This is a genomic window from Streptomyces sp. NPDC001222 (assembly GCF_042896945.1).
Classification (GTDB): domain Bacteria; phylum Actinomycetota; class Actinomycetes; order Streptomycetales; family Streptomycetaceae; genus Streptomyces; species Streptomyces gibsoniae.
The window spans coordinates 1-113,083 of sequence record NZ_JBIAXT010000007.1 but is presented as its reverse complement, the minus strand read 5'-3'; the positions used below and the strand labels follow the sequence as shown (position 1 = coordinate 113,083).

The window sequence follows — 113,083 nt, the reverse complement described above, 5'->3', positions numbered from 1 at the left end:
GACCCAGATGGATACGCCCTCGCCGCGCCGGGTGTACAGGTCACGTGCGTTGCGCAGCGCCAGCTCGGCGTCCGGGGCGTGCAGGCTGCCGGCGTGGGTGTGCGAGAGCCCTCGGCGGGAGCGCACGAAGACCTCCCACAGCGGCCACTCTTCGGTCGTCATGGTCACGCCTCTCCGTTCTCGTCGGCCCTGGTCGCCGATCCTGCGCCCGTGGTGCGCGCGTGCTCGTCGGCCGCGCCCGTCCCGTTGTGCTTCGCCGCGTACGCCGCGGCCGCCTCCCGTACCCAGGCGCCCTCGTCGTGCGCCTGCCTGCGCTGGGTCAGCCGCTGCTCGTTGCAGGGGCCGTTGCCCTTGAGGACGTCCCAGAACTCGGTCCAGTCGATGGGTCCGAAGTCGTGGTGTCCGCGCTCCTCGTTCCATACGAGGTCCGGGTCGGGGAGGGTGAGCCCCAGCGATTCGGCCTGGGGGACGCAGATGTCGACGAAGCGCTGGCGCAGCTCGTCGTTCGAGTGGCGCTTGATCTTCCAGGTCATCGACTGCGCGGAGTGCGACGACTCGTCGTCGGGCGGGCCGAACATCATCAGGGAGGGCCACCACCAGCGGTTCACCGCGTCCTGGGCCATCTCGTGCTGCTCCGGTGTGCCGTGGCTGAGGGCCATCAGCAACTCGTATCCCTGGCGCTGGTGGAAGGACTCCTCCTTGCAGACACGGACCATCGCGCGTGCGTAGGGGCCGTAGGAGCAGCGGCACAGGGGGACCTGGTTGGTGATGGCGGCGCCGTCCACCAGCCAGCCGATGGCGCCGACGTCTGCCCAGGTCAGCGTGGGGTAGTTGAAGATCGAGGAGTACTTCTGGCGGCCCGAGTGGAGCTTGTCGAGCAGTTCGTCGCGGCTGGTGCCGAGTGTTTCCGCCGCGCTGTACAGATACAGCCCGTGGCCTGCTTCGTCCTGGACCTTGGCCATCAGGATCGCCTTGCGGCGCAGGGACGGCGCGCGGGTGATCCAGTTGGCTTCCGGCTGCATGCCGATGATCTCGGAGTGCGCGTGCTGGGCGATCTGCCGGACCAGGGTGGCGCGGTAGGCGTCGGGCATCCAGTCGCGCGGCTCGATGCGCTCGTCGGCGGCGACGGCGGCGTCGAAGCCGGCCTCGTAGGCCGCTGTGTCCGCCTGTGCCGTGCCGTCCGCGTGGGCCGTCCGGTGCGCTGCTGCTGTCGCCATGCGATCCCCCTCGACCACTCTCTCCCGACCGATCGTTCGGTCGTGTCGGTTCAATGGTGGGACGTGGCGCCGTAGGGTGTCAACCGCTGTGGACAATCTCCGGGCAGCCCTCCGCCGCTGTGACCGATGCGCTGTGCGGGGCGGGGGTCTGAGTACCGTTCCCGTGCGCACACCGTGGGGTGCTGCGAACGGGTGACCCGGCCGGCCCGGCCCGGGTCGGAGACGGTCGTCGGACAGCGCCTGCGGCACGGGACGGCACCGAGGGCACGGAAGCTCGGGAGACGGGGCGGGATGGACACGTACGACGAGGAGCCGGTCGCCCGGCGGGAGCAGCCGGGCGACCCGGCCGACCAGGTGTCCCCTCTGCCCGCCGGCACCGACCGCGACGTGTCTCCCGACCCGCGCCCCGGGGAGGCCACGGACGCGCGGGAGGCGGAGGGGCCCGCGCCGGACCCGGCGGCCGCGCGCACCGGTGTCGCCGCCCTCTCCCTGCGCTACCAGATAGCCGCCGCGCTGGTCCTCGCGGTCGTCGCCGTCACCGCATGTGTGCACCTGAGCATGGTGTTCCTGCACGTCGCGCCGGCGAACGTCGTCAGCAAGCAACACAGCAAGGCGATCAACGACTGGATCTATCCCGAGTTCGAGCAGAACTGGAAACTGTTCGCGCCCGACCCGCTGCAGCAGAACATCGACGTCCAGGCACGGGCCGAACTGCTCACCGGGGACGGCGACCGGCGGACGACGGGCTGGTACGACCTGTCCGCGCTCGACGGTGCCGCCATCGACGGCAACCTGCTGCCGAGCCACACCCAGCAGAACGAACTGCGCCGGGCCTGGGATTTCTACGTCACCTCGCACGACGGCCAGAACCGTCCCGTCGGCCTGCGCGGCACCCTGTCCGAGGACTATCTCCGCCGGGCCGTCGCGCTGCGCCTCGACCGCGAGCACGCGGCTCAGCAGGGCGAGAGTGTCGAAAGCGTCCAGGTCCGCTCCCGCACCACCGAGGTGCCGCCGCCGAAGTGGAGCGGGGAGAAGGTCAGCACGGCGCCGGTGTACCACCGGCTGCCCTGGTGGCCGCTGCCGGACGGCGAGCGGACGGAGGCGAGCGCCCGATGAACCGGTTCGCCGTGTGCGTCTCACGCGCTGTCGCCCACGTCACCGACGCCGCCCTCGGCCCGTACCAGACCGCGATCGTCCGCATCGGCTTCGCCACCACCTGGCTGCTGTTCCTGCTGCGCGAGCTGCCGCACCGCCAGGAGCTGTACGGGCCCGACGGCCCCTGGAGTTGGGACCTGGCCCGGCAGCTCACCGCGAACAACCACGCCTTCTCGGTCCTGATGTGGTCCGGCGGTCAGATGTGGTTCGAGACCGTGTACGCCCTCGCCCTGCTGTCGAGCGCCCTGCTGCTGGCCGGCTGGCGGACCCGCACCATGTCGCTGCTGTTCATGGTGGGCGTGCTGTCACTGCAGAACCGCAGCGTCTTCATGGGCGACGGCGGTGACAACGTCATCCACCTGATGGCGATCTACCTGGTGTTCACCCGCTGCGGGCAGGTGTGGTCGCTGGACGCGCGGCGCGCCCGGCGGGCCGCCGCTGCACGCGCGCGTGGTGAGGAGCCGCGGCCCGACCGGGCGGGCCCCGCCCTGTGGGTCGTGCTCGGTCTCGTGCTGGCCGTGCCGTCGGTCGCGGGCTGGATCAGCGAGGCCTGGCTCGTCGTGTTCTGGGGGCTGTGGGCCGTGCAGGGCCTGTGGTGGTACGTCGGCCGGCGCGCCCCTCATGGGGAACCGCGCATCCTGCTGGACGTCGTCGCCAACCTGGTCCACAACGCCGCCCTGCTCGTGATCATGGCGGAGGCGTGTCTGATCTACTCGACCGCCGGCTGGTACAAGATCCAGGGGTCGCGCTGGCAGGACGGAACCGCGGTCTACTACCCGCTCCACATCGACTACTTCTCGCCGTGGCCCGCCCTGTCCGACCTGTTGTCCGCGCACGGTGTGACCGTGCTGCTGATGACGTACGGCACGGTCGCCGCGCAGGTCGCGTTCCCGTTCACGCTGTTCAACCGGCGGGTGAAGAACGTCCTGCTGGCGGTCATGATGACCGAGCACGCGGTGATCGCCGTGGTGCTCGGGCTGCCCTTCTTCTCGCTCGCGATGATCGCGGCCGACGCCGTGTTCCTGCCGACGTGGTTCCTGCGGCGGCTGGGCGGCTGGGCGGCACGCGCGCGTGGACGGCTCGCGAGGCCCGCCGCCCGGCTTCCGCTGCCCCGCCCGCGCGGGCCCCGGCCGCCCGCCGAGGAGCCGGCCGAGCAGCCGCAGGCGAGCCCGGCGACATGAGTTCGTCAGCGGTCCGGCCCGGCGGTCCGTCGCACTGGCCGCGCCGAGGCGCCATGGCCCGGTCGCCCGGAAGCCCGGTGGCCTGCGGCGCACGTAGGCTGCACGGCATGACGGACCCGTATCGCAGCACCGCCGCTCCGCTGGGCACCTGGCACCGGCTCGCCGACGACCTGGTCCTGCTCGACGGCTTCCACGCGCTCAAGCACGCGGTCCGCTTCCACGCGCGCGTGCCGGTCGCCGTCACCACCGACCGGGGGGCGGCGCTCGCCCTGGCCGACGAGTTGGCGCCCGATGTGCGCGAAGTGCTGGAGGCGCTGCTGACGGAGGTGCCCGAGGAGAGCTACCGGGCCCTGGTGCCGCGCCCCCATCCCACCGCGGTCGCCGCCCTCGCCGAGCGGCCCTCGCGCGAGGCCCATCTCGAAGCGCTGCGGCGTATGCCCCGCACCGCCCCCGTGATCGTCCTCGACAACCCGCGGAACCTGGGCAACGCCGGAGCGGTGATCCGGCTCGCGGCCGGGTTCGGCGCTACGGGCGTGGTGACCACCGGCACGCTCGACCCCTGGCATCCCACGGTGGTGCGAGGCGGGGCGGGACTCCACTTCGCGACCGCCGTGGAGCGGCTGTCCGTGGCCGAGCTGCCGCCGGGCCCGGTGTTCGCGCTGGACCCGGCGGGCGACGACATCCGCGCCCTGAAGCTGCCGGACGACGCCGTGCTCGCCTTCGGCTCCGAGCGCACCGGTCTGTCGGCCGACCTCCGCGCCCGCGCCGACCACCTGGTGTCCCTGCCGATGCGCCCCCAGGTCTCCAGCTACAACCTCGCCACCAGTGTGGCCATGACGCTGTACCACTGGAGTGCCACCGGGGGCGCACCCGCCTGAGCCGCCGCTACGCCTCCCGGCGGACCTCCACCACCCGGAAGCGGTTCGCCACGAACGCCCCGTCGCACAGGGCCGCGTTGGCCGCCGGGTTGCCGCCCGAGCCGTGGAAGTCGGAGAAGGCGGCCGTCTGGTTGACGTACACCCCGCCGGTCAGGTTGAGCGAGAGCTGCGCGGACTCCTCCAGGCAGGCCTCCTCGACGGCCTGCTCGACCTCCTCGGAAGTGGTGTAGGCGCCGACGGTCATCGCGCCCTTCTCCCGGACGGTGCGACGCAGCAGCTCCACCGCGTCCGCCGCCGAGTCGACCGCGACGGCGAAGGAGACCGGGCCGAAGCACTCGCTCATGTAGGCGGCCTCGGAGTCCGGCTTGGCGCCGTCGAGCTTCACGATCACCGGGGTGCGCACGACCGCCTGCGGGAACTCCGGGTTGGTGATCTCCCGGGAGGCCAGGGCGACCTCGCCGAGTCCGGCCGCCGCCTCCAGGCGGGCCTTCACGTCGGGGTTCACGATCGCGCCGAGGAGTGCGTTCGCCCGCGCGTCGTCGCCCAGGAGGCCGTCGACCGAGCGCGCGAGATCCGCGACCACCTCGTCGTACGACTTCGGGCCCTCGTCGGTGGTGATGCCGTCCCGCGGGATCAGCAGGTTCTGCGGGGTGGTGCACATCTGCCCGCTGTACAGCGACAGGGAGAACGCCAGGTTGGACAGCATCCCCTTGTAGTCGCCGGTCGACTCCACGATCACCGTGTTGACGCCGGCCTTCTCCGTGTAGACCTGGGCCTGGCGGGCGTTGGTCTCCAGCCAGTCACCGAACGCCGTGGAGCCCGTGTAGTCGATGATGCGGATCTCGGGGCGCACCGCGAGCGTCTTGGCGATGCCCTCGCCCGGCCGCTCGGCGGCCAGTGCCACCAGGTTCGGGTCGAAGCCTGCCTCGGCGAGCACCTCGCGGGCGATCTGCACGGTGAGGGCGAGCGGCAGCACCGCGCGCGGGTGCGGCTTGACGAGGACCGCGTTGCCGGTGGCCAGGGAGGCGAACAGGCCCGGGTAGCCGTTCCACGTCGGGAAGGTGTTGCAGCCGATGACCAGGGCGATGCCCCGCGGGACCGGCCGGAACGCCTTGGTGAGCACCAGCGGGTCGCGCTTGCCCTGTGGCTTGGTCCACTCCGCGGTCTCGGGGGTGCGGACCTGCTCCGCGTACGCGTACGCCACCGCCTCCAGGCCGCGGTCCTGGGCGTGCGGGCCGCCCGCCTGGAACGCCATCATGAACGCCTGGCCGCTGGTGTGCATGACCGCGTGCGCGAACTCGTGCGTCCGGTCGCTGATGCGCTTGAGGATCTCCAGACACACGAGCGCGCGCGCCTCGGGGCCCGCGTCCCGCCAGGCCCGCTGGCCGGCGCGCATGGCGGGCAGCAGGACGTCGATGTCCGCGTGGGGGTAGGTGATCCCCAGGTCGAACCCGTAAGGCGAGACCTCGCCGCCCGTCCAGTCGTCCGTGCCCGGCTGGCCGAGGTCCAGCCGGGTGCCGAGGAGGGCGTCGAAGGCGGTCTTGCCGGCCGCGGCGTCCAGGCTGCCGTGCTCCCCGTAGGCCTTGGGGTGCTCGGGGTGCGGGGACCAGTAGGCGCGGGTGCGGATGGCTTCCAGCGCCTGGTCGAGAGTGGGCCGGTGCTGGGCGATCAGCTGCTGCGCGGTGAGTTCGGCGGCCATGCGGGACCAACTCCTCGTCTCAAGAACTCTTCGTCGAGCTCATGACCTGGGCAGGAACAGGCGGACAGGGTTAGAGTAACCGAACGATCGGTCGGGACAAGGGGGCCTGCCGTATCTGTGGAAAACCGCGTGCGGGAGGATCGCGCACATGACAGCACTCGACCTCAGCAGCCCTGTGGCCGTCGTGGGCACCGGCACCATGGGCCAGGGCATCGCCCAGGTCGCGCTGGTCGCGGGTCACCCCGTGCGGCTGTACGACGTCGCCCCGGGCCGCGCCCGCGAGGCCGCCGCCGCGATCGGTGCCCGCCTGGACCGGCTGGTGGAGAAGGACCGGCTCACCCCGGCCGAGCGGGACGGGGCCCGCGCCCGCCTGGCGCCAGTCGAGAACCTGGCCGAGCTCGCGGACTGCTCGCTCGTCGTGGAGGCGGTCCTGGAGCGTCTCGACGCCAAACAGCAGCTGTTCCGGGAGCTGGAGGACGTCGTCGGCGACGACTGCCTGCTCGCCACCAACACCTCGTCCCTGTCCGTGACCGCCGTGGGCGGCGCGCTGCGCAACCCGGGTCGCTTCGTCGGCCTGCACTTCTTCAATCCCGCGCCGCTGATGCCGCTGGTGGAGGTCGTCTCCGGGTTCGCCACCGACGTCACGTCCGCCACGCGCGCGTACGAGACGGCCCGCGCCTGGGGCAAGACACCGGTCGCCTGCGCGGACACCCCCGGCTTCATCGTCAACCGCATCGCGCGGCCCTTCTACGCCGAGGCGTTCGCGGTGTACGAGGCGCAGGCCGCCGACCCCGCCACCATCGACGCGGTCCTGCGCGAGTCTGGCGGCTTCCGGATGGGCGCGTTCGAGCTGACCGACCTCATCGGGCAGGACGTCAACGAATCCGTCACCCGCTCCGTGTGGGAGTCCTTCTTCCAGGACGTGCGCTTCACGCCCTCCCTCGCCCAGCGTCGGCTGGTGGAGTCCGGCCGGCTCGGCCGCAAGGCGGGACAGGGCTGGTACGGCTACGGGGACGGCGCCGAGCGGCCCGAGCCGCACACCGCGGAGCCGGCGCAGGCACCCGCGTACGTCGTCGCCGAGGGCGATCTGGGCCCCGCCTCGGAACTGCTCGCGCTGATCCGCGAGGCGGGCATCGGCATCCGTGAGGACGAAGAGGACCACGGAACCCGTCTGGTGCTCCCCGGCGGCGGTCAGCTGGCTCTCGCGGACGGGCAGACCTCCGTCGAGTTCCGGGACGTCGTCTACTTCGACCTGGCGCTCGACTACCGCAGGGCGACCCGGATCGCCCTGTCCGCCTCCCAGGACACCTCGCACCGGACCCTCGCCGAGGCCGTCGGGCTCTTCCAGGCGCTCGGCAAGGACGTCAGCGTCATCGGGGACGTGCCCGGCATGATCGTCGCCAGGACGGTGGCCCGGATCGTCGACCTGGCGCACGACGCCGTCGCCAAGGGCGTGGCCACCGAGGAGGACATCGACACCGCGATGCGGCTCGGCGTCAACTACCCCCTCGGCCCCTTCGAGTGGAGCCGCCGACTCGGCCGCGGCTGGGCCTACGACCTCCTGGACGACCTGCACATGCGCGACCCGTCCGGACGGTACGCCCCGTCCCTCGCGCTCTACCGCCACGCGTACGCCTCCGAGAAGCGGGAGAGCACCTCATGACCACGGCCAGGCGCGACACGTACACCCCGGAGAGCCTGCTCTCCGTCGCCGTGCAGGTGTTCAACGAGCGCGGCTACGACGGCACCTCCATGGAGCACCTCTCCAAGGCCGCCGGCATCTCCAAGTCGTCGATCTACCACCATGTCTCGGGCAAGGAGGAGCTGCTGCGCCGAGCCGTCAGCCGGGCGCTGGACGGCCTCTTCGGGATCCTCCAGGAGGACCACGCGCGCGTGGGCCGTTCCGTGGAGCGGCTGGAGTACGTCGTGCGGCGCATGGTCGAGGTGCTCATCACCGAGCTGCCCTATGTGACGCTGCTGCTTCGGGTGCGCGGCAACACCGGGACCGAGCGGTGGGCGCTGGAGCGGCGCCGCGACTTCGACCACCAGGTCGCCGAACTGCTCAAGGCCGCCGCCGCCGACGGGGACGTACGCGGTGACATCGAGGTGCGGCTCGCGACACGGCTCGTCTTCGGGATGATCAACTCGATCGTGGAGTGGTACCGGCCCGAGGGGCGGGGCATGGGTGAGCGCGAAGTGGCCGACGCGGTGGTGCAGTTGGTCTTCTCGGGGCTGCGCACCGAGCACTGAGGGGCCGGATCGGACCGAGGCCCGCCCCTGTGCGGCTCCTGGTCCGCCGGGTCCGCACGGTCAGCTGTCCGGTTCCAGATCCTCTTCCTCGAACACCAGCAGCGTGCGCGTGCTGAGCACTTCGGGGATCGCCTGGAGCCGGGTGAGGACCAGTTCGCGCAGGGCCCTGTTGTCGGGCGTGTGCACCAGGAGCAGGACGTCGAAGTCGCCGCCCACCAGGGCGATGTGGGAGGCGCCGGGGAGCAGGCGCAGCTGCTCGCGGACCGTGCGCCAGGAGTTCTGGACGATTTTCAGGGTGATGTAGGCCGAGGTGCCCTGACCGGCGCGTTCATGGTTGACCCGGGCGCCGAAGCCGCGGATCACGCCGTCGTCGATGAGCCGGTTGATCCGTGCGTAGGCGTTGGCGCGGGAGACGTGCACATGCTCGGCGACCGACCGTATCGAGGCACGGCCGTCCGATTGGAGTATCTGCAGGATGTCCCGGTCGATGGCGTCCAGGGGGCGGGGGGGCGGCAGGGCCGGGCCGTGCTCCGGTGGCTCGGCCATTTGTTCAGGTGCCATGTGCCCCCGCCTCTCTACCATGGACGTACTGCGTCCATCTCAGGTTGTGGAGAACCGTTTGTCCACAGCCCTGAGGCGCCTGTAGCCAAAATGTGCCGACGACCGAACAATCGGTAGGTGAGGCGCATCACTCCCGTGGCGCGTCCGAAGCCGCTCCCACGAGGAGGTGCCGTCATGACGGTCATGGAGCAGCGGGGTGCCTACCGGCCGACCCCGCCGCCCGCCTGGCAGCCCCGTACCGATCCCGCTCCGCTGCTGCCCGATCCCCTGCCGTACCGCGTCCTCGGCACCGAGGCGGCCGCCAAGGCCGACCCGGAGCTGCTCGGCCGGCTGTACACCCAGCTGGTGCGCGGCCGCCGGTACAACGCGCAGGCGACGGCGCTCACCAAGCAGGGCCGCCTGGCCGTCTACCCCTCCAGCACCGGGCAGGAGGCCTGCCAGGTCGCCGCGGCGCTCGTCCTGGAGGAGCGCGACTGGCTCTTCCCCAGCTACCGCGACACGCTCGCGGCCGTCGCCCGCGGCGTCGACCCCGTCGAGGCCCTGACCCTGCTGCGCGGCGATTGGCACACCGGCTACGACCCCTACGAGCACCGGGTGGCCCCCCTGAGCACCCCGCTCGCCACCCAGTTGCCGCACGCCGTGGGGCTCGCCCACGCCGCCCGGCTGAAGGGCGACGACGTGGTCGCGCTCGCCCTGGTCGGCGACGGCGGCACCAGCGAGGGCGACTTCCACGAGGCGATGAACTTCGCCGCGGTGTGGCAGGCGCCGGTGGTCTTCCTGGTCCAGAACAACGGCTTCGCGATCTCCGTCCCGCTCGCCAAGCAGACCGCGGCGCCCTCCCTGGCGCACAAGGCGGTCGGCTACGGCATGCCGGGCCGGCTGGTCGACGGGAACGACGCGGCGGCCGTGCACGAGGTCCTCGGCGAGGCCGTTCGGCACGCCCGTGCGGGCGGCGGTCCCACCCTCGTCGAGGCGGTGACGTACCGCATCGACGCCCACACGAACGCCGACGACGCGACCCGCTACCGCGGCGACGCCGAGGTCGAGGCCTGGCAGGCCCACGACCCGGTCGTGCTGCTGGAGCGCGAGCTGACGCAGCGCGGTCTCCTCGACGAGGACGGGATACGGGCCGCGCGCGAGGACGCCGAAGCCATGGCGGCCGATCTGCGGGCACGCATGAACCAGGACCCGGCGCTCGACCCCATGGATCTCTTCACCCACGTGTACGCCCAGCCCACCACCCAACTCATGGAACAGCAGGCGCAGTTGCGGGCGGAGCTGGACGCCGAGGCGGCCGGACCGGAAGGAGCCGGGCGATGACGACCGTTGCCCTCAAGCCGGCCACCATGGCGCAGGCCCTCACGCGCGCGATGCGCGACGCCATGGCGGCCGACCCGGCCGTGCACGTCATGGGCGAGGACGTCGGCACGCTCGGCGGTGTCTTCCGGGTCACGGACGGGCTCGCCGAGGAGTTCGGCGACGACCGCTGCACGGACACACCGCTCGCCGAGGCGGGCATCCTCGGCACGGCCGTCGGCATGGCGATGTACGGCCTCAGGCCGGTCGTGGAGATGCAGTTCGACGCCTTCGCCTACCCCGCCTTCGAGCAGCTGGTCAGCCATGTCTCGCGGATGCGCAACCGCACCCGCGGCGCGATGCCGCTGCCCCTGACGATCCGGGTCCCCTACGGGGGAGGCATCGGCGGCGTCGAGCACCACAGCGACTCCTCCGAGGCCTACTACATGGCGACCCCTGGCCTGCACGTCGTCACGCCCGCGACGGTCGCCGACGCCTATGGGCTGCTGCGCGCCGCCATCGCCTCCGACGACCCTGTCGTCTTCCTCGAACCCAAGCGGCTGTACTGGTCGAAGGCCTCCTGGAACCCCGAGGAGCCCGACACCGTGGAGCCGATAGGCCGTGCGGTGGTGCGGCGTTCGGGCCGCAGCGCGACGCTCATCACCTACGGGCCGTCGGTCTCCGTCTGTCTGGAGGCGGCCGAGGCGGCACGCGCCGAGGGCTGGGATCTGGAAGTCGTCGATCTGCGCTCCCTGGTGCCGTTCGACGACGAGACGGTGACCGCGTCCGTGCGCCGCACGGGCCGGGCCGTGGTGGTGCACGAGTCGACCGGCTTCGGCGGGCCGGGCGGGGAGATCGCCGCGCGGGTGACCGAGCGCTGCTTCCACTATCTGGAGGCGCCGGTGCTGCGGGTGGCCGGCTTCGACATCCCCTACCCGCCGCCGATGCTGGAACGGCACCACCTGCCCGGTGTCGACCGGATCCTGGACGCCGTGGGGCGCCTGCAGTGGGAGGCGGGGAGCTGATGGCCCAGGTGTTCGAGTTCAGGCTGCCGGACCTCGGGGAGGGGCTGACCGAGGCGGAGATCGTCCGCTGGCTGGTGAAGGTCGGGGACGTCGTCGCGGTCGACCAGCCGGTCGTCGAGGTCGAGACGGCCAAGGCGATGGTCGAGGTGCCCTGCCCCTACCAGGGCGTGGTCACGGCCCGCTTCGGCGATGAGGGCACGGAACTTCCGGTCGGCGCACCGCTGCTGACGGTCGCCGTGGGTGCCCCCGCGGACGGGGGCGAGGAATCGTCCGGGAACGTGCTGGTGGGGTACGGCACCTCGGCGGCTCCCGCCCGGCGCCGCCGGGTCCGGCCGCCCCAGGCCGGCGCCGGCCCCACGGACGGAGCCTCGCGGGCGGTGGATTCCGTGGCCGCGGCGGCTGCGCTCCCGGCTGCCGCCGGACCCGCGCCCGCCACCCGGGCAGCGGCGCTTGCCCCGGGATCCGCTGCCCCGCCCCGGGCGGCTTCGGCCACGGCGGTCGCGGCCCCCGACCACCGCGCGGACGGCCACCGGCATCCCGACGGCCCCATCCCGGTGATCTCCCCGCTCGTCCGCAGACTCGCCCGCGACAACGGGCTCGATCTGCGGCAGTTGACGGGTTCCGGGCCCGACGGACTGATCCTGAGGGCGGACGTGGAGGACGCCCTGAGGGCCGCCGCGGCCCGTGGCGGTGCGACGAGGACCACGGCGGTCGCGGCCGCCTCCCCGGGCCCCGTCGGATCCGCTCCCGCCGCGTCCGCAGCGGCGGGCGCGGCGACCGCCTCCGGCACCCGGATCCCCCTCAAGGGAGTCCGCGGGGCCGTCGCCGACAAGCTCTCCCGGAGCCGGCGTGAGATCCCCGACGCCACCTGCTGGGTGGACGCCGACGCCACGGAACTGATGCGCGCACGGACGGCAATGAACGCGGCGGGAGGCTCCAAGATCGCCCTGCTCGCCCTGCTGGCCCGCATCTGCACCGCCGCGCTCGCCCGGTTCCCCGAGCTGAACTCCACCGTGGACCTGGAGGCCCGGGAGATCGTCCGACTCGACCAGGTGCACCTCGGGTTCGCCGCACAGACCGAACGGGGACTCGTCGTCCCCGTCGTGCGGGACGCGCACGCACGCGACGCCGAGTCGCTCACCGCGGAGTTCTCCCGGCTGACCGAGGCGGCCCGCGCCGGCACGCTCACCCCCGGGGAACTCACCGGCGGGACCTTCACGCTGAACAACTACGGAGTGTTCGGCGTCGACGGCTCGACACCGATCATCAACCACCCGGAGGCGGCCATGCTCGGCGTCGGCCGGATCGTCCCCAAGCCGTGGGTGCACGAGGGCGAGCTGGCGGTGCGGCAGGTCGTGCAGCTCTCGCTCACCTTCGACCACCGGGTGTGCGACGGCGGCACGGCGGGCGGATTCCTGCGGTACGTGGCGGACTGCGTGGAACAGCCGGCGGTGCTCCTGCGCACCCTCTGAGGCGGGTCCCGGCACATCGGCCGTGAAACTGTGAGCAAGTTCCGGCACACGGCCGATGTGCGGGGGTGTCACTGATCGGAGCGGCGCCCATACTCGGGAACATGACCGAGTACGAGCCCGCGGGCGACCCGGGCGCCGAGGTGTACGACGCCGTCGTCCTGGCCGGCGGTGCCGCCCGGCGGCTCGGCGGGGCCGACAAAGCGGGTGTGCGCGTCGGCGGGCGGGCGCTGCTCGACCGCGTCCTGGCGGCCTGCGCCGGCGCGGCCACCACGGTGGTCGTCGCCGGCCCCCGGCCCACCGCGCGCCCCGTGCTCTGGGCCCGCGAGGAGCCACCGGGCGCCGGCCCCGTCGCCGCGCTCGACGCGGGGCTGCGGCGCACCACGGCCCCGTATGTCGTGGTGCTCTCCGCCGATCTGCCGTTCCTGGAGGCGGGGACGGTACGGCGGCTGCTGGCCGCGTTGCGGGCGAGCGGCGCCGAAGGGGCGGTGCTCACCGACCCCGAGGGGCGCGACCAGCCCCTCGTCGCCGCCTACCGGAGCGCGGCACTGCGCCGCGAACTCGCACGGCTGGCCGCCGAACAGGGCCCTTCCGGCACACCGGAACCTCCCCGCCCTCCAGAACCCGGGGATCCCTCGGAACTCCCCGCGCGCCCCGGTCTTGCCGGGCTTCCGTTGCGGCGGCTGGTCGCCGCGCTCGGCCTCACCCGTATCGCCGACCCCGTCGCGTCCTTCGACTGCGACACCTGGGACGACGTAGCCGCCGCCCGATCACGAATCAGGGAGCATGGGCACGTGTTGGATGAATGGATTTCCGCAGTCAAGGACGAGCTGGGCATCGACCTCGACGTCGACACCGGCGTCCTCCTCGACCTCGCCCGCGACGCCGCGCACGGAGTGGCCCGGCCCGCGGCCCCGCTGACGACGTTCCTCGTCGGCTACGCCGCCGCGCAGGCGCGGGGAGGCCCCGAAGCGGTCGCCGAGGCCGCCCGCAAGGCCGCAGCCCTGGCCCTGCGTTGGGCGGACGAGGAGGCCGGCGAGGCCAAACCGGACGCCGGATGAGAGGGAGAGGCGCCCGGGGAGGCCCGGACACCGACGAACGGTATGTGGAGGAGGCTCTGGCCGTGGTCGACGACAGCGGCGGGCGCGGCCGTCCGGGCGAGACCCGCTCCGCCCGCCCGGCCGAGCAGCGGCACGACCCGGAACAGCACGACCGGGACCTCGAAGAGGCTCTTGCCCTGGTACGGGACCTGGGCCCGCGCGACGGCCGGTCCGATCCGCGTACGCCCGGAACCGGACCCCGCACCCCCCGGCATTCCGGTGACCGCGACGGGGGCCAGGACGGCCCGGCGGGGGCGGCGGCCTCCTCGGCGGCCCCGTCCGAGCACCACCCGGGCCACCAGGCCACGCCCTGGCCCCAGGCCCGGGCCGTCGCCGCGCGCGCGGCCCGTTCCGTACCCCGCCGCGACCCCGTCGACGTCCCCATCGACGCCGCCCTCGGCCTGGTTCTCGCCGACCCCCTCACCGCGCTGACCGACCTCCCCTCCTTCAACACCTCCGCCATGGACGGCTGGGCGGTCGCGGGCCCCGGCCCCTGGGACGTACGGGAGGAGGGAGTCCTCGCCGGGCACACGGAGCCCGCTCCCCTCGACGACGGCGAGGCCGTGCGGATCGCCACCGGTGCGCGCATCCCCCCGGACACCACCGCGGTACTGCGCAGCGAACACGGGCGTATGGACGGCAAGGGCCGGTTGCACGCCGCCCTCCCCCCGACTCTCGGCGCCGCGCGGACCGGGGGCACCCCCACGGTCGCGCACGGCCAGGACATCCGGCCGCGCGGCCAGGAGTGCCACGCGGGCGACCAGTTGCTCCCCCCGGGAGCCCTGATCACCCCGGCCGTGCTCGGGCTCGCCGCGGCCGCCGGGTACGACACGCTGTCTGTGCGGCCCCGCCCCCGGGTCGAAGTTCTGGTTCTGGGGGACGAGTTGCTCACCGAGGGGCCGCCCAGGGACGGTCTGATCCGGGATGCGCTCGGACCGATGCTGCCGCCCTGGCTGCGTGCGCTCGGCGCGGACGTGGTGGCCGTCCGCAGACTCGGCGACGACGCCGAGGCCCTGCACCGGGCGGTCACCTCCTCGACGGCCGACATGGTCGTCACGACCGGGGGCACGGCCGGGGGACCCGTCGACCATGTCCACCCCACCCTGCGCCGCATCGGCGCCGAACTCCTCGTGGACGGAGTGGAGGTGCGTCCGGGGCACCCCATGCTCCTGGCCCGCACCCGGGACGACCAGCACCTCGTCGGGCTGCCCGGCAACCCCCTCGCGGCCGTCTCCGGCCTGCTCACCCTCGCCGAGCCCCTGCTGTGCGGCCTGACGGGGCGTGTGGCCCCGGAGCCGTACACGCTGCCTCTGAAGGGCTCCACTCACGGTCACCCGTATGACACCCGGCTCGTTCCCGTCGCCGTTCGTGCCGATCATGCGGTTCCTCTGCACTACAACGGTCCGGCCATGCTGCGCGGCATCGCCGCCGCGGACGCCCTGGCGGTCGTACCGCCCGGGGGTGCCCAGCCCGGTCAGGAGCTGGAACTGCTGGACCTGCCCTGGGTGTGGGCGCAGTGATCCGGAACGGGCGAGATGGGGAGTGTTTCACGTGAAACATCGGAATCGGGCGCCATTGCACGGCCCCGACGGGGCGCGCCCCTGCCCCACCTGAGGCATCTCTCGTCCGCCACCGGGAACTGCGCGACGGGGTGGCCGACCGCCAGGAGTAGCGTCCCTCCCATGTACGCGATCACGATTCCTGAACCCGGTGGGCCTGAGGCGCTGGTGTGGGCGGAGGTCCCCGACCCCGTACCCGCCGAGGGAGAGGTGCTGGTCGAGGTGGCGGCCAGCGCCGTCAACCGCGCCGACCTCCTCCAGCGTGCGGGCCACTACAACCCGCCGGCCGGTGCCTCCCCGTACCCCGGACTCGAGTGCTCCGGGCGGATCACCGCCCTCGGTCCCGGTGTCTCCGGATGGGCCGTCGGCGACGAGGTGTGCGCGCTGCTCTCGGGCGGCGGCTATGCCGAGAAGGTCGCGGTCCCGGCCGGACAGCTGCTGCCGGTGCCGAAGGGCCTGGAGTTGCGTCAGGCGGCCGCGCTGCCGGAGGTGACCTGCACGGTCTGGTCGAATGTGTTCATGGTCGCCCATCTCCGTCCGGGTGAGACGCTGCTTGTGCACGGCGGCACCAGCGGTATCGGGACGATGGCGATTCAGCTGGCCAAGGCGGTGGGCGCGAAGGTGGCGGTCACGGCGGGCAGCAAGGAGAAGCTGGAGCGCTGCGCCGAACTGGGCGCGGACGTGCTGATCAACTACCGCGAGCAGGACTTCGTGGAGGAGGTCCGGCAGGCCACGGCCGGGGCGGGGGCGGACGTCATCCTCGACAACATGGGTGCGAAGTACCTGAACCGAAATGTCCAGGCCCTCGCGCTGAACGGCCGTCTGGCGATCATCGGCATGCAGGGCGGTGTGCGGGGCGAACTGGACATCAACGCTCTGCTGCGGAAGCAGGCGGCGATCACCGCGACCTCGCTTCGGGCGCGCCCGCTCGGAGAGAAGGCGGCGATCGTGGCAGCGGTGCGGGAACACGTCTGGCCGCTGATCTCCTCGGGCCATGTGCGTCCGGTCATCGACCGCGAGATCCCGATGAGCGACGCGGCCGAGGCCCACCGGGTGCTGGACGAGAGCGGTCACATCGGAAAGGTGCTGTTGGTCAAGCCCTGAGGGATGGCCGATCGGCACCGGCGAGGGGCGGCGGCCGGGTCACTCCCGGCGCAGGCGCAGACCGAGCAGTGCGATCGCCAGGCCGAGGCCGATGAGCATCAGGCCGCTGCCGAGAGGCAGGACCTCGACCATCGGTCTCGGGGCGGCGGCCTGCTGAGCGGGCAGCGCGGAGGCCTGAGCGGAGGTCTGGGAGGGGGCGGGCAAGGTCCCCGGGGGGACGGCCGCACCGAGGGAGGCCCCCGCGTCCGCGCCGGAGTCCTCCACGTCGGGCTCCGTCGAGGTCGTGCTGCCCTCTTCGTCCGGTGCCGTCTCGGCGGGGTCCGTGTAATCGCCGTCGCCCTCGTCCTCCCCCGGCTCGGTGCCGGTCTCTCCCGGCCGTACCCGCCCCTCACCGGCCCAGCTGCCGGGCCGGGAGGGACCGGCCGAGGGCTGCGAGGGAGAGGACGAGGGGGACGGGAGCGAGAGGGGAGCGGCGGGGTGAGGGGGTGCGACGGGAACCGGGTACCCCAGCGCCGCCGCCCCGGCAGGTGTCACGGATGACGAGGGGCCCGCTGCGGCCGCCGCGGTCGTTCCCGCGGGAAGGGGCTGAACGGAGTACGAGCCGGTCCGGTCGTCGTGTGCGGGTCGTGTCCCGGAGCCGGGCGATATGACGTATGCGGCGGTTATCCCGTACGCGGTGAGGACGGCGGTCGTCGTCAGGACCGATGACAGGACGGCGGTGCGGAGTGTGCGGAACGTGGACGGCGTACGCAGCCATGGAGTCACGCGCGTGACCCCCTCCCGTGCTCGGAGGGCAAGATCAACGGAACCAGCGTCACACGGACCCCCGTGTCCGGCATCTCGACCGTCCGCCGCCCCGATCCCGGCCCCGGTGAGTTGCGCCCGGCGCCTGTCCGGTGGCGTTCGGAGGGTGGATCACCCTTCACCGAGGGCACATGGCTGATGTCGTGTACGGGTGCGAGAGAATGGCCGCATGGAGATGCCGAGGAACGACAGGTCGTCGGAGAACCCCCAGAAGATCCTGGTCGTGGGCCAGGACGGAATGGCTCTCGGCGGCACCGGAGACGATGACTCCCGCGAGATCCCGGTGACGGAGCAGGTGGAGCAGCCGGCGAAGGTCATGCGGATCGGCAGCATGATCAAGCAGTTGCTGGAGGAGGTGCGTGCCGCTCCCCTGGACGAGGCGAGCCGGCAGCGTCTGAAGGAGATCCACGCCAGCTCGGTGAAGGAGCTGGAGGACGGTCTCGCTCCCGAGCTCGTCGAGGAACTCGAGCGGCTCTCCCTGCCCTTCACGGACGAGGCGATCCCGAGCGACGCGGAACTGCGCATCGCGCAGGCACAGCTCGTGGGCTGGCTCGAGGGCCTCTTCCACGGGATCCAGACCACCCTGTTCGCCCAGCAGATGGCGGCGCGGGCCCAGCTGGAGCAGATGCGCCGCGCCCTCCCGCCGGGCGTGGGCTCCACGGACGGCGAGGAGGACCTCCGCGCGGGAGGCCGTTCGGGCGGCCCGTATCTGTGATCCCGGCCGTGCGGGCCGGTTGAACCCGGCCGCACGAGTCTGCGACCCCGGTCATGAGAGGGGTCCGGCACCACGACGGTGCCGGACCCTTTGCACTGTGCCGGGAGCGGCGACCCGCACCGCGGCCGACGACGAGAGGCGGTGTTCGCGCGCGTGAGTTTCGCCACGGACGGCGCCTCGCGGCGGAACTGCCCCCGGCGGCCCGTTCGCGACCCGGCTCGGCGTGAAGTGTCCTGATCGGAATCTGGCAATCCGGCATCGCGTCCTGTAGGAGACGCGTCGAAGCCCTGGCTCCCGGCGGGGGAGGCGCGTGGCTGTCGTCGGCCGCCGACGGGGATCGCCCCGCATACCGGCCTGGTGCGCCGTCGTGGCGCATGCTCGGCCCGGGCCCGTGGCCCCCCTCGTGACCGCCGGCGGCGGCTCGCCGTGCCCCGCCTTCCGTGATCGACAGGCGTGCCGTCGTCGATCCGGAGCGGTTGCTCCGTGATCGACGGATCTCTTCCGGCCATGTCTGCCTCAGGGCACCGACATGCCCGGCCCCGTGCCCGTTCGTGACCGTACGCGCAAGAAGCATCGCGTGAGCGTTACGGGGGTCGTACGGCCTGTGGACGGAATTTGCACATGGGACCGGGCACACGGTTTGATGACCGGTCCGTCTCGGATGCATCTCGGACCGGGGCCTTGCGCGGAGCCTGTAGCGTGGCCCGTCGGAGACCGTAACAACCACCGCGCAGACCGCGGGCAGAAACGACGGCGAGGACTGATGGCACAGACGCAGCGCGCCCAGGGCCCGTCCGACCCCGAGGCGACTGGCGGCGGGATGTCAGACGCGCCGGAGAACTGGGGCAACGGCGGGCTTGTCGGGGACGGCCGGTACCGGCTGACGCGCAGACTCGGCCGGGGCGGCATGGCCGAGGTGTTCGCGGCCGAGGACGTGCGCCTCGGGCGGACGGTGGCGGTCAAGCTGCTCCGTGCCGACCTGGCCGAGGACCCGGTCTCCAAGGCCCGCTTCACGCGCGAGGCCCAGTCGGTGGCCGGCCTCAACCACCACGCGATCGTCGCCGTGTACGACTCCGGCGAGGACCACGTGGGCGGCCAGTCGGTGCCGTACATCGTGATGGAGCTGGTCGAGGGCCGTACGATCCGCGAACTGCTGCTCAACGCGGAGGCACCGGGACCCGAGCAGGCCCTGATCATCGTCTCGGGCGTCCTGGAGGCGCTGGCCTACTCGCACCAGCACGGCATCGTGCACCGCGACATCAAGCCGGCGAACGTCATCATCACCAACAACGGCGCCGTCAAGGTGATGGACTTCGGCATCGCGCGCGCCCTGCACGGGGCGTCCACGACGATGACGCAGACCGGCATGGTCATGGGCACGCCGCAGTACCTCTCCCCGGAGCAGGCGCTCGGCAAGGCCGTCGACTATCGCTCGGACCTGTATGCGACGGGCTGTCTGCTGTACGAACTGCTCGCGCTGCGGCCCCCGTTCGTCGGTGAGACCCCACTGTCCGTGGTGTACCAGCACGTCCAGGACATCCCGGTGCCCCCGTCCCAGATCGCGGAGAGCGCCTCGCCGCCGGAGCTGGACGGGCTTGTGATGCGGTCCCTGGCGAAGGAGCCGGACGACCGTTTCCAGACCGCGGAGGAGATGCGCGGTCTGTCCCAGTACGCCCTGCAGATGCTGTACGACCAGGGCGGGCACACCGGCACCTGGAACACCGGCCCGGTCGACATGCACGAGGGCCGGCACACCCCCGCGGGAGGTTTCGCCGGTACGACGGTGATGCCGCACCCGGGTGAGTCCGGCACCACGCAGATTCCGCAGCCCATCCTGCCCACGGGGTACGGCTCCCGGGACGACGGCGGCTTCGAGGGGCACGGCAACCACGGCAGCGGACGCGGCAAGCTGTGGGTCCTCGCGGTCCTCGCGATCATCGCCGTTGCGGCGGGCGTCGCGCTGGCGCTGCACAACACGGGCGGCAACGGCGGCGGAACAGGCACCACGCAGTCACCGCCCGCGACCCAGAGCAAGGACGACAAGCAGTCGAGGCAGACGCCGAGCGACGAGGCCACCGACACGTCCACGGACGACAGCTCGGACCCGGGCGCCGGCTCGGACTACACGCCCTCGTACACGCCGTCGTACACCTACAGCGAGCAGTCGCCGTCGCAGCCGTCGACGACGCCGGACCAGCCGAGCGCCCCGCCCACCCAGTCGGCCCCCTCGAACCAGCCGACGGACACGCCCACGGGCGGCGGCGACCCCTCGGACCCGACGGCAACCGGCGGTGGCGGGGACACCACGGGCGTGGGCGACCCGCAGGTGCCCTGACGGGCCCCCAGGGCCTGACGGAGCCCGCCGGGACGTCACGGAAGGACCGGTGGGACGAGAGCAGGGCGACGGCAGCCGCGTGACCGGCTCCCGTCCGACGACATGAGGGGGGCCGCCCCGCGAAAACGGCCGCCACGCGCGCGTGAGACCCGGAGACGGGCTCCACGCGCGCGTGTGCTTTCACGGGGCTCCACGCGCGTGCGGAGAGGACGCCCGGCGCGGTCGGGCCCGGAACGGAGTCCGCGCGAGCGGGGCGATCCTCACCCGGCGACACCGGCACCACCTCAGAATGAGTCTTCCCGTGCTCCAGGTGAGCGGGATAACGTGCCGTTGTTCCGGCCCCCTGCAAGGCTGTGACCAGCATCTGTGCCCGACTTACTCGATTTACTTGGATATCCAAGCAAAATCCCTGGTCAGGAGGGGTTTCACAGAAATGTGGCGCACTGGGTAACGTGCCCTTTGCAGGGCGCTCGCCGGGGCACCTGTCACGTCTGTCTCGAACGCGTCGCACCCACCCCGTGCGTCCGTGCGCTGCAGGCGAGCCGCTCTCACCGGCCCCAAGCGGGCCGAGGGGATCCCCAGGCACCCGGCGAACCCGGGGGCCGGACCGACGGAGGAGCACACGTGACCGTGGAGAGCACTGCCGCGCGCAAGCCGCGACGCAGCGCCGGAAGCAAAGCCGGCACCACCGGCAGCAAGCGCACCACCCGCACCACGCCCAAGAAGGGTGCCGAGGCGGATCTCGTTCAGTTGCTGACGCCCGAGGGCGAGCGCGTCGAGAACCCGGAGTACGACCGGTACGTCGAGGGCATCACGCCCGAGCAGCTGCGCGGCCTCTACCGGGACATGGTGCTGACCCGACGCTTCGACGCGGAGGCCACCTCCCTGCAGCGCCAGGGTGAGCTGGGTCTGTGGGCCTCGCTGCTCGGCCAGGAGGCCGCCCAGATCGGTTCGGGGCGGGCCACCCGCGAGGACGACTACGTCTTCCCGACCTACCGCGAGCACGGCGTGGCCTGGTGCCGCGGGGTCGACCCCACCAACCTGCTCGGCATGTTCCGCGGTGTGAACAACGGCGGCTGGGATCCCAACAGCAACAACTTCCAGCTCTACACGATCGTCATCGGCTCGCAGACGCTGCACGCCACGGGCTACGCCATGGGCGTCGCCAAGGACGGGGCGGACTCGGCCGTGATCGCGTACTTCGGCGACGGCGCCTCCAGCCAGGGCGATGTCGCGGAGTCGTTCACGTTCGCGGCGGTCTACAACGCCCCCGTGGTGTTCTTCTGCCAGAACAACCAGTGGGCGATCTCCGAGCCGACCGAGAAGCAGACCCGTGTGCCGCTCTACCAGCGGGCGCAGGGCTTCGGCTTCCCGGGCGTGCGCGTGGACGGCAACGACGTGCTGGCCTGCCTCGCGGTCACGAAGTGGGCGCTGGAGCGGGCGCGCAACGGCGAGGGCCCGACCCTGGTCGAGGCGTTCACGTACCGCATGGGCGCGCACACGACCTCCGACGACCCGACCCGCTACCGCCACGACGACGAGCGGGCCGCCTGGGAGGCGAAGGACCCGATCGCCCGCCTGCGTACCTACCTCCTTGCTTCAAACCACGCGGACGAGGGATTCTTCGCGGAACTCGAGGCGGAGAGCGAAGCGTTGGGAAGGCGAGTGCGCGAAGCGGTCCGTGCCATGCCGGACCCGGACCACTTCGCCATCTTCGAGAACGTGTACGCGGACGGGCACGCGCTCGTCGACGAGGAGCGGGCCCAGTTCGCCGCCTACCAGGCGTCGTTCGCGGACGCTGAAGGGGGCAAGTGACATGGCCGAGAAGATGGCACTCGCCAAGGCGATCAACGAGTCGCTGCGCAAGGCCCTGGAGTCGGACCCCAAGGTCCTGGTGATGGGCGAGGACGTCGGCAAGCTCGGCGGTGTCTTCCGGGTCACCGACGGTCTGCAGAAGGACTTCGGCGAGGAGCGGGTCATCGACACCCCGCTCGCCGAGTCGGGCATCGTCGGCACGGCGATCGGCCTGGCGCTGCGCGGATACCGCCCGGTGGTGGAGATCCAGTTCGACGGCTTCGTCTTCCCGGCGTACGACCAGATCGTCACCCAGCTGGCGAAGATGCACGCCCGCTCCCTGGGCAAGGTCAAGCTGCCGGTCGTCGTCCGTATCCCCTACGGCGGCGGCATCGGCGCGGTCGAGCACCACAGCGAGTCCCCCGAGGCGCTGTTCGCGCATGTGGCCGGCCTGAAGATCGTCTCTCCGTCGAACGCGTCGGACGCGTACTGGATGATGCAGCAGGCGATCCAGAGCGACGACCCGGTGATCTTCTTCGAGCCCAAGCGGCGCTACTGGGACAAGTCCGAGGTGGACCCCGAGGCGATCCCGTACCCGCTGCACAAGGCGCGCGTGGTGCGTGAGGGCACGGATGTCACGCTGACCGCGTACGGCCCGATGGTGAAGGTGTGCCAGGAGGCCGCCGTGGCCGCCCAGGAGGAGGGCCGGTCACTGGAGGTCCTGGACCTGCGCTCGGTCTCGCCCCTGGACTTCGACTCCGTGCAGGCGTCGGTGGAGAAGACCCGCCGCCTGGTGGTGGTGCACGAGGCACCGGTGTTCTTCGGGTCGGGCGCGGAGATCGCGGCGCGGATCACGGAGCGGTGCTTCTACCACCTGGAGGCGCCCGTGCTGCGGGTCGGTGGCTATCACTCCCCGTATCCGCCGGCGCGGCTGGAGGAGGAGTACCTGCCGGGCCTGGACCGGGTGCTGGACGCCGTCGACCGCGTCCTGGCGTACTGAGGAGAGGGTCGTGACGACGATGACTGACGCGTCCGTGCGCGAGTTCAAGATGCCCGATGTGGGCGAGGGTCTCACCGAGGCCGAGATCCTCAAGTGGTACGTCCAGCCCGGGGACACGGTCACCGACGGGCAGGTCGTCTGTGAGGTGGAGACCGCCAAGGCGGCCGTGGAGCTGCCCATCCCGTACGACGGGGTGGTCCGGGAACTGCGCTTCCCCGAGGGCACCACGGTGGACGTCGGCACGGCGATCATCGCGGTCGACGTGGCCGGGGCCGCCGAACCGGCGCCGGCCGAGACGGCCTCGGTACCGGAGCCCGCGGCCGAGCAGCCCGTGGCGGAGGAGCCCAAGCCGGAGGGCCGCAAGCCGGTCCTCGTCGGGTACGGCGTCGCCGAGTCCTCCACCAAGCGACGCCCGCGCAAGACGACCGCGGCCGTCGCCGAGGCCGCCGGCCTCGCGGCCGCGGCACTCCAGGGCGAGCTGAACGGGCACGGCGGCAAGTCCCGCCCGCTGGCGAAGCCTCCGGTGCGCAAGCTGGCCAAGGACCTGGGGGTCGACCTCACGGCGGTCACCCCCTCCGGCCCGGACGGGATCATCACCCGCGAGGACGTGCACGCGGCGGCGGCCCCCGCGCCCGCGGTGGTCCCCGCTCCGGCGGTGGAGCGTCCGGCCGCCCCGGCGCCCGTGGTGACGTACGACACCGCACGGGAGACCCGTGTCCCCGTCAAGGGCGTCCGCAAGGCCACCGCGCAGGCGATGGTCGGCTCCGCGTTCACCGCGCCGCACGTCACGGAGTTCGTCACGGTCGACGTGACCCGCACGATGAAGCTCGTCGAGGAGCTGAAGCAGGACAAGGACCTCCAGGGTCTGCGGGTCAACCCGCTCCTGCTGATCGCCAAGGCCCTGCTGGTCGCGATCAAGCGCAACCCCGACATCAACGCCTCCTGGGACGAGGCCAACCAGGAGATCGTGCGCAAGCACTATGTGAACCTCGGGATCGCGGCGGCCACCCCGCGCGGTCTGATCGTGCCGAACATCAAGGACGCGCACGACAAGACCCTTCCGCAGCTCGCGGAGGCCCTGGGCGAGCTGGTGGGCACGGCCCGCGAGGGCAGGACGTCCCCGGCGGCGATGCAGGGCGGCACGGTCACGATCACCAATGTCGGGGTGTTCGGTGTCGACACGGGCACGCCGATCCTCAACCCGGGCGAGTCGGCGATCCTCGCGATCGGCGCGATCAAGCTCCAGCCCTGGGTCCACAAGGGCAAGGTCAAGCCCCGCCAGGTCACGACCCTCGCGCTCAGCTTCGACCACCGCCTGGTCGACGGCGAGCTGGGCTCGAAGGTTCTCGCGGACGTGGCGGCCGTCCTGGAGCAGCCGAAGCGGCTGATCACCTGGGGCTAGGCCCCGGGCAGAGCACGACGAAGGGGCCGACCGCGGGAAGCGGCCGGCCCCTTCTGCCGTGGTGCGCGAGGATCAGACGGCGAAGCCGTAGTTCAGCAGCTTCTTCGCGTCGGCCGTGCGGTTGTCGACCGACGACGACGCCAGGACCGTACCGATGATCGTCTTGCCGTTGCGGGTCGCGGCGAAGACCAGGCAGTACTTGGCCTCCGGGCCCGAGCCCGTCTTCACGCCGATGGCGCCGCTGTAGGTGCCGAGCAGCGGGTTGGTGTTGCTCCAGTTGTAGTAGCGGTAGCCACCGCTCTTGGTGGTGACCTTCTGCTTCGTCGACTTGGTGTCGACGACCGTGCGGAAGGTGGAGCTCTTCATCGCGTTGCTGGCGAGCTTCGTCAGGTCGCGCGGCGTCGAGTAGTTGTTGCCGTTGCCGATGCCGTCGAACGAGTCGAAGTGCGTGTTCGTCAGGCCGAGGCTCCGCGCGGTGCTGTTCATCTTGCCGATGAACGACTTCACGCGCGCGGCGCGGGTGGAGCCGGAACCGAACTTGTCCGCGAGCGCGTAGGCCGCGTCACAGCCGGAGGGCAGCATCAGCCCGTACAGCAGCTGACGGACGGTGACCTTGTCGCCGACGATCAGGTGAGCCTGGGAGGCGTTGTTCGCGACGACGTAGTCGCTGTAGGCCTTCTGGACCACGACCGTGGAGTTCAGGTTCAGGTTCGACTGGGACAGCACCACCTCGGCCGTCATGATCTTGGTGGTGGAGCCGGTGGACAGCTTGCCGTTCATGTTCTTGTCGAAGAGGGTCTTGCCCGTGCTGTTGTTCATCACGAACCCGCCCTTGGCGGTGATCGTGGGCTTCGTGACGGCCTGCGCGGGGGCCGCGGTGAGGGCGGCGGCGGTCAGCACGGCGCCGGTGGTGAACACTGCCGCGGCGGCTCGGCGAACTCGCGCGCCCTTAATGCCGGTAATCAAGTTGAACGCTCCGATTGCGTCTCTGATGCACTATGTACATCCAAATGCCCCTGGCGAGCGGCCAGATGACAGGGCCGCTTCATAGTGAGACACGTAACTAGCACAGAAGGATGTGCGGTTGCCGGGGCGAATGTGGAGCGGCTTCCGACGGGTCCGCATCGTGGACGCCCGCCGGCTTGCGTACCTGTTGTATCTATGATGTGCGCATGCCTTCAGCGCCGCCCGCCGCCCCCGCTCCCGAGAAGCCGTCCGCCAAACAGCCACCCGCCGCCGACCGTGTGTACACGCACGTCAAACAAGGCGTCCTGGAGCGCCGTTACGAGGGCGGGACGCTGCTCACCGAGGGAGAGCTGGCCGAGGCGGTCGGAGTCTCCCGGACGCCGGTGCGCGAGGCGCTGCTGCGGCTGGAGGTCGAAGGACTGATCAGGCTCTATCCGAAGAAGGGGGCCCTGGTCCTGCCCGTCTCCGCGCAGGAGATCGCGGACGTGGTGGAGACGCGTCAGCTGGTGGAGACACACGCGGCCCGCAAGGCCGTGCCCGCCCCGCCCGCCCTGATCCACCGTCTGGAAGAACTGCTCGCACGCCAGCAGGAGCAGGCCGCCGCCGGGGACCTGGCCGGGGCGGCGCTCACCGACCGCACCTTCCACGCCGAGATCGTGCGCAGCGGGGGCAACGAGATCCTCTCCCGTCTGTACGACCAGCTTCGCGACCGCCAGCTGCGAATGGGGGTGGCGGTCATGCACTCGCACCCCGACCGGATCGCCAAGACGCTCACCGAGCACGAGGAGATCCTCGACGCCCTGCGGTCCGGCGACGCCGAGGCGGCCGTCGAGGTCGTCCATCGGCACGTCAGCTGGTTCTCCAACCTGGCGCGGGGTGAGGTGCGATGAGCTCCCGTTCCCTGAACTCCCGTTCGGTCTCTCTGCCCGGGGATCCACCGGGTGGCCGTCGTGCCGCCGGGGTGTGGGCCGTCGGTGTCGCGGTCTACTTCGTCGCTGTGATCTTCCGCACATCACTGGGTGTGGCCGGACTCGACGCCGCGGACCGTTTCCATGTGAACGCGTCCGCCCTGTCCACCTTCTCGATCCTCCAGCTCCTCGTGTACGCGGGCATGCAGATACCCGTCGGCCTGCTGGTGGACCGGCTCGGCACCAAGAAGGTGCTGACCATGGGCGTCGTGCTCTTCACGGCCGGCCAGGTGGGGTTCGCGTTCTCCCCGTCGTACGGCACGGCGCTCGCCTCCCGCGCACTGCTCGGCTGCGGTGACGCCCTGACGTTCATCAGCGTGCTGCGCCTCGGCACCCGCTGGTTCCCGGCCCGTCGCGGTCCGCTGATCGCGCAGCTCGCCGGTCTGGTGGGCATGGCGGGCAACCTGGTCTCGACGCTCGTGCTGGCCCGGCTGCTGCACCGGGTCGGCTGGACGGCCGCGTTCGGCGGCAGCGCGCTCGCCGGGGTCGTCGTCCTCGTCCTGCTCCTGCTGTTCCTGAAGGACCACCCCGAGGGCTTCGAGCCGGAGCCGTTCCCGCACCACGGAGCTGCGTACGTACGCCGGCAGATCGCGGCGTCCTGGCGGGAACCCGGCACCCGTCTCGGTATGTGGGTGCACTTCACGACCCAGTTCCCGGCGATGGTGTTCCTGCTGCTGTGGGGCCTGCCGTTCCTGGTCCAGGCGCAGGGCCTGTCACGGGCGGCGGCCGGGGAGCTGCTCACACTCGTGGTGCTGTCGAACATGGTCGTCGGCCTGGTCTACGGGCAGATCGTCGCCCGGCATCACCGGGCCCGGCTGCCGCTGGCGCTCGGCACGGTCGGGGCGACGGCGCTGCTGTGGGCGGCCACACTGTTCTGCCCGGGCTCGCACGCACCGATGTGGCTGCTGGTCATGCTGTGCGCGGTGCTCGGGGCCTGCGGTCCGGCCTCGATGCTCGGCTTCGACTTCGCGCGTCCGGCGAACCCGCCGGAGCGTCAGGGCACGGCCTCCGGCATCACCAACATGGGCGGTTTCATCGCGTCCATGACCACGCTGCTGGCGATCGGCGTGCTGCTGGACGCGACCGGCGACGACTACACCGTGGCGTTCTCCGCCGTGTTCGTGCTGCAGGCGCTGGGGCTGAGCCAGATCCTCCGGCTGCGCGGAAAGGCGGCGCGCAGGGAGCAGGAGCGGCTGGTGGCCAGCCGGGTGGAGACGGTGCACGTGCCGGCCTAGGCCCCGCGCGGCCTGGCCTGGCACGGCACGGCGTCAGCGCCGCGGGGGCGCCAGGCCCAGCACCCGGTCCTTCAGCGCCGGGAACTGCTCCCGGGTGGACGCGACCTTCCCCGGGTCGAACTCCACCGTGAGGATCTCCTCGTCGGCGCCGGCCTCGGCGAGGACCTCGCCCCATGGATCCACCACGATCGAGTGACCCGCCTGCGGAACCCCCGCGTGCGTCCCGGCCGTTCCACAGGCAAGGACGTACGCCTGGTTCTCGACCGCCCGCGCCTGGGCCAGCAGCGTCCAGTGGGACCGGCGGCGCTCCGGCCAGCCCGCCGGGATCACGAGCGTCTCGGCCCCCGCGGCCACGAGTGAGCGGAACAGCTCGGGGAAGCGGAGGTCGTAGCAGGTGGCCACGCCGACGGTCGTCTCCGGCAGGCGCACGGTCACCAGCTCGCTTCCCGCGCCCATCAGCACGGCCTCGCCCTTGTCGAAGCCGAAGCGGTGGATCTTGCGGTAGGCGGCGGCCAGTTCACCGGAGGGGGAGAAGATGAGAGACGTGTTGTAGAGGGGGCCCTCGGGGTCGCGTTCGGGGATCGAGCCGGCGTGCAGCCACACGCCCGCGTCGCTCGCCGCCTTCGCCATCGCCTCGTGGGTGGGCCCGTCGAGCGGTTCGGCCTCGGCCCCGAAGTCCTCGTAGGCGAACGCGCCGGTGGTCCACAGCTCGGGCAGCACCACGAGGTCGGCCCCGGCTTGATCTCGTACCAGGGAGGCGGCTCGTCGTCGGCGTGACTCGGCCGATTCGTCCTCGTCTACCCGGATCTGGATCAGGGAGGCGCGCACACTACCACCGTCCTGGCATTCGAGGGTTCTCTTCAGGCCTACGATCGTCACACGAAAGCACTGCCGGGGTGCCTCACAGGAGCGTAACTTAACGTCCCAAGACACCCGCCGACAGTCGCCTCCCGTCGACACAGCTGTCAACCGCCCGCGCACCGACCGCCCGAGGGGTCCCGTTCCGTGAGTCTGCATCCCACCCTCCAGCCCTACGCCGACGCCTGGACCCACTCGATCGAAGCGATATCGGAGCTGGTGCAACCACTCGTGGAGGGCGAGTGGAACCGGCGGACGCCCTGCCCCGCCTGGTCGGTGCGGGACGTGGTCTCCCACGTCATCGGCATGGACTGCGAGATGCTCGGCGACCCCCGCCCGATCCACACGCTCCCGCGTGACCTCTTCCACGTCACGAACGAGCACCAGCGGTACACGGAGATGCAGGTCGACGTCCGCCGCCACCACACGGCGCCGGAGATGACGTCCGAGCTGGAGTACACGATCATCCGCCGCAACCGCCAGCTGCGGAACGAGTCGCGGGACCCCGGCACCAAGGTGCGGGGCCCGTTCGGCACCGAGCAGACGCTCGAGGAGGCCATGCGGTACCGCGCGTTCGACGTGTGGATGCACGAGCAGGACCTGCGGACGGCGCTGGGGCGCCCGGGGAACCTGGACTCGCCGGGCGCGCTGATCACCCGGGACGAGCTGCTGGCCGCACTGCCCAAGGTGGTGGCCGAGGGCGCCGGGGCGCCCGCCGGTTCGGCGATCGTCTTCGACATCCACGGCCCCGTCGAGTTCATGCGCACGGTCCGGGTCGACGCGGAGGGGCGCGGCACGATCGACGGCACGCCCTCGCTGGGCCCGGCGGTGTCGCTCACGCTGGACTGGGAGACGTACGTCCGTCTCGCCGGCGGCCGCGTCACCGCGGACGTCGTGGCGGACCGCATCAAGGCGGAGGGCGACCCGGATCTGACGGCGGCGATCCTGCTGGCGTTCGCGGTCACCAAGTAGCGGACCGGGACCGGACCCGCGGATCGCGCCGCGGGGGCGCGGCGTGGAAGGCGCGCGCCCCTGCCGCCGTGGGCCGTTCAGTCCTCCTCCCGCTCCTTGTCCGCCAGGTGGATCACGCACACGGCCACCGCGATCAGCAGCGCCGGATCCGCGTCCTCGCGCACGATGTCGACGCCGTACGTCTCGCGGAGGGTCAGCCAGCGGCGGGAGATCTGCGCCAGCAGCTCCTCCTCGTACTCGACGGCGAACTCGCGGTCGAGGATCTTGCCGCTGACGTCGAGTTCCGTGCCGTCCGCCAGCGCGACGCGGTAGTGGTTGCGCAGCAGGGACAGACGCTTGCGCCTGATCCGGGCGAGCGGTTCGCCGTCGCGCTCGATGACCATCGTGTCGCGCAGGGCGAACATCTTCTGATGGATGTCGATCAGGACGCGCCCCTGCGTGTCCTTCAGCTCGAACGTGTCCCGCAGCCGCATCGCCTTGCCGTCGACCAGGAACACCTTGTTGCCGTGCTGGTCCTCGATCCAGTAGTCGTCACCGAAGCCGAGGAGCCGGTCGCGTACGAGGAATCTCATACGAAGAGGGCTTCCCCCGTGGCGGGTCCGAAACGCCGCCGGTAGGCCGACGGACTGAGTCCGGTATCGCGCCGCAGCCGCGCCCGCAGATTGGCGGCGGTACCGAGGCCGCTGCGGGCGGCGACCACGTCCAGCCGCTCCTCCCCGCGCTCGATCAGCCGGCACGCGAGAGCGACCCGCTCCCCGGTCAGCCAGGCGAGCGGCGTGGTGCCCAGCTGGCTGCGGAAGCGCCGATGCAGGGTGGCGGGGCTCACCGCGGCGCGTGCTGCCAGGCCGGCGACCGTGAGCGGTTCGTCCAGGCGCTCCTGTGCCCAGGCCAGCAGCGGGGCGAGCGACTCGTCGGGCACCGTGGGCACCGGCCGTTCCACGAACTGCCGCTGCCCGCCGTCGCGGTGCGCCGCGAACACCAGTCGCCGGGACACGGCGTTCGCGATCTCGGCGCCATGGTCGCGGCGGACGACATGCAGCCCCAGATCGAGCGCGGAGGCGCTGCCGGAGGCGGTGAGGATGTCGCCGTCGTCCACGAACAGTACGTCCGGCTCCAGCCTGACCTGCGGAAAACGTGCCCGGAACGCGTCGGCCCACATCCAGTGGCAGGCCGCCCGCCGCCCGTCGAGCAGCCCGGCTTCCGCGAGGGTGAACGCACCGGAGCAGAAGCCGATCAGCCGTGCGCCTCGCGCATGTGCCCGGCGAACGGCCTGTAGAACCTCCGGGGAGCGCGGAGTGTCGGTGTCGGGCCGGTTCGGCACGATCAACGTGTCGGCCTCGTCGGCCGCGGCCAGCTCCGCCACGTCGGTGAGCGTGAAGAAGCCGTCCCGCATCCGGGTGCGGGACGCGGCGGCGCAGAGCCGGAAGTCGTACAGCTCCCGGCCGAGTTCGGGCCTCGGCAGTCCGAAGACCTCGATGGCGCAGCTCATCTCGAAGGGGTTCGAGTTCTCGTCCACGACGAGGACCACGCGATGGGCGGGGCGCGGCTGAGAGGATCCTTGCGGCATATGCGATTCCTAGCACTCGCCCGCCCCTCACGGCACCCCGCACGATGGCCTCATGGAATCCCAGGAACCCCGGCAGCACCCGGAGCCCGTCGCCCTCGCCGCGGCCCTCGCCTCCTTCTCCGAGCTGTGGAGCCCGCGCATCGTCACCACCGTCAACGACTACGACGTGCGCGTCGCCAAGGTCGAGGGCGAGCATCTGTGGCACACGCACGACCGCACCGACGAGTTCTTCCTCGTCCTGGACGGCGAACTGCGCATCGCGCTGCGGGAGCCGGCCGGCGAGCGCACGGTCGTCCTCTCCCGGGGCTCGGTCTTCACGGTCCCGCGGGGCACCGAGCACAAGCCCTCCGCACCGGCCGGAGCATCGATCCTGCTGTTCGAGCCCACCGGCACGAACACAGTCGGCGACCGCCACGAGGAGGTCCCGGACCACGTCGACGCGACGACGGGGCACACGCTTGCCTGAGGACGCGGCACCGGATGTCGCGCCGGACGCGGACGAGTCCCCCGCCGACGGCGGGGGACTCGTGCACGGACCGTGCGGGCGGCCGGACTACCGGTAGCCGTCCCGTGTGTCCCGCATGTCCCGCCTGTCGCGGAGGTCTTCGTCGTCCTCGTCCCACGACGAACGGTTGTCGTCGCGCTCCCGGCGCAGGCCGGCGCCCTCCACATCGCCGTCCGCCCGGCCGGACCCGCTCATGTCGGGGTCACGCCGGCTCCGGTCGCGCCTGTCCTCGCCGGTGATCTCCCCGTGCTCGCGCTCGCGGTCCCGTCGGCGGATCTGGTCGTCGATGTCTCGTGGCATGGAACTGCTCCCTTGCGATGGCCCCCCTGTCTGCGACGAGCATCTCCCCGTGACGGCATGTGCGCATCCCGTACGTGTACGGACCGTCACCGGGTTGTCCACAGGCTTCCCGGGTCGTCGCGCGCGGATGGCACTCTTGAGCCATGAACTCCGCACCGCGTCGCGTCCGTGTCCGTGCCCCCGAGCTGATCGGCAAGGGTGGCTGGCTGAACACGGGCGGAAAGCAGTACACCCTCGCCGATCTGCGAGGACGTATCGTCATCCTCGATTTCTGGACGTTCTGCTGCATCAACTGTCTGCACGTCCTGGACGAGCTGCGCGAGCTGGAGGAGAAGCACCGCGACACCGTGGTGATCATCGGCGTGCACTCGCCGAAGTTCGTCCACGAGGCGGAGCACGGGGCGGTCGTGGACGCCGTCGAGCGGTACGGAGTGGAGCACCCCGTCCTGGACGACCCGGAGCTCGCCACCTGGAAGCAGTACGCCGTCCGCGCCTGGCCGACGCTCGTCGTCATCGACCCCGAGGGATACGTGGTCGCCCAGCACGCGGGCGAGGGCCATGCCCACGCGATAGCGCGGCTCGTCGAGGAGCTGGAGGAGGAGCACGCGGCGAAGGACACCCTGCGCCGTGGCGACGGCCCCTATGTGGCACCGGAGCCGGAGCCCACGACCCTGCGCTTCCCGGGCAAGGCACTCCTGCTGCCGTCCGGCACCTTCCTGGTCAGCGACACCACCCGGCACCAGCTGGTGGAGCTGGCGGCGGACGGCGAGACGGTGGTGCGGCGCATCGGATCGGGTCTGCGGGGCCTCTCGGACGGCCCGGCCGACGCGGCGGCCTTCAGCGAGCCGCAGGGTCTGGCGCTGCTGGACGAGGGCGCGGTGGTCGTCGCCGACACGGTGAACCACGCGCTGCGCCGCCTGGACCTGGCGACCGGGGAGGTCACCACGCTCGCGGGCACCGGCACGCAGTGGTGGCAGGGGTCCCCCACGTCCGGTCCCGCCCGGGAGGTGGACCTCTCCTCGCCGTGGGACGTGGCGGTCTTCGGCGGCCGGGTGTGGATCGCCATGGCGGGTGTGCACCAGCTGTGGACGTACGACCCGGAGACGGCCACGGTCGCGGTGGCGGCGGGCACCACCAACGAGGGGCTGGTGGACGGCCCGGGAGGCGAGGCGTGGTTCGCGCAGCCGTCGGGTCTCGCGGTCTCGGCCGACGGGGAGCGTCTGTGGCTCGCGGACTCCGAGACGAGCGCCCTGCGCTGGGTGGACCGGGACGGCGCGGTCCACACGGCGGTCGGCACGGGGCTGTTCGACTTCGGGCACCGGGACGGCGCGGCCGAACAGGCGCTGCTTCAGCACCCGTTGGGCGTGACCGCGCTGCCGGACGGCTCGGTGGCGGTCAGCGACACCTACAACCACGCGCTGCGGCGCTACGACCCGGCTACGGGCGAGGTGACGACGCTGGCGACGGACCTGCGGGAGCCGTCGGACGCGGTGCTGGTCGGTGAGGAGATCGTGGTGGTGGAGTCGGCCCGCCACCGGCTGACCCGGCTGCGGCTGCCCGAGGAGGCGGTGCAGGTGGCCTCGGTCGCCCATCGCACCCAGCGCGCGGCGACCGAAGTGGCGCCCGGCAGGCTCCGGCTGGACGTCGTCTTCCAGGCTCCGGCCGGACAGAAGCTGGACACGCGCTACGGCCCCTCGACCCGGCTGCTGGTGTCCTCGACCCCGCCCGAGCTGCTGCTCCGGGGCGAGGGAGCCGGCACGGATCTCGCCCGCGAACTGGAGCTGAACCCGTCCGTATCGGAGGGCGTGCTGCATGTCTCGGCGATGGCGGCGTCCTGCGACGACGATCCGGCGAACGAGTATCCGGCGTGCCACGTCCACCAGCAGGACTGGGGCGTGCCGGTCCGGGTCACCGAGGGCGGGGCGGACCGGCTTCCGCTGGTGCTGGCGGGCATGGACGCGGAGTAGACGGACGAGGCGGCCGGGCGCGGGGTCAGACCCCGTACCCGCCGTATCCGTCACCGGGACGGTGCCGTTCCTCCTCGACGACGGGGGTGGGCGGCACCACGACCCGCCTCCGGCGGTAAATGCTGCTGAACGTGGCGACACCGATGAACCCGACGATCATGAATATGACGCCGACCAGGTGAAGGTTGACGCCCTGCATGTGCCAGTCGGTCGCAAACGCGAGGATGGCCCCCACGGCGATCAGGATGATGCATCCACCCAGGCCCATGAGTCCTGCCCTCCCTGTGGGGTCCGGTCCTTCCGGCCCCGAACCCGGGTACCCGGGAGGGCGGTGGGCATGCCGGTGTGATCGCACGGACGCGCGAACGGCAGACCTGAAGGGCCGGGCAGCCGCAGGGCGCGTCAGCCCTCCAGGAACGCCACCAGTGCGCTCGCCAGCAGGTGCGGGTCGTCCGCGGCACACAGTTCGCGGGCGCTGTGCATCGACAGGATCGCCGCGCCGATGTCGACCGTCTTGATGCCGTGGCGGGCCGCCGTGATGGGGCCGATGGTCGTGCCGCAGGGCATCGCGTTGTTGGAGACGAAGGACTGGAAGGGGACGTTCGCCTTCTCGCAGGCCGCGGCGAAGATCGCGCGGCCCGAACCGTCCGTGGCGTAGCGGTTGTTGACGTTCACCTTGAGGATGGGGCCGCCGCCCGCACGCGGGTGGTGGGTCGGGTCGTGCCGCTCCGGGTAGTTGGGGTGGACGGCGTGCCCGGTGTCGGACGACACACAGACCGAGCCGGCGAAGGCCCGCGCCCGGTCGTCGTAGGAACCGCCCCGGGCGAACACCGAGCGTTCCAGCACGGACCCGAGCAGCGGGCCGTCGGCGCCGGTGTCGGACTGGGATCCGTTCTCCTCGTGGTCGAAGGCCGCGAGCACCGGGATGAAGGAGAGGGCGCCGCCGGAGCCGGCGACGGCCGCGAGCGCGGCGGTGGCCGCGTGCACGGACAGCAGGTTGTCCATCCGCGGGCCCGCGACCAGCTCCTTGTCCCGGCCGAGGTAGGCGGGCGGTTCGACGGAGTGGGTCATCAGGTCCCAGCCCGTCACCTCACCCGCGGACAGGCCGAGCTCCTGCTCCAGGAACGCGATGAGGTCCCCGTCGCGCACCTCGTCGCCCAGGCCCCAGACGGGCTGCAGATGACGCTGCTTGTCCAGCTTCAGCCCCTCCGTGGAGACCGAGCGGTCCAGGTGCACGGCGAGCTGGGGCACGCGCAGCAGCGGTCTGTCGATGTTCACGAGGCGGGTGGAGCCGTCGCGCAGGGAGAGCCGGCCGGACAGGCCCAGGTCGCGGTCCAGCCAGGAGTTGAGCAGCGGGCCGCCGTAGATCTCGACCGCGATCTGCCGCCAGCCGTGGGCACCGCTGTCCGGCCGCGGCTTGACCCGCAGATTCGGGGAGTCGGTGTGCGCGCCGATGATCCGGAAGGGTGTGTGTGCGTCGGCGCCCTCGGGGACGTACCAGGCGATGATCGCGCCCCCGCGGAGCACGTACTTCCCGCCGCTCGTCCCGTCCCATGCGTCCGTCTCCGAGACCTGCCGGAAGCCGGCCTTCTCCAGCCGCTCGGCGGTGTGCGCCACCGCGTGGTACGGCGACGGACTGGCCGCCAGGAAGGACATGAGGTCGTCGGTGTGGCCGCGGTCGAAGCGAGGGCTTGAGCTCATGGGTTCACCTTAACGACGGGCGAGGGCCCGCTCCCGTTGATGGGGAGCGGGCCCTCGTAAGGGGGATGTGGAGGTTGACCGGCGCCGGGGCGGCCCGGCCGGCCGAACGGACGCTCCGCGTCCGGCTCGGGGCCTGGAACGGGGCTTCGTCCGGCTCGGGGCCTGGAACGGGGCTTCGTTCGGCTCGGGGCCTGGAACGCGGCTTCGTTCGGCTCGGGGCCTGGAACGCGGCTTCGTTCGGCTCGGGGCCTGGAACGGGGCTTCGTTCGGCTCGGGGCCTGGAACGCGGCTTCGTTCGGCTCGGGGCCTAGAACGCGGCCTCGTCCAGCTCCATGAGGTCCAGGTCCACGCCCTCGGCCACCTTGCGGGCCAGGGTCACGCCCGGCAGGACGTTGGCCGCGAAGAACTTCGCCGCCGCGATCTTGCCGGTGTAGAAGGCCTTGTCCTTGGCGGAGGCCGTCTGAAGCTTCTCGGCGGCGACCGCCGCACCCTTCAGCAGCAGGTAGCCGACGATCACGTCGCCGGAGGCCAGCAGCAGGCGGGTGGTGTTCAGGCCCACCTTGTAGATGCTCTTGACGTCCTCGGCGGTGGCCGCGAGGTCGGTCAGCATCAGGCCGACGATGGCCTCCAGCTCCACGGCCGCCTTGGCCAGGTGCTCGCGGGCGCCCGCCAGCTCCTCGCCGCCGGTGCCGATCGCCAGGAACTTCTTGATGTCCTCGGCGAGCGAGTTCAGCGCGGCGCCCTGGTTGCGGACGATCTTGCGGAAGAAGTAGTCCTGGCCCTGGATCGCGGTGGTGCCCTCGTAGAGGGTGTCGATCTTGGCGTCGCGGATGTACTGCTCGATCGGGTACTCCTGCAGGAAGCCGGAGCCGCCGAAGGTCTGCAGCGACTGGGCGAGCTGCTCGTAGCCCTTCTCGGAGCCGTAGCCCTTGACGATCGGCAGGAGCAGGTCGTTGAGGGCGTGCTCGGCGGAGGTGTCCTCGCCGTTCGCCTCCTTGACCGCGATCGTGTCCTGGACGGTGGCGGTGTAGAGGACGAGTGCGCGCATGCCCTCCGCGTACGCCTTCTGCGTCATCAGCGAGCGGCGCACGTCGGGGTGGTGGGTGATGGTGACCTTGGGTGCGGTCTTGTCCATGAAGTTGGCCAGGTCCGGACCCTGGACGCGCTCCTTGGCGTACTCCAGGGCGTTCAGGTAGCCGGTGGACAGCGTGGAGATCGCCTTCGTGCCGACCATCATGCGGGCGAACTCGATGATGCGGAACATCTGGCGGATGCCCTCGTGCTTGTCGCCGATCAGCCAGCCCTTGGCGGGGTGGCGGTCGCCGAAGGTCATCTCGCAGGTGTTGGACGCCTTCAGGCCCATCTTGTGCTCGACGTTGGTGGCGTAGACGCCGTTGCGCTCGCCCAGTTCGCCGGTCTCGAAGTCGAAGAGGTACTTCGGGACGAGGAAGAGGGACAGGCCCTTGGTGCCCGCGCCGGCACCCTCGGGACGGGCGAGGACGTAGTGGAGGATGTTCTCCTCCATGTCGTGCTCACCGGAGGTGATGAAGCGCTTCACGCCCTCGATGTGCCAGGAGCCGTCCTCCTGCTGGATCGCCTTGGTGCGGCCGGCGCCGACGTCCGAGCCGGCGTCCGGCTCGGTGAGCACCATGGTGGAGCCCCAGGTCCGCTCGACGGCTATCTGCGCGATCTTCTTCTGGACCTCGTTGCCCTCGTCGTAGAGGATGCCGGCGAACGCCGGGCCGGAGGAGTACATCCACACGGCCGGGTTCGAGCCGAGGACCAGCTCCGCGTACGCCCAGATCAGGGAGGGGGGAGCCGTCGTGCCGCCGATTCCCTCGGGCAGGCCGAGGCGCCAGTACTCCGAGTCCATGAAGGCCTTGTAGCTCTTCTTGAAGGTCTCGGGGACCGGGGCGGTGTTCGTCTCGGGGTCGAAGACCGGCGGGTTACGGTCGGCGTCGGTGAAGGACTCCGCCAGCTCGTTCTCCGCGAGGCGGGTCAGCTCCTCGAGGACGCTCTTGGCGGTGTCCGTGTCCATCTCCGCGAACGGGCCGGTGCCGTACAGCTTGTCGCGGCCGAGCACCTCGAAGAGGTTGAACTCGATGTCGCGGAGATTCGACTTGTAGTGCCCCATGGCGACGGCTCCGTAGAGAGATCGGCGAGGCACTGTCTCCTCGCAACCGGTTCACGCATACTGACGAGTAGCACCGATGATGCTACCCGCCGGTAATAAGAATCAACCCCTCACGGTCCATATGTGGCCCACTACTCTTTGGGGCATGTACGGCTACCAGAACGCGGGTGCGCAGCAGCAGTACGCCTCACCGCAGCAGCAGATGCCCGGGCAGCAGATGCCGGGCGGGCAGATGCCCGGCGGATACGGCCAGCAGCCTCCGCTGTATCCCGAGCCGTCGCCGCCGTCGCTCGCGGACGCGGTGCGCGCGTTCACCACGGGGTCGATGGCCGCCGAGGACTTCCAGCAGATCTTCGCCACGTCCAAGGTGTACTGCCCGCGCGGCGACAACCCCGGGTTCCTGGCGCTGCACAACACCCAGCAGCCCGTGATCCCGATGTTCACCTCACTGAAGGAGCTGCGGCGGTACGCGGGCAAGGAGTCCAAGTACTTCGTGATCACCGGGGCGGAGGTGATCGACCTGCTGCCGACGGGCTACGGGTTCGTGCTCGACATGGAGGGGGAGCACCGGATGGTGTTCGACGCGAAGGCGGTCGAGCAGATGGTGGAGTTCGCGATGCGGCGCATGTACGGCTGACCGTGCCGGGCAGGGCGGCCCGGAGCCGCCCGGAAATCGCTCCTAGCTTGTCACGGCCATGCCATAGAGTTCCCCCGGCAGCCGCGCCCCGCGCGCCACCGCACCCATGCGGTCGCGTCCGGGTGTCGCGCGGCGCTCTCATCTCCCGGGCATCCGGGGTTTCCTGTGGGGGTACATCACTGTGCGCATGCGCAGCACTTCGGCCGCGACGGCACTCGCGGTCCTCTTCAGCTCGGTCGCGCTGAGCGTCGCCGCGGCGGGCTCCGCCTCGGCCGAGCCGGCCGTCCTCACCCAGCCCGTCGGCCTCGTCGCGGACGGCGCCCTCCAGCGGGTCTTCGTCGCCGACCAGGACAACGGACGGATCCTGGCCACCGACTACAACGGCACCCTGGTCGACCTGAACGTCGGCTTCGGGCGTCCCAGCGACCTCGCGCTCTCCGACGACGGCCGCACCCTGTACGCGTCGCTGCCGACCACCCACGAGATCGTGGCCCTCGACGCGACCGACCTGCAGGTCAGGACCCGCTACGACCTCGGCGCCGGCACCGACCCGCGCGAGGTCGCCTTCGCGGGCGGACGGCTCTGGTTCTCGTACCGGGTCACCGGTGACGACGGCTTCCACGGCAACCTGGGCTCCATCGACCCCGCCGCCCCCGACGCGGCCGCCGCGGTGGCTCTCGGACAGCTCCCGGACACGGTCGCCCCGTACTACAACGCGGCGCTCCTCGACGCCGACCCGTCCGTGCCCGGTGTGCTGACCGTGGCCGACAGCGGCGACAGCCCGGGCGCGCTGAACGTGCTCGACGTCTCCGAGGCCACCCCGAAGCTGGTCGCCAAGAGCGACGGCGGGCAGTACTTCGGTGACATCGACCTCGTACCCGGCACCTCCCAGGTGCTGTGGAACGGCTCCCGGAAGCTCTCGTACGCCGGTGGGACCTTCACGGAGGCCGGGGAGCTCACGGAGACGGGCTGGTCCGGCGACGTCTCGCCGAGCGGTCTGATCGCCCAGGCCTACGACCGTCATGTGTCCGTCTACAAGCCGGGCGCCGCCACCCCGGTGCGGCGCTTCGAGACGGGGACGTCGTCCGGTATCGGTGAGGTGGCGTGGGCCCCCGATTCCTCGCGGCTGTTCGCCCTCGCCGGTACGGGCGGCACCTTCACCCTGAAGGCGTACACCGGCCCGTCGCTCAGCGTGCCGAGCCTCACGGTCGACGCGCCCGCCTCCGCGTCCCGCGCCAAGCAGCTCACGGTCAAGGGCAGGATCACGGCGAACGTGCCGCTCCCGGCGGGCGCCAAGCTCGCGGTCACCCGTACCGACCTGGACAGCACCGGCGGCAAGGCGCTCCCGGCCGTCACGGTGAAGGCGGACGGCAGCTACTCCTTCACGGACACCCCGCCGGCCGGCGGCACCGTGACCTACAGGGTCGGCTACGCGGGCGACGCCGAGCACACGTCGGCCACCGCCTCCGACAAGGTCGCGGTCTCCCGCGCCGCGACGTCGCTGAGCCTGAACAACAACGGCAAGCTGTACGACTACGGCGCCGCCGTGAAGTTCACCGCCCACCTCGGTACGACCTACAAGAACCGCAAGGTCGACATCTACGCGGACCCCTACGGCTCGGACAAGCCGAAGAAGCTGGTGAAGTCCGGCACGGTCAACAGCAGCGGCTATCTGTCCGTGACCCTGGACATGACCCGCGACACGGCCGTCACCGCGGTCTTCGCGGGCGACTCCCGGTACCTGCCGAAGACGGTCAAGGTCGATGCCTACGCCCGCGTCCGGATCTCCACGGCCGTCGCCAGGCACTACAGGACGGCCAGGATCGGCTCGACGTCGTACTACTGGTTCCACAAGAACACCGACCCGCTGCTCACCACGACGATGACCTACTACCCGGGTCGCCGGCAGCGCTTCGACCTGCAGGTCTACTACGGCGGCAGGTGGTACTCGGCCGACTCCGAGTACTTCTCGCTCGGTACGAGCGGCAGGTCGGCCGTGAGCCTCGAGGCGCCCGGCGAGGCCGGGATCAAGGCGCGGATGCGCTCGGTGTACGTCAACGGCTCGTCCGGCGACACCGTGAACTCCACGACGTACGGGGCCTGGAAGTACCTGTACTTCAGCAACTGAGCCGGCTGAGGCGACTGACGCGACGACGGGAGCCCGGAGGGAATGCCCTCCGGGCTCTTCGCGTTGGGGGCTGGCAGAAAGTTCAACCATCAACTAAAGTGGGAGCACAAGGAGGTACCAGACATGCCTGCAGTGACCGTTGAGAACCCGCTGACCCTGCCCCGAGTGGCCGCGTCGGCCGACGCGGTGTCCCGTCCCGTGCTCGGTGTCACGACCGCCCCGAGCGGCTACGAGGGTGAGGGATTCCCGGTCCGCCGGGCGTTCGCCGGGATCCACTACCGCCACCTCGACCCGTTCATCATGATGGACCAGATGGGTGAGGTGGAGTACGCGCCGGGCGAGCCCAAGGGCACTCCCTGGCACCCCCACCGAGGCTTCGAGACCGTCACCTACATCATCGACGGCGTCTTCGACCACCAGGACTCCCACGGTGGTGGCGGCACCATCACCAACGGCGACACCCAGTGGATGACCGCGGGCTCGGGCCTGCTGCACATCGAGGCCCCGCCGGAGTCGCTCGTCGTGTCCGGCGGCCTGTTCCACGGCATCCAGCTGTGGGTCAACCTGCCCGCCAAGGACAAGATGATGGCCCCGCGCTACCAGGACATCCGCGGGGGCCAGGTCCAGCTGCTGACGACCCCCGACGGCGGCGCGCTGATCCGCGTCATCGCCGGTGAGCTGGACGGCCACAAGGGCCCCGGCATCACGCACACGCCGATCACCCTGATCCACGCCACCGTGGCACCGGGCGCGGAGGTCACCCTGCCCTGGCGCGAGGACTTCAACGGTCTCGCGTACGTCCTGGCCGGCCGCGGCAGCGTGGGTACGGAGCGCCGTCCGATCCGCCTCGGCCAGACCGCCGTGTTCGGCGCGGGCTCCTCGATCACCGTCCGCGCGGACGAGAAGCAGGACTCCCACACGCCGGACCTGGAGGTCGTGCTGCTGGGCGGACAGCCGATCCGTGAGCCCATGCAGCACTACGGCCCGTTCGTGATGAACACCCGCGAGGAACTCCAGCAGGCGTTCGAGGACTTCCAGAAGGGGCGCCTCGGCACCGTCCCCGCCGTGCACGGGATGACCGAGAGCGGGCCGCAGGGCGCCTGATCAGCGGCCCGGCGCCGGCCGGGGTCTGATACGGCGTCACCCGGGTGGGCTGTCCGCACAGGACAGCCCACCCTTTCGCATGATCGGCTGGGAGGGTGCAGCTCCTTCCCGAGCCCGTACGCCGCCTCGCCGCCTGGTGCGCCGCCGCCCTGCTGGTCGCCGGGGTCGTCTGGATCGTGATCCGGCTGTGCGGGCAGTTCCGTACGGCCGTCGTGCCGGTGCTGCTCGCGCTGCTGGGCACCGCGCTCCTCGGGCCGCTGCACCGATGGCTCGTGCGGGTCGGCGTACACCGCTCGCTCGCGGCCGGGATCACCTGTGTCGCCGTGGTGACGGTGGCCGGCGGGGCCGTGTACATCGTCGTCGCCGCGCTCGTCGACACCGGCGACCAGATCCTGGCCTCGCTCAAACGGGCCGCGAAGTCGGTCGCGGGGTACTTCGGGGCGGCCGGCACCTCGCTGGACGACCTGACGACCAACTCCAAGCAGCTGATCTCCAAGTTCGCGGGCACCGCCGCCTCCAACGTGATCAGCGGGGTCAGCGTGGTCGCCGAGTACATCGCCATGGCCGTACTGGCCCTGCTGCTCGTCTTCTTCTTCCTGCGCGACTCCCACCGCGTGGCGGACCAGCTGCGCTCGCTCGCCCCGCGCGGCTCCGCCGACACCGTCGAGGCGGTGGCGCGGCGCGCCTTCGAGTCCGTCGAGGGGTTCATGCGCGGCACCACGGTCATCGCGCTCATCGACGCCACGCTGACCACCGTGGGGCTGCTGGTCCTGCGCGTGCCTGGGGCGATCGGGCTGGGCGCACTGGTCTTCGTGGGTGCCTACATCCCCTACCTCGGCGCCTTCCTCTCCGGCGCGGTCGCGATCCTGGTCGCCCTCGCGGACCGCGGGCTCGTCATCGCCCTGTGGGCGCTCGGTGTCGTCGTCGCGGTACAGGTGCTGGACGGGCATGTGCTGCAGCCGGTGGTGCAGAGCCGGACCGTGCGGATGCACCCGGCCGCGGTGCTGCTGGCGCTCACCGCGGGCGCCTCGGTCGCCGGGATCCTCGGGATGCTGCTGGCGGTACCGCTCACCGCTGCGGCGTTCGGCGTCGGGCATGAGCTGCGGACGCGGTACGGACGGGAGGAGCCGGACGGGCAGGAGGAGGGGCCGGACGCCTGACGGACCGTGGCGGCCCGCGCCCCGGACAGGCCCCGGAAGCCGCCGTGGAGGGTCTCGCGGAGCGTCGAGGGCCGATCGGCGGAGCGTCGCCCCCTAATCAGGGGGAGGTGACGGCGGGGCGGCCGGTACCCTTGGTAGGTCCGGGCCGTGCCCGCCCGGAGGCGCCGGGGCGAGCGACCCCGGAAAGACCCGACCCGCGAAGACTGGATGAACGACGATGCATCGGTACAGGTCCCACACCTGCGGCGAGCTCCGCGCCTCTGACGTCGGCAGCGACGTCCGGCTGAGCGGCTGGCTGCACAATCGGCGCGACCTGGGCGGCATCCTCTTCATCGATCTGCGCGACCACTACGGCATCACGCAGCTCGTCGCCCGCCCGGGCACGCCCGCCTACGAGGCGCTGGACAAGGTCTCCAAGGAGTCGACCGTCCGCGTCGACGGCAAGGTCGTCTCCCGCGGCGCGGAGAACGTGAACCCCGATCTGCCGACGGGCGAGATCGAGATCGAGGTGGGCGAGGTCGAGCTGCTCGGCGCGGCCGCCCCGCTCCCTTTCACGATCAACGCCGAGGACGGGGTGAACGAGGAGCGGCGCCTGGAGTACCGCTTCCTCGACCTGCGCCGCGAGCGCATGCACCGCAACATCCTGCTGCGTACGTCGGTGATCTCGTCCATCCGCCACAAGATGGCGGCGATGGGCTTCAACGAGATGGCGACCCCGATCCTCAGCGCCACCTCCCCGGAGGGCGCCCGCGACTTCGTCGTCCCCTCCCGTCTGAACCCGGGCAAGTTCTACGCGCTGCCGCAGGCCCCGCAGCAGTTCAAGCAGCTGCTGATGATCTCCGGCTTCGACCGGTACTTCCAGATCGCGCCCTGCTTCCGTGACGAGGACGCCCGTGCGGACCGTTCGCCGGGCGAGTTCTACCAGCTCGACGTCGAGATGAGCTTCGTCGAGCAGGAGGACGTCTTCCAGCCGATCGAGAAGCTGATGACGGAGATCTTCGAGGAGTTCGGCGGTGGCCGTCATGTCACCTCCCCCTTCCCGCGGATCCCGTTCCGCGAGGCGATGCTGAAGTACGGCTCCGACAAGCCGGACCTGCGCGCCAAGCTGGAGCTGGTCGACATCACCGACATCTTCGAGGGCTCGGAGTTCAAGGCCTTCGCGGGCAAGCACGTGCGCGCGCTGCCGGTGCCGGACGTCTCGGCGCAGCCCCGCAAGTTCTTCGACCAGCTCGGCGAGTACGCGGTGGAGCAGGGCGCGAAGGGCCTGGCCTGGGTGCGGGTCGGCGAGGACGGCTCGCTGACGGGCCCGATCGCGAAGTTCCTGACGGAGGAGAACGTCGCGGAGCTGACGAAGCGACTCCAGCTGGCCCCCGGCCATGCGGTCTTCTTCGGCGCGGGCGAGTTCGACGAGGTCTCGAAGATCATGGGCGCGGTGCGGGTGGAGGCCGCCAAGCGGGCCGGCCACTTCGAGGAGGGCGTCTTCCGCTTCTGCTGGATCGTCGACTTCCCGATGTACGAGAAGGACGAGGAGACCGGCGCGATCGACTTCTCGCACAACCCCTTCTCCATGCCTCAGGGCGGCCTGGAGGCCCTTCAGACCCAGGACCCGCTGGACATCCTGGGCTGGCAGTACGACATCGTCTGCAACGGTGTCGAGCTGTCCTCCGGCGCGATCCGGAACCACGAGCCGGAGATCATGCTCAAGGCGTTCGAGATCGCGGGCTACGACCGCGAGACCGTGGAGGAGAAGTTCGCGGGCATGCTCCGCGCCTTCCGCTTCGGCGCCCCGCCGCACGGCGGCATCGCCCCCGGCGTCGACCGCATCGTGATGCTGCTGGCCGACGAGCCGAACATCCGCGAGACCATCGCCTTCCCGCTCAACGGCAACGCCCAGGACCTGATGATGGGCGCGCCGACGGAGCTGGAGGAGGCGCGGCTGAGGGAGCTGCACCTGTCGGTGCGCAAGCCGCAGCCGAAGTAACAGCCCCACGGAGCACCCCCAAGGGGCGGCTGAGTGAGGCGGTGCGGTGAGCGCCGTACCGCAGAGGTGGCTCGGAACCGATGGTCGGTTCCGAGCCACCTCTGCATGAATCCCGGGAACCACAGCCCCTTCCCATGGATTTGACAGGTCCAGTTCATAGTGTCCTCGCTCATGACTGAGACCCCCGAACCCATGGAAGAAGCCCGACAACCCCAGGAGCAGAGCACGTTGACACGCCGTGGGCTGATGATGGCCGGCGGCGCGACGGTGGCCGCGATGGGCCTGGGCGCCGCCCTGACGGCGAACGCCTCGGCTCAGGACGGCACCGCCTCCCCGGCACCGGGCGCGTCGAGCACGGGGACCGCGGCCCCGGAGACGTGCTACACGCTCACCTCGGAGCTGGTCGAAGGCCCGTACTACATCGACGCGGACAAGGTCCGCCAGGACATCACCGAGGACCAGGAGGGCATCCCCCTGTTCCTGAAGCTCAAGGTGATCGACGCGGAGACCTGCCGGCCCCTCCGCGACGCGGCCGTCGACATCTGGCACTGCTCGGCACTGGGCGTCTACTCCGGCTACCAGTCGATGGGCAACGGCGGCGGTGGCGGCGCGCCCACGGACGCGCCGACCGGGACCCCCACGGGCGCACCCCCCTCGGGCGGCCCCGGCGGAGGCGGCGGCCACCAGGACCCCACGGACAGCACGCGCTATCTGCGGGGCACCTGGAGGACGGACAGACACGGCTACGTCACCTTCAGGACCGTCTTCCCCGGCTGGTACCGGGGCCGCTGTGTCCACGTCCATGTGAAGGTCCATGTGGACGGCACCTGGACGGACGCCGGCTACGAGGGAGGCCACGCCTGTCACACGGGTCAGTTGTTCTTCGACGAGAAGTCGGTGCTCGCGTCGGCGGAGGTGGCGCCGTACTCCGCCAACACGACGACGCGCACGACCCTCACCGAGGACACGATCTATCCGCAGAACGGGCATGCGGGCGGCCTGCTGTACCTCTCGTACGACCGGAGGCACATCGCGAAGGGCGTGCGGGCGCGGCTGACGCTGGGGGTGGCCCCGGACGAGACCCACGACGGAACGGGTGGGCCGGGGCCGTCCGCGCCGCCGTCGGCGAGCGCGAGCTGAGGCCGCCGGCGCCTCGCTGACACCCGCACCGCGCTGACCCCGGTACCCAGGGCCCGGAACCGCCCGCGCGGTTCCGGGCTCTTCCCGAGGGGGCCCGATGACGACGAGGGACGGGTGGATGAGGGACGAGGAACTCGCCGAGGCGCTGGCCGTGGTGATACGCGATCTGCGTGCGCACCGGGCCGTGCTGCCCGAGGTGCGGGAGGACGCCGAGCACGGGCTGATGCTCTACGCGCCGGACGGCAGCGGGCAAGGGGTGCCCGGATGGCCCGATGACACCCCGGCGGAGCGTCTGGCGCGCCTCGCGGACCATGTGCAGGACTGGGCGGTCGAGGCCCTGTGGGCCGAGGGCGCCCCGGCGGTCTGGCCGCACTGCCCGGCCCACCCGGGCACCCATCCGCTGACCGCGAGCGTGGTGCGGGGGGAGGCGGTCTGGACGTGCCCGAGGAGCGGGGCGACCGTCGCCGCTGTCGGGGCGCTGGAGGATCTGTAGTGGGGCGCGCCTCCATCACCCGATGAAAGCCCGGGGGCCCGGGAAGCCGAACGCTTCCCGGGCCCGTGACGGATACCGGCGGTGCTACTCGGTCTCGCCGCCGAAACGCTCCTTGTACGCGGCCAGGTCCTCGTCCGTGAGCTTCGCGAACAGCACCGGGGGAACCGTGAAGGGCGTGCCGACCGGGACGGCGGCCAGGGCCTTCGCCTCCTCCTGCGTCACCCACACGGCCGTGTCGTCCTTCAGGTCGAAGGCCGCGCGCATGGTCGCGGAGGACGTCGGGATGAACGGCTCCGAGACCACCGCGTACAGGTGGATCAGGTTCATCGCCGTGCGCAGGGTGAGGGCCGCGCCCTCCTTGTTGGTCTTGATCTCCAGCCAGGGGGCCTTCTCCTCCAGGTAGGAGTTGCCGGCCGACCACAGGGCGCGCAGTGAGGCCGCCGCCTTGCGGAACTGGATGGCCTCCATGTGCTCCTCGTACTCCGCGAGGAGACGTGCGATCTCCTCGCCGAGCCGCACCTCGGCCTCGCCCGGCTCGCCGCCCTCCGGGACCGCGTCACCGAAGCGCTTGCGGGAGAAGGACAGCACCCGGTTGACGAAGTTGCCCAGCGTGTCCGCGAGGTCCTTGTTCACCGTGGCCGTGAAGTGCTCCCAGGTGAAGGACGTGTCGTCCGACTCCGGGGCGTTCGCCATCATGAAGTAGCGCCAGTAGTCGGCGGGCAGGATCTCCAGCGCGTCGTGCGTGAAGACACCGCGCTTCTGCGAGGTGGAGAACTTGCCGCCGTAGTAGTTGAGCCAGTTGAAGGCCTTGATGACGTCGACCATCTTCCACGGCGAGCGGGTGCCCAGCTGGGTGGCCGGGAACATCACGCTGTGGAAGGGCACGTTGTCCTTGCCCATGAACTGCGTGTAGTGGACGTCGTCCTCCGACTCCCACCACCACGAACGCCAGTCCCGGTTCTCCGGGTCCTGGTCCGACCATTCCTTCGTCGCGCCGATGTACTCGATCGGGGCGTCGAACCAGACGTAGAAGACCTTGCCCTCGGCGGCCAGCTCGGGCCAGGTGTAGGCCGGAACCGGGACGCCCCAGTCCAGGTCACGGGTGATCGCCCGGTCGTGCAGCCCCTCGGTGAGCCACTTGCGGGCGATCGAGGAGGCCAGCACCGGCCAGTTGTCGGCACGCTCGTCGACCCAGGCCTCGACCTCACCGGCCAGCGCCGACTGGAGGAGGAAGAGGTGCTTGGTCTCGCGGACCTCGAGATCGCTGCTGCCGCTGATGGCGGAGCGCGGGTCGATCAGGTCCGTGGGGTCGAGGACACGGGTGCAGTTCTCGCACTGGTCGCCGCGGGCCTTGTCGTAGCCGCAGTGCGGGCAGGTGCCGATGATGTACCGGTCGGGCAGGAAGCGGCCGTCGGCGTTCGAGTACACCTGGCGGATGGCCCGCTCCTCGATGAACCCGTTCGCCTTGAGCTCGCGGGCGATCTCCTGCGTGATCTCGCGGTTCTGCGGGGACGAGCTGCGGCCGAAGTAGTCGAAGGCCAGGTTGAAGCCGTCGTACACCGCCTTCTGCGCCTCGTGGGCCTGGGCGCAGAACTCGTCGACCGGCAGGCCCAGCTCCTTGGCCGCCAGCTCGGCGGGGGTGCCGTGCTCGTCCGTCGCGCAGATGAAGAGCACGTCGTGGCCGCGCTGGCGCATGTAGCGGGAGTACACGTCAGCCGGGAGCATGGACCCCACCATGTTGCCCAGGTGCTTGATCCCGTTGATGTACGGAAGGGCGCTGGTGATGAGGTGTCGAGCCATCGCGGGCTGCTCCCAAGTCGCTACGTGGGGTGACGATCGGCGGTTTTCGGGCCGTCTGTCATCGTCTACGAACCTTGAAATCGTAGCCGACATGGGTACGCCGCCCGCTTCCCGTTTTACGGGGTGAGAAGCGCGCGGCGTCCTTCGAGCGGTCTTCCGGGGCTCCTGTGACCCCGCGGTCCCTACGGGCGCCAGTTCGCCAGGATGCCCTCGTAGACCTCCGTGTCCGTCAGCTCGCGCGGGGTCTCGCCGGCCAGGAAGTGGGCCGTGTTGTCCGACTTCAGCTTGCGGAGGTAGTCGAAGGCCTTGTTCTCCGGGTCGCCGAAGGCGACGAAGGAGAAGAAGAGGGCGGGGTGGCTCTTCGCGGCGTCCGCGAGCGACTGGGTGGCGGGGGTCTTCGCGTCCGGAGCGCCGTCCGTCTGGAAGATCACCAGGGCGGGCAGGGCGGGGTCCGCGGACTTGTCGTGGTGGCCGGTGACGGCCTCCACCGCTGCGTGGTAGCTCGTACGGCCCATACGGCCGAGGCCCGCGTGGAGGTCGTCGATCTTGTTCTCGTGCTCGGCGAGGGTCAGCTCGCCGGTGCCGTCCAGTTCGGTGGAGAAGAAGACGACGTGCACCGTGGCCTCGGGGTCGAGGTGCGCGGCGAGCGCGAGGGCCTGCTCGCCCAGGGCCTGGGCGGAGCCGTCCTTGTAGTACGGGCGCATGGAGGCGGAGCGGTCCAGCACGAGGTAGACCTTGGCCCGGGTACCGGCGAGGCCGTGCTTGTCGAGAACGGTTGCGGCGGCCTTGTAGGCGGTGGTGAGACCGGGGGCGTGGGACTTGACCTCGGCGGGGGTGAGGGCGGGCTTCGCGTCCGCGTCGGCGTCGGTGTCGGTGTCGGCGTTGGTGTCGGCTTCGACTTCGACTTCGACTTCGGCGTCGGCGTCGGCTTCGGCGTCCGGGGTGGTCTCGGCTTCGCCGTCGGCGGGGGCGGACGGCTCGATCGGGGCTTCCTCGGCGGCGGCGACCGGCTCGGGGGCGGGGGCCACCGGCTCGGAGTCCTTGGCCTCGGGCTCGGCCTCGGGGGTGGCTTCGGCGACCGGTTCCGGCTGTTCGGTCTCGGTCTCGGCCTCGGCCTGGGGCTCGGGGGTGGTTTCGGCGGCGGGCTCGGACGTGGGCTCGGGGGTCGCTTCGGCGACCGGCTCCGGCTCGGGCTCCGGTTCCTGCGTGGCCTCGGGTCCGGGGGCCGTGACCGTCGGCTGCGCCTCCGGCGTGACCTCGGCGGCCGCCTCGGCCTCGGGCTCCGCAGCCTCCGGCTCCGGGGTGGCCTCCGGTTCCGCCTCTACGGCGGGCTCGGGTTCCGCGGCAGCTTCCGGCTCGGCGGTCTCGGTGGTCGCCTCGGCGGCAGCCTCGCTCCCGGGCTCCACCACGACCTCCGGCTCGGACTCCTTCTCCGCCGTCGGCTCGGCCTCGGTGGCTTCCGGTTCGGTCGTCTCTTCCGCGACCGGCTCGGGGTCTGCCGCGACCTCCGGTTCCGGCCGCTCCTCGGCCTGGGGTTCCGGCTTGTCCTCCGCGACCGGTTCCGGCCGCTCCTCGGCCTCCGGTTCCGGCTCGGGCTCCGCCGTAGCCGTCGGCTCCGGCTTCTGCTCCGCCGTCGGTTTCGTGGTCGTCGTGTTCGCGGACGCCTCCTGCGGAGTCGCCTGCCTCGGTACCGTCACGTTGTCGAACGCCGCCGACACCAGCTCGTGTTCGTCGTCCGGGCCCGTCGACTGGGCCGGGACCTCCGCCGATGCCGGAGCCTCGGTGAGGACCGCGGAGGCAGGTGCCGTCTCCGCGGTCGTGGTCGTCTCCCGCGAGGGCTCCCCCTCAGCGGTGCGACCCTTGCGTGAGCGGCCGAACGCGTTCCGCAGGAGAGTGAGAATGCCCATGTGCGCAACCCTTCGCGTGAGTTGATGCCCGTCAATCCCTGGCCAGGACGGACACGTAAGGTTAGCCGCCGAAGGTGCCGATCTTGGGCAGGGTCCGGCCATCGGAAGCGCCGTTGTCAATACCGCTATCTCGCCGTTACCGACCCCGCAGGACCCCGCCTTCTCCGCGCGCCTCTCCCCGTGCTCCAAACGCCGTACGGATTCCCTTGGTTCGCCGACCGTTCACCCGGTCGCCCCGCATCCGCACCCCCCTGCCCCTAAGGTCACGGCCACACCAAGGGATCATACGGGGAGAGTAAAGTGCGCAATCTGCTGCCGCTGATCGGAACGCCGTCCGGTTCGCATCCCGCCGGTCGGTCCGCCCTGACCTGCCGTTACCGGTGTGGCGACGCCTGCTTCCACGAGGTCCCCAACACCAGCTCCAACGAGTACGTCGGTGATGTCATCGCCGGTGCCCTCAGCCGCCGTGCCGCCCTCCGCGCCGCTGCCGTCGTGACCGTGGCCACCGCTACCGCTACGGCCGCCGTCTCGGCCGCCGCGCCGGAGGCCCGGGCCGCCACTCCCACCGCGTCCCCCGCCCGCACCCACGCCGCCCGGGGCCTGCGCTTCACGCCGGTCGCCCCCAACACCGACGACACCGTCACCGTCCCCGACGGCTACCGTCAGAACGTCGTCATCCGCTGGGGCGACCCCATCCTGCGCGGCGCGCCCGCCTTCGACCCCGAGAACCAGACCGCCGCCGCCCAGGCCGGGCAGTTCGGGTACAACAACGACTTCCTCGCGCTTCTCCCGCTGCCCGGCGAGCGCCACCGGCAGCTCCTCGTCGCCAACCACGAGTACACCGACGAGGTGATCATGTTCCGCGGGTACGACCCCGCGAACCCGACCCGGCAGCAGGTCGAGGTGGCCTGGGCCGCGCACGGCCTGGCCGCCGTCGTCGTCGAGGAGGACCACAGCACGGGGCGGCTGACCGCCGTGCCCCGCCACCCCCTCAACCGACGTGTCACCGCCACCAGCGAGTTCCGTCTCACCGGGCCCGCCGCCGGTTCGGAGCTGCTGAGGACCTCCGCCGACCCGACCGGCCACAAGGTCCTCGGCACCCTCAACAACTGCTCGGGCGGCACCACCCCGTGGGGCACCACGCTGCACGGCGAGGAGAACTTCAACCAGTACTTCGCGAACGGCTCCCGCGCCACCGACCAGCGGTACGGCATCGGCACGGGCGCCACCGAGCGCAAGTGGGAACGGTTCGACCGCCGCTTCGACCTCACCCAGGAGCCCAACGAGGTCCACCGCTTCGGCTACGTCGTCGAGTTCGACCCGTACGACCCGGTCTCCACGCCCCGCAAGCGCACCGCGCTCGGCCGCTTCAAGCACGAGGCCGCCACGGTCAGGCTCACCGAGGACGGGCGGCCGGTCGTCTACTCCGGCGACGACGAACGGTTCGACTACTTCTACAAGTTCGTCGGCAGCAAGCGCATGCGGCACGGGAGCTCCCGGGCCGTGCGCGAGCACAACCTCTCGCTCCTCGACGAGGGGACGCTGTACGTCGCCAGGCTCACCGGCGACTCCCCGGCCTCCGACGTCGACGGCAGCGGCAGGCTTCCCGGCGACGGCGAGTTCGACGGTTCCGGGGTCTGGATCCCGCTGGCCACCGCGACCGCGCACGGCGCCGTCTCGCACGTCGAGGGCATGACCGCCGAGGAGGTCTTCGTTTTCACCCGGCTGGCGGGCGACAAGGCGGGGGCCACCAAGATGGACCGGCCCGAGGACATCCAGCCCTCCCCGCACACCGGCAAGGTGTACGTCGTCCTCACCAACAACACCAACCGCGGCAAGGCGGGCAGCGCGCCGGCCGACGAGGCCAACCCGCGCAACGCGAACAAGCACGGGCACATCCTTGAGCTCACCGAGCGGCACAACCGGCCCGAGAGCACCACGTTCGCCTGGTCGCTCTTCCTCGTCGCCGGTGACCCCGCCGACCCGTCCACGTACTTCGCCGGGTACCCCAAGGACCGGGTCAGCCCCGTCTCCTGTCCGGACAACGTGGCCTTCGACCCGCACGGCAACCTGTGGATCTCCACCGACGGCAACCAGCTCGGTTCTCACGACGGCCTGTTCGGCGTCGCCACGCGCGGCGACCGGCGGGGTGAGCTGAAGCAGTTCCTGACCGTGCCCACCGGCGCCGAGACCTGCGGTCCGATCGTCCAGGACCGGCGGGTGCTCGTGGCCGTGCAGCACCCGGGAGAGATCGACGGCGCGACCGTCGAGAAGCCGGCCGGCACCTGGCCCGACGGCCCCGGCAGGATCGTCCGCCCCGCCGTGGTCGCGGTGTGGCGGGCGGACGGCTGCGACATCGGCGTCTGACGGGCAGCTGCCCAGGGGATTCGGAGGACGCGGGCGGGGGCGGCGGCGCGCGATGCGGCGGCGTCCCCCGGTCCTCAGTGCGGCGACGCGATCGCCCGGGCCGCCGCCACCTCCTGCCGCAGCGGTTCCAGGACGCTGTCCGGCGGGCCGGTGAGGTCCGTGCGGAATTGCCATTTGTTCGACTGAGTCCCGAAGGCGGGAGGGGAGCCCTGAGCCTCCGGGCGGGGGTCAGCGTGTCCGCGTCTGCCCGTGGAGGGTGACGTCCACGACCAGGGCGCGGTGGTCGGTGTCCGCGATGGACAGGAAGTGCGCGGAGCGCACCGAGAAGTCCCGGGAGACCAGGACATGGTCGATCTGGGCGCCGAACGGCCGGGCGGTCCACGTGGGCCAGGAGGGCGTACGGGCGTCGCCGGAGAGCCGGGCGCCGTCGCGCAGACCGGTGTCGAGGATGCGGCGGAAGGCGGCGTGGTCCTGGGAGGCGTTGAAGTCCCCGGCGAGGATCGTGGGGGCGTCGTGGCCGGCCGCCGCGTAGGCGCGCAGCTCCCCCAGTTCACGGCGCCAGACGGACAGCTGCCCCGGGAGCGGGGGCATGGGGTGGGCGAGCTGGAGGCGTACGGGCCGGCCGTGGACGTCGGCGACGGCCCCGGGCATGCCCATGGTGCCGGGCACGCCGGGCGCGGCCGTCAGCGGGAACCGGCTGAGGATGACCGATCCGTCGGAGCCGGCGCCGTCGACGGCCCGCCGGTAGGGGTAGTCGCCGCCCGTGCCGCCGAAGGCGCGCTCCAGGGCGGCGGAGCAGTGGTACTCGCACTCCTCGACGAACACGACGTCGGGACGCTCGCGGCGGACGGCGGGCACCAGGGAGGCGGTGCCACGGCCGAACTCCACGTTGGAGGTCAGCACCCGGAACGTGGTGAGCGCGGGGCCGGAGGGCTCCCAGGCCCCGCCGTGCGGCTCGGTGAACCAGGCGAGGGCGGCGAGCACGAGGACCGCCGCGACCAGGCCGGTACGCAGCCGGGCGAGCAGGACGAGCAGCAGGGCGAGTACGGCGGGGACGAACAGCCAGGGCAGGAAGGCGAGAAGCTGGGGCACCGGGGTGACGGCGTCGGTGCCGGCGGCGCGGCAGCCGACGACGGCACCGACCCCGGCGAGCAGCGCTCCGGCGCACCAGGCGGCCGCGGTCCGTCTCCGGGACCGCGGCCGGGTGGGGACCGGGCCGGTCGGCTCCAGGATCGCAGTCTCCATGGGCCGGCTGCCTTCCCCTCGATGGGCTGGATGCCCGAATCCTCCCTCAGCCGGGGGGATTCCTCATAGAGGGCGCCGTAGGGGAAGGGGTGTTCGTGCGGCCGTCACAGGGTGTCGTGGGTGCCCCCGGGGGACTGCGGCGGCCGTTCCGCGCGGCCCGCCGTGACGAGGGACCAGATCACGAAGGCTCCGATGGCGATGGCGAGGACCGACCAGACCGGTGCGTACGGCAGGAACATGAAGTATTCGACCATGTACAGAGCCGCCAGGCCCACGCCGACCGCGCGCGCCCAGTCCCGGCCCTGGAGCACGCCCCAGCCCGTGATCGCGATGAGGGCGCCTATGACCACGTGGATCCAGCCCCAGGTGGTGAGGCTGAACCCGTACACATAGTTGCCGACGCGGGCGTAGACGTCGTTCGTGGCGATGCCCGCGACGCCGTTCAGCACGCCGATGATGCCGCTGACCATCATCAGGACGCCGGCGAACGCCATGCCGCCGGTGGCCAGGGCCGTGTGCTTCGCGTGCTGGGTGGGGGTGCGTGCGGTGTGCTGGACCATTGGGGGCCGCCTCCTCGGGACCTCGGGACCTTCATCCGCAGGTTCACCCGGGCGGCGGTGGAGCGCAGGGTGATGTAGGCCGAACGGGTGGCCGCACGATCGGGGGCGATGGCCCGGCGGGTACGGGGAACCCGGATGCGAGGACCTCGCGGAGCCGCTTCGTACGCCGGGGAGGGACGGCCGTGGGCCGGGGCGGTCGGCAGCCTCGACGCCTCGGCCGTCGTGGGCGGGGAGGCCGGCCATGGGCAAGATCATTGATCTCCGGACCACCGACTCCCTGGCGCAATAAGATCGTTACTCAGGGTGCAATCCTTGGAGGGATGGTGGGGGACTACCGGAGCATCGCCGACCGGATAGCCGCGGACATCAGCGAGGGACGGCTGAAACCGGGACAACGGCTCCCGCCACAGCGGCAGTTCGCACGTCGGCGCGGTATCGCGGCGTCCACCGCGGGGCGGGTGTACGGCGAACTCGTGCGGCGCGGCCTCGTGGTGGGCGAGGTCGGGCGGGGCACTTTCGTACGGGCCTCGCCTGCGCCCTCGGGCCGCGCCCCCGCCGAAGCGGCGCCCCGGGCGTCCGTCGACCTGGAACTCGACCACCCTGCCGTGCCGGGTCAGTCGGAGCTGCTCGCGGCCGGGATCGCACCGCTGCTGCGGCCCGACATCCTCGCGGAGGCGACCCGCTCGGCGGCTCCCGCGGGTACGCCCGCCGCCCGGGCGGCGGCCGCGGGGCTCCTCGCCACCGCCGGCTGGCAGCCCGCCCCGGACCGGGTGCTGTTCGCGGGCAGTGCCCGGCAGGCCCTCGCGGGCACCCTCGCCGCCCTGGTGCGGCCCGGGGGCCGGGTCGGGGTGGAGTGGCTGACGTATCCGCTGGTCAAGGAGGTCGCGGCGCGTCTCGGTATCGTCCTGGTCCCGCTCGCCACGGACGAGCAGGGGCTGCGCCCCGACGCCCTGGCCTCCGCGCACCGCGCCACTCCCCTGTCCGCGCTCTGTGTGCAGCCGACGCTGCACCATCCGACCTCGGTGACGGCGGGGCAGGAGCGCCGACGCCAACTGGCCGCCGCCGCCCGCGCGTTACGGCTGCCCGTCGTCGAGGACCGCGTCTGGTCGTTCCTGTGCGGGGCGGAGGGTGGCGCACCGCTCGCCGCGTACGCACCGGAACGCACCTATGTCGTCGACGGACTGTCCCTGCGGGTCGCGCCCGGGCTCACCGTCGGGTTCCTCGTGGTGCCCGAGGGACGCGGCGACAGGACGGCCGGAGCGCTGCGGTCGGGCGGCTGGACGGCGGGGCGGTTCGCGCTGGAGGCCTCGGTGAGGTGGATCGAGGACGGCGTCGTGGCGCGGCTGGTGGCGGCCAAACGGGCGGACGCGGCGGCGCGGCAGCGGCTGGTCGCCGAGCAGCTCGACGGTTTCGCCGTACGGGCCGACCCGCGGGCGTACTTCGTGTGGTGGCGGCTGCCCCGGCCCTGGCGTGCGGAGGCGTTCACGGCGGTCGCGGCCGAGCGGGGCATCGCGGTGACGCCGGGGCCCGCCTTCGCGGCCGCCGGGCGCGGGGCGCAGGACGCCGCGGCGGACCGCGTCAGGCTCTCACTTGCGTCGGCTCCTCCGCCGGAACTGGCGCGGGCGCTGCGGATCCTCGCCGACGTCGCACGTACAGGCCCGTGAGCCAGGCGCCCAGGGCGACCGCGAGACCGACGCCCATCAGCACCCAGGAGACCAGCCGGAGGGTCTCGGTGAGGGCGTCGTAGACCGCGCCGGCCGCCGGGTGCGAGACGCCCGGCGGAAGGTCCGCCAGTGTCATCCGGCGGCCCACCGCGATCGCCACGGCGAGCAGCCCGGCACCCAGGGCCGTGCCGAGCCCGGTCGCGAGCACGGCGCGGCGGCGCGATACGGACAGGAGGATGCCGGACAGGGCGAAGCAGGCCGAGGCGAGGGGAAGCCAGAAACCGGCGACTTCGAGCACGTGGAACCCCTTCCGGAACTTCGTCAGGTCCTTCGACTGCAGCAGGGTGATCTCCGTGTGCGAGATCGGGATGCGGCCCGCGAACGGGACGTGCTCGTCGACGAGTTGCCGTTTCATCCGCTCGGTGGCGGGGGCCAGGTCGAGGGTGACGGGATGGTCGTCGTCCTCGCGCAGGGCGCGCATCACTGCGTCATGGGCGCTCAGGTTCGCGGTGTCCCAGGCGGAGCGGAAGGCCTCGGTGCCGGTGAACGAGCGGACCGCGTCATGGACGAAGGCGTGCACGGACCCCTGCAGGGGCGCGCCGACGTGCACCTCGCGCATGATGCCGTCGGTGACGGCGCTGGCGATGGCGTCCTGCACCTCGGCGTCGGAGGCGAGCGGGGCGGTGGTGGCGGCGTAGCGGGCGCTGTCCTCGACGCCGTACTTCGCCCACACGGCGAGGACGCCGAGCGGCACGAGCAGGCACGCGAGGCTGACCAGCACGACGGAGAGAGGGCTCCGGACACGTCGGGACACGTCACCAGCGAACCGTGTCTGCGCGCTCCTTGCGAGTGATATGCCTGCAAATGGGTGGATATTACAATCCGATGGGCGACCGGCGGACGGTCGTGCGCCGTACGGTCCGCGCACTCTCCGGTGGAGGGTTCGCCCGAACGGGTGTTATCTGGTGGGTGGGGAGAGGAACGGACGGCAACCGACCGGGGAGAAGCCTGTGCGTCGGCCCGCCGTCTCCTCTCCTGTTCACAGGGCTCCTCGACCGGCGCCCGGGAGTGGATATCGCTCCGGGTGACGGGTGAGTGAGGGAGACGCATGAGGCCCCGGCGCCCGGCGGGGCCACCACACACCGGGGTCTCGTGCGCCTGATGGAGCGGTACACGGGGTCTCGTGCGCCTGATGGAGCGGTACACGGGGTCTCGTGCGCCTGATGGAGCGGCGTCCGTGCGCGGGCGGACGGGAACCGGTGGGCCGGAGGCCGGTCGGCCCCCGGCTCACCGGGCGGGAGGCGCAGCCGTGGTCGTCAGCGGACTTTGTGGCCCGTCGCGTCCTCGTGCGTGTAGTAGCGGTAGAAGTTGAACGCGAAGAAGGCCACGGCGACCGCCAGCGAGAGGCCCGTCGCGAGCAGCACGCTCTGGCCGGTCTGGCTGTACAGGAAGCCGAACGCGATGCCGGCGAACGCCGCCCACAGCACCGCGTGCAGTTCGCGCCGCAGCCGGCGCGCCATCGTGAACAGCCCCGCGCACAGCACCGCGAACACGATCGCGCACACGAAGCCGAACAGGATGTTCCAGCCGGTGATGGGCCCGGCGGCCCGGCGGTTGGCGGCGGCCCAGTAGCCGTAGAGGAGCCCGAGGACGACGGGCACCGCCACCCGTCCCGTCAGATGGACGCGGTGGTCGAAGATGTCCGGCGGCCGGTACCGCGTGACCGGCCCGCGGGGTGCGGTGACAGGTGTGCGCGAGGCCCCGGACGCGGGTGTCGCGTGAGTCATGGGAGCACTCCTTCCTCCAGGTGTCTCCTCGTGTCCCCTCGCCCCCGTACTCCAGGGCACACCTGGCCCGCGCGCCGGGCAAGTCGGGATGCGCGGGCCTCCGGGCCGTGTTTCGCTGGGGCTCATGAGGATCGTGCTGTTCGGCGCCACGGGCATGGTGGGCCGCCGGATCGCCGCGGAGGTGACGCAGCGCGGGCACCGGGTCATGGCCGTGAGCCGCTCCGGCCAGTCGCCCGTGCCGGGCGTGACCGCCGCGGCGGCGGACGCCTCGGACCCGTCGAAGGTGACGTTCCTGGTGGGCGCGGCGGACGCGGTGGCCAGCGCGTGCGCACCGCCGCGGGACGGTTCGGATCCCGTGGAACCGTTCCTCGCGGTGAACCGCGCCCTGGTGCGGGGCCTGCGGGAGGCCGGGGTGCGGCGGTTGGTCGTGGTCGGCGGCGCGGGCAGTCTGGAGGTGGCCCCCGGCGAGGAACTCTGCGACCAGCCCGACTTCCCCGAGGCGGTCCGGCCCGAGGCGCTCGCCCACCGCGCGGCCCTGGAGTACTTCCGCACCCTCGACGACCTGGACTGGACGTATGTCTCGCCCGCCGCCGAGATCGCGCCCGGCGACCGTACGGGCCGTTTCCGGGTGGACGGCGACCAGCTGCTCACCGACGAGCAGGGCGTGAGCCGGATCAGCGCCGAGGACTACGCGGTCGCGTTCGTCGACGAACTGGAGCAGGGCGCGCACCCGCGTGCCCGCATCTCGGTCGCGTACTGACCGGGCGGAAGGGCGGTGCCGGTGCCCCCCAGGCGACCATCCCGCGACGGTACGCCGGCCTCCGGGGACGGTCCGTCGCCCCCGCAGGGGAATCCCGGGGGCTCGCTCCCGGACGTCTCCGCCCCCGCCGGCTCGATCGGACTCCTCCGTGCGCGGCTGCCGCGGTCCTCGGGGGCCGACCCCCTGGCGCACGGTCGGTCGCAACTGCTGCGCGTGCGCGGGCGCACCGTCGCCTGGATTCCGCCGCTCGTCATGCTCGTCGCCATCGCCATGCTCGACTGGTTCACCGCCGGCACCTTCCGCACCATCTCCTGGGTGGTGCTGGTGCCCGGCATCGCGGCCGCGATCTGCGGGCTGTGGGGCACGATCACTGTCGCGGTCCTCGCCGTCGTCACGTACGAACTGGAGGACCGCGCCTGGCCGCACCAGTACCGCACCGGACTGCCCGATTTCATCCTCGTCGTCCTCGGCGGGCTGCTGGCCGTGCTGGCCTGCGCGGTGCGGCTGCGCGGCGAGCGGCGCATGCTGCACATGCAGGACATCGTGGAGACCACCCGGCGCGCGGTGCTGCGCCCGCTGCCGCCCGGCTGGGGCGGCCTGGACCACGCGGCGGTCTACCTCGCCGCCGACAGCCTCGCCCGCGTCGGCGGCGACTTCTACGACATCCAGCCCGGCCCCCGGGGCACCCGGGTGCTGCTCGGTGACGTCCAGGGCAAGGGCCTCGGCGCGGTCGCGGTCGCGGCGGCACTGCTCGGCACCTTCCGCGAGGCGGCCTACCACGAGCCGCTGCTCGGCACGGTCGCCGACCGGCTGGAGGTCCGGATGCGGCGGCACATCCGTTACGGTGCGGCCATCGGCCGGGACGAGGACGACCGCTTCGCGACCGCTGTGCTCTTCGGCTTCCCCCCGGACGACCCCGCGCATGTCGAGTTCATCAACTTCGGGCACGAGCCGGCGTTGGTGGTCACGCCCGGCGGGGTGCGGTCCCTGCCGTCCGGCGGACGGCTGCCGCTGGGCCTCGGCGACCTGGACGGCGGCCGGCCGTCCTGCCCGCTGCGCGTCCCCCTCGCCCCCGGCGAGACGCTGCTGCTGGTCACGGACGGGGTGTCCGAGGCCCGTGACACGACCGGATGCTTCTTCCCGCTGCGCGACCGAGTGGCCCGCGCGGTGGCCGAGGACCCGCGTGCCGCCGAGCCCGGCCGCCTGGTGCGCCTGGTCCGCGACGGCACGCTGCGGCACTGCGGGGGCCGCCTCGACGACGACACGACGATCTTCGCGCTACGGCGACCGCGCACGCCCGGCGGTATGTGAGCCTCCGCTCACCCCCCTGCCGGACAACCCGGGCCATGGACGGGCGATTGTCGTTCCTCCGTCGCAGCTTTGCAGGCGCAGCCGTTACCGTGCTGACGTACGTGATCGATCGGGGAGGGAACGATGCCCGGAACCGTGCTGCTGCTGGCGGCCTCACCCGCGGGCAAGGGGTGCCTGGTGGACGCGGCCTCCGTGCTCCCGGTGCTCGCGGCCGTCGCCCCGCCCGTGCTGTCCGGCACGGACACGGCGAACGTGGTCGAACTCGCCGACCCGCTGGAGCCGCAGGCGGTCCTCACCCGGCTGCGGGCCGCGGCGGCCGTGCCCGGCCCGCTGACGGTGTTCCTCGTCGGTCAGCTCCAGCTCGACCGCCGTGAGCACCTGCCCCATCTGGCGCTCGCCCGGACGACCTCGTCGACCGTGCGCTACACGGCCTTTCCCTGGCACTGGCTCCGGGAGGAGCTGCGGCTGCGGCCGCCCGGGCTGACGACGGTGTTCGCGGATCTGCACGCCGACGCGGAGACCTGGCGGTATCTGCGCACCCGGCCCCTGGACTGCGGCCGGTCCGTTCTTCTCCACGGCCGGGTCGCCCCGCCGCCCCCGCGCCGTGCGCTGGCCGCGCCGACCTACATGAAGGCCGTGGCGACGATCCTGCGCAGCGGCCACCGCCCGGACCCGACGACCCTGCACCACGAGGCCCTCACCCGGTCGCTCGCCGAGACGCGGGCACCGGCGGGCGCGGAACGGGACGTCGTCCTGGGTCCGGTCGTGAACTCCCCGGCCCCGTACGGTTCGTGGCACACCCCGCCTGCGGGGTACACCCCGCACTCCGGCCACCCCGCGCCCGCCACGCCCCCCGAACACCCGACGCAGGCCGCGCACCTCGCGCACCTCGCGTACCCCGAGCTCCCCGCGCAGTCCGCGTCCTCCGCGTCCTCCGCGAACCCCGCGCAGTCCCCGTCCTCCGCGTACCCCGAGCAGTCCGCGGCCCCGGCCCCCGCGCAGTCCCCGCCCCCCGGACAGCCCACCGACATCCCCCGCGGAGCCGGGCTCCCGCCCGCCCCCCGGACGTCCCCGCCCGCCGTCCGGCTCCAGGCCGTCGCCCCGCCCACGACCACCGGTGCGCCTACCGTCCCCCCGCAGGCCGGCGGCCCCGGTGCGCCCGACGCCGCCGTCCTGTCGCTCCCGGTCCCCGTCCCGTCGCACCCGGACCCGGATCCCCACACCGCGCTCGCGGCCGCCGTGCAGGACGGCAGGCACGCGGAGGCGGAGGCGCTCGCCGCGCGGTGGGAGCAGACCGCGCTGCGGGAGCACGGGGCCGGTTCCGATGAGGTGCTGCACTGGATGGAGGTCCGTGCCGACCTCGCGATGCTCGCGGGCGACCCCGGCCGCAGCTGTGAGACCTGGCTCGCGGTCGCCACCGCCCGCCTCTCGGCCGGCCAGAGGCCCGAGGACCCGGCGGTGGAGGCGGCCGTCGACCGCGCCCACCACCAGTGGGGCCGACTGCGCGACACGGGCCGGGCGCGCGAACTGGGCCCGGGACTCGCCGAGTTGCGCAAACGGGTCCCGGGACGCCGCGAAGGAGCCCTGGACCATGTCCATCGGCGCCTTCGCCGACTGGAGGCCGGGCTGCAGACCCAGCCGTGAGAGCACGGGGCACGTCCCCGCCGCTCGCCGGCCCGGCCGAGTCAGGCGACCGGCAGATACGCCAGGGCCCCCGACACCAGCGTGCGGACACCGGGCACGACGGTGGACAGGTCGGGTGCGAAGCGGGGGCTGTGGTTGCTCGGGACCGCCGCGAACTTCTCCATGAGGTCCGCGCCCTCCGCCGCCTCCCAGACGTCCGCCGGGGTGCTCGTCACGAACCAGTACGCGTACGGGATCGCGTCCACCGCCAGACGCGGAAAGTCCTCGCTGCCCATCGCCGGGCCCGGGTCGAAGACCGTGGCCGCGCCGAACACCTCCCCGTGCACGGCGGCCACCCGGCCGTCGGTCGCGGCGTCGTTGACCGTGACGGGGAAGTCGGGGCCGACGGTCACCTCGGGCTCGCGCGGGCAGCCCGCGGCCAGGCACTCGCCCGCCGCGATGCGTCGGATCGCGGCGACCATGCGGTCGCGCACCTCGGCCGACTGTGTGCGCAGATTCAGCGCGATGCGCGCCTCGGACGGAATGATGTTGTGCAGGGTGCCCGCCTCGATCCGGCCCACCGTCAGCACCGCGGAGTCGCGTGCCGCGATCTCCCGGCTGACGACGGTCTGCAGCCGGGTGACGAGATACGCGGCCGTCACCACGGGGTCCACGGTCGACTCCGGGCGGGAGCCGTGGCCGCCCCGGCCGTGCACGACGATGTCGACGTCCGTCGAGGCGGACAGGATCAGACCCGGGCGGTGCGCGTACAACCCGGCCGGACCCGGGGCCGCGTGCTGGGCGAGCAGCACATCGGGGCGCGGGAAACGCTCGTAGAGCCCGTCGGCGAGCATCGCCTGCGCGCCCTCGCCGGTCTCCTCGGCGGGCTGGCCCATGACCAGCAGCGTGCCCGACCACGCGTCACGCCCGGCGGCCAGCGCCCCGGCCGCGCCGGCCAGCCAGGTGACATGCAGATCGTGCCCGCAGGCGTGCATCACGCCGGGTGCCTCGGAGGCGTAGGGCAGGCCCGTCTCCTCGGCGACCGGCAGCGCGTCCATGTCGGCGCGCAGCAGGACGGTGGGCCCGTCGCCGTTGCGCAGCACCCCGACGACCCCGGTGCCGCCGACGCCCTCGGTGGTCTCGTACCCGGCCGTGCGCAGCCGCTCCGCGAGCAGCCCCGCGGTCCGGTGTTCGTGCCGGGACAGTTCGGGATGGCGGTGCAGATCCCGGTAGCAGTCCTCCAGCTCGGGCACGGGGAGGTCGGCGGTGAGGTCCAGCGCGGTGCGTGCGGCGGGAGTAGTCACGGAGCTCAGGGTATGCGGCGGGCGGGCCGGGCGCCGACGGGCGGCCCGGACCTGGCCTACCGGACGGGTCCCTCCTGCTGCGGGGCGCTGTGCCGGACGTGCCGGGCCGGCTCCGGCTGCGCGGCCCGTGCCGGGCCCGCGTTGGCCGCGGTGACCAGGGCGGCCACGGCGACGACGGCCGCGCCGAATCCTCTGACATGGCGTGCGCGTATGCGTCCGCGGAGTACGGAAGGGCGTCCGTGGAGCACGGAGGAGTGTCCGGGCACGGCAACCGACCTCGCAATGACAGCGGCGGATTAAGCACGTTTAACGTGCATCACAACCTAGGGGGTCGGAGGGGCCGACGGAAGTGCCCGGCTGTTGACGGGAAGTCAGAAAAAGGGCCGCCTCAACTGCGCTTACTGGCATGATTGATCGCATGGTGAAGCGGGACGACCCGGAGACCATCGGTCGCAGGGTGCAGCGGCTCCGGCGCGAACAGGGAATGACGCAGCGCCAGTTGGCCGAACCCGCTTACACGCCCGCTTACATCTCCACCCTGGAGGCCGGCCGGGTCCGCCCCTCCGACGAGGCGCTGCGGCACATCGCCGAGCGGCTCGGCGTCGCCTACGAGGAACTGGTGACCGGCCGCCCCGCCCATCTCGCCACCTCGCTGCGGCTCCGGCTGACCGACGCCCGGCGCACCCTGGCCACCGGGGAGGCCGAGGTCGCCGCCGAGCAGTACGGCGTGCTGCTGGCCGAGGCCGAGGCGCACGGGCTGGACGCCGAACAGGCCGCCGCGCTGCTCGGGCTCGGCGAGTGCGCGCTGGAGCGGGGCGATCTCGAGACGGGCCGGCGGTACTTCGAGAGGGCCGAGACATCGCTGGCCGGCACACCGCTGCCGAACCGGGTACCGGCACTGCGCGGACGCGCCGTCGCCCACTACCTCGCCGGTGAACTCCGGTACGCCTGCTATCTGCTGGAGTCCACCCTCGACGAGCTGAACCGCTCCGGACTGCACGATCCGGACGCCCTGCTGCTGCTCTACGCGAGCGCCATCGGCCCCTACATGGACATGGGCGCACAGGCCCGGGCGGCCCAGGCCGCCGAGTTCGCGCTGGCGCTCGCGCCGCAGGTGCAGGACCCCGCGCTGGTGGCCCGGATGCACCGGTCGGTCGCCCGCACGCTTCTCGCGGAGGGCCGCGTCGCCGAGGCGGACGCCAGCCTCGCCAAGGCGGCCGAGCTGTACCGGCAGCTGCAGATCCGCACCGAGCTGGCCAACTGCCACTGGATGCGCGGTTATCTCTACGCCCAGAACGGCGAACTGAGGCGAGCGGAAGCCGAGTTGCGCGAGGCGCTCGCCATGCTCGCCGAGCAGCGGGCCGCCCTGTACAGCAGCCAGGTCGCGGTGGAGCTGGCGGACGTGCTGCACCGGCGCGGGAGGTCCGAGGAGGCCGCGGAGCTGCTGCGCGGCGTCCTCGGCGACATCGGCCCCGAGCGGGGTGCCGTGCACTCGGCCGCCGCACACCGCCTGCTCGGCATCATCGCGGAGGACGCCCGCGACACGGAGACCGCGGAGGAGCACTACGTACGGGCGCTCAGCCTGCTGGAGCGGGCGGGCGCGGCGGGCGACCTGGCGGACCTGTGCCGGCTGCTGGGCGATCTGCTGCGGCGCACCGGCCGGGTGGAAGCGGCCCTGGACGCCTACCGCACGGGCCTCGGCCACCGCACCGCCCCGGGCACCACGACCCTGGGCCCGGCCCCGGCGCAGCCGCCGCTCTGAATTCCGCTGCGCACCCGCTCCGACCGCAGCCACCGGGGGGCGCCTCACGGCGTAACGATCGCGAACTCCTGATCCGGCCGCGTCACATACGAGAACAACCGCTTCAGCAGCCCCCGGTCGCCCTGTGTCTCGATGCCCGCGAGGCCGCTGCCCGTGAGCAGGCCCAGCAGTTCGGGTCGGGTCAGGGTGAGGGTCAGGCCCGCGTGCGGCTTCGGTGTGCGGTGCAGCGGCAGGCTGCGGTGCGTGAGGGCGCCGTGTTCCAGATTGAGGCGGTGCCGGCGCTGCTCGTCGATCACGATCAGATCGATGACCAGCCGTGGCTCCTTCGCCGCGCGCGGCCCGTCGATACGGACCGCGATGGCGTCGAGCAGCATGCTCACCGTGAGCGCCGACGTCATGCCGGCCGTGTCGCCGACGATGCGCGCGCTGCCCGCTCCCTCGCGCAGTTCCAGCGCGCCGGTCAGATACATGTTGCGCCAGGGCCCGTTCTCGGCCCCGTGCCCGAGCCGCACGTACACGCCCGCCAGCAGCTCCTTCGCCTCCTCGTCGGCCGGGTCGGCGAAGACGAGGTGGTTGAGCAGGGTCGCGGCGAAGCGCAGGTCACCGGAGTCGGCGTAGCGGCGGGCCGCCGCACGCATCGCCTCCGGGCCGCCCGCGACCTCCACGTACCGCCGGGCGAGGTCGGTCGGCGGATGCTCCCACAGATGCGCGGGGTTGCCGTCGTACCAGCCCAGGTAGCGCTGGCTGACGGCCTTGACGTTGTGGTTCAGGGATCCGTAGTAGCCGCGTGCGTGCCAGGCGCCCTCCAGTGCGGGCGGCAGCCGTAGCTCCTCGGCGATCTCCGCGGCCGTCAGACCGCTGTTGAGCAGCCGCAGCGTCTGGTCGTGCAGATACGCGTACAGGTCCCGCTGCTCGGCCAGCAGCCCGACCACGTTCTCGTGTCCCCAGGTCGGCCAGTGGTGCGAGGCGAAGGCCACGTCGTAGGCGTCCCCGAAGAGGTCGATGGCCTCGTCGAGGTGGCGGGACCACGCGCGGGCGTCGCGCACCGGGGCGCCCCGCGGGGTCAGGATGTTGTGCAGGGTGTGCGTGACGTTCTCGGCCAGGCACAGCGCGCGCCGCTCCGGGAAGAGGAAGTTCATCTCGGCCGGTGCCTCGGTGTCCGGGGTCAGCTGGAACACGATCGGCACCCCGTCGACGGTCTCCCGCTGCCCGGTGTGCGTGATGTCGAGGGTCGGCGGGATCAGGGTGACCGTGCCGGTGGACAGCGTCATGCCGAGGCCCGTGCCGATGTGCCCGTCGGGCGCCTTCGGCAGCCGGGTGCCGTGCATGAAGGCGGCGCGGCGGGCCATCGCGGGCCCCGCGAACACGTTCTCGCTGACCGCGTGTTCCAGGAACCCGACGGGCGCGAGCACCGGTACCCCCGTCTCCTCCTCGAGCGGCAGGACCCCCCGGGCGCCCCCGAAGTGGTCGACGTGGCAGTGGGTGTAGACGAGCCCGGTGACGGGCCGCTGTCCGCGGTGGTGCCGATACAGGGCGAGGGCGGCCGCCGCGCACTCGGCGGAGATCAGCGGATCGACGACGAGCACGCCGTCCCGGCCCTCGACCAGGGTCATGTTGGCCAGGTCGAGCCCGCGCACCTGGTACACGCCCTCGGTGACCTCGTACAGCCCCTGACGCGCGCACAGCTGCGACTGCCGCCACAGGCCGGGATGCGCGGTGTCGGGACAGTCCCCGTCGAGGAAGCCGTACGCGTCCCCGTCCCACACCACCCGCCCGTCCCCGTCCGTGACGACCCCGGGCACCAGGGCGGCGACGAAGCCGCGGTCGGCGTTCTCGAAATCGGTCCGGTCCTCGAAGGGCGGCAGACCGGCACGGGGCGCGGCGTCCATGGGGCCAGCTTCGGCGCGCCGGATGCCGGAGGCCAGCGGTGGGGGACCGTTCGGGGCGGGCGCGCGTCACCTGTCCGCCCCCGTGAGAGCCTGCCCGACCAGCGCCTTCCCGAGGGCCCCCGCGCCGGACGGCAGATGGGCCGGGGCCGGAGGGTGCCCGTCCCGGGCGGGCCGCTCGGCGAACAGGGCCGCCGTCGTGCTCAGCGCGGGGGTGGAGAGCGTCGTCCACAGGGTGCGGGCGCCGGGGCCGGTGCCCGCGCCGCCGGAGAAGCCGCCGGAGAAGCCGGCGGGCGTCGGCTCGGTCACACCCGGCGCCGGGGGGACCGCCGTCGCGTACTCGCCCCTCAGCCGGGCCGCGTAGGCCGGCACGACCGGCCGGGTGTCCGGGTGCGCCGTGTACACCGTGCGCCCGGCGCGGCTGATTCGCTCGACCGTGTACGGGGCCGCGTAGGTGCCCCGCGCCGCCATCGCCGCGTACGCCGAGGCCAGCCGCAGCGGGCTCGGGGCCGCCGTCCTCGGCAGGGAGGCCAGCGGGCCGTCCAGCTTGACTCCCGTGAACGGCGAAAGCGCGGTGCCCGCCTCCACCGCGCCCGAGAGCGCGTCGTTGAACGGCTGGTGCGCGTAGTCCGCGCCGCCGTACAGCACCCGGACCGCCCCGTCGCCGGGCACGATCCCGAGCACCGCGGCGTGCAGCCGGGCTCCCTTCGCCAGACCGGGGACGCCCTCGCCCGCCCGTTGCGCCACCGCGTCCTGCGCGGCCGGGTCGAAGGTGGTGCGCACGGTGTAGCCGTCGCGGGCCAGTTGGTCCACGGTGATACCGAGCCGGTCGGCGGCCTCCCGCTGCGCCACGTCGATCAGGTACTGGCGCTGTCCGTCCGTGTCGCCCGGCGGATAGAAGCGGAACGCCGGGAAGCGGGCCTCGGCACGCTGGCGCGCCGTGAGGGCACCGCTGTCCGCCATCGCGTCCAGCACCCACTCCCAGCGGCGGACCAGCGTCCGCGTCACCTTGGGATCGGAGCCCGCGCGCTCGTAGTAGGAGGGGATGTTGATGACGGACGCCAGCGCCGCGCCCTGACTGACCGTCAGGGCCTGGGCGTCCACACCGAAGTAGTTGCGCGCGGCGGCCTGGATGCCGGCCGCGCCCCGGCCGAAGTACACGGTGTTCAGATAGCCCTCCAGGATCTGGTCCTTGGAGCGGGTGCGGTCCAGCTTGACGGCGATCAGCGCCTCCCGGACCTTGCGGGTCAGCGACTGTTCGGGGCTGAGCAGCGCGTTCTTCACATACTGCTGGGTGATGGTGGAGCCGCCCTGCCGTTCGCCGCCGCTCAGCGTGGAGACCGCGGCGCGCAGGACGGCGCGCGGCGAGACCCCCGAATCCGTACGGAAGGAACGGTTCTCCGCGGCGATGACCGCGTCCTGCACGAGGCGCGGCACCCGGGAGAGCGGCACCTCCTGGCGGTCCACCGGACCGCGCCGGCCCAGATAGCCGCCGTGCTCGTCGACGAAGACCGTGGACTGCATCGCGGTCTCCGGGTGCGGCTCGGGGATGACCGTCCTCTCGTACGCCACCACGAGCGCACCGGCGAGCAGAAGCAGCGGCGCGAGAAGGGCGGCCCCCGCCCGCCGCAGCCGGCGGCCCCGGCCACGGCGGGCGCGCGTCGCCCGGTCGAGCCGCCGCCGGTGCCGGGCGGAGATCCGGCCGGCCCCCGTTCCCGACCTCGTGCGGGCGGCCAGGGATCGCAGGCGCGCCGCCGCGCGGCGGACCGCCGTCACCGGAGGAAGTCCGTCTGTGCGATGACGACGCTTGCCGCGTCGTACACCGTGACTCTTCGCGCGCCGCCGTCGAACGGGCCCCGGGAGGTGGAGGACGGCTTCAGTGCGGCGTACCAGGCGCCCCACCCGTGGCTGCCCGCGAGGGTGAGGGCTGTGCCCTCGACGTCGCCGTCAGCGGTCTCGATCCGTACGCGTGCCGCCTCGCCCTTGCCGTGGAAGGTGCCGAACACGAGCGCGCCGGTCTTCTCGCCGTACGTCCGCATCTCGACTCCCGCCTGGTCCATCACGATGTTGCCGTCGGTGATGTTCTGGGACTGGACTGGGAGGTCCGGCCGTTTCCAGTACAGCCCGTCCGGGGCCAGCCAGAGTTCGGTGCCCATCCCCACCGCGACCCGCTCGCCGGGCGTCACCACCCGTACCTTCCCGGCGACCACGGACGGCGACGCGGCCGCGCTCGCCGCCGGGGGCGGGACCCGGTCGGCGTCGGAGCCCGTGCCGCGCAGCGCCAGTACGGTCAGCGGCACCAGCAGCAGTCCGCACCCCGCACCGACCACGGCCGCCCGTCGCCTGCGCCGGATCCGCCGGCCCGCGCGCTCGACGGCCGCCAGCGGCGGCCGGGAGGGCGTGATCGCGTACGCGCTCTCGGCCAGCGCCTCGCGCAGCAGCCCGGCGTCGGCGGCCGCCGCGCGCGGCGGGGTCTCGGTCCTGGAGTGGTTCATCGGCGGGCTCCGGATACGGGGCGGGGACGATCGGAGGGTTCGAAGGCAGGGTGCGCGCGCAGGGCCGCGAGGCCGCGCCGGACATGGGTCTTGACCGTGCCGAGGGAGCAGCCGAGCAGCTCGGCGATCTCGGTCTCGCTGAGGTCCTCCCAGTAGCGCAGCACCAGGACGGTCCGCTGCCGGGCGGAGAGCGCGGCCAGCGCCTCCATGACCGCGGCCCGGCGCTCGACCGACTCGTCGGGTCCCGCCTGCGGCTGATGCACCCGCTCGGGCAGGAACGGCATCAGCAGATGGGCGACCCGCCTTCTGCGGATCCGGCTGAGGTTGTTGTTGACGAGGGCGCGCCGCACATAGAAGTCCACGTCGTGGAGCGGAATGCGCCCCGAGCGCGCGAACACCTTGGCCAGGGTCGTCTGCACCAGATCCTCTGCCTCGTGGAAGTCGCCGGTGAGCAGGGACGCGGTGCGCACCAGCCGGGCCCAGGACGCGGCCGCGTACGACGCGAAGTCGCCGCCCCCGACGGCCTCGGGTCTTCCGGCGACCTCGGTCCGTCCGGCGAAGTCCGTGCCACCGGCGAAGTCGGGGCTTCCGGCGGAGGCTGCGGATGTCTCGTACTGCGGCACGGGCGCGATTCCTCTGGATCGGGGATACGTGGGGGGCCGAGGAAGGCCGGTGGGCGGGGGACCGGCCGGGTCCCCCGCCCGGTGATCACGGCTTCAGCCGGGCGTAGACCTTGCCCTTGGTGTCGTAGACGGTGACCTGGGTGACGAAGTCGGGGTCGGACGTCGAGGAGTCGGAGGTGGCGTACCAGGCGCCCCACCGGTGCTCGCCGGCGAGCTGCACCAGCCGGCCGCGCACGGTCCCGGCCTTGGTCTCGACCACGACACGGGACGCGGTGGTCCTGCCGCCGGCGTAGATGCCGGAGAGATAGGCGTGGCCGTTCCCGATCTCGGCCTGCATGCCCACGCTGGGCGTGTTCAGGTCGATGTTGCCGTCGACGACGCTGCGGAACCCGGGCTCGTCCATGAAGGGCGACTTCCAGTACTTGCCCTCAGGGGTGAGCCAGACCTCGAAATCGGGGGCGGCGACGACATGCTCGCCGGGGGCGACGACACGGGGCGGCGGTGCGGTCCTCTTCGCTCCTGCCTTCTTCGCCGTCTTCACCACGGTCTTCAGCGGAACGGTCCTCGTGACCGGGCCGTGCGCCGCCGTCCCCTGCGCGGCGGCGTACGACAGCGCGGGCGTTCCGGCCGCAGCCGCGGTGACGGCCACGACGGCCAGATACTTCGGTATCCGTGTCATGAACGGGAAACTCCTTGCCTGCTACGGACCTTGTGCGGTCCGGACGGGTGCCTACGGTCGGAGAGCTCCTCTCCACCCCTGCAAACTCCCGGCGCTCTCCCCCGGGATGACACCCCGCGGGAATTCCTGATGTGACGGTGCTCCCCACCCGGGCGATGCTCCCTGCTGCGGAGTCGAAGCCCGCCGTGACGGCCTTCCTCGAACCGACCGCCGAGCCGACCGCAGTGTCCGGATGGGGGCTTCGGCCGGTCGGGCGCCGTCGCCGACACGTTCGGCCGACCGGCCGGGGCTGCCCCGGCTGCCGCCATGGGTACGGCCGTCCGGGCGCAGCCCGCGAGCCCCGCGAGCCCCGCGAGCCCCGCGAGCACCGTCAGCGCGCAGACGAGCGCGGCCGTCCGGGCGGACGCACGGCGCCGGTTCCTGGCTCTGGTGGTCACCTGTTCCTCCCTGCGGTGTGTTTCGATGTGCGGCGTACGAGACCTGTACGCACGGGGGGGACAGACGGGTTGCACGGGGCATCCGGGAATTCGGCGACCCCCCGACGGGCCGGGGGCCTTTGCGGGGGAAGGCCATGAGCGGGTACGGGGCGGGGCCATGAACGAGCACGGGGCCGGGGCATGACCGAGGACGTGGCGGGGGCATGACCGAAGAAGAGTTCGACGCTTTCTACGCCGCCGCCTTTCCCCGGCTGACCGGCCAGCTCTACGCGTTCACCGGGGACCACGGCGAGGCGCAGGACGTGGTGCAGGAGGCGTTCGTCCGCGCCTGGGACCGGCGGCGCGAGTTTCTCGCCGAGGGTGCGCCAGAGGCCTGGATACGGACCGTCGCGATGCGACTGGCGGTCAGCCGCTGGCGGCGGGCGCGACGTTGGCTTGAACTGGTGCGCCGCACTCCGCCCCCGGAGCACACGCCGGGCCCCGACCCCGAACGGGCCCTGCTCGTGGGCGCTCTGCGCAAACTGCCCGAGGCGCAGCGGATGGCCCTGGTTCTGCACCATCTGTGCGACCTGAGTGTGGAGCAGGTAGCCTCCGAAACCGGTGCTCCGGTGGGGACGGTCAAGGCCCGGCTGTCCCGTGGGCGAGCGGCGCTGGCACGGGAACTGGCCACCGGCGAGGGGGAGAGGGAGGACGACCGTGTCCGATGACCTCATCACCGGGCTGCGTGAACTGGCCGAGTCCGGGCAGATTCCGCCCCGGGTCTCCGGTGCCGAGGTCCGCCGCCGGGCGGACGTACTCCGCCGCCGCCGTGCGGCCACCGCGGCCGCGGCTGTGTCCGTCGTGACGGCTCTGGGTGTCTCGCTGCTGTTCGGCCTCACCGGCACCGACCGGCAGGAGCGGCCTTCCCCGGCCGCGCCCCCGACCAGCACCCCGAGCACCCGTGCGGAGCCCTCCGCCACGGTGTATCTGGCCAAGCGGGTCCTCCTCGTCGGCGACCGTGCGCTGTCCGTCTCCGCGGGCGCGTTCGGCACGCGTACGCCGACGGGACGGATGACGGTCACCGCCCGGCAGGACATCACGACGCTGTCCGCCGAGGACCTCCGCATCAAGGGCGGTGCCGGCGGCGCTGCCGACGTCAAGATCCCCTGGGTGATCGAGCTGCGCGCGGACGACGGCACGAGCACCTTCATCGGCGCTCTGACCTACGACTTCAAGGCGCCCGGCAACTACGACACGACGGGCGGCTGGATCGGTCTCGGACTCACGGACGCCAAGTGGCTGTACACCCGGTTGCGCGTGGGGGACGTGGTCCTCGTCGAGGACGGCGGGGGCATCCCGGAGCCGACCTCGACCTCCGCGACCGGCCTGTCGCCCGAGCCGACCACCCGCGCGTCCGAGGGGACGGGCGCACGGGTCGTGCCGTCCCCGGAGTCGGGAACGGGCGGCTCCGGCTAGGGGGCGTCCGGCGCCTCAGCGGTCCGCCCGCTCCTCCTCCGTGAGCCGGTTCAGCAGGCCGAGCAGGGTCGTCCGTTCGTCCTCGGACAGCGGCGCGAAGCATTCGGCCAGGACCTCGTCGGCGACCCGGTGTCCCGCCCTCAGGGTCTCCTCCCCGGCCGGTGTGAGGTGGTGCTCGATACGCCGGCCGTGTCCCGGCCGCCGGTCGATCAGGCCCTGGGCCGTCAGCCGCCCGGCGAGCGTGCCGAAGGCCTGCTCGCTCTGGAACGTCGCGGCCGCCAGCGACCGTGCGGTCGCGCCCGGGGTACGGCTGATCGCCCGCAGGGCGTCCCACTGCGCCAGGGTCGTCCCGATGCCGGCGAGCCGGCTGTCGAGGGCCCGGTGCTGACGGTACTGGGCCTGCTTGACGGCTCTGCCGAGGATCTGCGGTTCAGGGGCCATGGAGCCAGACTAACACCGTGACTAAGGTTGCTTATATAAACATGCTTAGTTAGTCTCGGGGCATGACCACATCTCACCCGTACGTCGTGCAGCCCGAAGTGAGCCTCACCCTCGCCGAATCCGGGACCGGACGCACCGTGCTGGTCCTGCACGGTGGCGGAGGCCCGGCCACCGTCACCGGACTCGCGGACCATCTGGCGCGGACCGCGCATGTCATCACCCCCACCCATCCCGGATGGAACGGCACACCGCGTCCCGACTGGTTCACCGGCATCGACGATCTCGCCCTGGCCTATCTCCACCTCCTGCACGACCGGGGGCTGCGCGATGTGCTGGTCGTCGGATCCTCGCTCGGCGGCTGGATCGCCGCCGAGATGGCCGTTCGCGACCAGGCGGGGATCCTCACCGGACTGGTGCTGGTGGATGCCGTCGGCGTCGCGGTCGAGGACGAACCGATCGCGGACTTCTTCGCCCTCGACGCCCGCGGCGTCGCCGAGTACGCCTATCACGACTCGGAGCGCTTCTATGTCGACCCGGCCGAGGTCCCCGCCGCGCAACTCGCCGCCCGCCAGGCCGACATGGCGGCCCTGCGCACCTTCGCGGGCGGCCCGTCCATGCACGACCCGAAGCTGCTGCGCCGCCTGGGACGCGTCCGGATCCCCGTCCTCGCGCTGTGGGGCGAGAGCGACCGCATCGTCACGCCCGCCTACGGGGCGGCCTACGCCGCCGCGTTCGGCGACGGCCGCCTCGTGGTCGTCCCCGAGGCGGGCCATCTGCCCCATATCGAGCGGCCGGAGGCCACGTTCGCCGTGATCGACGCCTTTCTCGGCGAGTGATCGACACCACATGCCCCGCGCGGCGCGGCCGACGGGACCGGGACACAGGCCGCTCCTAGGATCGCGGGCCATGGAAATAGTGGGTCTCTGCGTGCTGGGCGCGCTCCTCCTCACGACCGTCATCGGTGTCGAAGGCAGAATCCGGGGCACCGACCGTCGTGTCGCCCGGATCGAGCAGAAACTCGACCTGATCCTCGACCGGATGGGACTGGACGCGGCCGACGCCGACCTGGACGGGGTCACCGCCCTGGTGCGCGAGGGCAGGCGGATCCAGGCGATCAAGCAGTACCGCGAGGTCACCGGGGCCGGCCTGAAGGAGGCCAAGGAGGCCGTGGAGCGGATGGGTTAGTCGTCCCCGCTCTCGTCCTCCTCTCCCTCGAAGAAGTCCTCGATCTCGTCCACCGCCTCGGCCGCGACCAGTCCGCCCACGACCCCGACGGCCAGCCCCGCCGCACCCGCGGCGACCGCCGTGCCGACACCGGGTCCGGAACGATGCCCGCCGTGACGGCCGTCGTGGTGGCTTCCGTGCCGGCCCCCGTAGTGCCCGCCGTGATGGCTGTCGTGGTGGCCGGTGTACGGAGTGGGGGCGGGGGCCCCGTACATCGCCCCCGGACCGTATGCGGCCCGATGCTCGATCAGTTGGCCGATCCAGCCGTCGACCTCCGCGTACCAGTCGCGGGTGTGGACCTCGTGGTGACCGGCGGTGAAGCGGGTGAGCGCGTCATGGCCGGAGGAGAAGGGGCCGCCGCGCTTGTCGGCCTCGAGGACGATCTCCACGCCCTCGGGGGAGGCCAGGAAGGTCAGCTCGATCTCGTTCACCGCGTGTGCGTACCGCGGGGCGGGGGTGAGCTCGATCTCCTGGTGGAAGGGCAGCTGCTGGCCGGTGCCGCCGATGCGGCCGTACTCCAGATCGGCCGAGCGGAAGCCGAAGCCGAGCTGTCCGAGGGCCTCCAGAATCGCCTCCTGGACCGGCAGCGGGCGCACCGCCAGTTGGTCCAGGTCGCCCTTGTCCCTGGCGCCGGCCACCGCCAGCTCCGTGCGCACACCGAGGACGATGCCCAGCTGCTGTCCGTACAACTCGGTGATCGGGGTCTCAAGGGGCAGGGGCACGCTGAACGGGACGCAGCGCTGCTCCTCCTCGCCGAGGCGGAAGCCGCCGCCCACCGTGAACCGGGCGAAGGTGACCGCTCCCTCGCTCTCGCCCTCCTCGTGCTCGGCCTCCACCCGCGCGACCAACTCGAGCCCGATGTGCTCGATCTCCACGGCCGAACCGCCGCCGCGCAGATGCACCTGCCCGGACAGCGTCCGGCCGGGCAGCGCCGCGCCGCCGTCCAGGACCGTGTCCACCGAGGGGCCTCCCACGCCGATCGCCCCGAGCAGCCGTTTGAACACCATGGCGGTGTCGCTCCTTACCGATCGCCTTCGTCGTCCGTTCCCACCGGCCGGTGCCCGCTCGTGACGTGCGCCGGCTCGATGCCCGTTGAACCGGCCGCAAAGGTAAAGAAGTTCCCAAGCACTCGGAAGGATCCCGGAAGTCACTCGTATGGAGGACGAGTTGCGGATCACCAGGGCCGCGTGCGGCTCTGTCGGCGGCCCCGAGCCTTTACTGCGACTTTCTTGCAAGTAGCTGAATCAAGCAGCAAGGTGGAGATTGCAGTACCCGGAGAAGCAGGGGATTGCAGCACCCGCGAAGAAAGGCCCCACTCCATGCCCCCGTCCTCCTCCCGGATGCGGATGCCCATCACACGGCAGGAGTGGGGCCGGCTCGGCGGGATGGCCGCGTTCGTCCTGGCGCTGCACGTCATCGGCTGGTTCACGCTCGTCGGCATCGTCGCGCCCGAGCACTACAAGGTCGGCGCCGACTACTTCGGCGTCGGTATCGGCGTGACCGCGTACACGCTGGGGATGCGGCACGCCTTCGACGCGGACCACATCGCGGCGATCGACAACACCACCCGGAAGCTGATGGGTGAGGGGAAGCGCCCGCTGTCGGTCGGCTTCTGGTTCTCGCTCGGCCACTCCAGCGTCGTCTTCGTGCTGGCTCTGCTGCTCTCGCTCGGCGTGAAGGCGGTCGCCGGTCCGGTCCGCGACGAACGCTCCGAACTGCACGACGTCACGGGAATCGTCGGCACGACGGTCTCCGGGACCTTCCTCTACCTCATCGCCGCAATCAACTTCGTCATCCTGGCCGGCATCTGGAAGGTCTTCCGGCAGATGCGGTCGGGCGGGTTCGACGAGGCGGCCCTCGAAGAGCAGCTCGACAAGCGCGGCTTCATGAACCGCCTCCTCGGCCGCGTGACGAAGTCGATCAGCAAGCCGTGGCAGATGTATCCGCTGGGCCTGCTCTTCGGGCTCGGCTTCGACACCGCGACGGAGGTCGCGCTCCTCGTCCTGGCCGGTTCGGGTGCGGCCTCCGGGCTGCCCTGGTACGCGATCCTCTGTCTGCCCGTCCTGTTCGCGGCCGGAATGTCGCTGCTCGACACGATCGACGGGTCGTTCATGAACTTCGCGTACGAGTGGGCGTTCTCCAAGCCGGTCAGGAAGGTCTACTACAACCTCACCATCACGGGTCTTTCGGTCGCCGTGGCCCTGCTCATCGGCACGGTCGAGCTGCTCGGCCTGTTCTCCGAGAAGCTCGGGCTGCACGGGGCGTTCTGGGACTGGATCGCCGGCGTCGACCTCAACACCGTCGGCTTCGTGATCGTGGGCCTGTTCTTCGCCACGTGGGCGGTCGCGCTGGTGGTGTGGAAGGTCGGCCGCATCGAGGAGAAGTGGACGGCCGGTCTCGCGCAGCCGGCGGAGCAGAGCGCCGAGTAGGGCGCCGAGTACGGCCCCCGGCCTCCCGGCGGCCCATCGTGCGGACCTTGGGGCGCGGGTGCCTCTCCCCGCTGCCGGGCTCTCGTCAGGGGGCCGGAAGGCTTCATTCCTGATGTGGCCGAAATGTGATGGGCCCCCGAACTCGTAGTGTCTTCAACGAGGTTGACAGTTGATCGGTTGTGATCGACTATGTGCTCGAACTGTGGCTCATGTGACCAGTGAGCCCAGTGTTTCTCTTCGACCACACCTCCCGGCCACGGTCCCGGCGGCCTTGTGCTGCCCGCTGCCCTGGTCCGGGCACAGCCCACGAAGTTGGGGGAACGCATGTCCGTTGCGCGCCGTGTCACCGTACGCCGCCTGCTCGGGACGGGCGCTGCGGCGCTCACTCTCACCGCCGTCACGGGCGCCGCCGCCTGGGCCTCGGACACGCCCGGCGGTGACGGCTGGGACAAGGCCGGCCACGGCTACACGTCCGGCAAGGGCCCGGGCACGGTGACCGAGAACGACCGGTGCCAGTTCTCGCTGGACGGGACCTCTTTCACCGACTCGGTGCGGGTCGACGACCAGAACCTGAAGCCGACCGAGGACGGCAAGGTCCACATCAAGGTACGGGCCGCGGGCGACGCCACGACCTGCACCGCCTCGCTCGCCGCCTACCGGGCGCACGGGGCCACCTTCGGCACCTCCGGCCTCCAGGTCTTCCACGACTTCGACTCCGTGACGGTGAAGCCGGGCGACACCGACACGCTGGACATCTCGGTCCCGGACGCGAGCTGCTTCGCGCAGATCGACCTGTACCGGGGCAAGGTGAAGTTCGACGGCGACTTCAAGGCGAACGACGGCTTCGAGCACGGTGACCTGCCCAAGGGCCCGGACCGCCCGGTCATCAAGGACAAGCTGATCGCGTCCTGGAACGGCGGTGCGCAGGACTGCACGGCCCAGCCGCCGAGCACCCCGCCCGCCTCGACGCCGCCCGCCTCGACGCCGCCCGCCTCGACGCCGCCCGCGTCCGTGCCGGCCACCACCCCGCCCGCGTCGACGCCCGCGACCCCGGCCTCGCCGTCCAGCCCGCCCGCCCAGGAGTCGAGCACGCCCCCCGCGCCGACGCCGAACGGCGGTTCGTCCACCCCGCCCGGCGGCCTCGCGGAGACGGGTGGCGGCAGCGACGCGCTCCCGCTCACGGCGGGCGCCGCGGCCCTCGTCGCGGCCGGCGCGGCCATCGCGGTCGTCACCCGGCGCCGCTCCTCGCGCACCCGCGCATGACGCCTCCGGCGTCCTTGTGACCATCCTCCCTGGGCCCGGCGCTTCTATCCCCCGAGGAGCGCCGGGCCCACCCTTTCGCCCTGCGGACCCCGCCGGCTGAGGCATGAAACGCGAAGGGCCGTCGGCGGGCGCGCTGTGGGGGCGCGCGCTCGCCGACGGCCGTGGCCGGGCGGATCCTGAGGGTCAGCCCGTCGTGGGCACCGGGGACGGAGCGGTGGACGGCGGCGGCGTGAAGCCCGCGGGCGGGGAGAGGACCACCGTGGGCTCGCCGGGCGCGGGGGCCGGCGGGGTCGTGTCGCTCTTCGGGAGCTTCGGCGGGGTCGTCTCCTGGAACAGGACGTTGTCGAAGTTCACCAGGCCCGTCTGCTCCATCACCGTGATGTGGTCGAGGACCGTGTCGTTCGCCTGATCGGCCAGCTGGCGGACCAGCGTGTTCTGGGTGGTGGCACGGATGTTGGCGATGACCGGGAAGATCTGCCCATGCGTCACCCGCAGGATGTTGGCGAGATCCTCGTCGAACTTCTTGCCCTGGTCCACCGTCAGCGTCTGCACGAACCCCTGCTGCTGCGGGCTCGGCTGGTTGGGCAGCGTGATGCCCAGCGCAGCGGCGACCTTCCGGTCGGCCTCGTCGAGGTTGGCGTGCCCGTTGACCAGATGCGCACCGGCGGTGCGCACGGCCGGGGTGGTGCCTTTCTTCAGGGCCAGTTCACCCGAGGGGAACTCCCACAGACCGGCGGCCCGCACCTTGACGACGAAATCGCGGTCCGCCTCGGTCAGCGGCCCCGAGGAGGTGTTGGCGATGACACGCGAAGGAGCGCTCGACACGGTCTGCACTCCCAGCATCGAGGGATAGACGAGCGCCGTGAGCGTGAGTGTCAGGGCGCCCGCCACGAAGAGGGTTCCGGCCGCGTTCCGCGAAATGCGCATGGCACCTCCTGGTTGTTCGGACGCCCAGAAGTACGCGGGTGGCGGGGCCCGGAACCTTTTCCGCTGGCAAAATCCACGGACAACGCTGTGGGGGTCGTCACACCCGGGCGGGCCCCGCGCCGCCCGGACCTGCGCCCGCGCGCACGGCAGTCCGTGGTCATGGGGCCTGCCCCTGGGGTTCGTGTGCCGGAAGAGGATGCGTGGCGCTGCCGGGGTGCTCCGCTCGGCACCCGCTATGTTCAGTCCGAACATCGGACATTCGGGGTTGCCATGCAGAAGACGGATGCGCTGCCCGCGCAGACCGAGGCCGAGCCGGCCGGCGCGGTCCCCGTGGCGACCGCCGACGCGCCCGGCCGACGGCCGCTGCCCTGGCCGCTGCTGTTCGGACCGGCCGTCCTGGCGGGCCCCGTACTGCTCCTCCTCGGCCGCTCGCTGAACGTGCCCGCCATGCAGGCCTGGCGGACGGTGTGTCTCGCCGTCGTCGTCCAGGCGCTGCCCTTCCTGCTGCTCGGCACCGCACTGTCCGGCGCGATCAACGCGTTCGTGCCGGCCCGGGTGTTCGGCAAGGTGCTGCCCCGTCGGCCCGTGCTCGCGGTGCCGGTCGCCGGTGTGGCCGGTGTCGTCCTGCCCGGCTGTGAGTGCGCGTCGGTGCCGGTCGCGAACAGCCTGATCCGCCGTGGGGTGACTCCGGCCGCCGCCTTCGCGTTCCTGCTCTCGGCCCCCGCCATCAACCCGGTGGTGCTGACGGCGACCGCGGTCGCCTTCCCCGGCAACCCCGCCATGGTGCTGGCCCGGCTGCTCGCCTCGCTCGCCACCGCCGCCGTGATGGGCTGGCTCTGGCTCTGGCTGGGCCGCGAGGAGTGGCTGCGGCCCGCCGCGCGGCACACCGGACACCAGCCGGGGCACAGCCGTTGGACGGAGTTCCGGCTCGGCTTCCAGCACGACTTCCTGCACGCGGGCGGGTTCCTGGTGGTCGGCGCCATGGCGGCGGCCACCTTCAACGTGGCCGTCCCGCGTTCCGTGCTCGACACCTTCTCCGGATCCCCCTGGCTGTCGGTGCTCTTCCTGGCCGGGCTCGCGGTCGTCCTCGCGGTGTGCTCCGAGGCCGACGCGTTCGTGGCGGCGTCGCTGAGCGGGTTCTCGCCGGTCGCACGGCTGGCGTTCATGGTGGTCGGGCCGATGGTCGACCTCAAGCTGATCGCCCTTCAGGCGGGCACGTTCGGCCGGGACTTCGCGGCCCGGTTCTCCACCGCGACGACCGTGGTCGCCATCCTGTGCAGCTCGTTGATCGGAGCGGCTCTGCTGTGAAGCGTCCCGTCCAGGTGACCCTGCTCGTCCTCAGCGGCCTCGGCCTGCTGCACGCCTCACTCTTCACCGACCTGTGCCTCAGGTATGTGAAGGAGGGGCTGCGGCCGCTGCTGATCGCGTCGGGGGTGCTGCTGCTGGTGCTGGGGGTGGTCGACGCCCTGTCGGGCCGGAGCCGGTCCCGCTCGGGCCACGGCGAACCCGCCGGACGGCCGGGGGACGCCCACAGCGACCACGGCGACCACGATCGCGGCCACAGCCACGGCCACGACCACTCCGGCACCCCCCGGATCGCCTGGCTGCTGTTCCTGCCCGCGCTGAGCCTGCTCTTCTTCGCCCCGCCCGCCCTCGGCGCGTACACCGCCACCCGAGAGGCGCCCAAGGCGGTCAAGGAGCAGGAGCACTTCGATCCGCTGCCCCGGACCTCGCCGCTGCCGATGACCCTCACGGACTTCACCACCCGGGTGCAGCAGGACCGGGGACAGGCCATCAAGGGGCGCAGCGTGCAGATGTCCGGTTTCGTCACGCCCGACAAGCGGGGTGGCGGCTGGTACCTGACCCGGATCATCATCTCGTGCTGTGCCGCGGACGCCCAGTCCGTGAAGGTGCGGATGTACGGGAAGCCGGCCCTGGCAGCCAACACCTGGGTGGCCGTCACGGGTACCTGGCACTCGGGCGGAACCCTGGGCACGAGTTCCGCGCCCGTCGCGCTCGACGCCCGTACCGTCGAGCGGATCGCCCGGCCGGTGAACGGGTACACGGACGATCTGCCGCTTCTGCCCTCGCGCTGACCTTCCGCCTCGCGCCCGGCCGTACGGGAGGGTGAACCACCGCCCAAGCCCGGCCCATGGCTCTCCCATGCCCGGTCACGCGTGGACAAACGTTCAACCAAGGGTCTCCCGGTCCCGCAAAGGGGTCTACCCGCATAGAGCAGCCGGTGCTGTCATGCTCACGACCGCCCGGTACTCCGCCGGGCACCACACCGGGAGACCCCATGTCCCGAATATCCCGCCCCCTGGTCACCACCCTGTCCACCCTGGCCCTCGCCGCGGCGGGCCTCGGCGTCACCGCCGGCACCGCGCACGCGCAGTCGTGCAGCCAGGCCTACCTCCCCCTCCCCGACCCGGCCTGCCAGCCCGGCGCCCTCAACCCGGACGTCACCCAGTCCACCATCGGGTCGACGATCTGTGTCTCCGGCTGGACCGCGACCGTACGGCCGTCCAGCTCGTACACCACCGCCCTGAAGAAGAAGCAGATCGTCGAGTACGGCTACTCCGACACCAGCACCTCGGACTACGAGGAAGACCACTTCGTACCGCTCGAACTCGGCGGTGCGCCCAGGAGCGAGCTGAACCTGTGGCCCGAGCCGCACTACGGCGACGAGACCTCGGCGGACAAGGACGTCGTCGAGAACAAGCTCAAGAAGGCCGTGTGCGCGGGGGAGGTCAACCTGTCGGACGCCCAGGACGCGATCATCACGGACTGGACGACGGCGCTCTCCAGCCTCGGCCTCGGCTGACCCCGGCCCTTCGGCCGCTCAGGCCATCCAGAAGAAGACGGCCGTCATGCGCTTGTCCGCCAGCTCGCTTCCGCAGTAACCGGTGGCGCTGTGCATGATGTTGGCCTTGTAGAGGAGCAGTCGGTTGTAGCGCTGCGGCACGCGCACGTCCTCGGTGAACGCGTCCGGTGAGACATAGCGCGTGCCCAGCGCCTCGACCAGGTTGGTGTGCGGCGCCTGCACCATGTTGCCGCCGAGGACACCGCCCGGCAGGTGCTGGCGGTAGAAGCTCGTGCCGCAGTCCTTGGGGATGTCCGGGCTGAGATAGAGCACCGCGGCGTAGCGGCACAGCGCCCGTGAGTCGGTGTGCGGACGGGGCTCGCCCTCGTCCTTGCCGACGACCTGGATGCAGTTGTGGTTGAGGGTGCCCCCGCCGGGCGCGGTCTGCAGCCACAGCTTCTGCGCGCCGGTCTCCTTGCGCACGAGCCGTTCCACGTGGGCGAGTTCGTCCGGTTCGAGTCCGGGCATGGTCCGCAGCCCCGGCCAGCTCTCCTGGGTGTACGGATACCCCTTGGTCCAGTCGTCCTCGCCCTTGGCGAGGCACCGGGCCCGCACCTCGTCCACGTTCGGCAGGACGTCGTCGAGGACCCAGTAGTCACGGCCGCGGGTGGGCTTGCGGTACGGGAGTACGGGCAGGCGTGGGGGCTGTGGGGGCATGCGGGTGAACCTACAGTCCGGGCCTGTCGCCGTTTCTCTTCGGTTGGTCAATGTTCCGTCAACACAACCCCCTTGGCGGGCAAGGTGGTTGAGTCGGCAGAACACGGTCAGGGGGACGGCGGCGCCGGGCTCGACTGCGTCTGGTCCGGGGTCTCCGCGGAGCTGTTGTCCGGCGAGAACACCGCCATGCTCACGAACATCGCCGTGAGGAAGAGTGCCGCCGCGGCGATCAGGCCCACGGCGCGCGGCCGCTGCACGACGAACGTACGCAGCGCGGGCTGTGCGCGTCGGCCGCCGGACGACTGGCGGTCGCGGCGCCCCGAAGCGGCCGGGCGCTCGCGGCGGCCTCCCGTGGTGGGGCGTTCCCGCTGAGCGGTGGTGGCGGGGCGGTCCCGGTGACTGCCCGGCTGCGGGCGCTGGCGATGGGCCGCCCGATGGCCGGGGGCCGGGGCGGCGGAGGGGAGTTTGTACGTCGTCGCCGGGCCGGAGTCCGTACGGGGGAGCGCCGGCGGCTCCATGGCGGGCGCCGCGGTGTGGCGCTGCTGCGGGGCGATGACGGGGAGCGGTTCGGGGCGGCCCTGCCAGGCGCCGGTGCCGAACCAGTCGGCGGCCTGCTGGGCGGTCGGCCGGTCCTCGGGCCGCTTGGCGAGCAGGCTCAGCAGATAGTTCTCGAAGGCGGGCGGCAGCGAGACGCCCAACTGGTGGAGCGGCACGGGAGCGCTGTCGAGATGCTGGTGGAGGATCGCGATCGGGGTGTCGGCCTGGAACGGCGGCTTGCCGGTGAGGAGTTGGTAGAGCACACAGCCCAGCGAGTAGACGTCGCTGGGGGGTCCCGCGGGCTTGCCGAGGGCGCGCTCCGGCGCGATGTACAGGCTGGTGCCGACGATCTGCCCGGTCGCGGTGAGCGCGGCCGAGGGGTCGTCCATGAAGCGGGCGATGCCGAAGTCGCCGATCTTGAGGCTGCCGTCCGCGTCGAGCAGCAGGTTGCCGGGCTTGATGTCCCGGTGCACGATGCCCTGTTGGTGCGCCACGGCGAGCCCGGCCGCGGCCTGCGCGGCGATGCGGGCGACGCGCTCCGCGGGCAGCGGACCGTCGTCGGCGAGCACCCGGGAGAGACTGTCGCCGTCCACGAACTCCATCACCAGGAACAGCCGGCCGTCGTGCTCGCCGAAGTCGAGGACGCCGACCACATGGGGGTGGTGCAGCCGCCCCGCGGTCTGGGCCTCCAGCCGGAAGCGGGAGTCGGCGGTGGGGTCGGAGTTCTGGGCCAGCAGGACCTTGACGGCGACCGGCCGGCCGAGCATCTGGTCGTACGCCCGCCAGACCTCCCCCATCGCGCCACGTCCGATGGTCGTGTTCAGCTCGTACCGGCCCGCGATCAGCACCTGTTGTTACATCCTCATGCCGTGAGACGAATGCCGTGAGACCGCTCGACCGCCGTCGGCCATGACTCCGCGGAACGGGTGATGGTGGGGGGCCGGAGCGGATCACAGCCTAACGGCACGCTCCCCGTTTTGATCACGGTCTCCCCCCTGTGATGACCGAGTGGTGACGAACCTGTCGCACAATCCCCGCGTGTCCGACACTCCCGGCGCGGCGGCGCCCGGCTCCGCCGGACACTCGCCGACGGGCGGCGACCCGACGCGAACGGGCCATTCGGCGCCGTGCTCCCATGCCCCTGACCGGTGGAGGACGGTCCGACATCGGCCAAGTTCGTAAGTCAGTCGATTGACTTGATTTCTGGGAAGGGGTGGCCTGACAGCAGGAACCGCACCCCGGAAGCAGGAGGTCGTCATGAGTGACGGACGCGTCGAGCGGACCGAGCCGCTGCCTTATCCCTTCGCCGCCCCGACGGCCCTTCAGGTGCCGCCGGAGTGGTCCGAGTTGCGGCAGACCTGCCCGATCGCGCGGGTGACGCTGCCCAGCGGCGACGAGGCGTCGCTGCTCACCCGGTACGAGGACGTCCGCAGCGTGCTCGCCGACCCGCGCTTCTCCCGCGAGCTGAGCGCGCCCGGAGCGGCCCGGATCACCGACACCGAGTCGGGGGGACTGTTCAACAGCCCGGTGTCGCGGACGCTTGCCGCCGAGGGGCACGAGCGATGGCGCCGGATGGTCGGCAAGTGGTTCACGGCCAAGCGCATGTCCGAGCTGCGGCCCGGGATCGAGGCCCGGACGGAGCAGCTCGTCGACGAGATGCTGGAGCACGGCCGGCCGGCCGACCTCGTCACCCATGTGGCCTTCCCCCTGCCGGTGTGGGTGATCTGCGACATGCTCGGCGTCCCGGAGAGCGACCGCGAGGCGTTCGCGCACTGGTCCGACGTCAGCCTCAGCCTCACCCGGTTCGACGAGGCCGAGATCGACACCGCGCAGGCCGAGTTCACCGCCTACCTCAGCGAGCTGGTCGAGGGCAAGCGCGCACACCCCGGCGACGATCTGCTGAGCCGGCTCATGGACGCTACCGACGCCGAGGGACGGCCGATGTCCGGGGCGGCGCTGGTCGCCACCGCCCAGGCGCTGCTGGTCGCCGGGCACGAGACCACGGCCGGGATGATCGCGAAGATGGTGGCCCTGCTGCTGGCCGACCGCCGCCACTGGGAGCGGCTGCTCGCCGACCGGTCGCTGGTGCGTACGGCCGTGGAGGAGGTGCTGCGCTTCGACCCCAACGGCGGTTTCGGCCTGCCGCGCTTTCTCTCCGAGGACGCCGTGGTCGGGGGCGATGTGGTGCCCTCCGGTACGACCGTGATCTGCAGCATGGCCGCGGCCAACCGGGACGAGAGCGCGTTCGAGGGCGCCGACGAACTGGATCTGGGCCGCAGCCCCAACCCGCACATCGCGTTCGGCGCCGGCGCGCACTCCTGTCTGGGCCAGCCGCTGGCCCGCACCGAACTGCAGAGCGTGCTCGACGTGCTGCTGCGCCGTCTGCCGGACCTGGAACTGGCGGTCGAGCCCGGCGAGCTGCGCAGGGTGGAGGGACTGGTCGTCGGCAGGCTCCAGGAACTTCCGGTGCGGTGGTGAGGCGGACATGAAGATCACGGTTGACGAGGCGAAGTGCTGCGGTGCCGGTCAGTGTGTGCTGCTGGCACCGGACGTGTTCGACCAGCGGGAGGAGGACGGGATCGTCCGGCTCCGCGACGCGGAACCTCCGCCCGGGCAGCACCCGGCCGTACGGGAGGCGGCGAGCGTGTGCCCGGCCGCCGCGATCACACTCACCGGGACGGACTGAGCGCGTCCGCCGGCCGGCCTGCGGCCGGACGCGTGAATTGCGCGTTCCGGCCGCGGGAGGGCAGGCCCGTGACGGCGGGGCCGAAATAGTGTCCCCGCATGACGGAAATCCTCAGCAGGCCCACCATCGGGGAGCTTCAGGAGCGCGCCCACGACGAGGGGCACGACTACGCCAAGGGCTCCCCGCACATCCGGCATCACCGCATCCGTGAGCGGGTGATCTCGGGTCTGCACGCCCTGGTCGGCGAGGTCACCGACCGGAACGGCCGGTGCCGGGTCCTGGAGGTCGGTGCCGGGCACGGGACCTTCACCGACCATCTGGTGGCGGCCGGGGCGAGGGTCGAGGTGACGGAGATGAGCGCCCCCAGCGCGGCGGTTCTCCGGCACCGCTTCCGCAACAACCCGCGCGTCACCGTCACGCACGACCCGGAAGGAGCGGCGCTCCTGCGAGCGGAGCCGCTCGACGCCGTGGTGTGCATCTCCGTGCTGCACCACATCCCCGACTATCTGGGTGTCGTCGAGCACCTCGTCGGCCGTATCGCTCCCGGCGGTGCCTTCTTCAGCGTCCAGGACCCCTTGTGGTACCCGCGCCGGTCGGGTGTCTCGATGCGGCTGGACCGGGGCGCGTATCTGCTGTGGCGGCTCGGCCAGGGAAACCTGCGGCGCGGACTGGCCACCCAGGCGCGCCGACTGCGCGGTCACTACGACGAGACGAACGAGGCCGACATGGCCGAGTACCACGTCGTACGGCAAGGGGTGGACGAGGCGGCCCTCCAGGGGCTCCTGCGACCCGCCTTCCATCAGGTGGAGCTGCGACGCTACTGGTCGACGCAGTCGGATGTGCTCCAGTCGCTCGGGGACCGCTTCGGCCCCGCCACCACGTTCGGCCTCCTCGCCCGCAACCGCCGGGCCTGACCACCGCGCGGACCGACATGCGGGCGAGGGCAGCCGGTCGCGAAGAGGGATGACAGGCGGGGATGACGGGCGGCCTCGCGGTGGTCCGCCGCCCGGTTCATGCGGGTCTTACGCGGACGGGTGAAAGGCGCCGCAGCAAGTCACCTGATCCGATGAACGCCGTTCTTCGGACGGCTCAGGGGCCGGGCGCCGGACCGGAACCGCGCCGAGGCCGGCCACCCGGCGCGGCAGCGCCCCACGGCACGGGCGGGCTACGACGGGGGACGCGACGAGCGCTCCGGCGCCTCGTGCCCCGCGCTCCCGGCTCCGCCACGCGTCCGGGACCGGCCGAGGGACCAGGCGCCCAGAGCCACCACTACGCCCGCTCCGAGCCCGTACACCGGCAGCCACAGGGTCGTGGTGGACGCCAGGCAGTCGGCCACGGCGGTGTGGCTCTGGCTCTGCTGTGCGCGGGCCAGAGCCACGGGGTCGCGTCCGGCGAGGTCGCCGAGCGTGGCCTCCACCCGGAGGCGCTCGTACCTGCCCAGCTCACGGCACTGGGCGCGGGTGCCCGGCATGGGGAACAGCCATGACCAGCGCTGCATCATCGGCGCCAGCATGATCGCGACGCACAGGCCCACGACCACCGCGTAGGCGATCAGGTTCACGGCGTACGCGGAGCGCAGGCCGGGCGCCCACGCCGGCAGGCGGTAGAAGCAGAAGACCAACGCGAGGAGCGTCACGCCGAGGTAGGCGGCGAACCACTGCCAGGAACCCTGGGCGAGTGCGGCAGTCAGCACGGCGGCCAGCGCGATGCCGATGACTCCCGGCTGAGGGGCGGCGCTGTGGGCGTCCGTGCCGAGGTCTTTCCGGGCCTTCCGAAGGCCGAGGTCGTCCACCGTGTCTCCCGCCTGGTCGCGAGGGCACCAGTGTGTGGGCACCGATCGCACCCTCCTCCCGGGACCGGGCCGGACCGCCTGCGAGCCCGCCCGGTTGGCGGCGCCGTCCATGGCACCCGACACAGAAGGAGCCCGGAACCGGCTCGGCACCCGGCGTGATGCCGGGTGCCGAGCGGTTGCGGGCGGTGCCTGTCCGGTCACGGGGCGGCCTGATGGTCACCCCGCCCGGTGTCAGGGGATGTGCCGGGCGATTCCGGTCGCCTTGCCCATCACCCACTCCAGAGGTCCGCGCTGGAAGGAGCGCGTCCACAGCGTGGCGAAGGCGGCGACGGCCACGATGAAGCCGAGCAGCACGTGCAGCGCCGGGCCCGGCAGCTCGTCGATGCCCAGGGCCTGGATGGCGACGATGTGGGCCACGTACGCCGTCATCGACATGGTGCCGACCGCGATGACGGGACGGGCCAGACGGCGCAGCCGGGGGAAGGCGTCCACCGCGGAGAGGCACAGCGCCAGGACGGCGATCGCCACGCCCGTGTTGCCGAGGATCGACAGGGTCGTCTCGCTGTGCGGGGAGGCGGCCAGCAGCCAGGCCGGGGTGGTGCCGGTCGGGTAGCCCGCGACGTCGGACCACCAGGCCGACCCCGCCGCGTCGCCCGCCCCGGAGGCCCCGATCGCGTCGAGGGCACCGGGGACGAGGTGCAGCGCCAGCCACGAGCCTCCGTAGCCGACGACCGCGAGACCGGCACCGGTCAGGGCGATCCGGGTACGGACGACCGCCGACGTCAGGTCGAGGCGGGCCACGGCCATACCGGCCAGGACGAACGGGAGCCAGGTCAGGGCCGGGTAGCTGCCGGTCACCAGCAGGGAGACCAGGCCGTCGGGCCGGCCGGCCGCGGTGGGCCCGGTACTGACCAGCGGCCTCAGCACGTAGTCCAGCTGCGGGAACACCAGGGCCGTGCCGACGGCCAGTGCCGCGAGCGGCCCCGCGCTGAGCCGGTACAGCGGCAGCACCAGCAGGAAGTACAGCCCGTAGAAGGCGAGGATCACATCGACCGGGGCGCCCCACATGGTCAGGGCGCTGCCCACGGCCAGCAGGATGACGGCCCGGATGATCACCTTGGCGACGGCCTGCCGGCCGGCCTGCCCGGTCTTGGGCGTACGGCGCCCGGTGATGAGAACGACCGCGAAGCCGGCCAGGAGGGCGAACAGGGCGGAGGACCTGCCGTGCGCCAGCTCCATCAGGAAGCCGGTGACACCACCCTTGGCCGGGTCGGGTCCGACATGGGCCGCGAACATGCCGAAGACAGCCAGACCGCGGGCCAGGTCCACGCCGACCAGGCGGCCCGTCGAGGGCCGCCCGCTCTGCTGTGTTCCGTTCTCCCGTACTCCGGTGGCGCTCTCGGGCACTCGGGCCCGGGGCACGGTGAGGACTGCGTCGTATGTCATGCATTCCAGAGTGGAAAAGTACTGGTCAGCGCGGTACCCGGCAGGAGTCCGCGTGAACCCCGCCGACCGGCGGCAACCGGCCCCCCGACCGGCTGGACCGCGCGTGCGGCACAGCGGCGGGCGGTGGCCGGCTCCGGTCGGTGGGAGACGGATGCCTGGGACGGCGGGGAGGCGGATCCTTGGAGGGGGGCGACGAACCGGAGGGCGGAGCGCACGTGATCCGGGTGGCGGTGGTGGACGACGAGGCACTGGTCCGGTCCGGCTTCAGCCTCATCCTCAACGCGGCGGACGACATCGAGGTGGTCACGACCGCGACCGGAGCGGACGCCCTGGACGCGGTCCGGGAGCACCGGCCGGACGTCGTCCTGCTGGACATCCGCATGCCGGACGTGGACGGCCTCACCGTGCTGCGGGAGCTGCGCGCACTGCCGGACCCTCCTGTCGTGGCCATGCTCACGACCTTCGACGCCGACGAGTACGTCCTGACGGCCCTGCACTCCGGCGCGGCCGGCTTCCTGCTCAAGGACACCGAGCCCGACCAGCTGGCCCAGCTGGTGCGCACGCTGGCGGCCGGCGGCGTGGTGATGTCCCCGCAGGCCTCCCGGACCCTGCTGCACACCCACCCCGGCGCCGAGCCCTCCGCCGTCGACGAGGAGGTGGCCCGGGTCGAGCTGCTGACCGACCGGGAGCGGAACGTGCTCGTCCTGCTGGCCGAGGGGCTGTCCAACGCCGAGATCGGAGCCCGTCTGCACCTGGGCACCGGCACGGTCAAGGACCACGTCAGCGCCATCCTCACCAAACTGCGCGTGGCCGGTCGGGTACAGGCCGCCCTGCTCGCCCAGCGGGCCGGGCTGCTGGACACCGACCGGGAAGGGCGGTGATCGAGATGACCGGTACGGCCGGTGCCGCCGGGACTACCGGGGCCACCGGGGTCACGGGGGCGACCGCCCGGCCCGCAGGGAAGCAGTTCTGGGAACGCGTACCGGCGCCCGTGGTCGACGCGGGTCTGGTCGCCCTCGCCGCGATCGACGCGGGGCTCAACCTCTCGGACGACACGCCGTTCGGGCTGGCCCTCGCCGCCGTCGCCTGCGCCGCCCTCGCCCTGCGCCGGCGTTTTCCGCTGATCGTCTTCCTGCTCACCCTGCCCGCCACCCTGATACAGGACACCCTCGTCGCCCCGCTCGCGGCCCTGTTCACCCTGGCCGTGCGCTACCGGGACCGCCGTCTGCTCGCCGTGTGCGCGACTCTGTCGGCGATCGCCACCGCGATCCCCTGGCCGCCGGGCCCGAGCACATGGCTCGGCCGGACCTGGACCCTGGTCGACTTCGTCTACACCCTGGCGACCGCCGCCGCCCCCGTCCTGCTCGGCCAACTCGTCCAGGCCCACCGCGACTTGTCCCAGCGCCTGACGGAGATCGAGGAGGCGAGGGAGCACGAACGCGTCCTGCACGCGCAGGCCGTCCTCGCCCGCGAGCGCGCCCAGCTGGCCCGCGAGATGCACGACGTCGTCTCCCACCAGGTCAGCCTGATCGCCGTGCAGGCCGGAGCCGTCCAGGTCGCCGCCAAGGACCCGGAGACCCGGGAGGCCGCGCGCTCCATCCGCGCGCTGAGCGTCGGCACGCTCGACGAACTGCGCACCATGGTCACGCTGCTGCGCGCCTCCGGCGGCGACGTCACCGAACTGACCCCGCAGCCCACCCTGGCCGACCTGCAAAAACTGGTGACGTCCAGCGGTATCGAGGCGGAGCTGAAGGGCGAACTCTCGCCCACCGTGGGCACGCCCGCGCAGCGGGCCCTCTACCGCACGGTGCAGGAGGCCCTGACGAACGTCCGCAAGCACGCACCGGGGGCCAAGGCCACGGTCGAGCTGTGGCACGACGGCCCCGAGGTCGGCGTGACGATCAGCAACACCGCGCCGTCCCGTCCGGCCCTCCCTCTCCCGAGCGCGCACCAGGGCCTGGTGGGCCTGAAGGAACGCGCCGACATCCTGCACGGCACCCTCGAGTCCGGCCCGACGGCGGACGGTGGCTTCCGGGTACGGATGCGGATCCCGGCCCACGCGGACTGACCCGGACCGCCCGCGCCCCGTCGCCGGGCACCTCCGAGGCGGCTACAGCGACCTCGTCGTCGGCACCCCTCACGAGAAAAGTCGGCAGCGCCCAGGACGCGGGCTCGGTCACCATCGTGCGGGGATCGAGGACCGGCCTGTCCGGCGGGACGACGGTGAAGAACCCCCAACGACGGCCTCGACCACCTTCACCCCGGCCAGACTGGGCCTGCCGTCCCGCCGGTACACCGAGTTCGGGGCCGGCCTGGCGGGGCGCGGAGGCGGACAGGCCGAACACTATGGTGACGAGCCGCTGTTCTCGCGGAGGTTCGAGGGCCCGGGGCGCACGCTGCCCCGGGCCGGGGTCCGGGACGCGGGGAACGGCCCGGTCAGCCGAGGCACACCACGAGCAGGCACAGGTGTGACGGCGAGGTGGGTTGCGACGACGGGTTCGTCTGCGGGGTGCCCGGGTCCGTCGTGCCGGTGGTCGTGGACGGGGACGGGGACGCGGTCGGCGGCTGCGCGGACGTACCGGTGCTGCCCGTGCTCGTCGAGCCGCCGGAGGCGGGCGCAGCGGTCTGCGGCTGCGCGGCCATGGTCTGGGCGGCCACCGGAGCGGCCGCGGAGTCGGGCCGGGTGTCCGGCCGCGCGGTGCGGGGCGTGGTGACCAGGCCCTGCTGGTGGGGAGTGCCGATGGCGGAGGACTCGGCGGCGGACATGGTGTGCGAGGGCTGGGGCGCCGCCGCGGACCGGTGGGTGCCGGGCGAGGCCGTCTCCGGGAGACTGTCCGCGCCGGTCTGTTCGCCCGCGACGCCCATGCTGCGGTTGTCCGGTGCCGCGGCCGCCTGAGCGCGGTCGGGGGACTGCCGGTCCAGCGCGGTGACGGTCAGACCGCCACCGACGATCGCGACGGCGGTCGCGACCGCGGCGCGCCGCTTGTTCTTCTTCCAGCGGGCCAGCTGGCGGCGCCGGGCCGCCCGTCCCGTCGGAGCGGCGGAGCGAGGGCCGTCCACCTCGTCGGACGGGTCGAGGGACGGGGTGTCCACGTCGTCGGACCGGTCGAAGGGGTGGGCGTCACCGGCGGAAAGATCGCTGTCGTGCCACGTGCCGGACAGGGCGAACTCCCGCGCCTGGGTCCCGGTCATCGCCGCGCCCGTCGTCGGCGTGTAGGCGCGCGTGGTCATGGGGGGAGCGATGTCCGGGGCATAGGCGCCGCACCCCGGACACACCAGGGCGCCATTGAGATGCCGACGGCACGAGGAGCAGTAGTCCATTTGCGGTCTTCCTGAGTCGACTGCGCCTGCGGCCTCGGCCGCGGCCTGGCCGCGTTCGCACACGGGTTCCAGCGGCTAGCCACGCTAACGGGGCTTTCGTAAGACTCTGTGGGTCCCGTGTGGCACTCCTGGGTGGATAATCTGCGCGTTCGTGGGCGCGGTGTGGTCGTCCGCGCGACGCCGGGTGCGGCGGACGGCCCCACCCCGGTCCCGGCACCACCGCCGCATTACGCGCCGGCACCACGGTCTCGGTCACCCGTACCGACGACGGGTCCCGGTCCGGCAAGGCGCTCGGCACGGCGACGGCCGGCGCCGACGGCTCGTCCGACGGCTGCGTGATGGGTGTGTCTGGAGCACCAATCCTCGGGGGCCCGGCACCACGTCGCCTCCGAGAACTGCGGGTTCCCGTACGCCGACGGCTGGTACGGACACCAGCGCTGAAGCTCTTCACGGACAACGGCCGCTACCGCATCCGCGGCCCCTGCACGCCACCGGCGAAGCGCGCGCAGACCGGCAGTGTGTGGAGCTCCTGGACCTACCTCACGGTCCGGCGCGGCAGTCCCTCGTGAGGCCGGAGCCGTCCCTCGCCGCTGGCTGAGGCGTCGTCAGCAGGGGTGCCTGCGACGGCGGGTGTTACCGAACCCGGACACACCGTCGACACAAAACCCTCACGCGAATATGTGTTCGCATGCCATCATTCCGGCGGCAGAAGCGACCCACCGGTGTACACCCGAGCCGTCCTGCCGCATCGGGTGCGCCGGACCGAGGAAGGATGACGCCCCGAATGGGCAGACCCGTTCCCCCGCAATCCCGCCTCCGGGCGCCGCACCGGCTGCTGTGGCCGGTCACCGCGGCCGCCGCCGGAGCCGCGCTCATCGCCGGTGTCGTACAGACCCCGTCCCGGACCGGGCCGGACGCTGCGCCGGTCGCGGCCGTGAGCTGCGCCGACGGTGTGTGGAAGGCCGACTACTACGCCAACACCACCCTCACCGGCACACCGCGTAAGTCACTGTGCGACAAGTCCATCGACGAGAGCTGGGGCAAGGGCCACCCCGCCGGGACATCCCTGCCCGACGACCGCTTCGGCGTGCGCTGGACGATGCGCCGCGACTTCGGTGGTGGCGGCCCCTTCCTGGTGAGGACCGCGGCCCAGGACGGCGTCCGGGTCTGGGTCGACGGCACACGCTATGTCAGCCTGTGGCGCGACTACCCCGCCACCCAGCGCGCGAGCGTCAAGGTGACCGTGCCGCGCGGGACGCACACCGTGCGGGTCGACTATGTGGCCCTCACGGGCTCGGCCAACGTCTCGGTCGGCCTCGCCCCGACCACTCCGGACCGGACCGCCCCGCTGGTTCCCGTCTCCGTGAAGGCGTCGCGCGGTGACGGCAGGGCCACCGTCAGCTGGGCCCGCAACGCCGAGGCGGATCTGGCCGGTTACCGGGTCTACCGCTCCACGAGTACCCCCGTGCCGACCGACACCGCCCACCGGGTCAGCGGCTCCGGTCTGCTGACCGGGACCACGTTCACCTCGACCGGGCTGCACAACGGCACGAAGTACTGGTTCGCCGTCACCGCCGTGGACCGCTCCGGCAACCAGTCCCGCCCCTCGGCGAACGTCTCGGCCGTCCCGGCCGACACCACCCCGCCGCGGGCTCCTGACCAACTGGGCGCCGACGGTTACGGCGACATCGACCTCAACGGCAACGGCGTGCCCGACCCCGCCGACGACCTCGGCGAGAACCACCTGAGCTGGGGCCCGAGCTGGGACGACGACTACAGCACCAGGGACTCCTTCGCGGGGTACCACGTCTACCGCGCCACCGCCCCCGGCGGCCCGTGGACCCGGATCCGGAGCGCCGACGCCCGGGTGGTCCAGGACAACGCCTACGCCGACAAGGACGCCCCGATCGGCATCACCGCGTACTACCGGGTGACCGCCGTCGACACCGCCGGCAACGAGTCCGCCCCGGCCACCACCGAGCCCGGTGAGTACGCCAGGAACATCGCCTCGGCGCTGCGCCCCGACACCGGTCTGTACCCGCCGCAGCAGCCCACCGGGGTCAAGGGCGACCTCAGCGACGGCAACGCCGTGCTGGACTGGGCCGACAACCCGGTCGGCAGCCCCGTGCACGGACTGACCGACGGCTACCAGGTGCAGTCCGCCTCCTCGGCCTCCGGCCCCTGGACCCTGCGCGCCGGCACCGGCGCGCCGCTCACCGTCTCGCAGTTCACCGACACCACCCTGCCCGAGGGCGGCACCCGCTACTACCGGGTGCGCGCCGTCGGCAAGGCGGTCGACGCCGACACCCCGCGCGCCTACTCGGCCTGGACCGATCCGCTCGCCGTCGACCGCCCGGTGCCGCCGGACACCACCCCGCCCACCGCGCCCGCCGCTCCCGAGGTCACCGCGCCCGACGGCGGCACCACGGCCACCCTGACCTGGACCACCGACGGTTGGCCCGGCTACGAGCAGGACTTCGCCGGCTACCAGGTCACCCGCGGCTCGGCCCCCGACGGCCCGTTCACCGACTCAGGCAGCCCGCGCACCCCCCAGTGCGCCGGCGTGCCCGGCACCGAGGAGCAGGTCCGCTGCACCCTGACCGACGGTCCGATCGCCGCCGACGCCACCCCGTACTACCGGGTCGTCGCGGTCGACCAGGCGGGCAACCGTTCCTCGGGCACCGTGGTGCAGCTGAAGCGGCAGGCCCCGCCGGCCCCCAGGCCGTCCAAGCCCACCGGGCTGACCGCCACCCGTGCGGACGGCGGCCTCCTCCTCGACTGGGACGACTCCCCGGCGTCCGAGGTCTATCTCTACTACCTGTACCGGACGACCTACGGCAGCCCGTGCGCGAGCGTCGACACCTTCCACACGGCCACCTCCTACTACCTGGACACCGAGCCCTGGCGCAAGGCCCGTTACTGCCTGACGGTGCGCGGTTTCCAGGGCACCTACAGCGACCCGATCTGGGTCGACGTGTCCGACGAGCCGGGCCCCGGCCCGCAGGCGCCCGGGCAGCCGACCGCGGCAGGCTCCGCCGAAGGCGTCCGGCTGACCTGGTCCGTCAACGACCCGTCGGCGACCCGCTACGAGATCTGGCGTCGCACCGAGACGGACGCCGTGTACATCAAGACCGCCGACATCCCGGCGACGGCCTCCCCGGACTGGACCGACACCGGCGCACCGGCCGGAGTGCCCTCCTGCTACCGGGCGATCGCCGTCGACGCGGCGGGGAACCGCTCGAACTTCTCCGAGGACGACTGCGCGGTGCGCCCGTACCCCGAGGGCACCGCGCGCCCCGACCGGCCCGCGGGGCTGACCGCGCGGCAGGACGGCAGCCAGGCGGTGCTGTCCTGGCAGCCCGTCCCCGGCGCCACCGGCTACCTCGTCTACCGGGACTGGAACGATGCCGCCGACCCCGGCACCCGGATCCAGGACCGGCCCGTGGCGGGCACCACCGTGACCGACACCGCCGCGCCCGCCCCCTCCTCCAACGCCTCGTACGCGGTGGTGGCCGTGAACGCCGACGGAGTGCGCTCCGAGGCAGCCGTGCTCCCGTGGACGGGCGACGGCTACGGCGCCTCCATGACCCTCGCCGCGAGCGGCTCCGCCGAGGGTGTGCAGCTCACCTGGGCGTGGGCCTGCCAGAACGACTGGTGCCCGGCCCCGTCCTCGGTCACGGTCCAGCGCTGGAACCCCGGCACCCAGGTGTGGGACGAGCTGACCTCGACCCTGCCCGGCACGGCGACGTCCTACCTGGACACCACCGCACCGGCCGGGGCCACCTCCTACTACCGGGTCCAGGTCTACGGCCAGGACGGCGACACCCCGGAGCAGATCGGCTACGGAGCCGTCCCCGGCACCCGCCCGGCGGTCCCCGTCGTCGACTGAGAGGTCCGGCACAGACCAGGAAGGACAGCATGAAGGCCCGGGTTCCCGACCCGGGCCTTCGGCGTCTTCGGGGTAACCGGCCGGGAGCGGATCGGCATCGGCCCTTCCTGGCCTGCACGAGCCAGTTCCGGCGGAACGGAACGGACACCGGGTGAAGAGCAGTCGTCGTCACCGGATCGTCGCGCCGGTCCATCTGCGGCGCGGCGAACCGGCCCGGGCCATGGACCTCCACCGCCACGCCCACCGGCCGGCCTCCGCCCCGGGCTACCGCATCGAGCCGGCCCGTGCCCCGCAGGGCATGTCCCGGGCGGCCGAGGCCCTGGGCGACGCCACGGAGGCCGACGCCCACCGCAGGGCGGCCGAGGAACTCTACGACGTGATGGACGTGACGGAGGCGGGCCGCCACATGTGACTGCCCGCCTCCCCGGCGCACGGAGGGGTCACGCAACCGCCCCGTCAGACAGCCGGCGTTCCCCGTGCCCTGCCGAGTCGTTCCCCACGGGAGGGAAGGGGCGGGGGAAGGCGTACCGGCGCCCGCCCCGGCGGGCCCCGTCAGACGGCGGTGGCGTTGACGGTGACCGGGATGTTGCCGCGCGTGGCCCTGGAGTAGGGGCAGATCTGGTGGGCGGCGGCGCCCAGTTCCGTGGCGGTGGCCTGGTCGACACCGCCGAGTTCCAGGTCGAGGACCGCGGCCAGGCCGAACTCTCCGTCGTCCCCGTGCTCAAGGGTGACTTCGGCGGTGATGGCCGTGCTGGTCAGCCGTACCTTGCGCTGCGCGGCCGCCCGGCGTACGGCTCCGAGGAAACAGGCCGCCCATCCCGCGGCGAACAGCTGCTCCGGGTTCGTGGCGTCGCCGGCACCGCCCAGCTCCTTCGGGATGGACAGCGTCGTCTCCAGCAGTCCGTCCGCGGACCGGACGCGGCCGCCGTTACGGCCCTCTCCGTCGACGTGGACGGCGGCGGTGTAGCTGACTGCCATGGCCAGGGTCCCCTCTCGTGCATCAAACACCAGGCCGACAGGGACGCCCTTCTGCGTCACCTGTTCAGGCGGTGACTGAATGCTGGCAGCGGAGATCGTCACCAGTCAAGCGGGTGACGCAAGGCGGCGCTGACTCACATCGAGGGGAGTTCCTGTGCCTGTTTAGGGGTCGGCCGGGATGAACGGAAACCTTGCGTCACTGTCTTGACCGGTGACGCCAGCTCTGCAACAGTCATCCCGTACGCACCTTGGCGACGTATTCACGGAGGGCTCACGTGATCGACAGGCGCACCTTCGGCAGGGCCGTGGGCACGAGCGCGGCGGCCGTTTCGCTGGGCGGAGTGCAGGGGCTCTCGTCCGCCTCCGCCGCCACACCACGCGGGACCGCCGCGCGGGCCGTACCTTCGGCCAGCCCCGGCGCGCACACCTCGTTCCCCCGCCTGAAGCAGATCAGGGCCGGCCTGCTGGACATCGGCTATGCGGAACTGGGCCCCGCCCACGGCCCCGCGGTCATCTGCCTGCACGGCTGGCCGTACGACATCCACAGCTATGCCGACGTCGCCCCGCTGCTGGCCGGGGAGGGCTACCGGGTGATCGTCCCGTATCTGCGCGGCCACGGCACGACACGCTTCCTCTCCGACCGGACGTTCCGCAACGCCCAGCAGTCCGCCATCGCCCTCGACATCGTCGCCCTGATGGACGCCCTGAAGATCGAGAAGGCCGTCCTGGCCGGCTTCGACTGGGGCTCGCGCACCGCCGACATCATCGCCGCGCTGTGTCCCGAGCGCTGCAAGGCCCTCGTGTCGGTGAGCGGCTACCTCGTCACCAGCCTCCAGGCCAACCTGAAGCCCCTGGCCCCCACTGCCGAACACGCCTGGTGGTACCAGTACTACTTCGCCACCGAGCGAGGCCGGGCCGCCATGGAGGACAAGACCCTCCGTCACGACCTGACCCGGCTCGTGTGGGACACCGTCTCCCCGACCTGGGACTTCGACGACGCCACCTTCGAGCGCACGGCGGCGGCCTTCGACAATCCCGACTACGCGGCCGTCGTCATCCACAACTACCGCTGGCGGCTGAGCCTCGCCGACGGGGAACGCCGCTACGACGGACTCGAGAAGCGGCTCGCCGCGCGGCCGGTCATCGAGGTGCCCACCATCACCCTCGACCCCGACCGAGACCCCTTCACCGCTCCGGGTGGCGGCAACTCGTACCGGGACCGGTTCGCCGGCGCGTACGAGCACCGGACCCTGGCGGGGATCGGCCACAACGTGCCCCAGGAGGCTCCCACCGCCTTCGCCCGGGCCGTGATCGACGTGGACCACTTCTGAGTCACCCTCTTGACAGGTGACCACCTCAGACGCAGACATCGAAAGGAGTCAGGCCATGGAGAGCCAGAACACGAAGGACGGCGCCGCGGCGGCACGCCGAGCGCGGTTCGGCAGGCTGCCCGAGCGCATCCGCTACGAGGACATGATCGAGGAGAAGGCGGCTACACCCACCGAATCCACGCGATATGCCTACGACCCCGAGGCGTCGTGGATGTCCTTCTCCTGTCTGGCCGCCGACCTGGGCCTCTGAGCCCGAGGCGTCGATCGGCCGCCGCTTCGGCGGGTGACGCGTCTTGCCCAGCACCGCAGTAACCGGCCAGAATGGTGATGTGAACCTCGACCATGTCTTCGTATGCGGAAACCCGGCACTCGACTTCGCCGCGACGCTCCGAGCGCGCCGCTCGGTTCGCTTCGAGATGTTCGCGACGCCGGACCGGCTGAACGCATGGTACGTGGAGTCCGGCCTCGTCGATGCGGTCTCCCCCGGCCGGGAGGCCGACGTCGAGCAGGCCACGACCGTACGGGAAGCCATCTATCAGCTGGTCACGGCCCGTCGGCTCGGGGAGGAGTACGACGGGGCGGCCCTGACCGTGGTGAACAACGCGGCACGCAGGCCGCCCGCCGTACCGCAGCTCACTCCGTCGGGGCGATGGACGCAGGCGACCCCGGAGGAAGCCCTCTCCATGGTGGCGCGCCATGCCGTCGAGCTGCTGAGCGGTCCGGACGTGCCCCTGCTCAAGGAGTGCGACAACCCCGAGTGCACCCGCACGTATATCGACCGCTCGCGGGGCAAGCGCCGGCAGTGGTGCGGGATGGAGTCCTGCGGCAACAAGATCAAGGCGGCCGCGTACCGCGCCCGTAAGAAGACCGCGCCCGCGACGGCCCACTGACCCCCGGCCACGGCGACGGTCTGACGGCCTCAGGCCGTCGCCGACGCACCCTTCGCCGCACGGAGGTGTGCGATCCCCGTGTCGAGCGCCGCCCTGAGGTGGGTCGAGTCGCCCGTGGACATCATGATGGTCACGCCGCCCTGGATGCCCGCCAGCAGCGCGGCGGCCGTCCGCTCCACATCGAGGTCCGGCGACACCAGGCCGTTCTCCTGGAGGGTGCGCATACCGCGGGCGAGCTGCTCCTGCCACTGGCGCATCAGCTCCGTCACGATCGCCCGCGCACCGGGGCCGGACCGTCCGACCTGCAGGAACAGTGATCCCAACGGGCAGTGGTCGCCCTGGAGTTCATAGCGTTCCACCACCACGTCCCGCCACAGGTGCCAGGACTCCCACGAGTCCAGCCGCCCCAGGTGCGGCTGTTGGTCCGCCAGGACGCGGTCCGCCTCGAACCGGGCGACCGCCAGCAGCAGTTCGTCCTTGCCGTCGGGAAAGTAGTGGAAGAGCTGGCTCTTGCTCGTGCCGGTGCGGCTGCGGATGTCGTCGAGTGTCGTGAAGGCGACACCCTGCTCGCGCAGCACCTCGGCCGCCCCCTCGACGATGCGGGCCCGAGTGGCGCGTCCCTTCGCGGTCGGCGCGTCCGACATACGGCCTCCTCTGTCCCTCGACCTCAATGGACCATCGGGTCCATTTTACCGGCCGGAAGGCGCGGGTGACGAGCGAGAGGAGAGTCGACCCAGTCTGGACTTGCCGGTCCAAAATCCCCGACGCACAGTGGTCCGCACACCAAGACATCCGCACACCACGAGCCGTACGAGACGGGAGAGACGCGTCATGAGTGCACGACTGCGGAACAAGACGGCGCTGGTCACGGGGTCGACCAGCAATATCGGGCAGGCGATCGCCGAAGCGTTCGCCGCCGAGGGGGCCCACGTCATCGTGTCCGGGCGCAATCGGGAACGCGGGACACAGGTCGTCGAGGGGATCCGGGCGGCCGGCGGCCGGGCCGACTTCCTGGTGGCGGACCTCGACGGCAGCAAGGAGGCCTCCCAGGACCTGGCCGACCGGGCCCGGGAAACCCTGGGCGGGCGCATCGACATCCTGGTGAACAACGCCGGCATCTATCCGGCCCCCGGCACCGTCGACACCGACGAGAAGACGTTCGACGAGGTCTACGGCGTGAACGTCAAGGCGCCGTTCTTCCTCACCGCCGCCGTCGTCCCGGCCATGACGGAGGCCGGTGGTGGGGTGATCGTCAACCTCGGTTCGTGGATCGCGCGCCTGGCAGTCCCCCTCGGTGCGCTCTACAGCTCCACCAAGGGCGCCATGGAGACGCTCACCCGGGCATGGGCCGCGGAGTTCGGCCCGATGGGCGTACGGGTGAACGCCGTCTCCCCGGGCGTGATCCTGCCCCCGTCCCCGGCGGGCGGCGAGCCCCGTCCGGGCGAGATCATGATGAAGGGCACCCCGGCCGGTGACGTCGGCACACCGGACGCCATCGCACCCGCCGTGGTCTGGCTGGCCAGCGACGAAGCGGCCTTCGTCCACGGCACCGTGGTGGACGTGGACGGCGGCAGGACAGGGGTCGCCGTCATCGCCGCGTAGCGAGCGAATCGGGATCCGGCCCCTGTCTGCCGTGCGCGGGGACGGCCGCCACCCGAGCCCACGCGCTGTCGCGGTGGGCTCGGGCACGGCCGATGCGCGGCCGGTCCGCGGTCACGATCCGCTGTTCGCCTGCACGGTGAACGAGTAGTAGTAAGGCGCCGTCCGAAGGCCGGAGCGGGTCGTCGCGTAGACCGTCAGGTCGACGGGGCCGTCCGAGGTGGGGGTCCAGTCGACCCTCGCGGTGTGGTGGGCGCCCGCGGCGACCGTGACCTCCGGCTCCCCGTTGAAGGAGTACGTGTAGCTCACGACCCCCTTCGCCTTCGGTGTGAAGGTGAAGGCGCCCGGGACGCCCACACCGCCACCCGAACCGTTCTCGGGGTAGACGTCCGAGGCGACGGTGGGAGTGGTGTCGTAGCCGGTGGACCACGATCCCGCGTCGCTCACCCAGCCGTTCGCGCTCTTGCTGGTCACCGAGAGGGACTCGCCGTAGAGGCCGTCCAGCGTGAGCTTCACCTTCGCCGTGCCGTCCGCCGCCGCCTCGACGTCCACGGTCTTGTCGCCGTCGGGGCTGCCCACGGTGTGCACGGAGTAGCTGAGGACCGGGCTCGTCGACTGAAGCGCGGCGTTGGGCCGGAACGTGAACGTGGCCGGCTTGCCGAACTCGGGCGACGGGACGTCCGAGGTGACGGTGGGTGCCGTGGAGCTGACCAGAAAGCTGTAGCTGGTGATCGCCGACACGTTGTAGGCCCGGTCCAGGCTTCGCACCCACAGGGTCATCGGCCCGGAGCCCGTCGGCGGTACCAGGCTGAGGGTGGCCGAACCGCCCGGGGCGTCGGCGCGCGTGAAGTAACTCGGGTCCGTGTACGGATCCACAGGCTGGGGAATGCCGTGGTCGCCGATGGACGTGCCGATGACCGGGAGGTCCGGCTGCCAGGAGTACTCGAACCCGGTGACATCGCCGACGCCGTTGGCGTTCAGCGTGAACCTGACCGGCTCGCCGCCCGGGTTCCACGTGTCCGGCGGGTAGTTCGGCGAGGAGACGGTGGGCGCGTTCGCCGGGTGGGTGTTGTCGATCGCGACGTAACAGGGGGCCGACCAGTCCGAGGCCGCACCCCCGGCCACCGTCTGTGCCCGCCAGGCGTAGGTCTGCCCGTCGGTGAGCGCGTCGGAGGGCAGTTGTCCCGGTGCCTCGAAGCCGGGTGCGGCGTGGTCACGGGTGACCGTCGTGATCTGCGTCGGGTCGGTGACCGGCCAGACCTGGTACTGCACGCTGACCGATGAGTTGTCGGTGGTGTCGGTGGTGGCGGGGACGCCCTCGACGACCAGGCCGGTGCCGGCCCGGACGAAGGTGGGCCGGTCCGCGTCGGTCGAGCAGCTCCGGTTGCCGTTGAACAACTGAGTGGGTGTGGTGGGCGTCCCGCCGGCCGCGCTCGCGGGCGACGCGACGGCCAGTGCGAGGCCGAGGGTTCCCAGGGAAGCGAGGACGGCACGCGGGCGCGCGCCGAAGGGCATGGTCAAGTGGTCCCTCCCGTTCGGATGCCCGCAGCGGGTGCTGATGCGCACTGGTGTGCGGGCGGCGAGGGGATCGTATGGGGGCGGCGCAGGTCCACGCATGAGAATTAAGGGAGTTGAGGGAACCGGGCGGCCGGGCCGACCGGACAGGAGGCGGCGCGGGTGCGTGCGGGCGTCACGACCGGGCGGCGTACGCCGCCCGGCGGGGCACTAGGATCCGGCCCATGGCGCTGACCATGAACGACGTGGACCGGTTCGAGGCCTCCAGGTCCCGCCTGGAGGCCATCGCCTACCGCCTGCTCGGCTCCGCGAGTGAGGCCGAGGACGCCGTACAGGAGACGTTCCTGCGCTGGCAGGCCGCCGACGTCGACCGCATCGAGGTCCCCGAGGCCTGGCTGACGAAGGTGCTCACCAACCTGTGCCTCAACCAGCTCACCTCGGCCCGCGCGCGGCGCGAGACCTATGTGGGCCAATGGCTGCCCGAGCCGCTGCTCGCCGGAGACCCGATGCTCGGCCCGGCCGACACCGCCGAACAGCGCGAATCCGTCTCGTACGCGGTCCTCGCCCTGCTGGAGCGACTGTCCCCGGGCGAGCGGGCGGTGTACGTGCTGCGGGAGGCCTTCGCCTATCCGCACCGGGAGATCGCCGAGATCCTCGACCTCACCGAGGCCGCCAGCCAGCAGATCTTCCACCGTGCCAAGAAGCATGTCGCGGACGGCAAGGCCCGCACCGAGATCGACGAGGCCGCCGCCCGGCGGATCATCCACGAGTTCCTGGCGGCCGCCACCACCGGCCGGACCGAACCGCTCGTACGGCTCCTCACCCAGGACGCCGTCTCGATCGGCGACGGCGGTGGAAAGATCCCGGCCCGTGCCAAGGCGTTCGAGGGCGCCCTCGCGGTCGCGAAGTTCATGCGGGGCCTGTTCAAGCCCAGCAAGGCCAAGAGCGCCCTGGTCGGCGGCTCACCCGAGCTCTACGCCACGACCGCCAACGGCGGCCCCGCCGTGGTGGCGGTCGTCGACGGCCGGGTCATCGGTGTCATGTGCCTGGAGATCACCACCGAGGGCATCGCCGCGTTCCGCAACCAGGTCAACCCCGACAAGCTCGACCGCGCGAGCCGGCGATGGGCGGCCAGCGACCACGGCGAACCCCTGCTCCGGGTGTTCTGACCGCATGTGAGGTGCTTCACATCGCGCTGCTGTCAGGAAACGGCGGGCCGCCCGGTTCAAGGGGCGAACCCGCCGAAGACAGGAGCCAGGACATGCAGCACCGCATCGTCGTCCTCGGAGCCGGATACACCGGTGCCATCGCCGCCGGCCGCCTCGCCAAGCGCCTGCACCGCGAGGACGTCGCCATCACCCTCGTCAACGCCGAGCCCGACTTCGTCGAACGCGTGCGGATGCACCAGCTCGCGGTCGGCCAGGACCTCACCCCCCGGCCCTTCAGCGAGATGTTCGCGGGCACCGGCGTCGAGCTGAAGCTCGCGAAGGTCACCGCCGTCGACGTCGACCGCAGGACCGTCGCCGTCCACGGTGTGCACGGCACCGAGACACTGGAGTACGACACCCTCGTGTACGCCCTCGGCAGCGCCTGGAACGACCAGGGCGTCCCCGGCACCGCCGAGCACGCCCACGAGATCGCCGGCCGTCCCGGAGCGCTCCGGCTGCGCGCGCGCCTGGCCGGTCTGGGCGCCGGACAGCCCGTGGTCGTGGTCGGCGGGGGCCTCACCGGCCTGGAGGCCGCGGCCGAGATCGCCGAGGCCCGCCCGGACCTCGACATCGCCCTCGTCGCCCGCGGCGCCCTCGGCGACTGGCTCTCGCCCAAGGGCGCCCGGCATCTGCGGAAGGTCTTCGGCAGGCTCGGCATCACGGTGCACGAACACACCGCCGTCACCGGTGTCGAGGCCGACCGTGTCACCACCGCCGACAACAAGGCCGTCCCGGCCGCGGTCACCGTGTGGACCACCGGCTTCGCCGTCCACCCGATCGCGACGGCCACCACCCTGGAGGTCAGCGACTCGGGCCAGATCGTGGTCGACGGGACCATGCGCTCGGTCTCGCACCCGGACGTGTACGCCATCGGGGACGCGGCCCTTGCGATGGGCCCCGGCGACAAGCCGCTGCGGATGTCGTGCGCCTCGGGCACCCCCGCCGCATGGCAGGCCGCCGACGCCATCGCGGCACGCCTGACCGGCGGGAAGCTCCCGAAGGTGCCGCTGCGCTACTTCAACCAGTGCATCTCGCTGGGCCGCAGGGAAGGCCTGATCCAGTACGTCACCGCCGACGACCGCGCGGTCCGGGCGGCCCTGACGGGACGGCCGGCCGCCGTCTACAAGGAACTGGTCTGCAAGGGCGCGGCCTGGGGCGTCGCCAACCCGACGATCGGCATACCGACCCGGCGCCGCCGCGTGGTCGCACCGGAACCGGCCCGGCCGCACTCGACGACCGGGACGGCCGCCTGACGCGCGCAGCGAGACGGGCGCCCTCGGTGCGAGGGCGCCCGCCGCACGGAGCCCTTCTCACAGTCCGAACAGCGCTGCCGCGTTGTCGTGGCACACCGCCCGCAGCCACTCCTGCCCGAGCCCCAGCCGCTCCAGGGCGTGGAGCTGGTGCACGTAGGGATAGGGGATGTTGGGGAAGTCGGAGCCGAGCAGGACGCGGTCGCCGAGCGCGGCGAGCCGGGGCAGGGCCCGGCGGGGGAACGGCATGAATCCCTCGGTGAAGTCGGTGAACGCCATCGTCGTGTCCAGTCGCACCTGGTCGTACCGTTCGGCGACGCCGAGGAACTCCTCGTACTCGGGCATCCCCAGATGCGCGACGATCAGCCGCAGCCGCGGGTGCCGCGCCAGTACCCGCGCGATCGGCTCGGGGCCGGTGTACTTGCCGGGGGCGGGGCCGGAGCCACAGTGGATCACCACGGGGATCCGTGCCTCGGCCAGCACCCCCCATGCCTGCCGGAGCAGTTCGTCGGCCGGGTCGTAGGCCCCCACCTGCACATGCGCCTTGAACACACGCGCGCCCGCCTCGACGGCCTCGCGGACGTACGTCCCGACGCCCGGCTCGGGATAGAGGGTGGCGGTGTGCAGACAGTCGGGGGTGCGGCGGGCGAAGTCGGCCGCCCATCCGTTCAGCCACCGGGCCATTCCGGGCTTGTGCGGGTAGAGCATGGCGGTGAAGGCCCGGACGCCGAACTCCCGGAGGAGGGCGGCCCGTTCCGCCTCCTCCTTCCGGTAGGTGATCGGCCACTCCAGCCCACCGATCAGCGGTCCGGTCGTGTCGAAGTAGTTCCAGACCTTGCGCAGGACCTGCTCGGGCATGAAGTGCGTGTGGACGTCGACCAGCCCGGGAAGACCGAGCCGGCCCCAGAAGCGACGGACCTCACCGGCCTCCCCGCCCGACGCCCCGTCGTCGCTCGTGGTTGCCGGTACACGGGTGGCCGCGCTCGGCCTCGGCGATCCGGCATCGTACGAAGGGCCGTGGGCGGGGGCGGGTTCGGTGGAGCCGGCGGAGTCGGCGGGGGCGGCGGATGCGTCGCGGTGATCGTCCATACCGCTCACGATCGGCCTTGACGGGGGGACGGGTCCACCCCTTGGGGCCGCCGCGGTGGAGTGAACGAGCGGGCCGCCTCGGCCATATCACCGAAAGCACCGGGCCACGATCGTGCACCCCGACGCCGCCGGCCAGGCCAACATCGCGGCCCAGGACGGGGCCGCCATTCGCGCGGCGGTGTGTCCACGGAGGAAGTCATGGGGGTGGCAGGCGGCACCGGGAGCGGCCGGTGTCTGCGAGTCGGGCACCCGTGAGGCAGCTCTCGCGGGTCCACAGCGCCTCCCAGGGCGGTCAGGGTCGGTCAGGCAGCCGGTCCGGCGGCCGGCTCCGCTTCAGCTCGGCGGCGACGACGTCACGGCCCCGGGCCTGGGTGGCGAAGGTGGTGCCGGGGAAGGCCGGCCCGAGCCCCCGCTCGGAACCGGCTACGAACAGACCGGTCCGGCGTGACCGGAGCGCGAAGTCCCCGTCCGGTGAGAAACGGATCCGGCCACTGGGCGTCGCGGACCTCTGTGTGACAATCCCTGCCTTGACGTTCGAGTAGAGATCGGGCTGCCATGCCTTCGCACAGACGCCGCTTCCTCGCTGTCCCGGTGGCCGCCCTCACGGCACTCACCGTGGCCCAGGCCGTCACCCCCCTCACGGCCGTCGCCGTGCCCGCGACCGACGTGTCGACCACACTGGCCGCGCGGACGACCTCCGTACCCGCCGCGGACGACATATCCGGTTCCGGCCCGGCGGTCGTCTGGCGTCAGAAGACCTCCGCCGACACGCTGGCGCACGGCTGGCTCGCCGTCTCCGGAGGCACCCCGAAGGATCTCGGCCGGCTCGCGGACACCGGCGAGACGGTGAACGTCGACACGGTGTCCGTCCAGGACGGAGTGGTGGCCGTCGCCACCTCCGTCAACCCGAACGGTGCTCTCGCCGACCATGTCACTCTGCGCCACCTCGACTCCGGTGACGAGGACATTCTCCCGGTCGCCTACGACAGTTCGGGAGCCGTTGGGGACGAGCGCTACCGTGGGCAGGCCGGCAACGGCATCCTCGTCCAGCAGAGCTACGACGACGCTTCCGCCTATCGAGTGCGCCTGCTGCTGCGCACACCCGGCGGTGCGGACCGGACGCTGCTGTCCGACGACGAGCAGTACGAGATCCTCGCGTCGGACGCACACGGCGCCCTGGTGCTCCGGCGGACCGCGCCCGGCTGGGACCACAAGATCGTGTACGTCGACTTCGCCACCGGTGCGTCGGTCACCGTGGCAGAGCCCACGACCGACGAGTTGCCGCAGGGCCTGGAGTTCACCCCCAGTCGTGTCGGGGTCATCGACGGCGCGACCCTGACCGAATGGCAGCGGTCGGCGCCCGGGGACGGCTCGTCCACGGTCACCCTGCCCGTCAGCGGGGCACACTGGATCAGCGACGACACCCTCGCCTGGTACCAGTGGAGCGTGGCGGACGGATCGTCCGAGCTGTTCGCGATGTCCAGGGACGGATCCGCACCGGCGAAAGACCTCGGCGGGACCTTCACCGACCTCGCGGTCGGCGATGACGGCAGGATGCGGGTGACGCTCTACCGGCCCGACGTGGACGCCGCGATCCAGACGCTCACCGACGGCCGGGTCTCCACCGCCGCCGGTGACGCCACCACGATCCCCGCCGGCCCTGCCAGGCTGGACGCCCTGGCGCTGTCCGACGGCGCGCTCTACACGGCCGACGACTCCTCCCGGCGGAAGGGCGTCCTGCTCCGCTCCGGCCTGTCGGCCGGCCCGGCCGGGGCCTCGGCGGGCACGCCGTCCCGGGTACTGGCCTACTCCGGCGGCCTGGTGCACCAGACTCTCGCCGCGGCCGGGGGACGGGTCCTGGTCGAGCAGGGCAGCCCCTACGAGCCGGGCCACTTCCAGGTGTACGAGGACGGGAGGCTGATCGGCACACCGCTCAACTACGACAACGCCTCGGCGGTGACCGTCGTGGACTTCGACGGTGAGCGCGTCCTGGTGTCGGACAGGACGACCGCGACCGACGGCACCCTTCTCCTCTACACCTTCGCGAACGGTCAGATGCAGAGGGTGCCGTCCGGCTCCGCGCTGAACGGCGACGCCGTGTACTCCTCGGTGCGCAACGGCACCACGTCCACCTGGTCGATCCGCCGGACGGACCTGACCACCGGCACCGCCACCACCGTCGCCACCGTGGACTGCCTTCCCGGCAACCTCCAGGTGCGCGGCTCCCGGATCCTGCTGACCACCTGCGGGGCCGCGTCCACCACCGGTCTGCTGCTCAAGGCGGGGAGTTCGACCGGCACCACCGTGGACGCCTCCGTCCGTACGCCGATCCTCGGCACGGACGTTCTCTACACCTTCACCAAGTCCTCGGACGGCGGCGCCGTCACGCTGAACGCCCAGCCGCTGGGCGGGACGGCGACCACGGCACAGCCTCTGTTCGCCCTCCCGCAGAAGGCCGACTCCGCCGCCGCCGAGCGGTGGGCGGTCGACCGCGACGCGCCCTGGGCGGCCTGGATGGACGACGCCGGCGTCACTCATGTGACCTGGGCGGGCGTTCCCACCGCCGCCTCGGCCACCGCCCCGGCCGGCTTCAGTCCCAACGGCGACGGATCGGCCGACGTCTGGTCCCCCGCCTGGACCTACAACCGGCCGGTGAGCTGGACGCTCACCGTCAAGTCCGGTGCCACGCAGGTGCGTTCCCTGACCGGCACGGCCGCCGACGGCAAGGTCGCACCGGTGTGGAACGGGACGACCCAGACGGGCGGAGCAGCCCCCGAGGGCGCCTACACCTGGACCCTGACCGCGCGGGACACGGTCACCGGCCGGGCGGCGGCCGACGTCAGCGGCAAGGTGACCCTGCGCCGGGTGGCCCCCGCTGCCTCCGTCACCGCGCCGGCCCTCGCGAGCAGCGCGGGGACGAGCGCCGCGGTGCCGGTCACCTGGTCGGCGAAGACCGCGGGCGTGACGTCGTACGACATCGGCTGGCGCGTCGCCACCCGTACCGGCGGGGGCGCCTGGAAGCTCGGGTCGCTCCAGACCTGGCGCACCGGTACCACGGCGACCTCCGCGGTCTTCGGCAAGGCGGGCAGCCCTGTGAAGCCGGTGTCCGGACTCACCTACCGTTTCTACGTCCGCGCTCACGACGACGCCGGCCAGACCGGCTCCTGGAGCACTGCGGCAACCAGCGGCATCCCGGTCGACGACCGTGCGGCGGCACTGCACTACACGGGCGCCTGGAAGTCGGTGACGGCATCCTCCGCCTGGTCGGGCACGGAACGTACCTCCGCGGCGAAGGGCGCGTACGTGTCCTTCTCCGCGGACGGCACCCAGCTGCGCATAGTGGCGACCCGGAAGTCGAACGGCGGGCGATTCGCGGTCGTGGTGGACGGAAAGACGGTCGGCACGGTGAACACCTACGCCGCGAAGACCGCCTACCGGCAGGTGGTGTTCACCCGCACCCTCGGCACCACGATCACGACCCACAAGGTGCAGTTGCGGATCCTCTCCGGCAGCACACCCGGACGGTCCACCGTCACCCTGGACGCCCTGATGGTCACCCGCTGAGCGGACCGTCAGCGCCGTGAGACCGCCCGGACCGCCGCGACCACGGCGGTCTCACGGCCACACCCCACCGGACGGCAGCCGGACCGACCGTCGGTCTGCCTGCTCGCGGTGCTCGGGCTCTCGACGCGGGCGTCGAGGCCGCGCGGGCGATGTCTCTCAGGGGTTCTCACTGACGTCGTCGGCCGAGGACACAGAACTCGTTGCCTTCGGGGTCTGCCATGACAACCCACGACTGGTCACCCTGGCCGATGTCGACACGCTTCGCGCCATGAGCCTCAAGGCGAGCCACCTCGGCGTCCTGGTCATCAGGCCTGAAGTCGAGATGCAGCCGGCTCTTGGCCTTCTTGCTCTCCTCGATCCGGACGAAGTCCAACCCCGGCAGGCGATCCGGCTCCGGGCGGATCTCGAACTCCTCATCGGAGGAGTGGACCACAACCCAGCCAAGAGCCTTGGCCCACCACTGCCCGAGGGCCACCGGATCCACCGAGTGAACGATTACCTGTTCCCATTCCAAGGTCATCCGCGGAGTCTAGGGCTAGCGGGGCTTCGAAAGCAGGCGCTTTAAGCGCTCAGAGGGAGGCCACGCAGCGGCTGACCGGTCGCGTTCAGCAGCCCTTGGCCTGGCAAGCTGCCCTGCCTGAGCAGGGTCACGCCGTCAAGACTGCCGGACCTGACCGGCAAGGGCGCCGGCCGGGGTCGGATGCGTGAACGTGTGGTCGTGAAAAGCGGTCGCCGGCGCGGCAAAAGGCCCGGCGTTCCTGCCACGGACCTCACTGCCCGGGGAAGGCCCAGTTCAGGGGTACAGGGGTGGGGATAACCCGATGGGGTGGTGGGGGGCTCGGCCCCCAGGAGGCGTACAGCTGACAGGCTGGTCCCGGTCGGACGGCCGTAGCCAGACTCGGCTGCATGACGACCTCCTCCGACGCCTCGGTCGCGACCGCACCGACCGCAGTGCGTCCCCGCAGGCCCCGCCCTGACGCCGGCAGCGACTTCGCGCGGCTGTCCCAGCGCATCACCGAGGCGGGTCTGCTGCGGCAGCGCCCCGGCTACTACACGGTGCGGCTCGGTCTGGTGACCGGGTTGCTGGCGGCGGGTTGGGCAGCCTTCGTCGCGCTGGGCGACACCTGGTGGCAGCTGGCGGTCGCCGCCTTCATGGCCCTGATCTTCGGCCAGGTCGCGCTGGTTGCCCATGACCTGGCGCACCGGCAGGTGTTCAGGCGGCGCCGCCCGAGCGAGATCTGGGGCCGTCTCTTCGGCAACCTCGGTATCGGCATGAGCTACGGCTGGTGGATGAACAAACACACGCGCCACCATGCCAACCCCAACCACGAGGAACTCGACCCCGATGTCGCCCCGGACATCCTGGTGTGGTCCACCGAGCAGGCCCGCAACAGCAGCGGTCTGGCCCGCTTCATCGGCGGCCATCAAGCGTTCTTGTTCTTCCCGCTGCTGACGCTGGAGGGCTTCAATCTGCACGTGGCAAGCGTGCGGGCGCTGCGCTCGCCGTCCATGAAGAGCCACCTGCTGGAGGGCGGTCTGCTCATCCTGCACATGGCTGCCTACCTGTCTGCGCTGTTCCTGGTGCTCTCTCCCGGCAAGGCGTTGGCGTTCCTCGCCGTGCACCAATGCCTTTTCGGTGTCTATCTCGGCAGCATCTTCGCCCCGAACCACAAGGGCATGCCCACCTTCACCGGTGACGATCGACCCGACTTCCTGCGTCGCCAGGTGCTCACCTCCCGCAATGTGCGTGGCGGCCGACTCACCGACCTCATGCTCGGCGGGCTCAACTACCAGGTCGAGCATCATCTGTTCCCGAGCATGCCCACTCCTCATCTGCGGCGGGCCCAGGTCGTCGTGCGGGCGTACTGCGCGGAGATCGGCGTCCCCTATCACGAGACCGGGCTGATCCAGTCCTACCGCGAGGCGCTCACCCACCTGCACCGGGTGGGGGAGCCCATCAGGCGGCAGCGCAAGGTGACCTGAAAGCCATACAGGTTGCCGTGACGCCTATGGGGGCCGGCGTCGGGCGCTGCCGCTTGCTGGAGTTGCTGCACTCCACTGCTGTACCGCAACACAGGTCCGCGCGGGACTCCGTCTCCCGGCTCCCCTCCCGCAAAACGACGTGCGCGGGCCTGAACGGCAGGCTGCGAAGGGTCGGATGAGCCTGGAGCGTTTGAGTGGGCGCCACTGGTACGACGGCCGGACTCAGTTCTTCGAGACCGCCGCTGCCGCGGATGACGCAGTGATCGTCTGGCTCGACTGACCGGGGCCGCGCCAAGCGGCTGTCCTGAGCTGCGGCGGCGCCTGCACTGGCTGTCGAGCGAGGTGCTGTTCCACCCGTATTGGCAGGAGCGGGGCCGGGGGCGTGCTGCTACGCTCGCGATCTCATTGTGACGGCAGGCCCTAGTAGAGGCTGGCCGGACTCCCGGGGGGAAGAATCATGCGACCACGTCCGCGCGTGGCGCTGGCGACCGGTGCCGTTCTTGCATCGATGGTTGTCACGACGACCGGCGGCCCCGCCGTTGCGGCCAGTCCCTCGCTCAAGGTCACCACGATCGGTCGGAACGGCTCCGTGGTGCCCGGCTCGAGTCTCCAGATCGTGGATGTCCGAACCCGAAAGCCGATGGGCCCGCTCAAGGAAAGCGGCAGCTCCGTTGCGTTGCCTGCGGGCCAGTACGTCGTTGTCTCCGACATTCGTGAGCCAGTTGGCGATGACGAGACGCTCGGCGCCGCGGTGGTGACGGTCTCCGGCGACACTGCCGTCACCATCGACGCCCGGAAGGGCAGGCCGGTGCAGGTGTCGCTCGACGCGCCCGGCCTCGGGACGCAGGACATCGCCGACGCGATCTGCGTGGACGGCGCCCCGGCCAGCGGGTCCACCGACTTCATGGGGGGTGGGCCCGCGGGCCACGTGTACGTCATCCCCAACGAGTCGTCGCTGCTGCGCTTCGCCTACGTGTCCCGATGGAACACCGGCGGGTCGTACGAGACCTATGCCGTCAGCGGGGCTGGGGTCGGCGTCCCGGCGAACCCGGGCGGTGTCCACTACGCGAAGAACCTGGCCACCGAGCATGGCTGGTCCGACGTGGGCCCGAACGGGGGTACCAGCGAGGACCTGTCCTTCGTACCGCAGGGCTCGCCCTGTCAGGCCCGCCTGCAGTTGAACAGCTTCACCAACATCGGTTCGGGTGCGCCGTACCCGTACACCGCCCACCTCGAGGCGGGCAAGTGGGACGTGCGCTCGGACGAGTTCAACCAACTTGGATCGTGTGGCATCTTCCACGGTGTCCACGACCTGGCCGCCGGGACGTCGTACAGTCAGACCTTCTACCGGGCGGGCTGGGGGCCGGCGCGAGTCCTCCCGTACATGGTGTTCGGCGAGATCCGCCTCAGCGTGAACAACATGTTCCAGGACCCGTACACCGCCGGTTTCGAGGTCGGCTCCAAGACGCGCGTCACGCTCAGCCGGGACGGCAAGCAGCTCGCCACGCACACGGTGATCGGGAACTACTGGGGCGGCAGCCCGAGTGAGTTCCAGGCGTCCGCGAGCGGGGCCGGCTGGTACACGCTGGACGCGTACGCCATCCGCTACCAGCCCGGTGTCACCTACCCCGCGGGCATGCTGTCGCCCTCCACCCGCGCGGTGTTCCGCTTCCACGCCGACCCCCGGACGGCGCAGGTCGCCCCGGGCGTGCTCAGCCGCTTCCTGATCGGCGGCCTCGGCACGCACGGCAGGGCGAAGCCGAACAGCATCACCCCGGTCGGCCTGTTCATGGACCGCGCCGACCCGCACAACGGCGTGCCGTACAAGGCCGACACCGCGAAGACCGTGCAGGCCTGGTACTCCACCGACAACGGCAAGACCTGGCACGGCCTGCACGTCACCCACACCGGTTCGACCTGGTCGACCAACGTCCCCAACCCCGCCGAGGCCAAGGTCTCACTCAGCGCGAAGGTCACGGACGCGGCGGGCAACAGTGTGCAGACCTACTCCAACCAGGCCTACGCCGTCGGCTGACCTTGCGCTTGCGGACAGCTGGATGTCAAAGGCCCCGGACCAAGTTGGTGCTTTCTAGGGGTCGTCGCAACACGTGGTCGTGTTGATCAGGCCGCGAGCAGTTTATGCAGGCGCTCGGCTGGGGTTTCCCAGCCGAGCGTT

At 71.9% G+C, this 113,083-nt stretch carries 98 protein-coding genes (1 of these 98 cut by a window edge); 59 read left to right on the top strand and 39 right to left on the bottom strand.

The features are described 5' to 3' along the window. On the bottom strand, positions 1-162 hold the 5' portion of the coding sequence (paaB, locus tag ACFY2Z_RS12650; protein WP_311693716.1) for a 1,2-phenylacetyl-CoA epoxidase subunit PaaB. The gene continues 126 nt to the left of window position 1, outside the view; only the first 162 of its 288 coding nucleotides appear in the window; its start codon is at positions 160-162; the stop codon falls past the left edge of the window. Positions 163-164: 2 nt separating this feature from the next. Further along, complete coding sequence (gene paaA, locus ACFY2Z_RS12645; RefSeq protein WP_390744176.1) at positions 165-1,217, bottom strand: 1,2-phenylacetyl-CoA epoxidase subunit PaaA; 1,053 nt, start codon at positions 1,215-1,217, stop codon at positions 165-167. Positions 1,218-1,508: 291 nt separating this feature from the next. Here paaA and ACFY2Z_RS12640 point away from each other — a divergent pair, with 291 nt between their 5' ends. The 3 genes from ACFY2Z_RS12640 (at position 1,509) to ACFY2Z_RS12630 (ending at position 4,431) form a co-directional block, all read left to right on the top strand. Then, entirely contained in the window at positions 1,509-2,333 is an 825-nt protein-coding gene (locus ACFY2Z_RS12640) for a DUF5819 family protein (RefSeq protein ID WP_390744175.1), read from the top strand. Further along, positions 2,330-3,553, top strand: coding sequence for an HTTM domain-containing protein (locus ACFY2Z_RS12635; RefSeq protein ID WP_390744174.1), 1,224 nt, complete (start codon positions 2,330-2,332; stop codon positions 3,551-3,553). Before ACFY2Z_RS12640 ends, ACFY2Z_RS12635 begins: the two co-directional genes overlap by 4 nt. A 107-nt stretch (positions 3,554-3,660) precedes the next feature. Continuing rightward, positions 3,661-4,431 carry a TrmH family RNA methyltransferase gene (locus ACFY2Z_RS12630; RefSeq protein WP_390744173.1) on the top strand — a complete coding sequence of 257 codons (771 nt, stop codon included), beginning with the start codon at positions 3,661-3,663 and terminating at the stop codon, positions 4,429-4,431. A 7-nt stretch (positions 4,432-4,438) separates the two neighbouring features. Here ACFY2Z_RS12630 and paaN read toward each other — a convergent pair whose 3' ends face one another. Then, positions 4,439-6,130, bottom strand: a complete 1,692-nt coding sequence (gene paaN / locus ACFY2Z_RS12625) for a phenylacetic acid degradation protein PaaN (RefSeq protein ID WP_390744172.1) — start codon at positions 6,128-6,130, stop codon at positions 4,439-4,441. A 148-nt stretch (positions 6,131-6,278) separates the two neighbouring features. Between paaN and ACFY2Z_RS12620 the strand changes: the two genes are divergently transcribed. Together ACFY2Z_RS12620 and ACFY2Z_RS12615 are read left to right on the top strand one after the other, a co-directional pair. After that, positions 6,279-7,793, top strand: a complete 1,515-nt coding sequence (locus tag ACFY2Z_RS12620; RefSeq protein WP_390744171.1) for a 3-hydroxyacyl-CoA dehydrogenase — start codon at positions 6,279-6,281, stop codon at positions 7,791-7,793. Next, a complete protein-coding gene (locus ACFY2Z_RS12615; RefSeq protein ID WP_390744170.1) occupies positions 7,790-8,380 on the top strand; it encodes a TetR/AcrR family transcriptional regulator in 591 nt (196 codons plus the stop codon). The genes ACFY2Z_RS12620 and ACFY2Z_RS12615 overlap by 4 nt, the downstream gene beginning before the upstream one ends. 60 nt (positions 8,381-8,440) lie before the next feature. Here the strand turns inward: ACFY2Z_RS12615 and ACFY2Z_RS12610 are convergent, their stop codons facing one another. Further along, positions 8,441-8,926 (bottom strand): Lrp/AsnC family transcriptional regulator, encoded by a 486-nt coding sequence (locus ACFY2Z_RS12610; protein ID WP_390744340.1) that lies wholly within the window; start codon positions 8,924-8,926, stop codon positions 8,441-8,443. 189 nt (positions 8,927-9,115) lie between these two features. On the opposite strand from ACFY2Z_RS12610, the gene pdhA (ACFY2Z_RS12605) reads away from it, so the two are divergent. The 6 genes from pdhA (ACFY2Z_RS12605) (at position 9,116) to ACFY2Z_RS12580 (ending at position 16,494) form a co-directional block, all read left to right on the top strand. Continuing rightward, entirely contained in the window at positions 9,116-10,261 is a 1,146-nt protein-coding gene (gene pdhA, locus ACFY2Z_RS12605) for a pyruvate dehydrogenase (acetyl-transferring) E1 component subunit alpha (RefSeq protein ID WP_390744169.1), read from the top strand. Then, positions 10,258-11,262 (top strand): alpha-ketoacid dehydrogenase subunit beta, encoded by a 1,005-nt coding sequence (locus ACFY2Z_RS12600; RefSeq protein ID WP_390744168.1) that lies wholly within the window; start codon positions 10,258-10,260, stop codon positions 11,260-11,262. The genes pdhA (ACFY2Z_RS12605) and ACFY2Z_RS12600 overlap by 4 nt, the downstream gene beginning before the upstream one ends. Further along, a complete protein-coding gene (locus ACFY2Z_RS12595; RefSeq protein WP_390744167.1) occupies positions 11,262-12,734 on the top strand; it encodes a dihydrolipoamide acetyltransferase family protein in 1,473 nt (490 codons plus the stop codon). The genes ACFY2Z_RS12600 and ACFY2Z_RS12595 overlap by 1 nt, the downstream gene beginning before the upstream one ends. Before the next feature lie 101 nt (positions 12,735-12,835). Next, positions 12,836-13,792 (top strand): NTP transferase domain-containing protein, encoded by a 957-nt coding sequence (locus ACFY2Z_RS12590; protein ID WP_390744166.1) that lies wholly within the window; start codon positions 12,836-12,838, stop codon positions 13,790-13,792. Further along, positions 13,789-15,351 carry a molybdopterin molybdotransferase MoeA gene (locus ACFY2Z_RS12585; protein WP_390744165.1) on the top strand — a complete coding sequence of 521 codons (1,563 nt, stop codon included), beginning with the start codon at positions 13,789-13,791 and terminating at the stop codon, positions 15,349-15,351. Before ACFY2Z_RS12590 ends, ACFY2Z_RS12585 begins: the two co-directional genes overlap by 4 nt. A gap of 162 nt (positions 15,352-15,513) precedes the next feature. Beyond that, entirely contained in the window at positions 15,514-16,494 is a 981-nt protein-coding gene (locus tag ACFY2Z_RS12580; protein WP_390744164.1) for an NAD(P)H-quinone oxidoreductase, read from the top strand. A 39-nt stretch (positions 16,495-16,533) separates the two neighbouring features. On the opposite strand, the gene ACFY2Z_RS12575 is transcribed toward ACFY2Z_RS12580, so the two are convergent. Further along, the gene (locus tag ACFY2Z_RS12575) at positions 16,534-17,259 is read right to left on the bottom strand and encodes a hypothetical protein (RefSeq protein ID WP_390744163.1); all 726 of its coding nucleotides are present in this window, start codon (positions 17,257-17,259) and stop codon (positions 16,534-16,536) included. Between the two features lie 208 nt (positions 17,260-17,467). On the opposite strand from ACFY2Z_RS12575, the gene ACFY2Z_RS12570 reads away from it, so the two are divergent. The 5 genes from ACFY2Z_RS12570 (at position 17,468) to ACFY2Z_RS12550 (ending at position 24,544) form a co-directional block, all read left to right on the top strand. Further along, positions 17,468-18,013, top strand: a complete 546-nt coding sequence (locus ACFY2Z_RS12570) for a bacterial proteasome activator family protein (protein ID WP_390744162.1) — start codon at positions 17,468-17,470, stop codon at positions 18,011-18,013. Between the two features lie 763 nt (positions 18,014-18,776). Next, on the top strand, positions 18,777-20,348 hold the full coding sequence (locus ACFY2Z_RS12565) for a protein kinase (RefSeq protein WP_390744161.1): 1,572 nt from the start codon (positions 18,777-18,779) through the stop codon (positions 20,346-20,348). A gap of 624 nt (positions 20,349-20,972) precedes the next feature. After that, a complete protein-coding gene (gene pdhA, locus ACFY2Z_RS12560) occupies positions 20,973-22,163 on the top strand; it encodes a pyruvate dehydrogenase (acetyl-transferring) E1 component subunit alpha (protein ID WP_390744160.1) in 1,191 nt (396 codons plus the stop codon). A gap of 1 nt (position 22,164) precedes the next feature. Then, positions 22,165-23,142, top strand: a complete 978-nt coding sequence (locus tag ACFY2Z_RS12555; protein ID WP_390744159.1) for an alpha-ketoacid dehydrogenase subunit beta — start codon at positions 22,165-22,167, stop codon at positions 23,140-23,142. 10 nt (positions 23,143-23,152) lie between these two features. Further along, positions 23,153-24,544, top strand: a complete 1,392-nt coding sequence (locus tag ACFY2Z_RS12550) for a dihydrolipoamide acetyltransferase family protein (protein WP_390744158.1) — start codon at positions 23,153-23,155, stop codon at positions 24,542-24,544. Between the two features lie 72 nt (positions 24,545-24,616). Here ACFY2Z_RS12550 and ACFY2Z_RS12545 read toward each other — a convergent pair whose 3' ends face one another. Then, positions 24,617-25,510 (bottom strand): D-alanyl-D-alanine carboxypeptidase family protein, encoded by an 894-nt coding sequence (locus ACFY2Z_RS12545; RefSeq protein WP_390744157.1) that lies wholly within the window; start codon positions 25,508-25,510, stop codon positions 24,617-24,619. Positions 25,511-25,716: 206 nt separating this feature from the next. On the opposite strand from ACFY2Z_RS12545, the gene ACFY2Z_RS12540 reads away from it, so the two are divergent. Then, entirely contained in the window at positions 25,717-26,400 is a 684-nt protein-coding gene (locus ACFY2Z_RS12540; RefSeq protein ID WP_390744156.1) for a GntR family transcriptional regulator, read from the top strand. After that, positions 26,397-27,713: a nitrate/nitrite transporter gene (locus ACFY2Z_RS12535; RefSeq protein WP_390744155.1), complete on the top strand. Its 1,317-nt coding sequence runs from the start codon at positions 26,397-26,399 to the stop codon at positions 27,711-27,713. The genes ACFY2Z_RS12540 and ACFY2Z_RS12535 overlap by 4 nt, the downstream gene beginning before the upstream one ends. Positions 27,714-27,746: 33 nt before the next feature. Here the strand turns inward: ACFY2Z_RS12535 and ACFY2Z_RS12530 are convergent, their stop codons facing one another. Further along, a complete protein-coding gene (locus ACFY2Z_RS12530; RefSeq protein WP_390744154.1) occupies positions 27,747-28,541 on the bottom strand; it encodes a carbon-nitrogen family hydrolase in 795 nt (264 codons plus the stop codon). A gap of 177 nt (positions 28,542-28,718) precedes the next feature. Here ACFY2Z_RS12530 and ACFY2Z_RS12525 point away from each other — a divergent pair, with 177 nt between their 5' ends. Continuing rightward, positions 28,719-29,543, top strand: coding sequence for a maleylpyruvate isomerase family mycothiol-dependent enzyme (locus ACFY2Z_RS12525; RefSeq protein ID WP_390744153.1), 825 nt, complete (start codon positions 28,719-28,721; stop codon positions 29,541-29,543). Between the two features lie 77 nt (positions 29,544-29,620). Here ACFY2Z_RS12525 and ACFY2Z_RS12520 read toward each other — a convergent pair whose 3' ends face one another. Together ACFY2Z_RS12520 and ACFY2Z_RS12515 are read right to left on the bottom strand one after the other, a co-directional pair. Beyond that, entirely contained in the window at positions 29,621-30,115 is a 495-nt protein-coding gene (locus ACFY2Z_RS12520; protein ID WP_390744152.1) for an LURP-one-related/scramblase family protein, read from the bottom strand. After that, positions 30,112-31,110 carry a GlxA family transcriptional regulator gene (locus ACFY2Z_RS12515; protein WP_390744151.1) on the bottom strand — a complete coding sequence of 333 codons (999 nt, stop codon included), beginning with the start codon at positions 31,108-31,110 and terminating at the stop codon, positions 30,112-30,114. The genes ACFY2Z_RS12520 and ACFY2Z_RS12515 overlap by 4 nt, the downstream gene beginning before the upstream one ends. A gap of 52 nt (positions 31,111-31,162) precedes the next feature. Between ACFY2Z_RS12515 and ACFY2Z_RS12510 the strand changes: the two genes are divergently transcribed. Then, positions 31,163-31,576 carry a cupin domain-containing protein gene (locus tag ACFY2Z_RS12510; RefSeq protein WP_390744150.1) on the top strand — a complete coding sequence of 138 codons (414 nt, stop codon included), beginning with the start codon at positions 31,163-31,165 and terminating at the stop codon, positions 31,574-31,576. Between the two features lie 87 nt (positions 31,577-31,663). On the opposite strand, the gene ACFY2Z_RS12505 is transcribed toward ACFY2Z_RS12510, so the two are convergent. Beyond that, positions 31,664-31,915 carry a hypothetical protein gene (locus ACFY2Z_RS12505; RefSeq protein ID WP_390744149.1) on the bottom strand — a complete coding sequence of 84 codons (252 nt, stop codon included), beginning with the start codon at positions 31,913-31,915 and terminating at the stop codon, positions 31,664-31,666. A gap of 143 nt (positions 31,916-32,058) precedes the next feature. Between ACFY2Z_RS12505 and ACFY2Z_RS12500 the strand changes: the two genes are divergently transcribed. Further along, entirely contained in the window at positions 32,059-33,882 is a 1,824-nt protein-coding gene (locus tag ACFY2Z_RS12500; protein ID WP_390744148.1) for a thioredoxin-like domain-containing protein, read from the top strand. A gap of 25 nt (positions 33,883-33,907) precedes the next feature. Here the strand turns inward: ACFY2Z_RS12500 and ACFY2Z_RS12495 are convergent, their stop codons facing one another. From ACFY2Z_RS12495 to ACFY2Z_RS12485, 3 genes are all read right to left on the bottom strand, one after another. Then, positions 33,908-34,150, bottom strand: coding sequence for a DUF6458 family protein (locus ACFY2Z_RS12495; RefSeq protein WP_390744147.1), 243 nt, complete (start codon positions 34,148-34,150; stop codon positions 33,908-33,910). A 134-nt stretch (positions 34,151-34,284) separates the two neighbouring features. After that, positions 34,285-35,583, bottom strand: coding sequence for a M18 family aminopeptidase (locus tag ACFY2Z_RS12490; RefSeq protein WP_390744146.1), 1,299 nt, complete (start codon positions 35,581-35,583; stop codon positions 34,285-34,287). Positions 35,584-35,890: 307 nt separating this feature from the next. Next, positions 35,891-37,717 (bottom strand): acyl-CoA dehydrogenase, encoded by a 1,827-nt coding sequence (locus ACFY2Z_RS12485; RefSeq protein ID WP_390744339.1) that lies wholly within the window; start codon positions 37,715-37,717, stop codon positions 35,891-35,893. A 145-nt stretch (positions 37,718-37,862) separates the two neighbouring features. Here ACFY2Z_RS12485 and ACFY2Z_RS12480 point away from each other — a divergent pair, with 145 nt between their 5' ends. From ACFY2Z_RS12480 to ACFY2Z_RS12450, 7 genes are all read left to right on the top strand, one after another. Then, the gene (locus tag ACFY2Z_RS12480) at positions 37,863-38,354 is read left to right on the top strand and encodes an SseB family protein (protein ID WP_388969628.1); all 492 of its coding nucleotides are present in this window, start codon (positions 37,863-37,865) and stop codon (positions 38,352-38,354) included. A 187-nt stretch (positions 38,355-38,541) separates the two neighbouring features. Further along, positions 38,542-40,482, top strand: coding sequence for a YncE family protein (locus tag ACFY2Z_RS12475; RefSeq protein WP_390744145.1), 1,941 nt, complete (start codon positions 38,542-38,544; stop codon positions 40,480-40,482). 123 nt (positions 40,483-40,605) lie between these two features. Beyond that, positions 40,606-41,586, top strand: a complete 981-nt coding sequence (locus tag ACFY2Z_RS12470) for a pirin family protein (protein WP_390744144.1) — start codon at positions 40,606-40,608, stop codon at positions 41,584-41,586. 95 nt (positions 41,587-41,681) lie between these two features. Continuing rightward, positions 41,682-42,746 (top strand): AI-2E family transporter, encoded by a 1,065-nt coding sequence (locus ACFY2Z_RS12465; RefSeq protein ID WP_390744143.1) that lies wholly within the window; start codon positions 41,682-41,684, stop codon positions 42,744-42,746. 217 nt (positions 42,747-42,963) lie between these two features. Then, on the top strand, positions 42,964-44,727 hold the full coding sequence (gene aspS / locus ACFY2Z_RS12460; protein ID WP_390744142.1) for an aspartate--tRNA ligase: 1,764 nt from the start codon (positions 42,964-42,966) through the stop codon (positions 44,725-44,727). A gap of 171 nt (positions 44,728-44,898) precedes the next feature. After that, positions 44,899-45,867, top strand: a complete 969-nt coding sequence (locus ACFY2Z_RS12455; protein ID WP_390744141.1) for a dioxygenase — start codon at positions 44,899-44,901, stop codon at positions 45,865-45,867. A gap of 97 nt (positions 45,868-45,964) precedes the next feature. After that, the gene (locus ACFY2Z_RS12450) at positions 45,965-46,360 is read left to right on the top strand and encodes a hypothetical protein (protein WP_390744140.1); all 396 of its coding nucleotides are present in this window, start codon (positions 45,965-45,967) and stop codon (positions 46,358-46,360) included. A gap of 84 nt (positions 46,361-46,444) precedes the next feature. Here ACFY2Z_RS12450 and metG read toward each other — a convergent pair whose 3' ends face one another. Next, positions 46,445-48,160 carry a methionine--tRNA ligase gene (gene metG, locus ACFY2Z_RS12445; RefSeq protein WP_390744139.1) on the bottom strand — a complete coding sequence of 572 codons (1,716 nt, stop codon included), beginning with the start codon at positions 48,158-48,160 and terminating at the stop codon, positions 46,445-46,447. Between the two features lie 182 nt (positions 48,161-48,342). After that, positions 48,343-50,067 (bottom strand): VWA domain-containing protein, encoded by a 1,725-nt coding sequence (locus ACFY2Z_RS12440; protein WP_390744138.1) that lies wholly within the window; start codon positions 50,065-50,067, stop codon positions 48,343-48,345. 300 nt (positions 50,068-50,367) lie between these two features. Here ACFY2Z_RS12440 and ACFY2Z_RS12435 point away from each other — a divergent pair, with 300 nt between their 5' ends. Further along, positions 50,368-52,434: a PhoX family protein gene (locus ACFY2Z_RS12435; protein ID WP_390744137.1), complete on the top strand. Its 2,067-nt coding sequence runs from the start codon at positions 50,368-50,370 to the stop codon at positions 52,432-52,434. 228 nt (positions 52,435-52,662) lie between these two features. On the opposite strand, the gene ACFY2Z_RS12430 is transcribed toward ACFY2Z_RS12435, so the two are convergent. Together ACFY2Z_RS12430 and ACFY2Z_RS12425 are read right to left on the bottom strand one after the other, a co-directional pair. After that, positions 52,663-53,679, bottom strand: a complete 1,017-nt coding sequence (locus ACFY2Z_RS12430; protein ID WP_390744136.1) for an endonuclease/exonuclease/phosphatase family protein — start codon at positions 53,677-53,679, stop codon at positions 52,663-52,665. Between the two features lie 104 nt (positions 53,680-53,783). Next, positions 53,784-54,239, bottom strand: coding sequence for a hypothetical protein (locus tag ACFY2Z_RS12425; RefSeq protein WP_390744135.1), 456 nt, complete (start codon positions 54,237-54,239; stop codon positions 53,784-53,786). A gap of 323 nt (positions 54,240-54,562) precedes the next feature. Here ACFY2Z_RS12425 and ACFY2Z_RS12420 point away from each other — a divergent pair, with 323 nt between their 5' ends. Then, positions 54,563-55,903: a PLP-dependent aminotransferase family protein gene (locus ACFY2Z_RS12420; RefSeq protein ID WP_390744338.1), complete on the top strand. Its 1,341-nt coding sequence runs from the start codon at positions 54,563-54,565 to the stop codon at positions 55,901-55,903. Here the strand turns inward: ACFY2Z_RS12420 and ACFY2Z_RS12415 are convergent. After that, on the bottom strand, positions 55,818-56,717 hold the full coding sequence (locus ACFY2Z_RS12415) for a hypothetical protein (RefSeq protein WP_390744134.1): 900 nt from the start codon (positions 56,715-56,717) through the stop codon (positions 55,818-55,820). The genes ACFY2Z_RS12420 and ACFY2Z_RS12415 overlap by 86 nt on opposite strands. Positions 56,718-57,219: 502 nt before the next feature. After that, positions 57,220-57,690: a hypothetical protein gene (locus ACFY2Z_RS12410; protein ID WP_390744133.1), complete on the bottom strand. Its 471-nt coding sequence runs from the start codon at positions 57,688-57,690 to the stop codon at positions 57,220-57,222. Between the two features lie 124 nt (positions 57,691-57,814). Between ACFY2Z_RS12410 and ACFY2Z_RS12405 the strand changes: the two genes are divergently transcribed. The 3 genes from ACFY2Z_RS12405 to ACFY2Z_RS12395 all read left to right on the top strand — a co-directional run bounded on the left by ACFY2Z_RS12405 (position 57,815) and on the right by ACFY2Z_RS12395 (position 61,405). Then, positions 57,815-58,450, top strand: a complete 636-nt coding sequence (locus tag ACFY2Z_RS12405) for an NAD(P)-dependent oxidoreductase (RefSeq protein ID WP_390744132.1) — start codon at positions 57,815-57,817, stop codon at positions 58,448-58,450. A 213-nt stretch (positions 58,451-58,663) separates the two neighbouring features. Continuing rightward, positions 58,664-59,761: a PP2C family protein-serine/threonine phosphatase gene (locus ACFY2Z_RS12400; RefSeq protein ID WP_390744131.1), complete on the top strand. Its 1,098-nt coding sequence runs from the start codon at positions 58,664-58,666 to the stop codon at positions 59,759-59,761. Between the two features lie 123 nt (positions 59,762-59,884). Then, on the top strand, positions 59,885-61,405 hold the full coding sequence (locus ACFY2Z_RS12395; RefSeq protein ID WP_390744130.1) for a hypothetical protein: 1,521 nt from the start codon (positions 59,885-59,887) through the stop codon (positions 61,403-61,405). Between the two features lie 41 nt (positions 61,406-61,446). Here the strand turns inward: ACFY2Z_RS12395 and ACFY2Z_RS12390 are convergent, their stop codons facing one another. Together ACFY2Z_RS12390 and ACFY2Z_RS12385 are read right to left on the bottom strand one after the other, a co-directional pair. Continuing rightward, a complete protein-coding gene (locus ACFY2Z_RS12390) occupies positions 61,447-62,688 on the bottom strand; it encodes an amidohydrolase (protein WP_390744129.1) in 1,242 nt (413 codons plus the stop codon). Between the two features lie 56 nt (positions 62,689-62,744). Next, positions 62,745-62,954: a hypothetical protein gene (locus ACFY2Z_RS12385; RefSeq protein ID WP_390744349.1), complete on the bottom strand. Its 210-nt coding sequence runs from the start codon at positions 62,952-62,954 to the stop codon at positions 62,745-62,747. A 152-nt stretch (positions 62,955-63,106) separates the two neighbouring features. Here ACFY2Z_RS12385 and ACFY2Z_RS12380 point away from each other — a divergent pair, with 152 nt between their 5' ends. Beyond that, on the top strand, positions 63,107-64,450 hold the full coding sequence (locus ACFY2Z_RS12380; protein WP_390744337.1) for a helix-turn-helix domain-containing protein: 1,344 nt from the start codon (positions 63,107-63,109) through the stop codon (positions 64,448-64,450). Positions 64,451-64,494: 44 nt separating this feature from the next. Here ACFY2Z_RS12380 and ACFY2Z_RS12375 read toward each other — a convergent pair whose 3' ends face one another. The 5 genes from ACFY2Z_RS12375 to ACFY2Z_RS12355 form a co-directional block, all read right to left on the bottom strand. After that, complete coding sequence (locus ACFY2Z_RS12375; protein WP_390744128.1) at positions 64,495-66,339, bottom strand: alkyl/aryl-sulfatase; 1,845 nt, start codon at positions 66,337-66,339, stop codon at positions 64,495-64,497. 66 nt (positions 66,340-66,405) lie between these two features. Further along, entirely contained in the window at positions 66,406-68,112 is a 1,707-nt protein-coding gene (locus tag ACFY2Z_RS12370; protein ID WP_390744127.1) for a transglycosylase domain-containing protein, read from the bottom strand. Further along, positions 68,109-68,831 (bottom strand): hypothetical protein, encoded by a 723-nt coding sequence (locus ACFY2Z_RS12365; RefSeq protein WP_390744126.1) that lies wholly within the window; start codon positions 68,829-68,831, stop codon positions 68,109-68,111. The genes ACFY2Z_RS12370 and ACFY2Z_RS12365 overlap by 4 nt, the downstream gene beginning before the upstream one ends. Then, positions 68,828-69,454 (bottom strand): SigE family RNA polymerase sigma factor, encoded by a 627-nt coding sequence (locus tag ACFY2Z_RS12360; RefSeq protein ID WP_390744125.1) that lies wholly within the window; start codon positions 69,452-69,454, stop codon positions 68,828-68,830. Before ACFY2Z_RS12360 ends, ACFY2Z_RS12365 begins: the two co-directional genes overlap by 4 nt. Positions 69,455-69,539: 85 nt before the next feature. Further along, complete coding sequence (locus ACFY2Z_RS12355) at positions 69,540-70,133, bottom strand: hypothetical protein (RefSeq protein WP_390744124.1); 594 nt, start codon at positions 70,131-70,133, stop codon at positions 69,540-69,542. A gap of 640 nt (positions 70,134-70,773) precedes the next feature. Here ACFY2Z_RS12355 and ACFY2Z_RS12350 point away from each other — a divergent pair. Together ACFY2Z_RS12350 and ACFY2Z_RS12345 are read left to right on the top strand one after the other, a co-directional pair. Beyond that, a complete protein-coding gene (locus ACFY2Z_RS12350) occupies positions 70,774-71,277 on the top strand; it encodes a SigE family RNA polymerase sigma factor (RefSeq protein ID WP_390744123.1) in 504 nt (167 codons plus the stop codon). Next, positions 71,267-72,025 carry a L,D-transpeptidase family protein gene (locus ACFY2Z_RS12345; protein WP_390744122.1) on the top strand — a complete coding sequence of 253 codons (759 nt, stop codon included), beginning with the start codon at positions 71,267-71,269 and terminating at the stop codon, positions 72,023-72,025. Before ACFY2Z_RS12350 ends, ACFY2Z_RS12345 begins: the two co-directional genes overlap by 11 nt. Before the next feature lie 15 nt (positions 72,026-72,040). Here the strand turns inward: ACFY2Z_RS12345 and ACFY2Z_RS12340 are convergent, their stop codons facing one another. Next, positions 72,041-72,466 carry a MarR family winged helix-turn-helix transcriptional regulator gene (locus ACFY2Z_RS12340; RefSeq protein WP_390744121.1) on the bottom strand — a complete coding sequence of 142 codons (426 nt, stop codon included), beginning with the start codon at positions 72,464-72,466 and terminating at the stop codon, positions 72,041-72,043. A 62-nt stretch (positions 72,467-72,528) separates the two neighbouring features. Between ACFY2Z_RS12340 and ACFY2Z_RS12335 the strand changes: the two genes are divergently transcribed. After that, entirely contained in the window at positions 72,529-73,302 is a 774-nt protein-coding gene (locus ACFY2Z_RS12335; protein ID WP_390744120.1) for an alpha/beta fold hydrolase, read from the top strand. Between the two features lie 70 nt (positions 73,303-73,372). Further along, entirely contained in the window at positions 73,373-73,651 is a 279-nt protein-coding gene (locus ACFY2Z_RS12330; protein WP_390744119.1) for a ribosomal protein L7/L12, read from the top strand. On the opposite strand, the gene ACFY2Z_RS12325 is transcribed toward ACFY2Z_RS12330, so the two are convergent. Next, positions 73,648-74,697: a sporulation protein gene (locus tag ACFY2Z_RS12325; protein WP_390744118.1), complete on the bottom strand. Its 1,050-nt coding sequence runs from the start codon at positions 74,695-74,697 to the stop codon at positions 73,648-73,650. The two genes, ACFY2Z_RS12330 and ACFY2Z_RS12325, sit on opposite strands and share 4 nt — an antisense overlap. Before the next feature lie 312 nt (positions 74,698-75,009). Here ACFY2Z_RS12325 and ACFY2Z_RS12320 point away from each other — a divergent pair, with 312 nt between their 5' ends. Then, a complete protein-coding gene (locus tag ACFY2Z_RS12320; RefSeq protein ID WP_390744117.1) occupies positions 75,010-76,119 on the top strand; it encodes a HoxN/HupN/NixA family nickel/cobalt transporter in 1,110 nt (369 codons plus the stop codon). A gap of 324 nt (positions 76,120-76,443) precedes the next feature. Continuing rightward, positions 76,444-77,382, top strand: coding sequence for a hypothetical protein (locus ACFY2Z_RS12315; protein WP_390744116.1), 939 nt, complete (start codon positions 76,444-76,446; stop codon positions 77,380-77,382). A 183-nt stretch (positions 77,383-77,565) separates the two neighbouring features. Here the strand turns inward: ACFY2Z_RS12315 and ACFY2Z_RS12310 are convergent, their stop codons facing one another. Next, a complete protein-coding gene (locus ACFY2Z_RS12310; RefSeq protein WP_390744115.1) occupies positions 77,566-78,309 on the bottom strand; it encodes a DUF4142 domain-containing protein in 744 nt (247 codons plus the stop codon). Positions 78,310-78,579: 270 nt separating this feature from the next. Here ACFY2Z_RS12310 and ACFY2Z_RS12305 point away from each other — a divergent pair, with 270 nt between their 5' ends. From ACFY2Z_RS12305 to ACFY2Z_RS12295, 3 genes are all read left to right on the top strand, one after another. Then, positions 78,580-79,617, top strand: a complete 1,038-nt coding sequence (locus ACFY2Z_RS12305; RefSeq protein WP_390744114.1) for a permease — start codon at positions 78,580-78,582, stop codon at positions 79,615-79,617. Then, the gene (locus tag ACFY2Z_RS12300; RefSeq protein WP_390744113.1) at positions 79,614-80,405 is read left to right on the top strand and encodes a TIGR03943 family putative permease subunit; all 792 of its coding nucleotides are present in this window, start codon (positions 79,614-79,616) and stop codon (positions 80,403-80,405) included. The genes ACFY2Z_RS12305 and ACFY2Z_RS12300 overlap by 4 nt, the downstream gene beginning before the upstream one ends. Positions 80,406-80,608: 203 nt before the next feature. Continuing rightward, a complete protein-coding gene (locus tag ACFY2Z_RS12295) occupies positions 80,609-81,133 on the top strand; it encodes a hypothetical protein (RefSeq protein ID WP_390744112.1) in 525 nt (174 codons plus the stop codon). A gap of 18 nt (positions 81,134-81,151) precedes the next feature. Here ACFY2Z_RS12295 and ACFY2Z_RS12290 read toward each other — a convergent pair whose 3' ends face one another. Then, complete coding sequence (locus ACFY2Z_RS12290; protein WP_390744111.1) at positions 81,152-81,829, bottom strand: DUF6445 family protein; 678 nt, start codon at positions 81,827-81,829, stop codon at positions 81,152-81,154. Between the two features lie 107 nt (positions 81,830-81,936). Further along, the gene (locus ACFY2Z_RS12285; RefSeq protein WP_390744110.1) at positions 81,937-83,214 is read right to left on the bottom strand and encodes a protein kinase; all 1,278 of its coding nucleotides are present in this window, start codon (positions 83,212-83,214) and stop codon (positions 81,937-81,939) included. Between the two features lie 409 nt (positions 83,215-83,623). Here ACFY2Z_RS12285 and ACFY2Z_RS12280 point away from each other — a divergent pair, with 409 nt between their 5' ends. The 3 genes from ACFY2Z_RS12280 (at position 83,624) to ACFY2Z_RS12270 (ending at position 85,966) form a co-directional block, all read left to right on the top strand. Further along, positions 83,624-84,844, top strand: coding sequence for a cytochrome P450 (locus tag ACFY2Z_RS12280; protein WP_390744109.1), 1,221 nt, complete (start codon positions 83,624-83,626; stop codon positions 84,842-84,844). A gap of 7 nt (positions 84,845-84,851) precedes the next feature. Continuing rightward, entirely contained in the window at positions 84,852-85,052 is a 201-nt protein-coding gene (locus ACFY2Z_RS12275; RefSeq protein WP_390744108.1) for a ferredoxin, read from the top strand. A 98-nt stretch (positions 85,053-85,150) separates the two neighbouring features. Then, complete coding sequence (locus ACFY2Z_RS12270; protein ID WP_390744107.1) at positions 85,151-85,966, top strand: class I SAM-dependent methyltransferase; 816 nt, start codon at positions 85,151-85,153, stop codon at positions 85,964-85,966. Positions 85,967-86,217: 251 nt separating this feature from the next. Here ACFY2Z_RS12270 and ACFY2Z_RS12265 read toward each other — a convergent pair whose 3' ends face one another. Together ACFY2Z_RS12265 and ACFY2Z_RS12260 are read right to left on the bottom strand one after the other, a co-directional pair. Next, positions 86,218-86,886, bottom strand: a complete 669-nt coding sequence (locus ACFY2Z_RS12265; RefSeq protein WP_390744106.1) for a hypothetical protein — start codon at positions 86,884-86,886, stop codon at positions 86,218-86,220. Between the two features lie 189 nt (positions 86,887-87,075). Next, complete coding sequence (locus tag ACFY2Z_RS12260; RefSeq protein ID WP_390744105.1) at positions 87,076-88,290, bottom strand: DUF418 domain-containing protein; 1,215 nt, start codon at positions 88,288-88,290, stop codon at positions 87,076-87,078. Positions 88,291-88,505: 215 nt separating this feature from the next. On the opposite strand from ACFY2Z_RS12260, the gene ACFY2Z_RS12255 reads away from it, so the two are divergent. Beyond that, a complete protein-coding gene (locus ACFY2Z_RS12255; RefSeq protein ID WP_390744336.1) occupies positions 88,506-89,171 on the top strand; it encodes a response regulator in 666 nt (221 codons plus the stop codon). After that, a complete protein-coding gene (locus tag ACFY2Z_RS12250; RefSeq protein ID WP_390744104.1) occupies positions 89,168-90,358 on the top strand; it encodes a sensor histidine kinase in 1,191 nt (396 codons plus the stop codon). The genes ACFY2Z_RS12255 and ACFY2Z_RS12250 overlap by 4 nt, the downstream gene beginning before the upstream one ends. Before the next feature lie 368 nt (positions 90,359-90,726). On the opposite strand, the gene ACFY2Z_RS12245 is transcribed toward ACFY2Z_RS12250, so the two are convergent. After that, a complete protein-coding gene (locus tag ACFY2Z_RS12245) occupies positions 90,727-91,521 on the bottom strand; it encodes a hypothetical protein (RefSeq protein ID WP_390744103.1) in 795 nt (264 codons plus the stop codon). Between the two features lie 874 nt (positions 91,522-92,395). Here ACFY2Z_RS12245 and ACFY2Z_RS12240 point away from each other — a divergent pair. Further along, positions 92,396-95,500 carry a fibronectin type III domain-containing protein gene (locus ACFY2Z_RS12240; RefSeq protein ID WP_390744102.1) on the top strand — a complete coding sequence of 1,035 codons (3,105 nt, stop codon included), beginning with the start codon at positions 92,396-92,398 and terminating at the stop codon, positions 95,498-95,500. Positions 95,501-95,651: 151 nt separating this feature from the next. Further along, complete coding sequence (locus ACFY2Z_RS12235) at positions 95,652-95,912, top strand: hypothetical protein (protein ID WP_390744101.1); 261 nt, start codon at positions 95,652-95,654, stop codon at positions 95,910-95,912. Positions 95,913-96,052: 140 nt separating this feature from the next. Here ACFY2Z_RS12235 and ACFY2Z_RS12230 read toward each other — a convergent pair whose 3' ends face one another. After that, on the bottom strand, positions 96,053-96,478 hold the full coding sequence (locus ACFY2Z_RS12230; protein WP_390744100.1) for an organic hydroperoxide resistance protein: 426 nt from the start codon (positions 96,476-96,478) through the stop codon (positions 96,053-96,055). 275 nt (positions 96,479-96,753) lie between these two features. Between ACFY2Z_RS12230 and ACFY2Z_RS12225 the strand changes: the two genes are divergently transcribed. The 3 genes from ACFY2Z_RS12225 (at position 96,754) to ACFY2Z_RS12215 (ending at position 98,699) form a co-directional block, all read left to right on the top strand. Beyond that, positions 96,754-97,809, top strand: coding sequence for an alpha/beta fold hydrolase (locus ACFY2Z_RS12225; RefSeq protein WP_390744099.1), 1,056 nt, complete (start codon positions 96,754-96,756; stop codon positions 97,807-97,809). 55 nt (positions 97,810-97,864) lie between these two features. Continuing rightward, the gene (locus ACFY2Z_RS12220) at positions 97,865-98,059 is read left to right on the top strand and encodes a hypothetical protein (protein ID WP_390744098.1); all 195 of its coding nucleotides are present in this window, start codon (positions 97,865-97,867) and stop codon (positions 98,057-98,059) included. Between the two features lie 79 nt (positions 98,060-98,138). Then, entirely contained in the window at positions 98,139-98,699 is a 561-nt protein-coding gene (locus ACFY2Z_RS12215; RefSeq protein ID WP_390744097.1) for a CGNR zinc finger domain-containing protein, read from the top strand. 29 nt (positions 98,700-98,728) lie between these two features. Here the strand turns inward: ACFY2Z_RS12215 and ACFY2Z_RS12210 are convergent, their stop codons facing one another. Then, positions 98,729-99,343 (bottom strand): TetR/AcrR family transcriptional regulator, encoded by a 615-nt coding sequence (locus ACFY2Z_RS12210; RefSeq protein WP_390744096.1) that lies wholly within the window; start codon positions 99,341-99,343, stop codon positions 98,729-98,731. Positions 99,344-99,530: 187 nt separating this feature from the next. Here ACFY2Z_RS12210 and ACFY2Z_RS12205 point away from each other — a divergent pair, with 187 nt between their 5' ends. Next, complete coding sequence (locus ACFY2Z_RS12205; protein ID WP_390744095.1) at positions 99,531-100,301, top strand: SDR family NAD(P)-dependent oxidoreductase; 771 nt, start codon at positions 99,531-99,533, stop codon at positions 100,299-100,301. Between the two features lie 111 nt (positions 100,302-100,412). Here the strand turns inward: ACFY2Z_RS12205 and ACFY2Z_RS12200 are convergent, their stop codons facing one another. Then, on the bottom strand, positions 100,413-101,813 hold the full coding sequence (locus tag ACFY2Z_RS12200) for a hypothetical protein (RefSeq protein ID WP_390744335.1): 1,401 nt from the start codon (positions 101,811-101,813) through the stop codon (positions 100,413-100,415). Between the two features lie 224 nt (positions 101,814-102,037). Between ACFY2Z_RS12200 and sigJ the strand changes: the two genes are divergently transcribed. Both sigJ and ACFY2Z_RS12190 read left to right on the top strand, forming a co-directional pair. Beyond that, positions 102,038-102,982, top strand: coding sequence for an RNA polymerase sigma factor SigJ (gene sigJ, locus ACFY2Z_RS12195; RefSeq protein WP_390744094.1), 945 nt, complete (start codon positions 102,038-102,040; stop codon positions 102,980-102,982). 92 nt (positions 102,983-103,074) lie between these two features. Then, a complete protein-coding gene (locus ACFY2Z_RS12190) occupies positions 103,075-104,274 on the top strand; it encodes an NAD(P)/FAD-dependent oxidoreductase (protein ID WP_390744093.1) in 1,200 nt (399 codons plus the stop codon). A 57-nt stretch (positions 104,275-104,331) separates the two neighbouring features. Here ACFY2Z_RS12190 and ACFY2Z_RS12185 read toward each other — a convergent pair whose 3' ends face one another. Further along, entirely contained in the window at positions 104,332-105,360 is a 1,029-nt protein-coding gene (locus tag ACFY2Z_RS12185; protein ID WP_390744092.1) for an amidohydrolase family protein, read from the bottom strand. Between the two features lie 555 nt (positions 105,361-105,915). Between ACFY2Z_RS12185 and ACFY2Z_RS12180 the strand changes: the two genes are divergently transcribed. Continuing rightward, the gene (locus ACFY2Z_RS12180) at positions 105,916-108,924 is read left to right on the top strand and encodes a hypothetical protein (protein ID WP_390744091.1); all 3,009 of its coding nucleotides are present in this window, start codon (positions 105,916-105,918) and stop codon (positions 108,922-108,924) included. A 166-nt stretch (positions 108,925-109,090) separates the two neighbouring features. On the opposite strand, the gene ACFY2Z_RS12175 is transcribed toward ACFY2Z_RS12180, so the two are convergent. After that, positions 109,091-109,444, bottom strand: a complete 354-nt coding sequence (locus ACFY2Z_RS12175) for a VOC family protein (protein ID WP_390744090.1) — start codon at positions 109,442-109,444, stop codon at positions 109,091-109,093. A gap of 386 nt (positions 109,445-109,830) precedes the next feature. Between ACFY2Z_RS12175 and ACFY2Z_RS12170 the strand changes: the two genes are divergently transcribed. Both ACFY2Z_RS12170 and ACFY2Z_RS12165 read left to right on the top strand, forming a co-directional pair. Further along, positions 109,831-110,907 carry a fatty acid desaturase family protein gene (locus ACFY2Z_RS12170; RefSeq protein WP_390744089.1) on the top strand — a complete coding sequence of 359 codons (1,077 nt, stop codon included), beginning with the start codon at positions 109,831-109,833 and terminating at the stop codon, positions 110,905-110,907. Between the two features lie 508 nt (positions 110,908-111,415). Continuing rightward, positions 111,416-112,942 carry a hypothetical protein gene (locus tag ACFY2Z_RS12165; RefSeq protein WP_390744088.1) on the top strand — a complete coding sequence of 509 codons (1,527 nt, stop codon included), beginning with the start codon at positions 111,416-111,418 and terminating at the stop codon, positions 112,940-112,942. Positions 112,943-113,083: the final 141 nt, after the last annotated feature.

Bases quoted from the DNA above. Each gene is read 5' to 3' on its own strand.
- paaA (WP_390744176.1), bottom strand. From the start codon at position 1,217: ATGGCGACAGCAGCAGCGCACCGGACGGCCCACGCGGACGGCACGGCA.
- ACFY2Z_RS12640 (WP_390744175.1), top strand. From the start codon at position 1,509: ATGGACACGTACGACGAGGAGCCGGTCGCCCGGCGGGAGCAGCCGGGC.
- ACFY2Z_RS12635 (WP_390744174.1), top strand. From the start codon at position 2,330: ATGAACCGGTTCGCCGTGTGCGTCTCACGCGCTGTCGCCCACGTCACC.
- ACFY2Z_RS12630 (WP_390744173.1), top strand. From the start codon at position 3,661: ATGACGGACCCGTATCGCAGCACCGCCGCTCCGCTGGGCACCTGGCAC.
- paaN (WP_390744172.1), bottom strand. From the start codon at position 6,130: ATGGCCGCCGAACTCACCGCGCAGCAGCTGATCGCCCAGCACCGGCCC.
- ACFY2Z_RS12620 (WP_390744171.1), top strand. From the start codon at position 6,279: ATGACAGCACTCGACCTCAGCAGCCCTGTGGCCGTCGTGGGCACCGGC.
- ACFY2Z_RS12615 (WP_390744170.1), top strand. From the start codon at position 7,790: ATGACCACGGCCAGGCGCGACACGTACACCCCGGAGAGCCTGCTCTCC.
- ACFY2Z_RS12610 (WP_390744340.1), bottom strand. From the start codon at position 8,926: ATGGCCGAGCCACCGGAGCACGGCCCGGCCCTGCCGCCCCCCCGCCCC.
- pdhA (WP_390744169.1), top strand. From the start codon at position 9,116: ATGACGGTCATGGAGCAGCGGGGTGCCTACCGGCCGACCCCGCCGCCC.
- ACFY2Z_RS12600 (WP_390744168.1), top strand. From the start codon at position 10,258: ATGACGACCGTTGCCCTCAAGCCGGCCACCATGGCGCAGGCCCTCACG.
- ACFY2Z_RS12595 (WP_390744167.1), top strand. From the start codon at position 11,262: ATGGCCCAGGTGTTCGAGTTCAGGCTGCCGGACCTCGGGGAGGGGCTG.
- ACFY2Z_RS12590 (WP_390744166.1), top strand. From the start codon at position 12,836: ATGACCGAGTACGAGCCCGCGGGCGACCCGGGCGCCGAGGTGTACGAC.
- ACFY2Z_RS12585 (WP_390744165.1), top strand. From the start codon at position 13,789: ATGAGAGGGAGAGGCGCCCGGGGAGGCCCGGACACCGACGAACGGTAT.
- ACFY2Z_RS12580 (WP_390744164.1), top strand. From the start codon at position 15,514: ATGTACGCGATCACGATTCCTGAACCCGGTGGGCCTGAGGCGCTGGTG.
- ACFY2Z_RS12570 (WP_390744162.1), top strand. From the start codon at position 17,468: ATGGAGATGCCGAGGAACGACAGGTCGTCGGAGAACCCCCAGAAGATC.
- ACFY2Z_RS12565 (WP_390744161.1), top strand. From the start codon at position 18,777: ATGGCACAGACGCAGCGCGCCCAGGGCCCGTCCGACCCCGAGGCGACT.
- ACFY2Z_RS12555 (WP_390744159.1), top strand. From the start codon at position 22,165: ATGGCCGAGAAGATGGCACTCGCCAAGGCGATCAACGAGTCGCTGCGC.
- ACFY2Z_RS12540 (WP_390744156.1), top strand. From the start codon at position 25,717: ATGCCTTCAGCGCCGCCCGCCGCCCCCGCTCCCGAGAAGCCGTCCGCC.
- ACFY2Z_RS12535 (WP_390744155.1), top strand. From the start codon at position 26,397: ATGAGCTCCCGTTCCCTGAACTCCCGTTCGGTCTCTCTGCCCGGGGAT.
- ACFY2Z_RS12520 (WP_390744152.1), bottom strand. From the start codon at position 30,115: ATGAGATTCCTCGTACGCGACCGGCTCCTCGGCTTCGGTGACGACTAC.
- ACFY2Z_RS12515 (WP_390744151.1), bottom strand. From the start codon at position 31,110: ATGCCGCAAGGATCCTCTCAGCCGCGCCCCGCCCATCGCGTGGTCCTC.
- ACFY2Z_RS12510 (WP_390744150.1), top strand. From the start codon at position 31,163: ATGGAATCCCAGGAACCCCGGCAGCACCCGGAGCCCGTCGCCCTCGCC.
- ACFY2Z_RS12505 (WP_390744149.1), bottom strand. From the start codon at position 31,915: ATGCCACGAGACATCGACGACCAGATCCGCCGACGGGACCGCGAGCGC.
- ACFY2Z_RS12500 (WP_390744148.1), top strand. From the start codon at position 32,059: ATGAACTCCGCACCGCGTCGCGTCCGTGTCCGTGCCCCCGAGCTGATC.
- ACFY2Z_RS12495 (WP_390744147.1), bottom strand. From the start codon at position 34,150: ATGGGCCTGGGTGGATGCATCATCCTGATCGCCGTGGGGGCCATCCTC.
- ACFY2Z_RS12490 (WP_390744146.1), bottom strand. From the start codon at position 35,583: ATGAGCTCAAGCCCTCGCTTCGACCGCGGCCACACCGACGACCTCATG.
- ACFY2Z_RS12485 (WP_390744339.1), bottom strand. From the start codon at position 37,717: ATGGGGCACTACAAGTCGAATCTCCGCGACATCGAGTTCAACCTCTTC.
- ACFY2Z_RS12480 (WP_388969628.1), top strand. From the start codon at position 37,863: ATGTACGGCTACCAGAACGCGGGTGCGCAGCAGCAGTACGCCTCACCG.
- ACFY2Z_RS12475 (WP_390744145.1), top strand. From the start codon at position 38,542: ATGCGCAGCACTTCGGCCGCGACGGCACTCGCGGTCCTCTTCAGCTCG.
- ACFY2Z_RS12470 (WP_390744144.1), top strand. From the start codon at position 40,606: ATGCCTGCAGTGACCGTTGAGAACCCGCTGACCCTGCCCCGAGTGGCC.
- aspS (WP_390744142.1), top strand. From the start codon at position 42,964: ATGCATCGGTACAGGTCCCACACCTGCGGCGAGCTCCGCGCCTCTGAC.
- ACFY2Z_RS12455 (WP_390744141.1), top strand. From the start codon at position 44,899: ATGACTGAGACCCCCGAACCCATGGAAGAAGCCCGACAACCCCAGGAG.
- ACFY2Z_RS12450 (WP_390744140.1), top strand. From the start codon at position 45,965: ATGACGACGAGGGACGGGTGGATGAGGGACGAGGAACTCGCCGAGGCG.
- metG (WP_390744139.1), bottom strand. From the start codon at position 48,160: ATGGCTCGACACCTCATCACCAGCGCCCTTCCGTACATCAACGGGATC.
- ACFY2Z_RS12440 (WP_390744138.1), bottom strand. From the start codon at position 50,067: ATGGGCATTCTCACTCTCCTGCGGAACGCGTTCGGCCGCTCACGCAAG.
- ACFY2Z_RS12430 (WP_390744136.1), bottom strand. From the start codon at position 53,679: ATGGAGACTGCGATCCTGGAGCCGACCGGCCCGGTCCCCACCCGGCCG.
- ACFY2Z_RS12425 (WP_390744135.1), bottom strand. From the start codon at position 54,239: ATGGTCCAGCACACCGCACGCACCCCCACCCAGCACGCGAAGCACACG.
- ACFY2Z_RS12410 (WP_390744133.1), bottom strand. From the start codon at position 57,690: ATGACTCACGCGACACCCGCGTCCGGGGCCTCGCGCACACCTGTCACC.
- ACFY2Z_RS12405 (WP_390744132.1), top strand. From the start codon at position 57,815: ATGAGGATCGTGCTGTTCGGCGCCACGGGCATGGTGGGCCGCCGGATC.
- ACFY2Z_RS12395 (WP_390744130.1), top strand. From the start codon at position 59,885: ATGCCCGGAACCGTGCTGCTGCTGGCGGCCTCACCCGCGGGCAAGGGG.
- ACFY2Z_RS12380 (WP_390744337.1), top strand. From the start codon at position 63,107: ATGGTGAAGCGGGACGACCCGGAGACCATCGGTCGCAGGGTGCAGCGG.
- ACFY2Z_RS12375 (WP_390744128.1), bottom strand. From the start codon at position 66,339: ATGGACGCCGCGCCCCGTGCCGGTCTGCCGCCCTTCGAGGACCGGACC.
- ACFY2Z_RS12365 (WP_390744126.1), bottom strand. From the start codon at position 68,831: ATGAACCACTCCAGGACCGAGACCCCGCCGCGCGCGGCGGCCGCCGAC.
- ACFY2Z_RS12355 (WP_390744124.1), bottom strand. From the start codon at position 70,133: ATGACACGGATACCGAAGTATCTGGCCGTCGTGGCCGTCACCGCGGCT.
- ACFY2Z_RS12350 (WP_390744123.1), top strand. From the start codon at position 70,774: ATGACCGAAGAAGAGTTCGACGCTTTCTACGCCGCCGCCTTTCCCCGG.
- ACFY2Z_RS12340 (WP_390744121.1), bottom strand. From the start codon at position 72,466: ATGGCCCCTGAACCGCAGATCCTCGGCAGAGCCGTCAAGCAGGCCCAG.
- ACFY2Z_RS12335 (WP_390744120.1), top strand. From the start codon at position 72,529: ATGACCACATCTCACCCGTACGTCGTGCAGCCCGAAGTGAGCCTCACC.
- ACFY2Z_RS12330 (WP_390744119.1), top strand. From the start codon at position 73,373: ATGGAAATAGTGGGTCTCTGCGTGCTGGGCGCGCTCCTCCTCACGACC.
- ACFY2Z_RS12325 (WP_390744118.1), bottom strand. From the start codon at position 74,697: ATGGTGTTCAAACGGCTGCTCGGGGCGATCGGCGTGGGAGGCCCCTCG.
- ACFY2Z_RS12320 (WP_390744117.1), top strand. From the start codon at position 75,010: ATGCCCCCGTCCTCCTCCCGGATGCGGATGCCCATCACACGGCAGGAG.
- ACFY2Z_RS12315 (WP_390744116.1), top strand. From the start codon at position 76,444: ATGTCCGTTGCGCGCCGTGTCACCGTACGCCGCCTGCTCGGGACGGGC.
- ACFY2Z_RS12310 (WP_390744115.1), bottom strand. From the start codon at position 78,309: ATGCGCATTTCGCGGAACGCGGCCGGAACCCTCTTCGTGGCGGGCGCC.
- ACFY2Z_RS12305 (WP_390744114.1), top strand. From the start codon at position 78,580: ATGCAGAAGACGGATGCGCTGCCCGCGCAGACCGAGGCCGAGCCGGCC.
- ACFY2Z_RS12295 (WP_390744112.1), top strand. From the start codon at position 80,609: ATGTCCCGAATATCCCGCCCCCTGGTCACCACCCTGTCCACCCTGGCC.
- ACFY2Z_RS12290 (WP_390744111.1), bottom strand. From the start codon at position 81,829: ATGCCCCCACAGCCCCCACGCCTGCCCGTACTCCCGTACCGCAAGCCC.
- ACFY2Z_RS12280 (WP_390744109.1), top strand. From the start codon at position 83,624: ATGAGTGACGGACGCGTCGAGCGGACCGAGCCGCTGCCTTATCCCTTC.
- ACFY2Z_RS12275 (WP_390744108.1), top strand. From the start codon at position 84,852: ATGAAGATCACGGTTGACGAGGCGAAGTGCTGCGGTGCCGGTCAGTGT.
- ACFY2Z_RS12270 (WP_390744107.1), top strand. From the start codon at position 85,151: ATGACGGAAATCCTCAGCAGGCCCACCATCGGGGAGCTTCAGGAGCGC.
- ACFY2Z_RS12260 (WP_390744105.1), bottom strand. From the start codon at position 88,290: ATGACATACGACGCAGTCCTCACCGTGCCCCGGGCCCGAGTGCCCGAG.
- ACFY2Z_RS12245 (WP_390744103.1), bottom strand. From the start codon at position 91,521: ATGACCACGCGCGCCTACACGCCGACGACGGGCGCGGCGATGACCGGG.
- ACFY2Z_RS12240 (WP_390744102.1), top strand. From the start codon at position 92,396: ATGGGCAGACCCGTTCCCCCGCAATCCCGCCTCCGGGCGCCGCACCGG.
- ACFY2Z_RS12230 (WP_390744100.1), bottom strand. From the start codon at position 96,478: ATGGCAGTCAGCTACACCGCCGCCGTCCACGTCGACGGAGAGGGCCGT.
- ACFY2Z_RS12220 (WP_390744098.1), top strand. From the start codon at position 97,865: ATGGAGAGCCAGAACACGAAGGACGGCGCCGCGGCGGCACGCCGAGCG.
- ACFY2Z_RS12210 (WP_390744096.1), bottom strand. From the start codon at position 99,343: ATGTCGGACGCGCCGACCGCGAAGGGACGCGCCACTCGGGCCCGCATC.
- ACFY2Z_RS12205 (WP_390744095.1), top strand. From the start codon at position 99,531: ATGAGTGCACGACTGCGGAACAAGACGGCGCTGGTCACGGGGTCGACC.
- ACFY2Z_RS12200 (WP_390744335.1), bottom strand. From the start codon at position 101,813: ATGCCCTTCGGCGCGCGCCCGCGTGCCGTCCTCGCTTCCCTGGGAACC.
- sigJ (WP_390744094.1), top strand. From the start codon at position 102,038: ATGGCGCTGACCATGAACGACGTGGACCGGTTCGAGGCCTCCAGGTCC.
- ACFY2Z_RS12190 (WP_390744093.1), top strand. From the start codon at position 103,075: ATGCAGCACCGCATCGTCGTCCTCGGAGCCGGATACACCGGTGCCATC.
- ACFY2Z_RS12185 (WP_390744092.1), bottom strand. From the start codon at position 105,360: ATGGACGATCACCGCGACGCATCCGCCGCCCCCGCCGACTCCGCCGGC.
- ACFY2Z_RS12180 (WP_390744091.1), top strand. From the start codon at position 105,916: ATGCCTTCGCACAGACGCCGCTTCCTCGCTGTCCCGGTGGCCGCCCTC.
- ACFY2Z_RS12175 (WP_390744090.1), bottom strand. From the start codon at position 109,444: ATGACCTTGGAATGGGAACAGGTAATCGTTCACTCGGTGGATCCGGTG.
- ACFY2Z_RS12170 (WP_390744089.1), top strand. From the start codon at position 109,831: ATGACGACCTCCTCCGACGCCTCGGTCGCGACCGCACCGACCGCAGTG.
- ACFY2Z_RS12165 (WP_390744088.1), top strand. From the start codon at position 111,416: ATGGTTGTCACGACGACCGGCGGCCCCGCCGTTGCGGCCAGTCCCTCG.